Origin of the sequence: Paenibacillus sp. FSL R7-0189 (assembly GCF_037969925.1) — a bacterium.
Classification (GTDB): domain Bacteria; phylum Bacillota; class Bacilli; order Paenibacillales; family Paenibacillaceae; genus Paenibacillus_AQ; species Paenibacillus_AQ odorifer.
In genome coordinates this window covers 6,285,869-6,401,211 of the sequence record NZ_CP150223.1, presented here as the reverse complement: position 1 = coordinate 6,401,211, position 115,343 = coordinate 6,285,869, and the positions used below count along the sequence as shown (strand labels likewise).

The following is a 115,343-nucleotide window of genomic DNA, read 5'->3' as shown; positions in this document are numbered from 1 at the left end:
CTGAACACCAAGCTCCTGCCACGAAAAGTAATGTTTTAATCCCGTCCGTATTAACGGTTCATCCTCTACAATCATAAGCTTGTACATGAAATCCCTCCGGAAGACTAGATTTATAGTGGATTATTCAACATCGATACCATCAAATGTAAGTTATAAGCTAAAAATTAAAATAATTATAGGTGAAATATGTAATGTATTATAACATTGAAGAGGGACTGAAAGAAGGTATAGGTCAGAATACGACCCTAAATGTAAAAGGAGTGGGATTCTCCTAAATTTATAATTGATTTATGATTAGCGCAAGGAATGATAAAGCATTTTATTCCACAAAAATAATAGGGGGTAGCACATGAGAGCAATGAAAAAAGGGCTAATGAGCATTGTTGGTGTCGCACTTTTAGGTACACAGTTAGTTGCATGCGGAAATACGAATACAGCGAATTCCGCCAATGAACCAAGTAAAAATACTGATAAGAGTGAGCCCGCGGCCACTGAGACTGCTGCTAAACCAGTAGAAATAACATGGTGGAATTTTCCGAGCTTTCAAGCTTTAGATGGTGAAGTTGGCAAATATGAGAAGGAAATCATTGCAGCTTTTAATGAGAAGAATCCGGAAATTAAAGTCAACCTTGAGATGATCACCTTTGAAGGCGGCCCTGAAAAACTGAATGTGGCGATTGCTTCGAATACCGCACCTGATGTAATTTATGATGCTCCTGGACGGATTATTGACTGGGGTAAAAAGGACTTATTAGCACCTCTTAATGATATGGTGACCGATGAAGTGAAAAATGATATTTCGGAAGCCTTTTGGAAGCAGTCTAGTGTTGGCGATGAGATCTTTATGTACCCGATCAATACAGCTCCTTTTATGATGGCGGTAAACAAGACCGTTTTTGAGAAGATTGGCGCGCTAGATTTGCTTCCTCTGGATAAGGAAGATCGAACTTGGACGTTTGAAGAATATAAGAAAGCGCTGGAAGCAGTTAAAGAAAAAGCACCTGATGTTATCCCTACCGGATTCTTCGCGAAGAGCCAAGCTGGAGATCAAGGAACTCGCGCATATCTTGCTAACTTAGGTGTATCCAGATTTCTAAATGAAGATAATTCCGCGGTCGCGATCAATACTGATAATGCTGCGAAAGCGTTGGATTGGATCGTTCAAGCTACAAAAGATAAACTTAGCGTTTCTGGTGCGGCTTCCCTTGCGGCTGCTGACGTGAACGACTTATTTCTACAAGGAAAATTAGCCTTTACACTTAACTATTCTGCAGTACTTAAAGCTCAGAACGTATCTAAAAAAATGGTTGAATTCGAAGATGTTCTGCTTCCTTTCCCTACTTTAGATGGATCGGAACCTAAGCTTGAACCTTACCTCGGCGGTATGGCTGTATTCAATAATGGTGATGAAGCTAAGATTGCAGCTTCTAAGAAGCTGATTGATTTTATTGCTAATGATCCTGTATGGGGTAAGAAAAACTTGATTCAAACAGGTGGTCTGTCTGTTCGTAATTCGATTACAGGCCTCTATGATGATGCAGAGTACAAATACGCTGAGTATGCTCGTAAATTCACAACAGATGCACCTACCATTGCCGATGGATATGCTGATATTCGTACTTTCTGGTTCCCTGAATTACAACGTGCTTTAACTGGAGGAGCAACCGGTAAAGAAGCTTTGGACAGCTTTGCTGCAAAAGCAAACGAAGCGATTACGAAAGCAAAGGCTGCAATGAAATAAAAAAAGTGAATGGTGTCCAAAAGAATAGAGTGCGGGAAGCACTCTTTTCTTTTTAAATCATCGAAGAAATGGGGAAGGACTGTGGGGACAACGGTTCGCAAAATAAAAGGTTATGTGATTCGCGACTGGATGATGAGTTATCTCTTTTTAGTGCCGGCATTTGGGTTTTTCCTGCTTTTTGTAGCTTATCCGATGGTGAAAGGGGTCTATATTAGTTTCTTCGATTATTCGTTGAGAGATTTCAGCTTTATTGGCCTCGATAATTATATCTCCTTAATAAAAGATGATAACTTCAGGAAGTCGATGGGAAATACATTATTGCTTGTACTCATCACCGTACCCATCGTTATTATTTTCTCGTTATTTATCTCTATGAATATTTATAAGAAAAAAGAGTTTGCCAGATCGTTTTTCCGCGGAGTGTTCTATTTGCCGGCTGTATCCTCGGTCGTAAGTATCACAGTCGTTTGGGGCTGGATCTATCATCCGAACTATGGGATTCTAAATTATTTAACCAGCTTTTTGGGAATGGAGCCTATATCCTGGTTAGGAGATACGAGGACTGCACTGCTTGCAATTATCGTGGTTCTGATAACGACCTCTGTAGGGCAGCCGATCATTTTATATGTGGCATCTATTGGGAACATTCCTACTTCTTACATAGAAGCAGCTGAGATTGATCGAGCGACGCCTTGGCAGATTTTCCGAAAAATATTATGGCCAATGCTAATGCCAACGAACTTATATATTATCGTGATTACCACGATCAACACCTTTCAATGTTTTGCGCTAATTCAGCTGCTCACCTCGGGTGGACCTGTGTATAGCACATCGACTGTAATGTATGGCGTTTACGAACAAGCCTTTATGCTCGGTCATTTTGGATATGCCTCGGCGATGGGTGTCATCCTTGCGATTGTGATCGGGATCATTTCTATCATTCAATTTAAATACTTTGGCAGTGATGTTGAGTATTAAGGAGGGGACATCATGAATTCTACGAATCCGTTAGAACTGAGAGCACCTATTGGCCAATCTAAGAAAGTAAGCAGATGGAAAAAAGAATTGACGATTCCAAAAATATTAGCCACCATCCTGTTGATTCTGGCAACGTTGTTTTTTATCTTCCCTTTTTATTGGGTGGTTTCAGGGGCATTTAAGCTTCAGACTGTAGCAACAACGATCCCCCCGGAATGGTTTCCGGCTAAGCCGACTCTGCAAAACTGGACCGAGTTATTTAAGAATCCCGTTGAGCGCTGGATGTTTAATAGTTTCATCATTGCTTTTTGTGAAATGGCAGCGATTTGTATCGTTTCTTCCTGCGCTGGATATGTGCTTGCCAAAAAGTCTTTTCCTGGCCGAGGGATTATTTTTACGATGTTTGTTGCCGCAATGGCATTGCCTAAGCAAGTTATTCTTGTCCCGCTGTTTACGATGCTTGCAGATTTTGGTTGGGTCAATACGTATAAAGGGCTTATTTTACCGGCGATTGGCTGGCCATTTGGAGTCTTCCTAATGAAGCAGTTCGCGCAGACCATTCCAGGAGAATTGATTGAAGCAGCCAAAATAGATGGCAGCTCTGAGATTCGTTTGTTCGGCACCATCATTTTACCTTTGTTAAAACCTGCAATAGGGGCACTGGCCATCTTTACCTTCATCACTTCTTGGAATGATTATTTCAGTCAGCTGATCATGACCAGATCGACTTCAATGATGACATTGCCACTTGGGGTAGCGACTCTTCGGGGTGAATTCACAACAAACTATGGACTGCTTATGGCAGGTGCTGCGTTAGCCTCTATTCCTATGATTGCAATTTTTCTAATGTTCCAAAAAGCCTTTACCCAAGGGATTACTATGGGGGCTGTAAAAGGTTAATTATTCTTATAACAACGAAAATTAGTAGTATGTATTAAACGACGGAGGCTGTAATTTATGAAATCATATGAGCTTGAATCCTTTAAAGGCATTATTATCGCTATGTACTCCAGTTATGATGCTGAGGGGGGAATCGATAAAGAAGCAGCCCGGAAATTAGCTCGTCATTATGCTACTACCGGAGTAAAAGGTCTTTATGTTGGCGGAAGCTCTGGCGAAGGTATGCTGCAATCTGTAGAAGAACGCAAACAAATGCTCGAGGCAGTTATAGCAGAGGTTGGAAAAGAGCTTACAATCATTGCTCACGTGGGTGCTCCATCTACAAGAGACAGTGTTGAACTAGCTATCCATGCTGAGAAAGTTGGCGCACATGCCGTATCGGCTGTTCCTGCGATTTATTATCGTCTGTCTCCGGACAGTGTTGAAAGTCATTGGCAGGCGATTATTGATAGTTCGGCGCTTCCATTTATTATCTATCACATCCCGCAAACTACAGGCTTTCAATTATCGAAAAGCTTGCTGATTAAGATGGCAGCTCAGGATAAAGTAATCGGGGTGAAAATTTCGGCGGAGAGCACGTTTGAGCTTCAGCAATTTAAAGCCGTAGGCGGGAAGGATTTTCTAGTCTTAAATGGACCTGATGAGCAGTATTTGGCGGGCCGCAGTATTGGGGCAGATGGCGGGATTGGTGGAACTTATGGGGTGATGCCCGAGTTATTCCTAAAAGTGGAACAATGTTATGTGCAAGGAGAGATGGCTGAGGCGCAGAAATGGCAGTTCATAATCAATGAGCTCATTGTTGAATTGCTATCCTTTCCTTCATTATATGGTGCGTGTAAAGCGATCCTTAGTGTGCGCGGATTTGAAACAGGTCAGCCAAGAATGCCACTTTTACCGATTAAGGATTCCGATCAGGAGCGGGTGGAAGCTCTGAACAATAGAATATTAGACTATATTCTTGAAGCGAAGGGATAGGGTTAATAATGACTCGAATAAGTGATATCTTTCCGGTGAAAGGTCTGATTGTTTCCTGTCAGGCACTTGAGCATGAGCCGCTTCATGGTGGGGATACAATGGCTAAAATGGCAAGAGCAGCGGTTCAATCAGGAGCTATAGGAATCCGGACAAATGGTGTTCCAGATATTGTAGCTATCAAAAAAGAAGTAAATGTACCGGTCATTGGACTTATTAAACGGGAGATTCCCGGATCAGCCATATTTATAACACCAACCTTAGATGAAGTGAAGGCGATTGTTTCTGCAAAAGCAGAGATTATTGCGCTTGATGTAACGAATCGGGAAGAACGCTTAGAGTCAGTAAAGCCATTAATAGAATATGCACATCTGAGAGGTGTGCTTGTTATGGCGGATATTTCTACATTTGAGGAAGGGCTTGCCGCTGAGAAATTAGGTGTGGATTTTATCGGTACCACGCTTTCAGGCTACACCCCATACAGTACACAGCAGGAAGGACCGGACCTTGTCTTAATTCAACAATTAAGCGGATCTGTGAACATTCCTGTTGTTGCGGAAGGACGTATATGGACACCGGAAGACGCAGCAAAAGCTAAGAATGCAGGGGCATCATATGTTGTTGTAGGAAGTGCAATTACTAGGCCACAATTAATCACTTCGAGATATGTTAAGGCCGTGAGCAATGTCGATGACTGACGGAGGTGAGTCCGCGGTGGAAGGATATGATCCTCATATAGAATATGCGATCGGAGTAGATATTGGCGGCACGAAAATTAATGCCGGACTCGTCTCTTCACAAGGGGGCGTTTTACATACTGTAAGCCTAAGCACATTGGCTGGACAGACGAAAACAATGGATCGCATTATACTAGCAATTCAGACATTAATGGATGAAATAACAGCACAACAAGCGGGAATTCAGCTCCAAGGAATTGGCGTAGGATCAGCAGGGCAAATGGATTGGGAGGCGGGGCGTGTCCGCTCCGCTTCGGAGCTTATCCCTGGCTATGCTGGCACAGCTTTGAAGGATTTGCTTCAGACACAGTTTCAACTTCCAGTAATCGTTGATAATGACGTGAATGTATTAGCATTAACAGAGAAATATTTAGGCTCAGGCAAAGAGGTAAAAGACTTTATCTGTCTTGCCCTTGGTACGGGCGTGGGTGGAGCGATAGTCGTAGACGGCCATCTTGTTCATGGTTCTTGGGGTGGGGCTGGAGAGTTAGGCCATATGTCCGTAGATTTCAAAGGTCCTGCATGCGTTTGTGGTGGAAAAGGCTGCTTGGAGCAGTATGCTTCAGGCACAAGTATCGCACGTCGCATGCGCGACAAGCTTTTATTACATAACCAGTCCCCAGAGAACGTAGACTCACGGGAAGTGTTAGCGAGATGGAGGGCGGGTGACTCTCTGGCTACAGAGTTAATGGTAGACACGATTGCTGCGCTCGGATCCGCGATCGCTTCATTAATCCATATTTTTAACCCTAAAGTCATCGTCATTGGCGGTGGAGTGGCTGAAGCAGGCGAACTTTTATTTGAAGGCATTAGAAGAGAAGTAAAGAGCAGAGTAATGCCATCGATGCTGGAAAATGTTCGTATTGAAGCGGCCTATCATGGTAATTTATGTGGAATGATCGGAGCGGGGCTGCAGGTGTGGGAGTATAGCCCCAATAAAGTAAAGAGAGCAGAGCTATAAGGATCTATGCACAATCTATCTGTATAGAAAGTCACCGGGAGCAATACGTAGAAGCATTTAATTGTAATTCGTACAACTATATTTCTCGAATCCCTCAAGCCGATGGGCATAAGTGTATTTTGTACAGCTATTTTCTTGATTTACAGCCTTAGTGGTGGCTTCTCGTGTTTTTAGTTGTATAAAATGCAACTAAAGTCAAAATGATTGCATTTGCCTACGAAATAACTGTATAGAATACATTTATTCCATTCCTCAGATTCCCCTGAGATCCGGTGTAATTGAGCCATTGAAGATTGATTAGTGTTTTGGGATTGATTAATTTTTTAAATAATTAAGTTAGAACCACATGTGAATAATACTCCATGTGGTTTCTTTTATTAGTTATAGCCCACCCCAGTACCCAATGCCGAATGAACCCTTCGTTCAACCATCAACACAATTAACCTATGTTATAGAGAGCAGTTTTTCGCTTTTTACGTTGAATTTATGATGGTGATTCATTAATGTGAGTATATCACACGATATCGCTACGACGAATTCAATGTGTCCAAAGACTCGGGGAAATTCGACCTTAACTGGTCCGGCTCGGATAAACTTGTTTGACCAAACCAGCCTAGCTAAGATTTTAATTAGGCTTAAGAAATACAAGATATCCAATTTGTATCCCTTAACTTATATAACAAAGGATGGGCAAACTATGGTCGATTATAATAACAACGAAGGAATAGGCGGTTTTCAACAAGGTAGCTATCGTCCATTAGCCATTCATCCCATTGATGCGAATTGGACCAGACAATCCCGATTCAGAGCTCCAACATCGCTTTCAGTTTTGAAGCGAGTTGTTGACTCGGGGCGGCCGGATTTTTCATATGGATTAAGCTCGTTTACAGTGGATGAACAAGGGAGAGCCATTTTAGCTGTGGGGCAGGGTGATTTCGAGCTTAATCATCAATACGGCAAACCATATTTACCTGTGTACATATGAAGATGAGTCACAAATTATTGGGAGACTCTATGCTTTTGACGCGGATGGAACCATAAGATGGGTTTACAAGTGCTCGTCCATATTTTGGTGCGATCCGGTTATTTCCCGTGAAGGAATCATATATGTTGGTCAAAATGTGAATTCCAAACTTTATGCTTTTAGTCCTGATGGAGAGTTGTTGTGGGAGAAACGGATGGGTCAAGGAGAAGGGCACCGTCCCCCTGTCATAGATCAGGATGGGGTTATGTATTGGTGTCTTTCTAGCCAGTTATATGCCATTGCTCCGGATGGCGAAGTGAAATGGATATACCAACCGGAGGAAAGTTACGGTGACACCAGCCCTTCCCTGAGCGCAGACGGTAATTTATACGTAAATTTGACCGGCGGGGAATTCATTGTTAGGTGGTTGAATAATGGGAACTTCATTTGCTAATCTCCACGTGTTTACCAACGATAAGGAAGCCGTGCTGAAGAGCTTGAAACGGCTAAGACCTAAAGAAAGCTACTACATCGGGCAGTCCCAAGGCTGGACAACAGTACTGGGGGAGAAATTCAACTGGGAAACGATTGGTGAAAGCGCCAGATCTTTGTCTAACTTGATCTCTTCCCTTGTACTTGCTATAGGATACTTTGATGATGAAGTGTTGGAAATATTCATTTATCAGAATGGGGAAATACTGGACAGATATGCTGGAGGTGATGTTCTAGAAGAATATGAAATGGAGCCGGAGACTTTTGACTACGCTGCAGTCGTCGAACGTTTGGGGTTGACCGTTTCGCCCGATTCTTTGGGTGTCATGTTCCAGAATGATGATGTCCGGGAGATTGTAGAGCAACTGGAGACTGTTGTGCCTGCTCCGCTTATTCTGAAATATGACTGGATAGAGGACGATGAGTCGCTTTGTCGGGAATTTGTTCACGTTCGCAGATCAATTTTTTGAGATACGGTGTTAAGTGTCCGCAGAGACCTTCAAACTATCAAATCCTAAGGGGATTTGCTCCGGCACAGTGAATTATATAGTCCTAATTAGAAAAGTGTTTTTTTTATAAAATGCTATAGATATGATAGGGAAAGCTAAATGAAAGGGAGTTTTTCTTTTATAGTTCGTGATGAAAATATAGATTTTGAGGAAATAAGTAAAAGGTTAGATCTATCACCAACTTCAATTATTAAAAAGGGGCAATACATTAGAGATGGTGGGAGAACAAAAGCGCTGTAGCTCAAATCATAATTCAATTTTGATGGAAGGAGCATTAATATTAAGAAAACCACCATGTTATTCATAATTCTTGCTGTAGTAATGTGTGCTGTAACAGCTTGTGAAAACAAGGAGCCGACACTTGAAAACCACATAAACGAAACTAAGCTAATCGAAAATCAACACAGCATTTCTTATGAATTATCTCCGGAGTTATATACTTACAATGAACAAATTAATATTAACTATCCGCAAATATCTATTTTTGGAAAACCGAATGAACAAGAGAAGTTAAATGAAATGATCAAGGAACGTGCTTATAGTTATTTGGATAATTACTCTCCGGAGGAAAAAGAGACCTTTAGTTTAGATATGGATTATTCTGTATCATTAGAAAATGAGGGCTTACTAAGTATTCAGTTTTCAGGATACAGTTATGTTGAAGGTGCTGCTCATCCTGTAGATATTTTTGATACTATAAATATTGATATGAAGAAATTTGAACCCCTACAATTAACTGATATCGTGACCATCGATGCGGAATTTTTGAAGGAGCTAAAGGAAAGTGAACTTCAATCCGATATTATTGAGCAAAAGAATATTCTTACTGAAAGATCAGATGAGGAATGGCTGACTTCACTTCAGCACGCAGATACTAGTGAAGCGGATATAAGATGGTACTTGACGGAGAATACGCTGGGGATAAGTGTGCAGATTTCTCATGCTATCGGAGATCATGCTGAGTTTGAAATCAAGTATGACAAACTGAAGCCTAAGCTGAATACTTTTTTCTTCCAGAAATAATAGAGCCTATTAAATTCCCTTGATTTAATAGAATAATTTACCGATAATGTTAATGGGGAACCCAGAATCAAATCCGTCATGAAGCAGGAGGCACTATCGGACAATGATGACTTTAATGAACATGGTGCGGGGAACGGAGAACGATCTTCCTGCTAAAGAAATGATTAAGTATTGGAATCATGAGCCTGGAACTTTAAAGATGGTAAGGGCCAGTAGCAATTTTATTTATACCTTTCAGTGGAATGGTAAACGCTTTTATTTAAGGTTTACTCATGAAGAGGATAATTCTGCAGACAATATCCAGGCAGAGCTGGATTTTATGATGTATTTATTAGAGCAAGGTTATGAGACCGTCGCTCCTGTGCGTTCTAAGTCTGGCAATTGGATTGAAACGTTGTTAACGAATCACGGGCGATACCACGGGGTAGTTTTTGAACAGGCCCAGGGTGAATATGTTTCACTTGATGAGATGAAGGAACCTCATTTTTATCAATGGGGCCAATCGCTTGCACGTCTGCATAATTTTTCGGAAACCTATGCACCGAGCACGCCTTATCGCAAAAGCTGGGTCGATTCATTGAATTTTATTTATTCTGTATTGAGCAGGCATCCTGAGGAGCATAAGGCGCTTAAGGAATATGAGCGGATTGAAGCTTGGTTATCAGAGCTCCCTTTTGGAGTGGGGCATACTGGGCTCGTACATTATGATTTTGAGATGGATAATATCTTTTATATGCAAGAAGAATCCCGCTACAGTGCCATCGATTTTGATGACTCTATGTATCACTGGTTTGCGATGGATATTACATCGGCGTTAAGAGACCTGACGGAATCGGATGATGATGAAAGTAGAAGAAACATTGATGTTTTTATTAGTGGATATAGATCGGTTAAGCAGCTAGATGATGAGTATATTAAGATGATACCTGAATTTCAAAGATTTGCAGACTTATACAGTTTTGCTAGATTACTTCGGTGTATGGAGAATTCGGATGATTCTATTTTCCCGGATTGGGCGCAACAGCTTAAACTGAAATTAGAAAGAATTTGTGACCGATTACGAACCGGCTTTCAAGCACATATAGTGCTGAAGGATATCACGGAAAAAAACTGGTACGCTTGTACTCAATTAGAAGTATCGGATGCGCAAAAGTCTATTTTCCCCGTACCGGTGGTCTATTGGTTAGCAGAAGCAGCTTATTGTGGTATGACCCCGCTCGCTTTATATGCAGATGAGGAATTGGTAGGTTTCTCTGTGTATAGCGTAGATCCTGAGGATGGAAGTTATTGGATTATGGCTTTTATGATTGACCAGAAGTACCAAAACAGAGGTTTAGGCAGAACGGGTATGGATACCTTAATTCGTTATATTAAAGCAGAACATCATTGCGACAAAATCGTTATTGGCCATCGGATCGAGAACGAACGTGCTTCGAATTTATATACATCACTCGGGTTCGTTGAAGTCAGTAGGGACGAGGTTGAAGTTATACGAGGGTTGGTAGTGTAGAAAGGGAGAAGCCGCCAAAGGTTTGGCGGCTCTTTTTTTATATAAGGAAATAAAATTAATCTACAGAGCCGGTAGTCAGCAGCTGATCAAAAGAGACAGGGAATAGTGGCTCAATTAGCGATAAAATTGCTTTTGCATACTCCTGAATTTCTTTCTGAGCGTCATGCTCCAGTCTTTGATTTAAAAAATGAGCTACAGATTGAACTGAAGCTGTCCAGTACCAACGAACGAATAATCCATAAGCAGGTAGAAACAGTCTTGCTTGTTCAGCACATATGCCATCTGCTAAAGATGCTTCATACTTAGATAATCCTAACTCGGTGTATTCTTGAAGCTCGCGGGTGTATTTTTCACCAAGCTCCCATGCAATGATGTCGCCACTGCCTTGTTTGGAATTCTCTGGTTTGGATCTCCATTCTCCCGCAGCAGGTTGATAAAAGACGGGTTCTTCTGTAATGTATCTTCTGCTGGATTCGTTCCAGGCTTCCAAGCTATCCCCAGTACCTTCGTAATGAGCAGAACCGACTACGTATTTCCACCACTGTCTCGCAACCATTAATGGGGCATAAACCTCAAATTGAGTGATGGCATGGCGGAAAGGAGAGGTATGTCCTTCACGGGCAAGGAATTTTATTAGTTTAATATCCCGATCACTAAGCTCAAAAGATTGTTTAGCATAAGATACACGCGCAGCGTTAGCAACCGTTAAATCTGAGCCCATATGATCTACTAATCTTACATAACCTTCATTTAAAACTTTGATTGTTGTCAATTTAATGTAGCCTCCTTTTCCAAAGCAGAGTAAATGAACTCGTCACACCATTGTTGATTGCAAAATCTAGTCTCTCTGAGGATTCCATCTCTAATCATTCCTGCTCTAATCATAACTTTTTCAGATTGAAGATTCTCTGCATTGGCATATGCAACGACTCTATGGGCATTAAGAGAGCTAAAGGCGTAACCTATCAGTGTTTTGACGGCTTCTGTCGCATAGCCCATTTTCCAGTATTCCGGCAGTAGGACCCAGCCAATCTCCCACTCTCTGATCTCTTCCCAATTTAACTTTATACTTACGTTACCTATGGGTGTTCTATTTTGCTTAGTACATACTGCTAGATCATAATGCTCACGCGGATCGCTGGTAGTATGAGTCAGAATCGAAAGGAAGTTCTCTCTAATTTGTTTTGCATCTGGAGCGGTATTTTCATATTTGTGAGACAAAGGATTAAGTTCCAGTATCTGTCGGCTATTATCTCCACTGGCTAACACCTCCTAATCCATGATTATAATGGAAGACTCTGTAATTATCACGGAGTAAATTCACTAGAAATACAAAAAAATATTTCTGTAAATTTTTCTCTAGTAAAATTGTGGAATTGTGATACAGTAATTAAGGTTTATATATTTAGAGGGGGATGTAAGGAAAATGAAAGCTATTAAATGGAGCATCACTGCAGCGTTAGCAGTATCTATGTTGGGTCCAATACATACAGTGAAGGCGGCAGATACGCGTAACGTCGATTACGATCAAGGTAGTATTTTACGGAGTGCCAGTTCAGTTTCGTCATCATACAATGAAGGCAATCAGCAGGTTGAAGATTTGATATTTCAGATGGATGCTACGGAAATCACTGTTGGGGATAATGTTCCGGTACAAATCTATGCTAAAGATGCCGATGGCATATCCGAACGCGTCCCGTTAGCTCAAGCAAATGTCGTAATTGAAAAGCCTTATTTGCTGCAAAAGCAAGCCGATGGCACAATGAAAGCCTTAGCGGTAGGAGAAACGAACGTAACGGTCATTTCAGGATCAGATACCAAAACAATAAAAGTTTCGATCAGTGCGGACCATGATATTGATCAAGGTGCATTTGTTAATGGAACAATGTATTTGCCGGTTCAATCGGTTTTTCAAACGTTGGGAGCAACAGTCCAAGTTAATACAGCAACTAAAACCTTTAGCATTCGTCTAGGTGATTTGCCAATACAGCTTCAACTCGGAAGCGATATTGCAATGGTGAATGGTGCGAAGGTCAAAATGAGTGGTAAAGTGCAAAAGATCGACGGATCTACAGTTTTTCCTGCCACGCTTTTAAAGACTGCACTGTCAGCAGAGTTAATTTGGGATGGAAATTATCAGACGATGGAGATCTACTTCGGCAAAGCAGAGTTGTTCGCCTATACGAAACAAACCGCACAGATTTTTAAGAAGGAAGAACAAGGAAACCTCGTTAAGTTCATTGGAAAAACATATTGGCTCAATCAATTCGACTCCGATTATAAGTTCCAAAAAGTCACTATTGTAGATATTCTACCTGATTATGAAGGTGAATTCGCCATTTCATTTAAGGTTTTATCGACGGGGCAAATTCTTAACTCTTATAAAATGTCGGGAGATGAGTTGATCCGTACATTAGGAAATAAAGAATATTTCTTAACAACGGATCCATTTAAGACCTATAAGTGGTCGGATGCGATTTGGACTAAGATTAAAAAGAGCATAGTTGCTACTGGGATGACCAAGCAGCAAGTGGAGTTTAGTTGGGGTAAGCCAATAAGTAAATCTACACTTTCAGGTAGTGGCATTCAAGTGGAGACCTGGCAGTATGGTAATTATAACTATGTTACCTTTACGAACGGTGTTGTCTCCATGATCTATACGAATTAATTCTTCCTTATTTCTGCGTTACTTTAGTCATAGAGCCTGTCTTTGCGACATATCATTTTGGAGAAGCACTTTCAGAATTAAAGTGTTGACTATTGTTGTTCGAAATGAGGGGTTTATTCATGGCAAAGTCAAAACGTGGACATGCACTTTGGAATTTACCATCAAGGGGCAGAGGGACTTGTCCAATCTGTCAGAACACCCGTATTAAGCTGCTTTATCCCAAGAAAAAAACGGATGGAGCAGTCGTTAAGGTCTGTAAACGCTGTGACAAGGCTCCGCAGACAAAAGTAGATGCCGTGTTGATTTAAAAAGAGTACACAAAAAAGAGGCTGTCTTAAAAGTGGATTTTTCTACGTATGAGGCAGCCCTTCTCATGAATAAAACAAAGAAGCGCTTCTCTAATAAGAGAGGCGCTTCTTTTAAATTCTACAGAGATTTAGTACGTATATGATTATTTCGTTATCCGATTAATGACCTGTTCGCGTCTAGGACCCACGGAAATCGTAGTAATACGCGTGCCAATAGAGGTTTCAATAAAATCAATGTAAAGCTTAGCTTGTTCTGGCAGATCTTCGAAGTCGGTGATCTGAGAGATATCGCTGTTCCAGCCAGATAAATGCGTGAATATCGGTTTTGCAGAGTTCAGTTTATTCGTAGCCGGGAACTTGTCGGTGATCTCTCCATTTTCAAGCTCATAAGCCACACAAACCGGAATCTCATCCAAATAACCAAGCACGTCAAGATTAGTCAACACGACTTCAGTGGCACCCTGCATTTGGCAACCGTAACGAGTAGCTACAGCATCAAACCAGCCCATACGTCTAGGACGGCCAGTCGTAGCCCCGAATTCCCCGGCATCGCCACCTCTTGTACGAAGTTCATCCGCTACGGGTCCTTCTAATTCCGTAACAAAAGGTCCAGCGCCGACACAACTGGAATAGGCCTTGGTTACAGCGATGACATTCGTGATAGCTGCTGCAGGAAGACCAGCACCGACAGGTGCAAACCCGGCAAGTGTTGAAGAGGAGGTGGAGTAAGGATAAATACCGTGATCAGGATCACGCAGAGCCCCAAGCTGACCTTCAAGTAAAATAGTCTCTCCCTTGGCATAAGCCTCTTGCAGTAAGTCTGTTGTATTGGCTACATAAGGCGCTAGCTGTGCAGCTTCTTCTTGCAGCTGAACCATTAATTCCGAGATTTGGATAGGCGTTTTCTTATATAAATGCTCAAGTAATATATTTTTGGAAGCGAGTAATTGTTCAAGACGTTTCTCAAGTCGAGCAGGATCAAATAAATCCGCTACCTGTATGCCTAGCTTTGCATATTTATCTGCGTAAAATGGTGCGATTCCTCGTTTTGTTGAACCGAATCCTTGAGATCCCAGACGTTCCTCTTCTAGTTCATCAAACAAACGATGGATTGGAAGCACGATTTGCGCCCGTTCGGATACGAATAACCTAGGTTTTGGCACGCCTCTATCCGTTAAAGCTTTCAGTTCTCTTATTAATACTTCTGTATCAAGTGCTGTTCCTGGTCCAATAATGTTTGTAACGGAAGGATAAAATACCCCAGATGGCAGCATATGCAATGAAAATTTTCCATATTGGTTTATGATGGTATGCCCAGCATTACTACCACCTTGAAAACGAACGACAAAGGAAGATTGTGCAGCTAGCACATCCGTCATTTTTCCTTTTCCTTCGTCGCCCCAGTTTGCTCCTACAATTGCAATTACGGTCACGCGTTTTCGCCTCCCAAGCTTGTTTTTGGCTACAGGACTAAGTATAATGCTAGTTAAATCATTAGAAAAATTGATATAAGTTATATCTATTATAAGGTGGAGTAATGACGTGGGGATGGACATTAATTTGGAGTGGTATCGCTCTTTTTATTGGGTAGCAAATACAGGGAGCTTAACTGCTGCGGCAGAACGACTCAATATTACACAACCGGCAGTAAGTCACACGATTAAACAATTGGAAGAGAAAATGGGCGGCCCGTTATTTTTTCGCACTTCTCGCGGGGTTGATCTAACAACAGAAGGAAAAGTACTGCTTAGCTTTATTGAGCAAGCCTTTCATCATGTAGACATGGGCGAAAGAGCGATCGCAGATATGAACAATCTGAACAGCGGCGAGATTCATATCGGAGCAAGTGACACCTTATGCAAATATTATCTGTTGCCTTTTTTGGAGCAATTTCACGAACAATTTCCCAATATCCGCATTCATATTACGAATCGTACGACACCAGAAACACTTACGCTTTTAAAAGAAGGGAAAATTGATTTTGGTATCGTCAGCTTGCCGACATCTGATAAACAGATTGATTTTCGCAAAAGTACTCAGCTTCAAGATTGCCTTGTAGGAGGCAAAGGTTTTCGTCATTTGGCGGACAAGACCATGCCGCTTGCAGACATTCAGCAGTATCCGTTGTTATGCTTAGAAGCGGGTGGGAGCACCAGAAAGTATATGGATCAGTTTTTAGCTTCTAATCATCTGACGATTACACCTGAATTTGAACTGGGAAGTGTGGATTTGCTTGTTCAGTTTGCGAAACGTGGTTTTGGCCTAGCTTTTGTTATTCGTGATTACGTAACCGAAGAATTGAAGAAAGGTGAGCTTGTCGAGATTCCTCTGGACCCACCTTTGCCAGAACGTAACATAGGAATTGCTACCCTGCGTGGAGTTCCTCTTACAGCTGCTTCAAAGTCTTTTCTAACATTATTAGAGTAGAATCCGGATAAAGAGCTATTTGAGCATACCTAGTGAAGAGGAGGAAAGGTAATGAATTCTTTACTGGCTCGGCTGCGTAAGGGATACGGGAAAAAGCTTCGGGCGCTTCATACCTGGAATGGCTGGCTGGTTGTGTTGCTCACACTCACAGGACTTGTGCTTGTAAGTGGCTTCTGGCGTGGCTTCTTAGGGGAAGGCAGAGTATGGATCAAAGGGCTTCATATCGTGGTCGGTGTCGCTTCGATTATTCCGGTTATTTATTATTTGCTGCTGGCAGGGAAACATTGGAAACAATTGAAGGAGCGGCCTTGGCAACGTTTTAATGTAATCGTTGTACTTTCATTGCTGCTAGGCTGGTTCGTTTCAGGAGTGCTACTTTGGCAATTCCGCGTGGTGGGTCCACATGTATCGAACGTTGCTCTGGTCGTCCATGACTTATTGACCTGGATAGGCCTTCCTTATATTATTTATCATTCTTTGACTCGGGTAAAATGGCTTAAAGAACCGAGCCGCCGGATAGTAAAAAGCGTCATTGAGACAGGTAGCCCTTCGAATCATCGGGAATCCCCACAGCCGGTTTATACACGTAGAGCTTTCATACGCGGATCGATTGGTGTTGGGCTTGCGGTAACTATAGGCCCATCGTTTATAAAATGGCTCGGCAGTTCAATTGGAAATATCGGGGGCAGCGAAACGATTGAAAAGCTGATCGAAAGTGATCGCAATCAGTTGTTGCCTGCACCCCAGCCACTGGCGGCATCCTCACCCCCTCTCGGAGGAGGGGCGCAAGGACAATTCCGTGTTTACACAGTCACTCCGATTCCGGAGTTTACGAACAACAATTGGTCTTTTACGATAGATGGGCTTGTGGAGCAGAATTTTAAGTGGAACTGGGAACAGTTCGTAAAGCTGAAGCGGACCGTTCAGGTGAGTGATTTTCACTGTGTGACAGGCTGGTCAGTCTATAAGAATACCTGGGAAGGAATCAAGCTAAAAGATCTTTTGAGTCAGGCCGGTGTGAAGCCCACAGCTAAGACTGTGAAATTCTATTCGGGTGATGGTGTATACACGGATACGCTCACATTGGAACAAGCCGACATGGATGATGTGCTGGTCGCGGTAATGCATGATGGAAGGCCGATTCCTAGCGATCTCGGCGGTCCTGTACGGTTAATCGTTCCGAAGATGTTCGCATACAAGTCTGTGAAGTGGCTGAACCGGATTGAGCTGATCGAAGGCGATCATACGGGATATTGGGAGCAACGCGGGTATTCAAATGATGCGTGGGTATAAAATAGTGATTGTTAACCTTAATGGGCTTATTGCCTGTTAAGGTTTTTTTGTTGATTAATTCCTTATTTTTTTAACATATAGCAAATGAAGAGACGTAATAACAGAAATTGCTCCATACAATAGAAGTGACTGGATGCAGGAGGTGGTTGTGATGAACGGGGTTAGAGCCATAAAGCTGTTGGGACTTATTCTCGGTGTGGTACTACTGAACATTATCGTGTTGTCACCAGGTTTATTAGGGGTGGAAATCGGAGGAACCAGTGTATTTGAAACCGCTTTGGGTGTGACATTGTTGTTTGTTAGTCTACTTGTTATTCTTTATGGAAGTTATATTTTATTGTTTAAACCTTCATCTATCCCTGCTGTGAAAACACTGAAATCTTATGAGGATTATATAGCCGCGCTTACTCAATACAAAAATGTCAAAGTACTGAAAAAAGACATTGCGCTTGCTCTAGATCAGATATCCCGGATGGAAAAGAAGAGAAGTACCTTGTTAGATGTTTTAGGTCAGAGATTCGAATCCACTGAACTTAGCTTCAAAAAATTTAATGCAGTCAGTTATGAAGTAGCGAAGCTTTTTTACCTGAACATTCGAGGGATTCTGAACAAACTCAGTGTATTTGATGCCTCAGAGTTCACCCTTTTCTCCAGCCGGCATAGACCCTCGCAGTTCTCAGAAAAATTGGTGCAGAAAAAGACAGCTTTGTACAATGAATATTTGGCCTACGTAACAGGGTATCTTGGGGCAAATGAAGAGATTCTGCTGAAGCTGGATAAGCTGCTGCTGGAAATATCGCTACTCGACAGTACAGATTATACAGATGTTGAAGAGATGCCTTGTATGAAGGAAATCGATGAGTTGATCAAGCAGACGAAATTTTATAAGCAATGAAGGGGAGATGTGTATGGCTAATAAAGGAAAAACAGTAGCAGTTTTAGGGACCATTACTGTGGTAGTTTTTGCTCTCGTGTATTTTGGAATCACCTTAACCTCTAATATAGGAAAAACCGAAACCCAGATTTCTTCCGAAGATGCGGGGAAGCAGCTAGAGAAGCTATACAAGAACATAAACGTGACTACGGCTGAGCAAATCAAAGGCCAGATTGACCTGGATCCTGTTGCGATTGGGGATTCATTACCAGATATCTCAAAGTTTCCTGTATCCGTAGACAATACAACAGATAGCTTTGTAGAGATATTCTCTTCTACTGAAAAATCAGGAACAGGTAATGACGGGTGGCTGAATGAAGTTGCTACAGATTTTAACAACTCTAATATTGAGGTGAACGGGAGTCACGTTTCTGTGAAAATCCGTAATATTGCTTCAGGTACAGCGACAGATTACATAAGATCTGGGAAGTATGTGCCAGATGCCTTTACCCCATCAAATGAGTTGTGGGGCGAAATGGTAAAAGCAAACGGGATGAACACGCAGCTAATCACTAAACGCCTTGTAGGAAATGTAGCTGGTATTGTTACCAGTAAGGCGAAATATGATGAACTAATAGAGAAATACGGTTCTTTAAACGTTAAGACGGTTACAGACGCCATAGCAAATAATGAATTATCAATGGGTTATACCGATCCTTTTGCCAGTTCTACGGGTTTGAATTTTCTGGTAACAGCGCTTGGGACGTTTGGCGGTGCAGATTTACTTGGAGAGCAAGCGGTGCAGGGCTTTGAGAAATTCCAAGCAAATGTACCCTTTATCGCCTCAACCACTTTACAGATGCGAGAGGCTGCAAAAACCGGTAAGCTTGATGCTTTTGTCTTAGAATACCAGATCTTTGTGAATGCAACAGATTTGAAAGGGGGGTATGTATTCACTCCTTTTGGTGTAAGACATGACAGCCCGCTTTATGCTTTGGGTGATCTTCCTCAGGAAAAACTCGATATTATTAAGAAGTTTGCTGAGTTTGTTGAACTGGATAAATACCAGGAACTGGGTGAGAAAAAAGGCTTCAATGGTCTTAATGATTACCAATCAGAGCTTAGTACAGTGGATGGTAGTCTCATATCCTCAGCTCAGAAGCTGTGGAAAGAGAAGAAAAATGGTAATAAACCTATCGCCGCAGTATTTGTAGCAGATGTCTCAGGAAGTATGAACGGGGAACCCTTGAACCGTTTAAAGCAATCTTTATTAACAGGCCAGAAGTACTTGGGCAAGGATAACAGCATTGGTTTTGTCTCTTACTCTGATAACGTTACAATCAATCTTCCGATTGGAAAATATGACACGAACCAGCAGTCCATGTTTGTTGGTGCGATTGACAGTCTACAAGCAAATGGGGGGACGGCTACTTTTGACGGGATCGCGGTAGCCATCCACATGCTTCAAACGGAATTACAGCTAAATCCGGATTTAAAGCCGTTGATCTTTGTATTAAGTGATGGGGAGACCAATGAAGGGCATTCCTTGAATGATATCAGAGGTCTGATTGAGACCTACAAAATCCCGATTTACACGATTGGCTACAATGCGAATATCAAGGCACTTGAGAGTATTTCGAGTATAAATGAAGCGGCCAACATCAATGCAGATACAGAGGATGTAGTCTATAAAATCGGCAACCTGCTCAATGTTCAAATGTAAGCTATATTTTTTAGGAGGGGTTCTATGTCGTTTACTATGGAAGTCGTAAGTCAGGAAAAGCTGAAATCAGTAATTGAGGAGCAGGTCAAACCTGAGCCCGAGGAAGTATCACAACTCAAAGCACTGGCAGTAAACAATGTCTCCGCCATTCTGGATCTGAATTTAGAGTCACTGGATAAGCGAAAAGGGGTGCTGCAATCCATTGATAGCTTCGGTATGGAAACGATGAGATCCTCTTCGGACAAAAACTCCCTGTTGCAGATTTCTGTGGGGAATTTATCAAAAACAGGAGATGAAGGCGGCCAAGTAGCAAAAGGTTTGACTGAGCTTAATCTCCAGCTGAAGGATTTGGATCCCAGTGCAGTAGATTTTGCCAAGACGGGTTTTCTAGGTAAGTTCTTTAATCCATTACGTAGTTATTTTGCTAAATATCAAAAGGCGGATGCTGTGATTTCAGATATTATAATTTCTTTAGATAAGGGTAAGACCGTTTTGAAGAACGACAATACTACGCTGGAATTCGAGCAACAGGCCCTTCGGGAACTCACAAAAAAGCTACAAAAAGAGATTCAGCTCGGCATGTTGATGGATCAGGAGATAGAGACGCAACTGGAAGCGGCTAAGCTGCGTGATGAGGATGAGGAGAAAGTTCGGTTCATTACAGAAGAAGTGCTGTTTCCGTTGCGGCAGCGTGTTATGGATTTGCAACAGATGCTTGTAGTGAATCAACAAGGAATTATGGCCATAGAAGTAGTTATTCGAAATAATAAAGAGCTGATCAGAGGGGTGGACAGAGCTAGAAATGTTACCGTGTCTGCCTTGAAAATATCGGTTACGGTAGCTAGTGCGCTGTATAATCAAAGAATTGTTTTGAAAAAGATCGAACTTCTAAATCAAACCACCGATAGCCTGATCAGCGGTACCTCAAAAATGTTGAAAAACCAAGGGGCGGAAATCCATAAACAGTCGTTAGAATCAAGTATTTCAGTGGATACATTAAAGCAAGCTTTTACAGATGTGCTATCCGCTCTCGATTCCATCAGTACTTATAAGCAGGAAGCTCTCCCCAAAATGCGTGAAACTATTAATCAGTTCAGAGAGCTGGCAGATAATGGCGAACAGCAGATTGTACGGCTGGAAAAGGGAAATAACTTGGGATTGTAGCCTAGCAAAATCATAAAACCGATCAATTATGCGCCTTGAAGGAATAAATCCTAGCCTTTAGTCTGGTATGACTCCAGTCCCAAGACTGTTTTGAGCCTTCTCTTTCCCACGTATAATGAGATTAATTGAAAAACGTGAGAGGAAGGACAATAGAAATGAATGATAAGTTATACTCTATGCCGATGGGAGCTCTTGATTCCATGCATATTCCAGCAGAATCCCAACCCCAATCTAAAACGCGCAAACGTGGAGCAAGTCCAAAGACATATCGGAGTATTTTATACTTCTTAATCTCTTTGCCGCTTACGATTGTATATTTCGTGTTTATGGTGACAGGGCTGACGTTATCCATTGCGTTAACCCCAATATTCATCGGAATTCCTTTGTTTTTTGCAGTAGCTAAGGGATTGGATTACATCGTACAATTTGAGCAAGAGCTGGTCAGATCATTGTTAGATATTCCTAGACCTAGTGAAGAGGCCAGATCGGAAATGCAGCTGGAGGGAGCGGGCTTCCTGCAACGAATGAAGTTAGGTTTTCATGGAGCGAAGTTTGCCCGTAACGTTATGCTGATTATGGGTCGATTCGTATCCAGCATTATATTCTTTTCAATAACAGTAACTGTAGTAGCGGCTGCATTGGGCCTGATTACACTACCTGTGCTGCACCAGATTTTCTTGCAAACCATGGATTTGAACATTTTAGAGAATAGTGTGTTTGCTTTGTTCCAGATCGACTGGACATTATCCCAACAATATATCTCCTATGTAGTAGCTGGATTTGTTGTTGCCTTGTTAGCAAGTTGGGTGATTCGTATGCTTATGGATGTGCAACGTAGAATGCTGTTCGTATCCTACGAGGAAAGACAACAGTACTAATTGGAAAGAAGAGATTGTCTCAAAACAACAACCCTTTCTGAATCTGAATAAAACACCAGACAGTGATCCTTCAGTTCGTGGAGAATCACTGTCTGGTGTTTTTGGTCTGCGGGGAGGTTTGCTTTTGCAAATGATGAGCTAGTGGAGGTTGTCTGATTGCTTCTTTGATTTTTTCGTCGGGTTGTTGGTGTGGGAAGTAGAAGGAATCTGCGAAATAGCTGTACTTTGTGCAGTTATTTCGAGTGCCAAAAGAATAATCCTGACTTTAACTGCACTTTATACAACTAAAAACTAGAGAATCCACTTATAAGGGAGTAATTTCAGAAAATAGCTGCACGAAATACACTTATATCCAGTGATCGAGCGTTCTGTTTGATTATAGTTGTATGAAATACAATTAAACTCGAACGCTTTTACACATTGCCCCCCCGTCAACTCAACTCTCCATGCATCACTTGTCGCTGGAGTGTAATCGCACAAATTATATAGATTTATATGTTCATTCATAGGCGCGTGTATCAGGTTAGAGATCAGTTAGTCTTCAACAATCATCTCTTTGGGAACTCCAAGCAGGCTTTTCCTATTCCTTTATGCCTTTGAATGATGTTATAAAAATATGCCCTATTCCTGCCTGCTATGGCAATGCTACAAATTGTAGCCCTCACGGAGCGATCCGTAAACCGTTCTTCGGGTTGTTTGGACGTTGTCGGAGTTGGTTTGTATGTCCCAGGATGTACTTGGTTTAGAGCTTACTATAATGCTCCTCCAACATGTGAAAAAATGTTCATTATCCCATATAAATCCTGTATAATGAGAGCTGTGAAAACGTTTGAACAAAAATCAGGAGGGGTTCTATGCATTCAAATGGATTATTTAGATGGAGGTTTTGGGGATTTGCAGTATTAGTTTTGTTAGCGCTTTCGGGATGTTCCAGTAACGGAAATGTAAATGAAAAAGTTGCTACATCACCAACCCCCAATCCAACGATAAGCAATACTTCTAATGCATCGGAGAACCCAACCAATGTGGGGGCGGCAAAAGGTACTGTGCACATAGAGAATCTAGGTGAGCGGAGAATATTTGTTTATTTACCTGCAGGGTATGAAGCTGACAGTGAGCGTTATCCTGTTGTGTATATGCACGATGGGCAGAATATTTTTAACACAAATACCAGCTCTTTAGGCAAAGAATGGAGAGTTGAGGAGATCATTGATCAGCTTGTTGCTGATGGAACCATGGAGAAGGTTATCGTGATAGGAGTCGCTTCAAGTGATGGATCAGAACGGGGAATGGAGTATGTTCCATTTCCGGATCAGTCTATTCCTTCGGATGGAGCGAGTGCAGCCGAATTTACCCAATATTTTATCAATACAGTTATTCCCTATGTGGATGGCGCTTACCGGACCATTCCCGATCGGGATCACCGGATGATCATGGGATCGTCATTCGGTGCTGTTCAGGCATTATGGATGGGGTATCAGCACCCGGAGACCTTCTCAGCGATAGGGGCTTTATCCCCTGCCACTTGGGTAAGCAATGGGCGTATATTGGATGAGTTGGCGAAAGAGTCCGGGAAGCCTGCATTGAAGATTTGGCTCGACATGGGTGTAACCGAAGGAATGCCAATTGATCCGCTTGTGACGGTACTAAAGTCGAAGGGATTTGTATTAGGGAAGGACCTATTCTTTCAGATGGACCCTTTGGGTACACATGAAGAGAAGTCATGGAATAGACGTGTACATAGTCCATTGATTATGTTCGCCGGGAAAGAGGCTGGACAAACGATCAAGCATGAAGTTAGCGACTATCTGACATTAATCGGACCAGAAGCTATCGATGTGCGTCTTAATTTACTAGTTACTATGGATAATGGGATGGATTTTACAATCCTTGACGGAGTTGAATATCAAGTGTTGAATCCTGAAGTAGGGCAGTTAGACAAGGCAGGTAAGGTGAGCTTCCTGAAGCCGGAATCCTTGAAAGTAAATGTTTCATTTCAAGGTGTTACTGAAGAACATTTAGTTAACTATGAGCATTATGTAAAGGTATTTAAAGTTTATGTGAAATCTCTTGATGTTGACGAGCATGGGGAGGAGTTCTCCATTAATCTGAAGCCCTCTGCTCGGAAATTAAATTCAACTCCTGAGTATATCTCAGCGCTAGTGAGCGCTGCTGAAAAAATCGGTATATATACAATTAAGGAGATTCAGGAGGATTCCATAAGTATAACCTTTAATACGAAGTAGTCATTGGAGTTCATAATCAAATGAGGTTATGCTCCTTATTTGAATTTACTATGATCTTAACTAAGGGAAACGGATCCCCTGGCTGATAATCAAGGAATTCTTCCCTAATTCTTTAAACTAAAAGAAGCTGACTCAATAAGTAGAAATTCTTACTTATTGAGTCAGCTGTTTTTTATCGCAAAATATATCCCCCATCCGGAAATAAAGTACTTCCTGTTGTATAGCCATTGGTCATCAAATAAATCGTTGTATGTGCTGCTTCGTCGGCATGGCCAACCCTGCCAAGGAGATTGATATTCGTATATTCGTCGTAAGCCTTGTCTCTAGTTTCCTGTTCTGCGCCTTCCCAATTAAAGTTGGTATGGATGGTTCCAGGGGAAATAACATTTACCCGCATCGGAGCCAATTCTACTGCTAATGCTTTTCCCAGACTTTCAATTGCGCCGTTACAAGCTGCATAGGAGGCACCGTCTGCAAGTGGACGTTGGCTGAATGCGCCGGACATAAGAACAATGGAGCCTGTAGGGTTGATAAAAGGGATAGCATGCTTTACAGCATTATATTGCGGCCAGAACTTTGCATTAAAGCAATTGTGAGCAACCTCTAAGCTCGAAGTTATCGGTCCTCTAACATAGGAGGCTCCCGGAGTGAACAAATGGTCAAATGCGCCGATTTTTTCAAAGAAAGCTTTCAAGTCCTGTTCATTTTGATTATCTAGTGAATATATTTCAACAGAATCGAAATCTAAAAACTGTTGAGCTTTCTCTAATTTATCATGTGAACGTCCAGCGATTATGACAGCTGCGCCTTGTTCAATCGCTTGTTTGGCAGTCGCAAGCCCTATTCCGGAGCTTCCTCCGATAATGACGATACGCTGGTTTTTTAATGAAATAGTGGACATATTTATCTTCTCCGTTCATAGTTAATTGGACTTATTAAGTTCTGTTTTTTATTATTAGCTATAAAATATAACCTGCACAGTACGCACTTTTTTCGTACTAGGTACGATTTTTCGTACTAGCTGGTTCGAACATATAGTTATATAACTATCGAAAGAGGGGATCACATGGATTTGCTGGAGCCGAGATTGACTGGGGTTCTTACAACACTTGAAAAGATCGGTGGAAAGTGGAAGCCGCTCATTTTATTTATTTTATTGATAGATGGCACAAAAAGATTTGGGGAACTTAGACGGATCATCCCTGATGTTTCCCAAGGTACGTTAGCTAAACAATTACGTGAGCTTGAAGAGGATCAGCTTATCGACCGGGTGAGTTATCATGAGCTTCCTTTGAGGGTAGAATATAGTATTTCAGAACATGGAAAATCGCTAATTACAGTGTTGGATAGCATGTGTGGCTGGGGTAGGATGCATAAAGAATATTTGAATAATACAAATAAGTAGAGGGGGGACATTATTATTCATACTATTTTGCAGGAACCAACGGGTCAGACCTACAAGACGCTGGTACAGGTAGCTATGGAAGTATGTGATGAATTTATTCTAGTAAAACGTGATCAGATGGAGTTGGAGCCAGAAGGAGTTGAACTGCTTGAACAGCTGCAACCTTTTCTCAAAAAGGTCATAAAAGATGACTATTGGCCGGGGACTCGGCTTATGGGGCATTATGCAGATGTTTATTTTTTTCATTGTTCACCTGAAGCGGTCGATATTCTTTTATCCTATTCCACCAGCTTGTACTCGTGGGTACAGACCAGGCTGCCTGATGATCTTTGTTTTCTAAAACAAGGACAACCGTGGCTAATCAATACAGCCCATGAGAGAGAAAGCAATTTGATCACTGATGTGAATGAGGAACTTAATAGACTAGAGGAGTGCGGATTGTTGTTCCGTGACTTATCTGAGTTTTATAACGTTGATTAAAAATTTAACTCATATTTAGTGCAGAAGAACCCGCATTTGGTGCGGGTTCTTCTGCATGCTCATTAATATTTCTACGCATCTGTTAAACTACAAGATTTCATATATTCAAAGAAAAGTATTGATAATTATTCTCATATGATTTAATATGATAACGATTCTCATTATCATCACTTTGGTTTGAAGAATGATAAATAAAATATAGATGGGGAGATTGAATATGAATCAGAAAAAATATTTATTAGCTGGGGTATCAGCAGTTTTAGCTTTGAGTTTGGCAGCTTGCGGTAACAATGAGAAGGATAAGACAGCTTCAGAAAAAAGCACAAATAATGCTGCAGTAGCAGCAGAAGGAACAGCAAATAACAAAGGAAATGCGGCTCAGGAGGCAGTTGCCACTGAACAAACCGTTACATATTTGGGCAAGGATTATGTCGTGCCTGCAGAGATTAATAATATTGTAGCAGCAAGTCTCGAATCTATGGAAGATGCTGCCATACTGGGAGTGAAACCTGTAGGTGTACTTGCGATAGCTGATGCTATTCCAGGTTATCTGTCAACAGAGCTAGCGGGTGCATCCTTAGTGGGGGATAAATTTGCTCCAAGTAATGAAGCGATCCTGCAGCTGGATCCAGATGTTATCTTAGGGTCTTCCAAGTTTGGAGAAGATGTGGCCGGCGCACTTAATAAAATTCAAACGATGATTCCTTATTCACATATTTCAACGAACTGGAAAGATAACTTGCTCTTATTAGGTCAATTATCCGGTAAGACGGCAGATGCGGAAAAGATTATTAGCGATTATGAATCTAAAGCCGCTGATGCTAAGGCTGAAATCGGAGAAAAGCTGAAAGATCAATCCATTCTAGTCATTCGTATTCGTCAAGGCAGTATGTGTGTATATCCTGCTGGCGTTTATTTGAATCCGGTTATTTATGAAGATCTGGGCGCTGCCATTCCTGAGGTGATCTCCTCTACAGAGGCACAAGCAGAGCTTTCATTAGAAGCTTTGGCGGATATTAATCCGGACTATATTTTCTTGCAGTTTGAGACTAGTGAGAATACTGATAATGCAACAGCACTTGATGATTTGCTCAAGAATCCGATCTTCAAAAGCGTTACTGCTGTCAAAAATAATCATGTGTTTGTAAATGCAATTGATCCGTTGGCACAAGGTGGAACGGCTTGGTCTAAAGTAAGATTCCTGGATTCAGCAATTGAAAACCTGTTGAAGTAAAACCAAAGGTGCGATGAATAAAATGAATACAAAAAATTGGAAAGTTATATTGATCCTATCAACTTCTCCATTATTCATCGTATTAGCAATTGTTGTATCCGTCTTATATGGTGTTAAAGATATTGGAATATTGACAATATGGCAGGCGATTACACACTTCGATGCTAATAATGTGGACCACAACATTATTATGACATCTAGATTTCCGCGTGTAATCGCCGCTTTATTAGTTGGAGCGGCTCTGGCTGTTTCAGGGGCGTTAATGCAGGGGGTTACACGTAACTATCTTGCATCACCATCGATTATGGGAGTAAATGACGGATCGGCATTTGTTATTACGTTGGCTATGGTGTTTTATCCGGGATTATCAAATGTTCAGATGATTATTTTATCCATGGTGGGTTCAGCCATCGGAGCGGGTTTGGTTTTCGGATTTGGTTCATTGGTCAAAAACGGTTTATCACCAGTCAGGTTAGCAATTATTGGGACTGTAATTGGTACTTTTTTAAGTAGTATCGCCTCAGCAGTAGCGATGTTTTTTCAAGTCTCACAAAATGTTAGCGTCTGGTATAGCTCGAAAATACATACCGTTAATCCAGATATGCTAATATTATCAATTCCTTTTATAATCGTTGGACTGCTCTTGGCGGTTAGTATTTCTAAATCAGTAATGGTTGCTTCCCTGGGGGATGAAACGGCGATTAGCTTGGGTCAACGAACAAAATGGGTGAAAATTGTCAGTATTATATCTGTTGTATGTCTGACCGGGACAGCAGTAGCTTTAGTTGGCAAGATAGCCTTTGTGGGCCTAATCATTCCTCATATTACACGTTTTATCGTAGGTATAGACTATCGCTTTATCATTCCTTGCTCAGCGGTGATTGGAGCTGTTTTTTTAGCGTTATGCGATGTCTTAAGCCGTTATATTAACTTTCCGTTTGAGACGCCAATCGGTGTTGTAACAGCCTTTATTGGAATCCCGTTCTTCCTTTATTTAATTCGGGTTAAAGGGGGAGAGCAGCGTGGATAGAAGTAAAATACAGTTTAGCCGCTATATGCTGACACTATTAGTTTTTATCCTGTTAACCCTTGTGGCGGGGTATTTTCATCTTACGAATGGCGTGTTTGATATGTCTGTAATGGATGTGATAAAAACGCTGCTGCGAATAGATCCTAACCCTAAATTTGACCTGGTTATTTTTCAGTTTCGGTTACCACGGATCATTATTGCTTCTTTAGTAGGAATAGGTCTGGGGATGGCGGGAACTGTCATTCAAGGAATTACCCGTAACGGGCTGGCTGATCCAGGGATCCTTGGGATTAATGCAGGCGCTGGAGCTGCCATCGTCGCGTTTATGTTTTTCTTTCAGATGTCGGGAGTTACTTTTTTCAAAGAAAGCTGGTTCTCGATACTAGCCATGCCGCTGTTTGGTTTTGTAGGTGGGCTTGCCGCAGTTGTGATTATCTTTATTTTCTCTTGGCGGAATGGTGCACTCGATATGCAACGCTTGATTTTGACAGGGATCGCGATTAGTAGTGGTTTTGGTGCGTTGTCGTTGTATATTTCTCTGAAAATGAATGCAAGTGATTATGAAATGGCTGCGGTTTGGAGTGTCGGAAGTATTTATAGCGCGAACTGGACTTATATCATTATGATCGCACCTTGGGTGCTTATTTTAGGATTTGTAATGTATCGAAAAAGCTATTTACTCAATTATTTTCAATTGGAGGATTCCAGTACAAAAAGCTTGGGGATCTCCGTAGAAAAAGAAAAGCTGATCTTTCTGTTATGCAGTGTGGGGATTGTAAGTGTTTGTGTATCTGTATCCGGTTCTATAAGTTTTATAGGCTTGATGGCTCCTCATATTGCCAGAAGATTAGTAGGGATTAACCACCGCTATATTATATTATCCAGTGCAGTGGTTGGGATGTTTTTGCTGGTGATCTCAGATTATTTTGCCAAAACAATATTTCAGCCGGCAGAGTTACCCGTGGGTATAGTCGTTTCGATTATTGGCATTCCATATTTCTTATATTTATTAGCCAAGTCAAGAGTGTAGGGGAGAGTGTACAGAAAAAATGACAACACAAGTAGAGCTCGAACACACAGAATCATGGAAACTTGAATCTCAGTATATGGGTTACACGTACGATATAAAGGTTTCTCTTCCCAGAGAAGCAGCACCAGAAAAGGGCTTCCCTGTGTATTACATGCTCGATGGTAATTCATATTTTCAATTAGGTCGGGATGTTGTGAAATTGCAGTCAAGAAATGCCCCAAAAACTTTTATTGCACCAGCAATTGTGATTGGCATTGGACATTATGGTTCAGATGAAGAGGTCTCTAAAAGAAGATTTTATGATTTTACACCTCCTGCGAAGCAGTATGTATATCCGGATCGATTGAAAAATGCTGACATAGGTCCACATGGTGGGGCTGAGAAGTTTTTGGCTTTTTTAGAATTAGAGTTAATGCCAGCAATCAACAAGAAATATAATGTGGATCAGCATAAACAAGCCTTGTTTGGTCACTCTCTCAGCGGTTTATTTGTCCTCTGGACGTTATTCACTCGTGCGAAGCTATTCCAGTATTATTTGGCCTCTAGTCCATCCATTTGGTGGAATGATCATGAAATCCTGACGTATGCGGAGCGGTTCTATAACAATGGTCAAGTGAAGATGACCGATAAACAAAAGTTATTGATTACCGTAGGGAGTGAAGAGTCGTTTATGGTCGATGACGCAGCATTAGTATTTTCAAAAATGAATGAATATGCTCTGCCTAATTTAGAGGTTGAGCACTATGTCGCACCCAATGAAAATCACGCTTCTGTAGTGCCAACGATTATGAGTAGAGCGTTTCGAGTGCTGAACTGTTAAGGAGTGGGGATATGACGCAAATGAGGGCAGGCGAGCTTGTGCTTTTTGAACATATAGATCGTCAGATTACCGTGTATTTACCGAAAGAATATCATCTATTTCCGGAGCGGATATTTCCAGCGGTTTTCTTACAGGATGGAGATTTTTTGTTCAAAGAGGCGATTATAGCTATAGAGAAAGATGTGGAAGAGGGAGTAACAGAGCCGGTTATTTTTATCGGGATTGATTCTCAACTGCGGAATGATGAATATACACCTTGGGAAATGCCTGCTCTTTTTAAGGATTGGTCCTTTGGGGGCAAGGGCGATGATTATTTGAATTACGTCTATCAGGATCTTGTACCCTATATCAAAAGCTCCTATCGCATCTCTAACGAGCCGAAGAAATTGGCTTTGGGTGGTGTTTCACTAGGTGGATTAATAAGTCTGTACGCAATGTACAAGACTGAAGCTATTTTTGGAAATTTTATCTTCATATCTGCGTCTGTATGGTTTAAAGATTTCATTCATTTCATGGAGAATTCAAGACTAGATAGGGAATACAGAATTTATATGTATGTTGGTGAACAGGAAGGTATCCACAAGACAAATGTCCAGAAGGACATGGTGCCTAACAGCAAACGTGCTTATGATATTTTAAAAGAGAAGATTGATGAAGCTGATCAGCGTGTGAAGTTTGAGACGGATCCGCTGGGCACGCATAATGACATGTTTTTCCTGCAATATTTTCCGAATAGTATCAGGTTCTTATTTCCTGCAAAATAAACATAATAGGACGAGCGGGAGAGAGTAGCCTTGCTTCGTCCTATTTATCGATGAAAAGGGTCATGGCTAGCACATAGCTGCTCTAGTTATTCTTCTGTAAATTCTCGAGATGGGCATCCAAATTGTCGAAGGTTTGGGAAATCCCCTCTAACATCCCCATATCAATAACTTGTTGCAAGGCTTCCGGAGAAGAGTATTTACCGGTATTCACCAGCTTCGTTTGACCATCCAGGTCGATAAAATCTAGTTGGACAAGCGTCTCAGGCAAATCTTTTGAAATATTACCCTCTGCATCTGAGAACCCATCTGTATAAATGACTTGTTCTGGGACTGTAATTTCCTTATACAATGCCTTGCCCCAAGACTCCATACCGTAGAAATCACCTTGATTCTTATCCTCGCACTTCATGCAATAATGCCAAGTACCCCCTGGACGGAAATCGACATTACATACGGGAAGCGTCCAACCTTTTGGACCCCACCAGTGCTTCAAATGCTCAGCCTCAGAAAAAGCTTTGAATACAAGTTCACGTGGAGCTTGGAATACGCGCTCTAATACTAATATGTTGCCATCAACAATTTTGGATACCACTTGGTTGGACGGGTTAGAATTTGTCATGGGATAGATCCTCCTCAAATTTGTTTGCTTCCTGCCAATTTCAGCCTGAGACTATGATTTTTTATTGTTTTCATTGCTCTGTAGCTTTTGCAAATAATCATCCAGTCGATCATATCGTTCTTCCCATATATGGCGGTAGGAGTCTAACCAATCGTCTATTTCCTTAAATGGATCAGGACGGAGCTTGCAAATGCGCTTGTTAGCAACAGCTTGAACTTCAATTAAGCCCGCTTCACTAAGGACACGCAAATGTTTGGACGCTTGAGGCTGTCGTAGCTGAAGACTTTCTGCAATCTCCCCAACGGTTAGAGGATTCTCGCGTAATAGTTCAACGATCTGCATGCGGTGGGGCTCAGCTAAGGCACTCATAACGTTAGTATTCATAAACAAGGATCACTTCGATTCATTAAATTCATTCGTATCTCTATTATGACGTACTGTGGTTGAGCGGCTCTATAGCGCCTCCTTTTTGGTATTTCCTGTTTGTGATGATAATATACCACGGAGGGAATATTCCTGTAAAGGAATATATAATAACCATTGTATGACAACTGCTAGAGAAGGGCATGATACAAGCATTAAAAAGAAATATGTTCCATGATAACCAACAAACTTTACAAAAAACATAGGAATAGATATAATTAAGTATAACTTATCGGGTTTTAGAATTACGCAAGGGGCCTAACGCCAGTGGGCTCCTTTTGTATTTCTTGGCCATGTTACAGGAGGGTGAAGGTCATACACAATGAAAAGATTATGGTTTGTGTTCATTATGGTCCGCATGGGGAGCGTTTAATCCGGCGTGGTGTCCAACTATCTGAAATTATAGGGGCGCCATTGTTTGTATTAAATGTCGATAGTTCGGATATTGATGAATATAATCAGAGCAAAGAAATGTATATGACGGTCTGGAAACGTCTTGCCGATGAAGCTGGCGCAGAGTTTATCATTCGGAAACGTGAAGGCCGAAAAACAACAGATATTATTGTAGAAGTTGCTGAAGAGAATGAGGTTACACAGATCGTCATTGGACAATCTGCTCAAACTCGGTGGCAGGAGCTTACCAAACGTAATTTCATCAATGAACTCATTGGTAAAATGAAAATGATGGATCTGCATGTCGTGGCTGTGCAGCGGATGCGTGCCGGGCTGGAAGAAACCCATGAGGAAGGCGTTATCGCCTACCTGGTCAAAAACGGGGCTGAGTATCAGCTCAGTGATGAACCTCAGGGAGAGTATTCGCTTAAGGGAAAGTTCTTTCACGAACTACACACAGAATTTGAGAACGGTTTATTCAGAATTGAGCAAGAAGATGGAAAGGCTAGATATCTGCATATTTGTGATGGCACATTGACCGATTCTTTATAATCGGGCTTGCCCTTATCAACATTGGGGCCTTGTATATAAGGCCCTACCAATCATATGATCTTTGGCTTTTGGTAAAAAAGTAAGTACTAAAGTTCACAACTTGATAAGCTCAAGTGGAAAAGGAGGACTGCCTTTGCTGCATGTAATCATACTTGTTCCGTTTCTAATGGCCTTAGTAATCGCACTTTTGTCCAAGAGAGCACCCAACCTTCATAGAGGATGGCTTGTTTTCCCTGGTTCACTCGTTTTGTTTGTTTATTTCTTAACCCGGATTCCCGTTATCAAAGGTGGGGATTTGGGATATGAAACCATTTCATGGATTCCTTCACTAGGAATTGATTTGGTTTTCCATCTGGATGGATTAAGTTTGTTGTTTGCTTTGTTAATCACTGGGATGGGTAGTCTTGTAATTATCTATTCAATTTATTATCTGGACCGGCGAAAAGAAGCGTTAACCCCTTTTTATATTTATCTAATGTTGTTTATGGGGGCGATGCTTGGCGTTGTGCTCTCGGATAACTTGATGGTGTTATACGGCTTTTGGGAATTAACAAGTGTTTCGTCATTTCTGTTAATTGCCTTTTGGCATCGGCGGCAAAAATCGCGGTATGGTGCTCTCAAATCTATGTTGATTACCGTATTTGGTGGTTTAGCGATGTTTGCCGGCTTTTTAATGCTTTATGTAATGACAGGCACCTTTAGTATCCGGGAAATTTGGAGTGAGGTTGGCGATATTAGCGGGCATGCTTTATTTATTCCGGCGATGCTACTAATTCTCTTAGGCGCCTTCACCAAATCAGCTCAGTTCCCGTTTCATATCTGGCTGCCGGATGCCATGGAGGCACCTACACCCGTCAGCGCCTATCTGCACTCGGCAACGATGGTTAAAGCTGGATTGTATCTTGTCGCCCGTTTCAGCCCTGTTTTTGCGGGGCAATATGAGTGGTTCTGGGTTGTGTCAGGCGTCGGTTTGATCACCTTGATTTATGGCTCCATCCAGGCGATGAAGCAGACGGACCTGAAGGCTCTATTAGCCTATTCAACGATTAGTCAACTTGGACTGATTATGGGATTGCTGGGAATGGGATCGGCAGCGGCATTTTATGTAGGGGAAGATTCAGTCTTTTACACTGCTGCAACAACAGCGGCTATCTTTCACCTTATTAACCATGCCATCTTTAAAGGCTCTTTGTTTATGATGGTCGGTATAGTTGACCATGAGACGGGTACCCGCGACCTGCGAAAGCTGGGCGGACTGATTTCCATTATGCCGGTTACCTTTACGGTAGCAATGATCGGCAGTTTCTCGATGGCCGGTTTGCCGCCATTTTCCGGTTTTTTAAGTAAAGAGATGTTTTTTACGGCTGTTCTGAATATCCGAAACCTGGATATATTGTCTATTCCCTCGTTGTTTACGCTCTTCCCGGTTTTGGCCTGGATTGCCAGCGTGTTTACTTTTGCATACAGTATGATTTTGGTTTTCCACACCTTTTTCGGAAAATATCAGCCTGAGAAGCTGGACAAAAAACCGCATGAAGCCCCATTTGGACTTCTGCTTGCCCCGTGCCTGCTAGCAGTGCTGTCTATATTTATCGGTTTTTTCCCGAATATATTATCCAAAACACTTATTATCCCTGCAATGAATGCTATTCACCCAATCTTGCAGACCGGAGAACCCTTTGTTGTGAATATTCATTTCTGGCACGGCTTTACACCAGAAATATGGATGACACTTGGTGTTGTGATTCTTGGTATTATTGTATACCGAATCTATGGCCGCTGGAGTCTGGTCGATAAAGAATGGGGCAGTGGCTACACTTTAAATCAAGTCTATGACGGAGTAATCCGGCTGGTCGAGAAATCGTCTAGGGCGTTGACTGGCACCTATATGACAGGTTCTATGCGCCATTACTTGATGTATATCTTCGCTTTCCTGATCGTAGCCATTGGTGGAGCCGTGTGGTATACCGATGGAATAACGCTTGGGACAACTGAATATGCTCCGTTTTCTTTGTTTGAAGTTATTGTTGTTATGGTTATGCTTGTAGGTGCTTTGGCTATCCCATTTGTACGTTCCAGAATCACAGCCATTTTGTTAACAGGAATGGTTGGTTATATGGTTACTTTACTCTTTGTTCTGTTCCGGGCACCTGATCTGGCGCTTACGCAGATGATTGTCGAAGTAGTATCCGTTACATTGTTCCTGCTATGTTTTCGGCATTTGCCTAAGCTGGAGAAAGAGCCGCTCAAACTTCGGTCCCGCTTGCCTAAGCTAGTTATTTCCATCGGGATGGGAATAACCATGACATTGGTTGCACTTGCTGCTTTAGGTAGTAGTCCGTTCGAATCCATCTCGAAGTATTATGTGGAGAATAGCTATACCTTGGGTGGCGGTAAAAATATTGTTAATGTTCTGCTCGTTGATTTCCGCGGCTTTGATACCATGTTTGAAATTACAGTGCTTGGCCTTGCCTCACTTGCTATTTATTCCATGATCAAACTGCAGTTGGATACGGATGGAACTATTGCCCCACTGAAGCGGACTGTGAAGGATAATAAACAACTTTCTTCTGTAAGTGATGATGTGTTACTACAAGCGGTAGCTAAAGTAGCCTTCGTTATGATATTAATATTTTCGCTTTATCTGTTTTTCGCCGGACATAATAATCCGGGAGGCGGATTTATTGGGGCTTTGATGGCATCAGCCGCATTGGTACTGCTCGCCATTACTTTTGGGATTGATATGGTTGAGAAGGTATTGCCTATCGACTATCGTAAGTTAATCGCGGTTGGGGTATCTGTAGCTTTTCTTACAGGAATAGGTTCGTTTTTATTCGATGTACCTTTTCTGAGCCAAGCGTTTGGCTATTTTCAACTGCCACTTATGGGCAAAACAGAACTGACCACAGCAATGTTCTTTGATCTCGGTGTTTTCTTAGCTGTTATTGGTGTCACTATGAATATCATATTTACGATCGGGAGGGATAGCTAATGGAGCTTATTATTGCCCTGGCGATCGGCGTACTGTTTTCCGTAGGTGTTTATCTAGTTCTTTCCAAAAGCTTGCTGCGCATCCTTCTGGGAACCACTTTAATAACGCACGGCGTTCATTTATTGTTACTGACAATGTCTGGCCTCAAGACAGGTGCTGCACCATTGCTGGGTGAGGAAGCGGAAGCTTATGTCGATCCTTTGCCGCAGGCGCTCATTTTGACCTCTATTGTAATTAGCTTTGGAGTAACAGCATTTTTTATTGTTTTGGCATACCGGACTTACCGCTCGACGGGTACCGATGATGTGGAAGGAACCAAGGAGGAGAGACGATGAACAACTTGCTAGTGCTGCCTCTGCTGATTCCGGCCATTACGGCAGTTATACTCATTTTTCTGAAAGAACGAGTACGTCTGCAACGAATCATAAGTGCCGTCAGTGTGTTTTTAAATATCTTTGTTGCGGGATTCATTGTGTATCAGGTAAATACAAACGGTATCCAGACCTTATATATGGGGGGATGGCGTCCACCTTATGGCATTGTGTTTGTTGCCGATATGTTTTCGGCATTGCTCGTGTTGACAGCGGCCATTGTTGGTGCGGCTTGTCTGTTTTTTTCCTTCGCTAGCATTGGGGAAGACAGAGAACGGTTTTATTACTACCCGTTTTTCCATTTTTTATTAACCGGGGTTTTTGGCTCTTTCCTCACCGGGGACCTGTTTAACTTGTTTGTCTGCTTTGAGGTGCTGTTAGTTGCTTCTTACGCTTTGATCGTACTTGGTGGGTCCAAGGGTCAACTGCGAGAGACATTAAAGTATGTATTAATTAATGTGATTTCCTCTTCCTTGTTTGTGGCGACGATTGCTTATTTATATGCTGCGACAGGCACACTGAATATGGCGCATTTATCTATGCGTGTAGCAGAGGCGGGACAAGGCGGTGTAATGAACGTCATTGCGGTCCTGCTGCTAATTGTATTTTCGATTAAGGCAGGTTTGCTGCTCTTTTTCTGGCTTCCCGATTCCTATAGTGCACCGCCATTGGCTGTTAGAGCCCTGTTTGGGGCTTTGTTAACCAAGGTAGGATTGTATGCAATTACACGTACCTTTACTTTGATTTTTATTCAAGAACCGGGACTCACCCATACATTGATTGCCTGGATGGCGGGGGCGACAATGATACTTGGGGCAATCGGGGCATTGGCTTACAACGATCTGGGCCGAATATTTAATTATAATATCATCATCAGTGTAGGATTTATTGCTTTTGGGATCTCTGTCGCAACTCAGGATTCGTTAAATGGTGTAGTGTTTTATTTAATGCATGACATGGTTGCCAAAGCATTATTATTTTTCCTGGGTGGGATGATTATCTCAGCTTCGGGCACCGACCGATTAAAAGAAATGGGTGGTTTGATCCGACGTTATCCGTGGACCGGCTGGATGTTTTTTGTACTGACTTTGGCATTGGTTGGTGTTCCACCCCTTAGTGGTTTCGCTGGAAAAGTGATGATGGTGCGTAGTGGATTTGGAGAGAATCACGTGGCTCTGGCGCTGATTGCACTTGCATCCAGCTTTGTAGTGTTATATTCCTTGATCAAGGTATTCCAGCAAGTATTCTGGGGTGGCGAGAAAAGGGAAGAACAAGTCAAACCGCTTCATTATAAAGCCATGATGGCACCGGCGGCTGTTCTGTTCGTGATTGTAATTCTGATGGGTGTAGGTGCGGAGACGGTAAACGGTTTTGTGAGTCAAGCCGGAGCCGTACTGGCTGATCCAGCACTATACATTAACGCTGTCATGAAGGAGTGATACTATGGCTTTTCAACTATTATTGAATTTCATGATAGCATTCCTGTGGATGTTCCTGCACAATGACTGGACTGGGCCACGTTTCGTCATTGGTTTCTTGATCGGTATCCTCATTCTGCTCGGAATGCGACGTTTTTGGCCCAGATTATATCTAGGAAAAGTGTGGGCAATTATTAAGCTAATCCTTTTGCTGCTGCGGGAACTGGTCGTTTCAAGTTATGTAGTGGTAAAAGCCGTTCTGAGACCGGAGCTTAATATACGTCCAGCAATCTTGAAATATACTACAGAGCTGAAATCGGATTGGGAAGTGGCTACTTTGATCACATTGCTCTGCCTTACTCCCGGATCTGTGGTACTTGAAGTATCGGATGATAACCGGACTTTGTATATTCATGCCATGGATGTTGATGATCCCGCACAGTTCAGAGCGAATATCCGTGACACCTTTGAGCGCGCGATATTGGAGGTGACCCGTTAATGATCCATTTTATTCTTATGCTCTCGCTTACGATTATGGCGCTGGCGATTGGTGTATGTGCCTGGCGTTTGTTGAAGGGACCTTCTTTGCCTGACCGGGTAGCAGCATTGGATACGATTGGAATTAATCTGTTAGCCATGGTAGCCGTTCTTTCTGTTTTACTCCGAACGCAGGCTTTTATCGAAATTATTTTGTTAATAGGCATTCTTTCCTTTATCGGCACGACGGCATTTGCCAGATACATCGAAAGGGGAGTGGTGCTAGAACATGGAAACGATCAAGACAGTCGGTGAATTGCTGTTTGCTTTGTTAATTCTGATGGGGGCATTGCTTAGTGCTGTAAGTGCTTATGGATTGATTCGGCTGCCTGATGTTTATCTGAGATCGCATGCCGCTGCTAAAAGTGCCACCCTTGGTGTTTTATGTGTTCTGAGCGGGGCCTTTCTATATTTTGCATTTTTTCTAGATCATATAAGTGCTAAGCTGCTACTGGGGATTGTCTTTGTATTTATGACCTCACCTTTATCTGCGCATTTGACAGGTAGAGCTGCTTATCGCTCAGGGGTTCCCTTATGGAATCGCAGAATTCAGGATGATTTAAGAGAGGTACTGGAGAAAGAAAAAGCTGTAGCAGCATCCCCTGAACGGGATGTGCCTCAAGAATAAAATTCAGGAAATGTTAGTCTGTAATTTCGGATTACAACAATAAGTTTGGATCGCAATAGCTAAAAAGCAACAACCCTGCATGAAAACGCGGGGTTGTTGCTTTTTTAGATTAAAACTACTCTTTTTTTGTTATCTTAACGAACTAATATTTTGCCTTCTCCAGCAAGTATGCGAAGTACCCTTGGGAGTCGTTCACCGTCATTCTCAGGGATGTCCAACTGAATGCCGTAGTGGAAACTGCCTTGTTGTTCTTTGTTCCATTTCAATATTCCTTCTATGTACATAGATTCATCCGTAAGATTCATTTCCATGCCAATGCGTACTAGGTTATTTTCTGGGTTGATATTGAGGGGTAACGATAAGTGGCAACCCGATCGACTGATGTCGAACAATACAGCCCTTACAGGCTTGGAAGGAACCTGGATGCCGTTAATAGTAAGAATATGAAGATCAAATGTTACAGGTTCTTTAAGGGTATATCGAAAAGGTTCGGTTCTGCGATTAGTGTTCATATGCTCCTCCATACTTTTCCATGTAATATAAATTATCGACATAAAAGTAGGATTAGTGAAGAGTTGATTCTATTTTTGATTTATTTCACTACTTGAGCAGTCTCGTAGGTAAGGCAGCGCAGACTTTGATCAGGATAACGCATTTCTGCCGTGTAGCTGCTGCCATCTTCCAGCATCATCTGAACAGCGACCATGCCGCGTTTATCATTGGTTTCAGTGTTGATCAGTGTTGCTGTAGCAATTTTCCGGCTTTCTTTTTGTTTATCTGTAAGGATAGTAATGGCCGTATTGATCCAACTAGCATCTTTATAGATGGCGCTGGCAGCAGAAGCGCTAATTGGTGTTCTTTTCAGAGAATTATTAATCGCGGTCGTATTCACTACCATACCGTTTATGGGATCAATTAGTACATCGTATTCCCAGAATTCCTTACCTTGCCCTTCTAGGGTCTTGGCGTTATATGGACTGAAATGTACAGCCCATGTCCACGGCAGCGAGGTTCGGGTATCACTCAGAATAACCCGCATCTGCAGCTTTCCCATGTCCACTTCGAATAATTTGCGAACGCTTGAAGCAGCGAGAGCAACGGTATCGCTTTGACTCAAATGCCCTACAGCAGGCGGTGTAACAGTGTTCCGTTTGGATACAGAAGTCTCATTACCAGCCATGTCTATGAAATTGTTAATTTGTTGTATTTCTTTAGGGCTCGTCTGCTGTTGTAGATCGTCATTCTCTGTGGACACCCGCGTGGGTGCTTCCAACTTCACCCCTGGGGTTTTGATGCTGGTTAAAGCTAAATGGGTGGTGTTTTGAATGACTGCACTGACGATTAGCAGACTCCCTGAGAACAGGAGTACAGCTAAAGCAGTGGGGAATTTTTTGTTATTCACTTGAATAACCTCCATTTGCTTCGGATGATGCTGAATCTTCCTAACCTTAAACTATAGATGTTATAGAGTAGGTGAACAGATGTTATGGAGTTGTAAAAAGATGCGGATACTTGTTCCTTGACCTAAAGTAGAATTCAGTGAAATTCTGGCTTGATGTGCATCTGCGATTTGCTTGCATAAAGATAAACCAAGACCCGCACCCCCGTATTCGCGTGTGCGCGATTTTTCACCTCGATAAAAGGGTTCAAAAACACGCGCGCTCTGTTCCGGGGTCATCCCAAATCCCGAATCACATACTTCCAATATGGCTTCATTTTGCAATGCATAGGCAAGCAAGCGGATGGTGCTCCCTTGCGGAGATGCATGAATGGAATTTTCGACAAGGTTAACCAAGAAGGAAGTTAGCAGATCATGATCACCCCAAACCGCAGGGATCGAATAATCCATTTCTAGTTTGATGCCTGCTTCGTCCAATTTAAGCTGCACAATCTGTTTAACCGATTTGAACAAATCTGATATGTCTACTTGTTTCAGAGTCAGAGGATGATGCCGTAGGACGGACAAATCCAGCAGTTTGAAGGCTAAATTCTTCAGGCGTAAGGTTTCACTAAGGATATATTGACCAGCCATCTGCTGTTCTTCCTGGCCTATATTCGCGGAAGTCAGAAATTCAGCAAATCCCTGCATACTGGTTAAAGGTGTGCGCAGTTCGTGGGCGAGGTTATCTACCATTCTCTGCTTTTCATCGGCCATATTAGACAGTTCGATCACGTGCTGTTCCACTGCGTTTGCCATTCGGTTAAAGTTCAGGGCTAACTCACCAAATTCATCTTTACTGCGCAACTGCACACGCTCGGTATATTTGCCTTCAGCGATCGTTTTTGTAGTCTTTGAAAGCTGTTTAAGTGGTTTGGTCAACTGCCGGATCAGCAAGTAGAGTAATAGGAGCAGAATTGGACCGATAATCCAGTTAATCATTACAAAAAAACGGTTCAGCTCATGCTGCTTAGCATACAGGTCACTGATATCACGTTGATAAACGATCGTCAAAGCTTGATAGGGAGCAGGGAGCTCAGTAGAGAGTTGAATAGAATGTGATTCCGGCGTTGAGACGGATGGGACTCCGGCATTCGGATAAACCAGCTGGTCATTCTCCCAGAGCTGTAGTCCGATTCCCTGCTTATGATAAAATTCACCATAGGATTGAGCCACGCTGGAGATTAAAGTAGAGGTAAGTGTGGCCCCACGGGTCTGAATTGATTCAAGATTTTCATAAATGTTGTTTGCAATTAATAGCTGTTCGCTTGAAGCACGCTGCATTTCGCTGTCCATGTTCAGCTGCCAGCTTTTTTTCATAATCATTATTACACTCACATCTAGGGCGACGATGAAGAAGGCGAGGACTGACAGCAGAATTTTATGCCAGAATCTCATACTAGACCTGAACTTCCAAGCGGTAACCAAGCTTAAATACGGTTTTAATTCGTTCTTCCCAGCCTAGTTTTTTGCGCAGCTGCCTGATGTGTACATCTACGGTACGGGTATCTCCTTCAAAATCATAGCCCCAAGCTAATTCCAGCAACTTTTCCCTTGATAAAGCAATGTTTCTGTTGCGGATAAGGACTTCAAGAAGCTCAAATTCCCTAGCGGTTAAATCTACGGGTAGTTGATCCACCATGACAAGCCTCTCAAGATAACGTACCTCAACGTTTTCACAAAGAAAATTGGAAGTGCCTTTTTCACTCCTGCGTAACACCACATTGATTCTTGCCAACAATTCAAGGATTTCAAAAGGTTTAATAATATAATCATCGGCGCCCAGCTCAAAGCCCTTGATGCGATCAGCCAGTGAATCTTTAGCGGTGATTAGAATCACCGGAATTTGTAAGTGAGCAATCCGCTGCATGATCTCAAAACCATCCAGTTCGGGCAGCATTATATCGAGCAGAATTAAATCGGCCTTTTCACGTTCCAGCAGTTCAATAACCTCCAGCCCGCGATAAGCCTTGCTATAGGTATGTCCGACTAATTTTAGATTCATAGTAATTAAGTCACTGATTGCACGTTCATCTTCTACGACTATGATATGGCCCATAGTTCATTGTTCCCTCCTAAGCTAGCAAATCACTTCCTAATGCTAATAAACTATAAACAACTTATTACAGAATTGTCCAGTGAAGGTATGAAAAAGCATCTAGTTCTTCATAATTTTGATTGTGAATAGAGCTCAAAAAGGACTGAAAGAGAACGAAAGCAGTCTCTTAATCAATCCTAAAACACATCATTATAAGCCTTTGCAACTCTTTATTAATTGGAAATTCCATCCGTTGTTGACTTAGGCAAGGGGGTATCGGGGGCAATAAAATCGTGAACGATTTGACGGAAATATTCGTGATTATCATAGCTGTTGTACATACGCCAGGCCACCGTTTGGGAGTTGCCGAAAAATAACCGCTCGAACTGGGTTTGACGACCTCCGAATGCACCCGCTCCTAGTTCCCACGCCAGCCGGAATAAGGCATTTCGATACCATGCATCCGAGACATTCCCCTTCAAATATTCATAAAGATAAGAACCAGCGCTTGATGTAAAGTCGGCTTCAGAGGGGATCATGATGAGACCGCTTGAACTGAGGTTTTGAACCATTTCAACCATTTCTGGATAAAACTCTGAAAAGTGAATGGTTGAAGCCAATAGTGGTCCCTTGTCTGGAACGAGATATCCAAATTTGTCGAGCGAAGCCCCTATTTCCGCTGCAAGTCTTAAGGCTTTGAAAGTTTCTAAATAGGTTAATATTCTGGAAATAGGCAAAATCGTGTAGGATTCAAGGACAGCGTTTTGTTCTTCAGCCAAAGACTCTAGCATACCAAGAAAAAACTCGGTTTTTGCAATATAGCGGGTGACAATTTGGTGGGCCATATGCGTATGAAAGTTACTCTCGCCGAATAATCGGGAACAGTACATTTCATCGCCATAATAAAATATACGATCATGAGGGATAAGTACACGGTCAAAGATAACAAGGGTATCCATTTCTTCATATCTTGAACTTAACGGATGGTCGTAAGTAGATGAGGCAGCGTAGCTTTCACGGCAAAAAAAAGTCATTCCAGGCAGATCATTAGGCACCGCAAAGGCAAACGCAAAGGGATTATCATCATCCACAAGTGAGGGTGAGGGAGTCGGGAATACAAGCATTTCATCGCAGGTAGCTCCCTGTGTTGCCATCATAAAAGCACCGGTAACAATCATCCCCTCATCATTGATTTCTACGACTTTAGCAGCGATAGAATCCTCTGTAGCATCAATCTGGCCGGATATTTTGCTGGCTTGAGGCTGGATGAAGGCATGGGATAAGGTAATGTCATAATCACGACAGTAGGCATAGTATTTTCTGAGGTTCTCAGCATATTTCGGATTAAGGTCCTCAAGGATATCAGCAGCTGTGAAGAGAGACATAATGGCTGTATTCATATAATCGGGGGAGCGTCCTAAAAATCCATGATGTCTATTGGACCAGAGTTCAATCATTTTTCTCCGGCGTTCTAAATCTTCAGCATTTTTGGGTGGAAGAAAAGATAAACCAACAGGATCTCCAGTATCAGGTGAAGGATAGGTCATCTGCGCCAAATAACGTTCATCACACTGCATGTTATACATTTCAGCTTGTGTTTGTATGAGACCCTGAAAGGCAGGGTGTTTGGATAAAGGACCTTCAATACGTATTCCTCTGTACCAGATATTGATCTTTTGCCGGTCGATTCGTTCGATGTATTGATTACCTGTTTTTATAGGCATAGGTTCCACCTCATTGAAGTCATCTTTGACTAATAAGCCGTATTATTGCTATTAATGTACGTGACCATGAATCTACGTGTACATTGTCCATATACCGTGTGTGAACAGGGAGTTTGGGGTTGACATAAACGAAGCTGACTTGTATATTTTGGATATTGGATTACAAATGTAGTCATGCCAGGAAAGAATGGTGGATAGTATTATGTCTAAGGAAACTCCAAGGATTTCGGATGCCGAGTGGGAAGTGATGAAGGTGCTGTGGGCAAGTGCCCCGCGCACTGCAGGTGAGATTGTTGAAGCACTAGAAGGCAGCAGGGATTGGAACCCAAAGACGGTACGGACGTTGATTAAGCGTCTGACAGAGAAGCAGGCTATTGGTTATAACCAGACAGGTAGGGTGTATTCATATTATCCGCTGGTGAGGGAAGAGGAATGTGTCCAATCGGAGACACGATCCTTTCTGAAGCGGATCTACGGTGGAACTCTGCGCCCGATGTTGGTCAATTTTTTGCAGGATGAAAAGTTGTCCCGGGAAGATATTGAAGAATTGAAGAGAATTTTGGATGAACGAAAGGACTGAGCCGCTTGCTGGAAGCTGCATACAATCTGTTCGTCAAGGTATTGTCGCTGTCTGCCATGGCGAGCGTGCTGGCTCTGCTGATCTTATTGACCCGGTTCCTGTTCAAGGATCGTCTAAAACCTACCTGGACGTATCTTCTGTGGATACCACTGATCGTGAGGCTGGCAATACCTTGGGCACCAGAAAGCACATTTAGTATTTTTAATCTGTTGCCGCTGGAGAAAGAAGCGGCGCAGAGTACCATTTTTCCGTCAGTACAGTCGGAAATCGGCTTTACTTATATGCCCGGGTTGACCGGAGAGGAAGAGGAAGCAGCGTCAGTTACTGGAATTGCAGAAACTGGACCTTTGCCGGGAGCATCAGCATCGGATGATGTGGCACAAGTCAATCCGCAAATAGACAGTTCTTCCAGGGCGACCGATTCAGGGTGGGAGCCTCTACATTTACTGGTTTTGGTGTGGCTTGGCGGAGCCGCGGTGGTACTGGGCTTGTCAGTTCGAGTACAACTTCGATTTACCGCACGGGTTCGAAGGGAACCAGAGATTCATTCCTTAGAAATCCAACGGTTGTTCCGAACCTGTCAGCAGGAGATGCAGGTACGGCGCCCAGTCAAGCTGATCGAGACGAAGCAGATTGCCGTACCGACACTACTTGGCGTTATACGGCCCATGTTGCTGCTGCCCACCTCTACCTTACACACTCTGGAGACGAACGGGCTCCGTCATATATTCCTTCATGAGCTGGCGCATGTGAAGCGCCGTGATATTTTGCTAAATCTGCTGACAGGTCTGCTGCTGGCCATGCATTGGTTTAATCCTCTGTTGTGGTATGCCGTACGCCAAATGAAAGAGGATCAAGAGGTTGCCTGTGATGCTCTGGTCTTGAAGCATCTTGAACCAGCGTGCCACAGAAGTTATGCCCTGACACTTCTCAAATTGTTAGAAACCTTACCCGACCCGATCCGGTTGGCAGGTACAGCTGGCATTTCGAGCAGTAAAAAGGAAATGGAAAGAAGGATTATCATGATTACCAGACACAAAAAATTTACGGCAAAAAACTCACTGCTGGGCCTAGCTGTAATTATGGTCTTAAGTGGCTGTACCCTGACAGGGGCAAAGCTGAATTCTGCATCAGCCCCGGCAAAGAGCGCTCCTGCTACTTTTCGGGCAGAAGCGCAGGATAAAGAGAGCACGGCTTCCAGCGTTAAAGGCACTCTATTGGCGGAAAAAAACGGAATCACGGTATCTGCTAATCCCACTGGGGAGAATGCACTTTTGCATAAAGTCACGGTAGATGTGCGTGGTGAAGTAAGCCGTACGTTCTTGTGGAATGCCGGGGAAGATGAAACTCGGCCTCCATTGATTGAAGAAGCAGATGTGAACGGGGATGGGACTAAAGAAATCTTCATACGCATTACGACCGGCACAGGTACCGGACTTTCTATGAGTGAGATTCATGTGCTCCAGCCTGTTACCTTGGAAGAGCTTGTGGTCGAAGATCCGATCGAAACGTTGAATCAGAGGCTGAAATCCTCCATTACACACCGAAATAACCATACCTATGTATCTGCTGAACTGGACAGAAAGCATTTGACCAAAGTATATGATTACACTGAGGGAGCTTGGGGAGAGAAGGTCGGATTTGGCTCAATAGTTTCATACGAGCTGATAGATGACCAAATTATAGCCCACTTGGCTGGTGCAGCCTCTATGTCTGAGTTTCCGCTCGAAGTTATTGCCGTTTACGGGAAGAATCTGACCATTGAGAGCGCACAGATGTACTATGGTTCGTTTATATCTCCACCGCTCAGTGAACAGGACATCAAGTCCATGATGAAAAAACAGCTTCCGGCAAGCGGTTGGACCTTTAGCAAAGACGGAGATCAATATAGGGTGGATATAGATCCACTGAATGGCGAAGGGGAAGGCAACAGCTACAAAATTAATCCGCTTACCGGAACGGTTCATGACGTATCTTCTGGCAGTCCACTGAGAAGTCTTGTAAACCGAGAAGCGATAGATCTGTGGGATATCTCTAACGGTACAGAATACCAGAAGGAACTGTATAAGTTACTCCAACCTATCTTTGATACAGAGGGTTTCAAGCCAACAGGTACGGACTGGATTTCAGGGTTTATCGGGGATGGTTATTTGTTCAGTGATGTTAGGCAAGGAAGCAGGGAATTCACGATTAAAGTAGATGTCTTTACTGGTCAGTGGGAGGAAATTCCTGACCCGTATAAATAGTTAATTATCATAGGTCTGTACCGTACGATTGAAGAGACCATTACTAGCGAATTGAAACTAAAAGCAGCCAGTGCGCGCCGATGGATTATCGGCATGCACTGGCTGCTTAATTTTTCTAGAAGGGAGGATAGTCTCATGACTGCGTAACTTACGGATGACTAGAGGGCTATTCGACCTGGAACTGGTTTAATTCGTCCTGAAGCTTTTTGGACAACTGGTTGAGCTGCTGGGATAGCTCGGCAACCTGTTCAATGCTGTCCAATTGTTCCTGCGTGCTTGCGCTAACTTCTTCCGTCGAAGCGGAATTCTCTTCTGTAGTTGAAGAAATGATTTCGAGTGCCTGTAGGATTTCATCTTTGTGCTTATGGACTTTGGAGGTGTTGCTGCTGATTTGAATCATACGTAATCTCAAAGCCTCCAAATCGCTGTTGATGCTAAAGAATACCTGTTTCGTAGCCTCCACGGATTTTGCATTTTCTTCGGCAATTTCAAGTCCTTGGGCTGTGTATTCCACGGATGCTCTAGTTTTTTCCTCGATTTCATGAACCTTTCTGCCAATCTCCTGTGTGGCCTGTGCGGTCTGCTCCGCCAACTTGCGAACCTCTCCGGCAACAACGGCAAATCCGCGCCCCTGTTCTCCCGCACGTGCTGCTTCAATGGAAGCATTTAGCGCCAGCAGATTGGTTTGCGTAGCGATTTGATGTACCGTGTCCACGATACTTGAAATTTCATGACGGCTTTGATCAATATCATGAATGGCAGACGATATCGAATGAGTGGAGTTGTGATTTTCTTCTGCCCATTTCGATAACTGATTCAATACACCTAACCCCAGTTCGCTCTGGTCGGCAGAAGCCTGCACCATCGTCTCTATGGCTATGGCATCATTTGCGATTTCGTCAATTTGACCAGATAATGATCCGGTTTTTTGCAAAATCGTATCCGTTTCAATCGACTGGTAGTTGGTCGCATTCGCAATCTCATTAATGGCCGTTGCTGTATCGTTCATCGTTATAGCTGTACGGGAAGAAATGGATTGCAGATCTTTTGAGGACTGGTTTAATACCTGAGCGGAGGTACCCACTATTTGAAGCATCCCTTGAATTTTCTGGACCATGTTGAATATTCCGTTGGAGATCTGTCCAATTTCGTTGTTGGAATAGGCATCAAATTGAACAGTCAAATCCCCATTTTCCACCCGTTTGATTTTGGTGAGCAGCTTCGGTATGGATCTGAGCAGATAACGGAGTGTGATATACGAAAATAGAACGAGCAGAATCGCCGCTGCCACAAACCCGCCAATCGTTATCCAGGTGAACTTTTTTAATTCGGAGAGCACTTCACGCTCTGAAATAGTTAAACCTACGGACCAGCCGGTATCTTTACTTGTAGCATAGCCGATGTAACGGCGTTCTCCGTTGTCATTAATCAGATGTACGCCGGATTCACCAGCGATCATTTTCTTGCCGATCCCCCCAAGATCACCTGGCAGCTCATTAATCTTTTCCTTTGTGACCTTAGACTGGTCTGGGTGATACAGAATATCACCTGTTTTGGAGGCGAGAATGGAATAACCAGTGCTGCCTAGCTTATAGCTTTCCATTATCTCAGGGATATTTTTAGACGCTATATCAACCGCGACAAAACCGATTAATGTATTGTTGTCATTTTTTATCGGATAAAAAATACCCATCAGCATATCACCTGTAGTGATGTCAATGTAAGGATCGGAGTAGTACAGGCCGGCTGCTTCGACTGCTGGCTTATAATACGGCCGTTCTTTAATGTTAAAAGCAACATCTGATGTCGTACCATTGTTCAGGATATAAAAACCTTTGCCGGCAGTACTAGCAATCCATGCATCTGCAAAAGTGGGTTCCACCTTTACAATGGCAGCTAGAGTCTTTGCTACTTCAGCGGCATGCGGAGAAGTCTTGGCCATTTCTGGAGATTTGGTGGTTTCGATGTATTGTTTGAATAAGTTATTCGTTGACATTTGCTTGACCAGTGAACCCTTTTCCTTAAATAGTGCATCAAATTGACTGACAAGTGCCTGTGTTTTGGTCTGAAGCATAGATTCTTGTTGTTTCACAAGTATGCTGCGAGTGCTGGAAAACATAAAGGTTCCCAAGATTGAGAAGACGACAACAATAATAACTAAAAGTACAATGGACAAAGTATTTGCTATGCTTGATGAACCGAACCGCCTTTTTTTTAGTTGTTTTAACATGCTACCATCTCCCCCAAGTTGTCTCTGAGCAAATAGCTCATAAGAACATATCGGAAGATAGTGAGATTTTCGAAATAGTAATTTTGAGAATAAAAAAATTAAATTAAAATGGATAACGCACAGGATAAACCCTTGACTGGTGCGGGATTTCAAGATGGTGGGGGGCGAGGGAGATCTTAACAATTAGTCTGTTGACTTGGCACATTGAAGTTACCGATTAGAGGCGAATTGTTATTTTTTTAGATGATGCTTAACTGCTTTTTTCGGACTTCTTGTTTGTATATTGCTTCCAGCTCTTGCGGTTGATAATGATTATCAATTATACTTCCGATAGGAAGGAGGCGAGTAAAAATTTTAAATACTGATGATAATTTGATGCTCTGGGATTATGCACATATCCGGCTGGTTGATATTCGCCATATGTTGTTTAAGGCCGGCGACAAGCTGACCTCCTATAGGTTCCCGGCTGCAGGTTTTTTATATATGGTTCGCGGCAACGCAGGTTTTCGGCTCAATGGAAATAAACATGCTGCAGAACGTTTTCATATCCTACACAGCGGAAAGGGAGGTCAACTGGATATTGATTGGGTCAGGGAGGAAATGGAGTTTTATTTTATTTTCTATAAAGCTTCGCTTTCGCTAACGTCCGGATCAGGTGTACGTAGACTTTTTGAAAGAAACAGTCCTTTTCAAAAACAATATGAATTTGCTCCGGATGCTCCAGTGGTTTTACTGTCTCAAGTAAAGGAGATGCACCGAAAATGGCTGGACTCAAGTTCACTTGAACGGATTCAGATCAAAGCAATGCTTTATCAATTTGTCTACGAAGTTGAGCGGCAGAGACAGGCATATGGAGTCTATCCCGTCAAGCCGGATCTGGTGGAGCAAGCGGTTCGATACATACGGGAATATTACAGTCAGCCTATTACCTTATCCTCTATTGCAGAGCAGCTTAATTATAGTGTGACCTATGTGGCGAAGCAGTTCAAAAGCAAGACGGGTACCAGTCTGATTGATTTTCTTATTCGGACGCGAATAGATAAGGCGCAGGAACTGCTGCTAAATACCGATGCATCATTGCAGGAGGTTGCCGCCGGAGTGGGGTACACGGACCTGTCCTATTTCATCCGTATTTTCAAGAAAACAACCGGTGTGACTCCGGGTAATTTTAAGTCATTGGCCCAAGACTCTGCCAAAGGATCAGATCGTCCTAAAATCAGGCTAAGATTGTCTAATGCAGGATGGGCTGAGCCAAGTTATATTGTTAATGATCATGATAATCATTATCAATATAGAGGAAAAGGGGATTTACTGATGGTTAGAAATACAAAAATGTCAATGGGAGCAGCGATGCTGTTATGTCTGGTTTTAATGCTTAGTGCTTGCTCTTCAGGGAACAGTCCTGTTAATTCTGCGAATGCTGGCCCTAGTCCGGTATCCTCTGTGCAAACAGAGACAAGTCCACCGGACTCAGCCACCAATTCAAAATCTACAAGAGTATATAAAGACAGTCAGGGGCATGAGGTTGATATTCCAGAGCGTCCACAGCGGATTGTGCTGCAGGGTAATTCGATCGGTGACCTGCTGGCACTCGGGATTCAGCCGGTCGGTGTCGACCGCCGGTTTATTGAAGAATCAGTCTATTTGGACAAGGAGACAACCCCGGCACAGGATATCGGATTTCCTACAAATCTGGAACTTGTTTTGGATCTGGAACCGGATTTAACAATGCTAGGTTATGTGATGGACAAACAATATGAAGAAGTGTCCAAAATATCACCTACTGTTGTATTTGACCAGAGTAAACCCTTGTCTGAGCGTCTGCCTGTCATTGGTGAGATAGTGGGTAAAAAGGCTGAAGCAGAGCAACTGTTGTCCGAATATAATCGCAAGGCCGAGAATATGTGGAGCGGATTGCGTCAGGAAGGCAAACTTGCCGAAGGAGAAACAGCGGTAGTGCTGATTTATTATTGGAACAAGACAATGTATTTGATGAAAACTGGTGGCATTCCTGCACTGCTGTATCAGCCGCAGGGCTACAAAATGTCAGAAGCAGTGAAGGAAATTGAGCCGGCAGAAGGCGCGCCTTATATTGAGGTCTCCCCTGAGCTAATGCATAAGATGCTTATTGGTGACCATTTGTTTGTCATTTATCCGGCCAATGCTGATGCGGAAAATTCCTTTAATGAGTTAATGAAAACTGCGTTGTGGAGCTCGCTCCCTGCTGTTAAGAGCGGAAAAGTTACTTTTGTGGAGACCAAATGGAATTATGACGATATGCTGACCAGCAGCATGCTGCTGGATGAGTTCCCTAAACTGCTGGCTAAATAAATGAGATCTCAGGTTAACCCTTGACGTGAAGTTTAATGACCGTTTTGAATGAGAGAAGTAAGATTCAACAAAGAAGCAGTGAAGTAACTCGCTGCTTCTTTGTTTTGCTTATAAAGTAGAGGGTGTTGAATATAGGAAAGTAATCGGCTCATTGATTTTTGTTGATTAGCTAGACGCTAAGAGTAGCATCGATTAATCTGAAGAAGTGGAATGCGGGTTATGATTGAATCGTGGACACAGATAAACGGAGGCTGACTATGACTTACTCACAGATTTGGAACAACTCAGGAAATGAAGCCGATATTCTCTATTTGGAACAGCAGATTGAAACCGTTAAAAAAGAAATAAAACGAGCAGAAGCTGCAGAGCTTCAGGAAATATTGGAACAATCAAATCGTAAGCTGGCTGAACTGGAAGCGAAGCTGGACGAGCTAGAGGATTAGGGGCAAGCCGTCCATCGTACCGCCCATAGAGTGGCTTTTCTGCGCTAGTTTAGGAACAAAACAGCTTGGGGGCTGACTTGACTTAAGTATTTCCTTCTGACCCCTGGCTCGTGTTCTATGTAGAAGTTAAAATAAGCAGATTTGCACCGATGTCTTTATAGTTTTATAATTGTAGCTTACAGAATCGTATTACTGGGAGGAATGGGAAATGGATAAAAATAGAAAATACATGCTTGTCGGTGCGCTTCTGACAGGGGTAGGTGTCTCTTTGATGGCCTATACAGCAAGCCGCTATACTTCGTTTAAACGAATCGTAGCCAATACCATCCGATTGGAAGAAATCGCCTCTCTAGAAATCTCGCGATTGTCTTCAGTTCCCGGTGAAAAGAAAGACATCATTATTACTGATCCTGCTGTTATTGAGCGGATCTTTACTGATTTCTCTCATGTTCAATTAATGAAATCGGCCCGAAATGTCAGTTCTGACAAAAATTTCAGCTATTATATTACGATAGTTCAGGCTGATCGCAAGCAACGATTTGATATTATTTTAAAAAGCAGACAGCATATGATCATCTATGACAATGATTTAAGCAATCCTCACTTGAATGCATATAAAATTATCAGTCCTTATAATCCGCAAGCACTGGAACAGGTTTTTGACTGATTATATAGAAGTGCGCAATGAAGTAATATCGTAGCCCATTTCCTGCATAGCATCCAATCCATATATGATTTCTATTGTCCGGGTGCCGTCCCAGCCTTTAGCCGTTCCATATTCGATCCATTCGCGGATACGCTGTGGATGGTTTAGATTATAGACAACATCAAACCCTTTTTTATGGTTTTGCAGCAGATAGCCTGTATTCAGCGGACATCCGGCAATCGGATCATCCCATGTTAGGATTTGGATGCGTAGCGGATGGAGCTTTACATTTTTATGATAAACCTTTAATTCAAGCAGACTCCGTTTGTCATGGATTCGCATGCCCAGTATGTAGCTGTATTCCAGTCCCCTGAGCGTGATAGAACGCAGCTTTTTTTTCATAATAATCGCCTCTCATCCCAATAATTTTGTTATCATAGCAAGCATAGGGATATTTTTCAAGCAATCAACAGGGAGGATGTTCATATGAAGTATGAATTTGGGATCATGGCATCCATTACAGAATTGGTGGAGTACCCGGATGAGCAGAATGATGCCTACATTGCGCACCCGAATTTTCAGATCATCATGGATCAATTGGGCATTACAGTACCCGTTGCGGAGATTTATGAACATTTTTTTGCCAACCCTGTTCACAACGGACATGTGCTTGTTTACAGTAATCCAGTGCAGCCAAACGCTTGTATTGTCCTCGACACTTACCATGATCCGCTGGACCAGCTAGATATGATTTATTTCGGATGGCGCTGTTCGTCCGAGATAGACTTGATCCGCGAGCTGTCCCGGCGTTTTTATGATGAATGTGAATTTGCGGTCCGTTATGAAGAAGGTCAATCCGTACTTTACAAGTTGTTGAAGGAGGATGCCTATCCGCGAAAATTTTACTACAATACCGTGTTTGAGCAGCAGTTGAAGCGATACCCGGCAAAATAGGCGATAGAAATACATAACCGAATAACTTAGCAAAAAAGCGCGAGTTCAGGGCAGTGCTACCCGGGCTCGCGTTTTCTATATACTTGATTTTAAAATGTTCTGCTTCATTCAGGCAATTACTGCGCCGTCAGCAGCTGCTCCAGAATTTCGGAGGGAGCAGCGGATTTGGGCGAACTTTCATTTTTTTGTTGCGAACAGGCACTTAACACAGCAAACTGAGACACAAGGCATAAACAGATTTAGCTTTCATCGTGAGTTCCTTTCAAGCGGTTATTTTGACTTCTAGACGGTAATATCGATGAATTATATTGATAATCATTCTCAACGCCAGCGGAAATAAAAACCTATCATAAGACATGATAGGCCTGCGCACAACTATTGTTTGCTGCTGCAAACGGCAATATAATTCAGATCTTTACCCGTCGTATTAAAAAAGGTATACATCTTTTTGAACTGTTCCCGGTTCTCTTTCTTGAGCCCGTTTTTCACAATACGCAGCGCCCCGATAACCCCTTCATCACGAATGAGTCCATTGATACTCATCAAGGACATGGGACCGGTAGCATTGTCTACTTGCTTAAAGCCTGCGGAGTGGAACAATCCCGCCCAATGCCCAACAGACAGTGGCTCGACATTGATGTGAATGGTGCGGCGCAGCTCGGCCAGACGTTCTTCCATATTTTCCTTGGCAAAGGTAATATCATGGGTAAGCAGAATGCCGCCAGGTTTCAGTACCCGATAGTATTCGGCGACTGCCTTTTCCTTCGCAGGCTGGTTAAGCATCGTGAGCATGGCTTCATTAATGACAACGTCAAAGCTCTCATTCTCAAAAGGTAGCTTCAGTGCATTTCCTTGCCGGACACGGATATAGTTTTCCAAGTTGGCATTTTTGATATTTCGGTTTGCTTTTTCCAACGCCCGCGGGTCCATATCAATGCCGGTAATTTGACAGTGGTATTTCCCGGCCAGTTGAATGGAGGTGGTGCACATATTGCAGGCTACCTCCAATACCTGGTTGTCCGTACTCAGATTGGCTTGCTGGATCAGCCAGTTGGTTGCTGCAACGCCGCCGGGCCGCAAACGTTTTTTTCCCAGCCGCGCTAAAAAATTATGGCCTACTTCCTTTTTCATCGCATTCACCCCATTACTTATCCGGCTTGACTACAACCAGAAGCATCTGAAACGCCTCTGTTGCGTGTAGGGCATGCGGAATATTGGCCGGCATAACGAGGGTCTCCCCGGCATGAACAGTGTACTTGTCTTCTCCAATTGTAATTTCCGCTTGCCCGGACAAAATGTTGACCATGGCATCTCCCGGGGAAGAATGTCCCCCAATCGACGAGCCTTTGTCCAGCGAAAGAAGGGTCATTGCCAGATTTGGCCGCTGTACAAGGGTCAGACTGGAAACCTGCTGTTCCTCTATTGTGATGATGTCCTTCAAATCAATGACTGCGGATTGCGGCAGCTTTTTAATGAATAAACCTGTTTCCATTTTGAATACCTCCGTTTTATATACTGATTTGCAGAAATTTGCAGCTGCTGCGGGCGGAATAATCATGCCAAGTGCCCGCTGGGACGATAACGGATGCGCCGGCTGTCAATTGATAGGGCTCTTCCGCCACCAGCAGATGAAGCTCGCCTTCCAGCACATGGATGATTTTAGATTTGGGGGCGGTCTCCGAACTGATGGTCTCCTCCTGATCCATGGCAAACAATACCCATTCCGGTTGTGCCGCTGTTTCGGCTGCAGATACGGGCAATGCCAGCACTCGGCTCGCAATACGGTGTGGCTTAACGCTGATCATATCTGTTAAAAAAAATACCTTGCCTGCTGTAATTCCACTCATACGATCCCCCCTGTTCAAAGTACAGCATTTTGATTATTTCCAAATTGCTTGATTGAATGATTCCTGCAATTTGATATAATGAGAATGACCAATGAGAATTATTCTCATTTATTTTATTGTAGCAGAGTATTTATCATGACTCTGTTGCCATGGCAACAGGAGGCTGAGAAAATTGCAGAAATATCTGAGCAGGATACAGAGCACTATTTTGTTTAAGGGGTTCGCGGAGCGGGAGGTGCAGCAAGCGCTGAGCTGTTTGCAGGGCACAATCAAGGATTTTGCGCGGAAGGAGGTTATTTTTAGAAAAGACGATATTCTGGATTCGGCGGGCATTATTATCCATGGCAATGTTCTGCTGTGCAAAGATAATATCTCAGGCATGAGATTTATTTTCTCGGAGCTCGGGGATGGGGAAATCTTTGGCGAAACGGCGCTTCGCCTTGTCCAAGAACACAGCGGCTATGAAGCGGTGGCGGGTTCGGAATGCCGGATTCTGTTTATCAAAATAAATAAAATTGTCCGGCCCGGGCAGGACACTTGCCATTTAAGGGGCCGGATCATTGAGAATATGCTGGCCCTGCTGCTTGAGAACAACCGGTCCATCTATCAAAAGCTGGATCTGGTCTCCCACAAATCGCTGCGGGACCGTATTCTGCATTATTTAGCCCTCCAGACCAAAAAAAACAATTCCGCCTGTTTTGAAATTCCGTTTACCCGCAGCGACCTGGCTGATTATTTGACTGTTGACCGCAGCGCCTTGTCCAGAGAGCTGCAGCGGATGGCGCAGGACGGGCTGATCCGGTTTAATCGAAATCAATTTGAGCTGTTGGACGCGGAGAATCAGCTGCGGATCAGCGATTTTTAGAATAATTCCTCCAAACCTTGAAAAGAGTACGCAGCTAGAAAATGCACTAGAAAAGTATTTGACCGATCTAAACAGCATAAAAGAGGTAGTTGAAGTTAGTTAACTGTTGACTTGAGTTTTGATTTGTTGATTTTAGCTATCTATCGGAGTTACTCATAAATACAAGAGCCCGCGTCGGACGCGGGCTTTTGTATGTTACTCTCCTCCAGTAGCCACCGGGTTCTCCTCATATGAAATCCAATTACTCCGACTACCCGCATACAACTTCCTTTATAGTCTTCCAATTGCCACGATCAACGCCAGAACTACAAAAAAGATATTTACGCCGAGCTCCCGGTACTCTTTTCGCCCAATATGAAACAGCATCCCGAGCAGTGCAACCGCAGCCAAAGCGATCGCGGCGATCAGCGTTAGCAACGGAGCTATGTTCAGTGCCCACGGCAAAACAAGGCCCAGCGCTCCGAGTAGCTCCGCGATTCCGATCAGAACAACTAGTCTTTTCGGCACATCATTTACCCAGGCCCATGTCTTTTTTGACGACTCAATACGAACGGTTTTCATCCATCCCGAATATACGAAGCCTGCCGCCAATACGATATGTACGATGCTGTACGGTGAAGAAGACGAAGCAGAGGCAAACGTATCCGACCTTCGGAAAATCGATTTCTTGCCGTAAACGTTTCGGTATATAGCGCAAGCTAAAAAAGCCCGCAAAGATTGCGGGCTTTTCCTTTTCTTAAATATACAAATAAAAACGAACGCTTAACCCTCTCCCGTAGCCACCGGATTCTCCTCATATGAAATCCAATCACTCCAGCTTCCCGCATACAGCTTAACATTCTTGTACCCGGCTTTGCCTAGCGCGAGCACATTAGGGCAGGCACTTACACCTGAACCGCAGTACACAATAATCTCTTGCTCAGGATCAATTCCTTCATAATGCTCTTTCAGCACCTCAGTTGACTTCCAGCGCCCTTGCTCATCGAGAACATCCTTCCAGAACTTATTGATCGCCCCGGGAATATGACCTGCCTTCGGATCAATCGGTTCTTCCAAACCTTCATAGCGACGGGACTCGCGGGAATCAATCAATAGTGCGCCACCGGCGTTAACTACATTTTGCACATCTTCCATGCTAGTAAGCATCTTCTTCTGAACATCTGCTTCATACTGGCTAGGAATCCGAACCGCTTGATGATCACTGACGGGGAAGGATGCTTTTTTCCAAGCAGAGTAGCCTTCATCCATTACAAACACACGTTCATGCCCCAAATATTTAAGCATCCACCACAGACGGGAAGCGTAGGCACCACCTTGATCATCATAAGCAACGACAATACTATCTCTGTTAATGCCAACCTTACTAAGTGCGGCAGTTAGCTTTGAAATTTCTGGCAGTGGGTGGCGTCCCCCGTGTGAGCTTACAGGAGCGGAGAGTTGTTCTTCCAGATGTAGATAAACTGCGCCGGGAATATGATCTTCTGTATAGGCTTTACGTCCAGCTTCCGGGTCAGTAAGTAAAAAACGGCAATCAACTATAACAAGTTCAGGCTCGTATAACCGAGCAAGCAGCCATCGAGTAGAAACGATCGGTTCCATAAAGTAGCCTTCTTTCCTGTTTAATATGTATGGAGTCATTATAACGGAAAATAAAAGAGGGCGCACCTTAAGCTTATGGCTTAAACTGCGTCCTCTAAAAATTAGATCAAACGATATCCCGAAGGCAAGTTACCGCTGCTGCGGATATTACGGATTTGTTCGAGGGTTAAGCGTTGGTTAGTAGAAATAATGGACTCCACGTCATTACCTGAAATGAAATCATCCAGATCCCTAATGTTGCGGTTCCCGCGAAGTACACGGAAATTCCCTCTAAACCGTGTTCTAGTGAAAAGTACCAGTGTAGCATTGCTGCTAGTAGAGAAGAACCGAAGGCTCTCAATACCATCGAGGATGTTGTCCGTATTACGAATACCCAGGTTGCCAGTATATATTCTACGGCGTCCATTGAAGTTTTCTTCATCGTACACGGTCAAGCGAGGGTAAGTCTGCGATACATGAACTTCTTTTTTCATTTGTAATTCCTCCTTTGTTATCTAATCTATGTTCATATAAATTTTTTGCTTGGCTAATAGTCTAATAGAAAGCCCTTATTTGCATTAACTTATCATTTTGGGCTTTACTTCAATAACATATTAGTGTACTATTTAACTATGACACTGACACAATAAAACGAATGAACAATACATTAGTTGGCAGGGAGGATCCGCATGAAACAGGGGAGTGGTGTAGAGATGAAAGATTCAGTCGTTCTGCAAATGAATGAGGTAAGTAAGATTATCAAAGGAAGACCGATTGTGGATAAGCTGACATTTGATATCCGTAAGGGTGAAATTGTTGGGTTGTTAGGTCCAAACGGTGCAGGTAAGACCACAACGATTCGAATGATGACGGGTTTAATACGGATGAGTGAAGGCGATGTGATTATCCAAGGTCACAGTGTAAGGAATGATTTTAAGCAGGCGATTGGCCATATCGGTGCGATAATTGAGAATCCAGAGTTTTATCCGTATATGACTGGACTTGATAATCTGAAGCAGTACCAAAGAATGACGGATAATATTGAGGCTGGCAGAATAGATGAGGTTGTAGAACTGGTAGGACTTCAAGAAGCGATGAGTAAAAAAGTAAAGGCTTATTCGCTGGGCATGCGCCAACGTCTAGGGATTGCTCAAGCGCTACTCAATCGGCCAAAGTTATTGATTTTAGATGAGCCTACGAACGGACTTGATCCGGCTGGAATACGGGAAATGCGTGATTATATGCGTACCATCGCCGAAGTGGAAGGCATCTCTATTCTAATTTCCAGCCACTTGCTCACTGAAATTGAACAAATATGCCATCGGGCTATCGTAATCCAGAATGGTAAGCTGGTAACCGTAACTGCGATTGGTGAAGAGCAGGAAGCAACCGCACAAGTAAAGCTAACCATCCGTGTAGGATCGGTTGAAGCGGCGATAAACCTCTTGGAGCGTTTAGATTATGCGGAATTGGCCTCCATGGACAGCGCTCGTTCTGAAGTGATAGTAAGTCTGCTTGATAGCAGAGTACCGGAGCTTGTATCTGCTTTTAGTGATGAAGGTGTGGGAATTTTCCGGATTACGGAGAATAAACAGAGTCTTGAGGAAGATTTCTTGAAATGGACAGGAGGAAACCGCATTGCGTAACTTCAATAATCTTATTGTTAATGAATGGCTCAAGATCTCAAAGAAACGCACATTTATTGTGCCATATGTGATATTAATTCTATTATCCCTGCTATTAGGTTATATTGTTCATTCTGTTTCACCTGACATGTTTGAATCAGCTTATGATTTTTCAGCAATGATGCTGCTTTCCCAAGGGATTGGCCAAGTGATTACAATTCTTGCGATCATCGGAACAGCAGGTATTGTCTCAAAAGAGTATAGTCAAGGAACCATCAAGTTCTTGCTTATCCGCGCCAGAAGCCGTACAGCAATCCTCGCATCCAAATATGTGGTTGTACTGTTGTATGCTTTGACTTTGACTGTCATTGGAGGTATAGCCGTTTTTGGAACAGGGGCTTTGTGGTTTGGACTAAGTGGTGGAGAAGCGGGTATGAGTGAGATGCTTACAAACCTATTGTATAATCTCGTTAGTACAGTTGTGTATGGAACACTTGCTTTTATGCTGGGGATATTGACCACTTCAACGGGAGTAACGATTGGGGCTACTATGTTTGCGTTAATGATAGACAAATTGATTATTTCTCGTGATTTTTACAAATATGTTCTGTTTCCAAACTTAAATTTATCTGCTTATGAAGGTGGAGGAGCACCTATGCCTGGAATGACACTGACCTTTTCCATCGTGATGCTTGTCTTATACACAGTTGTCTTTCTTCTCATAGGTTTCTCCGTCTTTAGACGAAGGGATGTTGCTTAATCATGACAATCGAATTCGATAACAACCTGCCGATTTATATACAGATCATGAATTACATCAAAGGTGAAATCGTCACAGGTAAGCTGAAACCAGGAGATAAAATCCTCTCGGTACGAGAACTTGCCAGTGAGCTGCAGATTAATCCGAATACGGTGCAAAGAACTTTTCAGGAACTGGAGCGTGAAGAAATCGTGGAAACCCGGCGTGGAATGGGAAGATACGTCACAAGTAATGAAGGTACTATCCTGACCATCAAAAAAGAAATGGCCAAAGATGTGCTAGATCGTTTCATTCGTGGTATGCAGGATCTTGGCTTTCAAGGCGAAGATATTTTAGCGGCGGTAGCGGAGAATATCCGTAACAAGGATAAAGAATAGGGGGATAAACAAGTTGGAAAATATAGTTGAGGTTCATGAAGTTACAAAAAAATATAGTTCCAAGCACGCCCTCCGCGAGGTATCTTTTAATCTGAGTGCGGGTAAGATCACGGGACTGCTAGGCAGTAACGGCAGCGGAAAAAGTACACTTATGAAAATCATCGCCGGGCTGTCACAGCCTACCTCTGGTCGTGTATCCGTCATTGGGTGTTCTGTAGGAACAGAAAGTAAAGCGGTGGTGTCGTTTATGCCTGATAAGCCGCTTACAGAATCCTGGATGAGTGTTTCTGATGCTCTAAAGTTCCAAACTGACTTCTATCCTGATTTTGATCTGACTAAAGCCTCGCGAATGCTGGAGTTTATGAAACTAAGAGCACAAGATAAGGTAAAGGACCTGTCCAAAGGGATGAACGAACGTTTACAGCTTACACTTGCCCTATCACGCCGAGCTAGCCTTTATTTGCTGGATGAACCCATTGGTGGTGTAGATCCGGTAGCTAGAACAAAAATTCTTAACGCGTTAGTAGAGTTTTATGAAGAGGACAGTACCATTCTCTTATCAACCCATTTAGTATCGGATATTGAGCGGATCTTTGATGATGTGATTTTTATAAAAGAGGGAGAAATTCTGATGCATACGGCGGTAGAGGATATCCGGCTTCGCCGAGGCAAAAGCATAGACGAACTGTTCAGAGAGGTGTACGCAGAATGCTAAAGCTAGTGAAGTACGATTTTAGACGAGATAGGGATAAGTTCCTTGCTGTTTTTGTAATCATAATTCTGGCGCAGATCGGGTTGGGGTTCACCAAATTGCATGACTATGAAAGGTTTATTTTAAACGGATTAATTTATGTCATCGCAGGGCTGATCTTTCTCGTCATGGCAGCACGAACCTTTTTTAACAATGTAAATTCCTATAATCGTCGCCTAGTGCCCGTAAGAACCCTGAACACTGTCCTTTCTCCGTTAGTGCTCTATTTAGCTCTACTGCTGGGTATTATTTTAATAGCTTTGATCCATTTTGGCGTGTATCTTTCAATGTATTCCTCATCATTTCTTCCGGAGAATTTCTGGAAAGTGGGATTATTAGTTCTCTTGCAGGCGTATTGGTTTGCCGGTTATATTATGCTTACCTTGATGGTCTCCATTACGGTTGCGCGAAGTATGAAATTTAAGGGGCGAGTATGGATTGGGCTGGCCACAGCGTATTTGTTACAGAATGGAATATTCTATTTGGAGTATTTTATTTTCAAAAGTAACTTCACTGCTTGGGAAAGTGTATTCCAGTTCGAGGTCATAGATGAGAGGGATACCGCAAATGGGATCCAGCTTATACAGGGTCATTTGAATCTAGCTCCTCTTCTGTTTGAAGCGGTGATAGCAGTTCTTCTTATAGCGGTCATCATCAAACTCGTTAATAAAAGAGTGGATGTCTAGCCACAACTTGGCGGAATAGTTTTTAGAACGGAGGCAGAGCGATTTAGCTTTGTCTTTGTTTTTGTGCAAAAAAAAGACGTCCTTCTAAGTGAAGGGCATCTGTTATGGTAAGTTCTACAGACCTTCAACCCGAAGGGTGGCGGTCCATGTCTCAAGCTCTCTTATTAGGCGGTCTTCCTCATTTTCGTCCAAGCGGAATTTAACTCCATATTGATATTGGCCAAGTCCAAACATCCAACCCCAACGGGCGCTGCATAAGAGCTGAAGCTTCTCTTCATTTAATCGAAGATGAATAATAAGCCTGGTATCTCTTGCCGTGAATCGAAGATTCAAAGGGGTGCGTACTTTACAACCCGAACGGCTAAGATCGAGTAATACAGCCTCTGTTAACTTTCCAGCACCTGGACCGGAATTGTTAAGCGGAACTTCAATCCAGCATTCAAGCGGATGGTTCATAACATAACGGAATGGTTCTTTCCTGCTGGACACATCCATAATTTACCTCCCCATTGTTTATTTGCTATTATATCGAAAGGGAATGTTGAGAACAATCTACTAAAGTGCTATTTTTAATTAAGAATTAATTTTTTTAATACTGATGAAGGTGATGAGACTTATATGTACCAATACCTTAATGAAACGTTCCGTAATCACAATTTTGACCAAGGAAGCTTGCAGGATGGTGAGTTAAATAACTGCACATTCGAGCAATGCTCCTTCAAAGGCACTTCTATGGAAGAGATGAACTCTATTGGCTGTCGATTTATTGATTGTGATTTTACAGGAGCCATGCTTAATGCGTCTCACCATAAAGGTTCAGCTTTTACCAATTGTAAATTTACGGGAGCGAACCTGTTTGTATCTAAATTTGAAGATTGCAAGATGGTAGGATCGGATTTCTCAAACGCTTATTTGGACGGAATCTCGCTGCTTGGAGGGGACTGGTCGTACACGAACCTTAGACATACCAATCTAAGCAGACAGGATCTGCGGGGGATTCGATTTACAGAAGCGGATTTAATGGGCTGTAATTTGCAAAAAAGTGACTTGCGTGGAGCGGATTTGAGCCGTGTACAATTGTCTCAATGCAAGCTTAAGGGAGCGGATATGCGGGAAGCGATTGTTGAAGGCATTGATTTAAAGAGTCTGGATCTACAGGGAGTGCGGATGGATATGGAACAGGCGGTACTCTTGGCACGTTCATTTGGGGCAAAAGTAGGGAATTAGTAAATAGGGGCATCAGTTGCTAGTACTTTAGCGATGGGTGCTCTTTTTAATTGAATTTGAAGGATTTCATCAGGAAAGATGCCTAAAGACCTCCGCTAGCAAACCAATGCTTAGAGCGGAGGTGGTGGCAAACGCAGATTATTATAATTAACTCACTGCTGAACCTATGTATTATTGCATATGAAATATTATGCGTTAACGTAACCGTTTTCTGGGTTTTGCCCACCATTTGATCCATAAGAATCCATCATCATCACGAAAAAACTTTATACCTACCCAGCGTAAGGGTGTCCATACTTCTTTAAAATAATATGAAGGCATAGTCTGTTAGACCCTCCTATATAGTAAATTATTACTATATATTACGCTAATTCTACGGGATTCACAAGCTAGATTTACTAATAATTACATATTGTCCGGGTAAAATGAGGTGAAAATGCATTATGCAGGACCTAAGGCACCGCTTGTGCTACCGAGAAGTGCACCCCTCCATTTCACATATACGCTCCAAGCTTCACCATTATCCAATAAGCTTTTGCAGGTATACAGCCCTTCCTCGATAGAGTTGACCTTTCCAGCTAGATGTAATCTTGCTGCACCGTTCAGCAGAGTTTGATTATAGAAAGCCATGTGACCGCCGCCCTGTAGAACTGCCTCAGCTGTCATTAGCTGTTGATGTGGTGTCCAATGGACTTCAGGAACAATTGTATCCAAACCAAATCCTTCCGGATCAATAATATCAAGAGCCGCCACACCGTTCTCGACAGTGTAAACGCGGGTAGGTCGGTCGATGAAAAGATCCTCGGAGCCTTCCACCCCTTGGACAATTAACGCCTTTTGATAACCAAGCTTTATGAGTAATCTAGATAATCGGTCAAAGACTGTATTATGGTATATCCCGAAGATAATAAAAGGAGAGCAGGCGTAGTCAATCAGCTTCTCGGCGGTGTTGAATAAGGTTCTCATACCAATTTCCTCACGGATGCTGCGAAGGTCGCCTAGAGGAGGGCACCATTCTTCAGCATCGGCAAATAGTACATTACTCTTGTTAGCAGCTGCAATGGCTTTTGTACGTTCTAGCGCAGTTTTCTCAATCCCAGATTGATAGATGATATCTTGTAAAGTGATTCCCCATTTAGGAGGCAGAGAAGCAGTACCGTGTAGTGTGACTGGCAGTCCGGCCGCGGACAATAGAAATGCAGTGGGAAAAGTTGCGATGAATGAGGATTTTCTACCATCATAGGGTCCGGCGCAATCAAGACCTTCCGCAAAAAGGGGTTCGCGATGCGCATATTTACGTAAAACGTAGACGAAAGCTTCAAGTTCTTCTACGCTTTCTAGCTTAATCCGCTCAGCAGCCAGAAAGGCTCCAATCTGAGCAGGAGATGCTGTTCGTCCGAGTATAGATTCTGCGGCATATGTAGACTCTTCATAATTTAAATCTCGGGCGCCTCTTTTGCCTCGGGCGACTTCTTTTAAAATGTTGATCATAGGTATATTCCCCCCTTAGGTTTGATCTTGCAGTAATTGATAGACTCTAACGATTGAAGTAGCTACATCAACCATACGTTTACGTTCATTCATTGCTTGTTTACGGAGAAGATCATAAGCTTCAGATTCGGAAATATTCTTGACCTTGGACAGGATACCTTTAGCCATATCAATCCATTTCCGTTCTTCGATTCGAGCATGCAGCTGTTCTCGCTCTTTACGCCATTGTTGTCTTTCGAAACATTGCTTGGCACTGAAATGAAGGATCCAATGGATCTCCTGTGAGAGCATGGAAGGCGATAATACACCATCCACCATGATATTATCTTCACATGCAGCAAGTGAAAGTGTGGCTGTTTCGTCAGTACACCACCAAAGGATTGGTGCAATCTTATGACTCATTAGTAAAGTACCCCAGCTATTGATCTCTGTGATGGGTAAATGGAGTATGGAAGCATCAGCGTCTTTGATCCGTGCCACAGCTTCTTCTTGTGTAACGGCTACTGTGACAATATATCCGGAGGAACGGAGAATGGCATCCGTTTTACTATTTGAGCGCTCGGCTGTGTCCTTCTCTGTCGTGCTATTCTGAATAATCAACAGGGAATGCATAGTTCGACGCCCTTTCTTAATCGTTATGTTATTTTATATAACACAGAAACGATGGGTTGTCGACGAATTTAAGATTTTTAAATTTTATATGTCATAATTGTTGACGTTCTCTGATTCCTGTTGTATAGTCGGTTTAACAAATTAATCATTCACGAATACAACGGTGTATTCGACTGAAGCGGCAATGGTGCCTGCTTTCACTTATCGCAATGGAAATGTAAGTTTCCGTGTGGAGTGGAGCGGGCTTTTTGGGTTTTCCAAACGGAGAGGAGAGATATAGATGATAGCTGCGCGCAAGAAACTGGTGTTAGTCGGCAATGGAATGGCGGGGGTTCGTACGATTGAACATTTGCTCAAATTAAATCCTGAGGGGTATGAGATTACCATCTTTGGTTCGGAACCTTATCCTAACTATAACCGGATCATGTTATCTTCCGTTCTTGCTGGTGGAGCGAATATGAGTGAGATCATCATCAATGATCTGGAGTGGTATCACAGCCAAGGTATTAAGTTGTATATGGGACATACGGTGACTTCAATAGACAGTGAGAGTCGAAAGGTATATTCCGATAAGGGGATCACTGCCGAATACGATGAGTTAATCCTAGCTACAGGATCGAATCACTTTATGTTGCCTATACCGGGTGCGGATAAAGAAGGGGTCATTGCTTTTCGTGATATTAAGGATTGCCAGATCATGCAGGAGACTGCAGGATCTTATAAAAAGGCGATTGTCATCGGTGCAGGCCTGCTAGGGCTGGAAGCGGCTAGAGGTCTGTTACATCTGGGAATGGAAGTCACTGTAGTGCATATCCACGATTATATTATGGAGCGCCAGCTGGACGAAGCTGCATCAGTAATGCTCAGAAGAGAGCTGGAAGCGCAAGGAATGAGATTTCTGCTCCATAAGCAGTCCGAGGCGATTTTAGGTAAGAAGAGAGTAAGAGGTTTACTATTCACAGATGGTAGCACAGCCGATGCGGATCTTATTGTCATGGCAGTTGGGATTAAACCAAATGTTGAATTGGCGAAGAAAAGTGGTGTGCAGATCAACCGCGGAATTATCGTAAATGATTATATGGAGACGAATATCCCCGGTATCTTTGCTCTGGGGGAATGTGCCGAGCACCGAGGAATCGCTTATGGTCTGGTAGCTCCTTTATATGAACAAGGTGCCGTATTAGCAAAAAGGCTGGCTGGAGTTAAGGTTGAAGGATACATGGGTTCTGTAACTTCTACCAAGCTGAAAGTATCTGGTGTTGATGTATTCTCAGCAGGACAATTCACCGAGCCGGACGGATCCAGGGCGCTGCGATATCAGGATGAAATAGAAGGAGTCTACAAAAAGCTAGTTATACAAGATGACATGTTAATCGGGGCAGTACTATTTGGTGATACCAGCGACGGTGCTCACTTGTTCTCGATAATTAAGAATAAAGAAAATATTAGTGGAAGAGAAAAGGAACTGTTATTAGGAATCTCAGCGGATGTGTTCTCATCGACGCAAGGGAATCGGTTGGAAGTTATGCCGGAAGATGAAATTATTTGTGGATGTAATGGTGTTTCGAAGGGGACTATTGCTGAAGCGATTGAGTCTGGAGGCTGTACCAGCGTAGGGCAAATTAAGGCGTGCACCAAAGCATCCGCTTCCTGTGGGGGCTGTAAACCACTTGTAGAAGGGTTATTGCAACTCTATGCAGGTGATGCGGTCACCGTAGTTAAAGAAGGAATATGTGGCTGTACAACGCTGAACCGTGATGAAATTGTTTCTGAGATAAAAAGAATGAAGCTAATGACAGTTAAAGAAGTGATGAATGTTCTGGAGTGGAGTCAGGAGGAAGGTTGTGCGAAATGCCGCCCGTCGCTGAACTATTATCTGGGCATGTTGTGGCCTGAGGAATATATAGACGAGAAAGAGTCTCGTTATACAAACGAGCGATATCACGCCAACATTCAGAAGGACGGGACTTACTCTGTGGTTCCGCGAATCTATGGGGGGGTAACTTCACCTGCAGAATTGAAGAAGATTGCAGAGGTTGCCGAGAAATTTGCTGTTCCTATGGTGAAGTTTACTGGAGGACAAAGACTAGATTTGCTTGGCGTTAAGAAGGAAGACTTGCCTAAGATGTGGGAGGAGCTTGATATGCCTTCCGGGCATGCTTATGGCAAAACGTTACGTACAGTGAAGACCTGTGTGGGGTCTACCTTCTGCCGATTTGGCACTCAGGATGCGATCAGTATGGGGATTACACTGGAAAAACAATTCGAACGCCTGAATACGCCGGGTAAAGTGAAACTTGCAGTTTCCGGATGCCCTCGTAATTGTGCGGAAGCGACGATTAAAGATTTTGGTGTTGTGGCGATAGATGGTGGATGGGAACTGCATATTGGTGGGAATGGAGGGGTACATGTGCGGGCCACGGATCTTCTATGTGTGGTGAAGACTGAAGAAGAGGTAGTCGAATGGGCAAGTGCGTTCTTACAATATTACCGTGAGCAGGCCGGCTGGAATGAGAGAACTGCACACTGGGTCGAACGAGTAGGGGTAGACAATATAAAGAAAGCTCTTGAAAGTCAGGAGGAGCGCTTGGCGCTCAAAGAACGAATTGAGACAGTGCTGGGGCTCACTACTGATCCTTGGAAACAAATTGTGAATGAGCCAGAACTACGTAAGAATTTCGAAGCTATTGCACAAATAGAGAGTGTTTAAAGGGGGCTAATGATGACTATAACCAAAATGCTCGTTGGTAAAGTAACTGATATTGATACAAGGGGTTCACGAACTTTTAGGGTCAATGACATGGAGATCGCGTTATTTCGACTTTCAGATGGTGAGGTTCTTGCGGTAGAGAATAAATGTCCTCATAAAGGTGGCGCATTATCCGAAGGGATGGTATGTGGTACGAAGGTTCACTGTCCTCTGCACGACTGGAAGATTGACCTGCATAGTGGAGTTGCTATGGAGCCAGATAAAGGCTGTGTTGTTACATTTGATGTAGAAATTGATCCTAATAGTGGTTCGATCTATGTAACCATTTAAAGAAAAGACCGTTGAAGGGGGATTAATCATGGATTATATCAAACCACGTGAAGTGCTGAACGCTATGATTGAAAGCGGCGAGAACAAAGCAGAGTTATCTATCCTGCAGTTATTGGTGAGAGGTAGTCTGGGTGGAGCGATTCTGGCTTGTGCTACTACACTTGCATTTACAGCTGCGGCGCAGACCGGGATTCCTATGGTAGGAGCTATTATTTTTCCGGTAGGGTTCGTAATGATTATTCTACTTGGTCTAGAGCTAGTGACAGGCAGTTTTGCGCTGATCCCTCTGGCGGTTCTGGAAAAGAAGACAACAACGAAGCGGATGTTGAACAACTATTTATGGGTTATATTCGGACATCTGCTCGGTTGTGCGGTATACGCTGTTCTTTATGGCCTTACGATTACAAAAATGGGCACAGATATGAGTCATCCAATGATTCAAACCCTCATTAATACAAGTGAGGCCAAGACCATTGCCTATAAAAATATGGGTGGAGACGGAATGCTGTTAGTTATTATTAAAGCCATGCTCTGTAACTGGATGGTTACCTTAGGGGCTGTTATGGCTATGACTTCGAGCTCTACCTCCGGTAAAATCATTGCCATGTGGCTGCCAATCCTAACTTTTTTTGGACAGGGGTTTGAGCACACCGTCGTAAATATGTTCGTGATCCCTGCAGGGATGATGCTGGGAGCGAGTGTTAGCTTTGGTGACTGGTGGTTATGGAACGGCATTCCTGTTCTCCTTGGAAATTTTATTGGAGGTGTTATGTTTACTGGAATTCTATTCTATCTCTCTCAAAAAAGTTTCAAGGGCAGTCGCTTAACTCCTGCGTCTGATGTATCGACGGGTCGCGGAGATTCTGTTGTGCTGGAACAGGTTGTGTTGGAGAAAACGATATGAAGCCGGGATGCGTAGCTATAGTTGGAGCGGGACCGGGAGATCCAGAACTTATAACGATAAAAGCGATGCGGCGAATCCAAGAAGCAGACGTTATTTTATATGATCGCTTGGTAAATGAAGAATTGCTTAACTATGCCAAAGCCGGAGTAGTAGTAATCTATTGTGGTAAATCTCCAGGCCAGCATTCAATGTCACAGGAGAAAATTAACGGGCTGCTCATTCAATATGCTAGCGAAGGCCGTAGAGTCGTCCGACTCAAGGGTGGAGACCCCTTCGTATTCGGCAGAGGCGGGGAAGAAGCACTGGCTGTCGTGCAAGCTGGTATTCCTTATGAAGTCATTCCGGGTATAACTTCCGCAATCGGTGTAGCCGCTTCCGCTGGAATTCCCCTGACACATCGTGGTATTGCAGCGTCTTTTGCCGTCGTCACGGGTAGTCGCTGCCCTGAGCATGTTGCCCCTATACAATGGAACCGGTTAGCACATAGTGTAGATACTCTTGTTATTTATATGGGAGTTAGTCAATTAAGCCATATTCGTGAACAACTCTTAATACACGGAAAAGATGCCCAAACACCGATTGCGTTGATTGAGAATGGTACATTTGCTTGCCAACGAACAGTGACAGGCACGCTTGAGAATATCGATAAGCTGGCAGTGGCCACAAAGATTAAAAATCCTGCTCTTATTATAGTAGGGGAAGTTGTGAAGGTGAGAGAGCAGCTGATACATTTACAGGGATTAGTGAGATCGGAAATTAGCTAAACACGGGAAAAGTGTTCGATCACAGTGGATAGCAGATGTCGATGTCATGAAAAGATAAAGGAGCAGCGGTTCTCCAATAATAGGAGAACCGCTGCTCCTTTTTTAGAGCGTTGTTTGGCTGTTTTTACACCGCCGAGTCATATTCAGTCTGCTTAAGCTTAAGGACCCGGATGACGTTATTAGCATGTATTTAACCATTTGAGCATGGTTTCGGACCCCAGTGACACTATTCCATATGAAGAGCTTGATATTGAGTGATTTTGGTGCCAATTGCGGCTATGGAGTCCGTTAACATTCCAAATGTGAGCTAATGCTGCGTATAAGGTCAGCTGAGTCCTATAGCGGAAACGAATCTAGTAAAAACACAATGTTAGTAGGGGATAAGCACAGTCATTTTATGATGCCTCGCATTTAATAAATGGAGAGGATGTGATGAGATGACAGAAGGCGAGTTTATAGCGAAGATTGCAAATTTTGCTGTGAAGGACATGCAGCTCACTAAGGTTCCCGCTTCGTTAACCATTGCTCAAGCGGCTCTGGAGTCAGGCTGGGGCAGCAGTGGATTGACTGTGAAAGCGAATAATTTGTTTGGGATCAAAGGAAGTGGACCTGCTGGCAGCATTACTGTACAAACTACTGAATATATTAACGGTAAAGCTGTTAAAGTTAATGCCCCTTTTCGAGCCTACAACAACTGGGGAGAATCTATCGCGGATCACTCCGACTTGATTGTGAATGGAGTCTCATGGAATCGCAACCTTTACAGCAAGGTTCTCGGTGCGAGTGGCAAGGCGGCCGCACAAGAGATTGCCGCAGCTGGCTACGCTACTGATCCGAACTATGCAGCTAAGCTGATTCAAATTATGAATACCTATAATCTGTATAAATATGATGACAAATCCATGGGAGGAGATGATGAGATGTCCGCAGAGGATAAGCAAAAGCTTGTTAGTCTAGAATCGGAAGTAAAGGAACTGCGTGCCCTTATTGCAGTTCTTACAGCTAGCAGGGATACGCTGAAAACAGGTGTGCAAGAACAGGGGCAGTCGATCACTAAGCTTACAGATCGGGTGGCATTAATTGAAAATCGAGCAGTCATGAATGTCCCTGCATGGGCTGAGGCGGCTGTGAAAACAGCGACTGCGGCAGGACTTCTCGATACTCCATCGGGTGGCAGTTACGATTTCTATCGCATATTAACGGTGCTGAACCGTGCAGGTTTACTTGTAACAGAAAGTAAAAAATGAAATAAGGAGGATTAAAAAACATGTATAACGATGCTCTCAACAGTGTGCTTGCCTTTGCTTCAGTCCTAGCAGTTTTTGTAATGGCACTAGTACAACTTGTGAAGAATAGCATTGAACTTCCGCGGAACATTGTGCCAGTTGTGGGGTTGGCTATTGGCTTGCTGGTTGGAGCAGTTGCCTATCCGTTCACTGATATGAATCTGATTCTGCGACTCTGGGCGGGGGGGCTTGCGGGACTATCAGCGACCGGGTTGTTTGAACTGGCGTTTAATAAAAGGGATGGGACGAAAAAAGATGATAAATAGATTTTGCCTATGAGTTTTATAAAACAATCGTTTTACACTGGTAATGTGGCTATGCATTCTATCGAGAACACTAATATATTATGGTATGCCAATATATAAAGGGGGTGCAACGATGGGAACTTACCTTGATGCAAGAACATCTCAAAATGCCAGCCTCGCCAACTCTATATCTATTCCTATTACGGTACTTAACACGCCGCAGCTCTTTGGACAGATTGGGTTGTTAACGGCTGGAGTGACTACCAATCCACGCGTTCTTCTTAAAGGAACGATATCTGTAACGCTTCCGTTAGCTTTAGTAGGTATCACAATTACGATTGTAAGAGGAACTTTGGCTACTGATCCAAAAGTGTATTCTGCTACTTCTACTTTTTCTCTTAGTCTTCTGGCTCCGCAAGTAATAACCTTTTCAGCAGCGGATTTCTTACCAGCCATTACACCTCAGCTCACTTATACAGCATTTGTATCTTCTAATCTTCTCGGTACAGTACGTGTAGGTCCGGAAAGCTTTGATGGTATTTTAGTTTCTGATTAGATGTTGAGCTCATAACCTCGCTGGTAGCCCAGTGGAGGTCTTTTTTTTTAACCGTACGCCCAATCTTCTAGGGGGATAAATACATATTATATATTGTATTCTAAATACGGAGGAGGTCTTCTCATGGGTGCTGAATATGGTCAGGTTGGTGGCGCTTTTACTTCTACAGGCGCAATCTTAGTATTGTTCATCTTATTAGTAATTATTACAAGTGCATGTATGTTCTAAATTTCTAAAATAGCAGGGCTCCATGTTGGCATTTTGCCGACTTGGGGCTTTTTTTGTAAATGTTGTGTCCATTAAAGCAATATAAATTAATAAATTAAAAGAATACTAATCACGTAGTGAATAACATGAGTTTACAATACTGTGATTTTGAATATTCAAATATACATGGTATCTTAGTCTGATAACATAGATTAATACTGTTAAATTTTATTTAGGAGAGAGCTAGTTTGAAGAAAAAAATGATGATCGGAATTTCTTCTGTTATTGTACTTTTAATCATTGTTGTGACTGTGGGAAGTTTTTATTTCTATCATGTTGCTATTGCACGTGCTTCAAAGGATTTCTTAAATGAAAGCCCTGACCTGCAGTCCAGTCCAGAGGTAGAACAATCTAAAGATACCTCGAAGGCAGACCAAGAGTGGTGGGATACCCAGAGCTTTGATAGATGGGAGATAGATTCTGATGACGGAATACAGCTTAAAGCGTACTATTTAGCTGCCCCTGAACATTCCGATAAGACAGTTATTGTTGCTCATGGGTATGCTGGAAATGCAACTCAAATGAGTGGATATGCCAGAATGTATTATGAGAGACTTGGATATAATATTTTGCTGCCGGATGCCAGAGGACATGGTGAAAGTGGCGGTGACTATATCGGATTTGGATGGCCTGAACGTAAGGATTACCTGAAGTGGATTCAGAGTGCCCTAAAAGCAAATGGTGAGGATACACAGATCATCCTGCACGGTGTTTCCATGGGGGGAGCTACCGTTATGATGACAAGCGGAGAGGATTTACCAGCTAATGTTAAAGCAATTGTGGAAGATTGCGGTTATACCTCAGTGAAGGACGAGCTTACCTTTCAATTAAAAAGAATGTACCATCTCCCCGCCTTTCCAATTGTAGATACGACCAGTATGCTAACAAAGATTCGGGCAGGTTATTCCTTTGGTGAAGCCTCAGCCTTAGAACAGGTGAAGAAATCTAAAACGCCAACCCTGTTTATTCATGGCGATAATGATACTTTTGTTCCTACGGAAATGGTTCATACGGTATATGAGAATAGTCCGGTCGAGAAGGAGCTTTACATCGTTCCTAATGCGGGTCACGGAGAAGCTTTCCGCATGGATCCGGTTAAGTATGAGAGCGTAGTTTCTGAGTTTATCGGAAGATTTGTGAAATAGTTGCTGCTGAAAAGGCTGCCGAAAGGGTAGTCTTTTTGTGTTTATAAAACCGTTAAACATAAATTCGGGGCCCTATCTCTAGGGCCCCTTTCATGGGAGAGGAGAAACCGGACGAAGAGCTTATGGGGAAACGTAAGCCTGCTCCGCGGTTGTCTACGACATTTGTGGTGTCGATAATTACATGATGTCCCTGGAAGTCCAATCTTATACATTAAGATGACTTATTTCTCTGAATAAGCTGTTTCGCCTTCTTATTTCATATCTAGACAAATTTTTTATTTCATCGCGCAAATGTGTTACGATAGGCGTGGACTTATGCCCTTTTGGGCATAACAAACAGAGATATAGAGCGGGTGAATAACAGTGAGAGTGGTATCGGGAAGTGCAAAAGGAAGGCCACTGAAGAGTGTTCCGGGAAGTGGGACAAGGCCTACGACCGATAAGGTGAAGGAAGCTGTATTTAGCATGGTAGGCCCATATTTCGAAGGTGGAGCGGTGCTGGATTTGTTCGCCGGTACTGGCGGTTTGGGGATCGAAGCCTTAAGCAGAGGGATGGAAAGCGGTGTATTTGTTGATATGGATCCTAAAAGTATCGACACGATCCGCGCCAATCTGAAGGCTACCAAGCTGGAAGAACAAGCGCAGGTGTACCGTAATGAAGCTGGAAGGGCGCTAGGTGCGCTGGAGAAGCGGGGAAAAGTTTTTGATTTGGTCTTTTTGGACCCTCCCTATCGCTTGAAGCACGGGGATGAGCTTATGCTTATGATGGTCGAAAAAGGAATGCTGCAAGAGGACGCGATTATTGTTCTGGAGCATGAATCAAGTTATGCCTATCCTGAAGATATTCCAGGATTTTATAGGCTGCGTCAGGCCGTATACGGAGAAACGACAATTTCTATTTACCAGTATGAAGCTAATCCTACAGAGGAAAGTGAAGCTGGTGAGGAGGTAGAGAATGAGTCAGCAAATTAGAAAAGAACGTGTTGCCATTTATCCAGGTACCTTTGATCCCGTGACTATGGGACATATGGATATTATTCGGCGCGCATCCAAGCAATTCGACCGTTTGATTGTAACGGTGCTTAATAATTTGAGTAAAAACCCGCTGTTTACTGTAGATGAACGGACAGAGCTATTAAGACAGGCAACCGCTGATATTCCCAATGTGGAAATTGACAGCTTCCGTGATCTGTTAGTGAATTATGTTCGTCAAAAAGATGCTCAGGTCATAGTTCGGGGTATCCGTACCGTTACTGACTTTGAATATGAGCTGCAAAACGCATCGATCAACCATAGCCTGGATCCCGATGCGGAAACGATTTTTATGATGACTAATCCGAAATATTCCTACTTAAGTTCCAGTGTTGTTAAAGAGATCGCCCATTTCGGCGGGAATGTGACTGATTTTGTGACGCCTGAGGTTGAACAAGCGATGAAGCGTAAATTTAACCGAGTCGATGGCGAATAGTACTTACCAGATAAGTTCCAGCAGATAATCCCAACAGTATGATGAGCAGAAGTGCTTGCAGACTTAGCAGCTGTGGAAAAGAGCTCCATATGTCCGTAACATTCATGGTGCCGGTTGGAGTCGGGCGTGAGTCTGCAAGTGCTGGTAAAGCAGCTTTACGGATAGCCAGCAATGGTTTCCAGAGCAATAAAGTTAACAGAAAAGCATAAAGTCCATGCATCAGACGAACCGTAGCGTAGGGTAGAAATCTGACTCTGGCTTGTTTGAGCATGGTCAGCACCTGTAGTTGTGCACATAGTCCGCTCCAGCCCAGTGCAGCAGACAGCAAAGCTATCCCGAGCATACTAGAGGGACCTGTTCCAATGCTTTCCAGCCCTTTGCTGATTGCGTCGGCGCCTAAATGAATTTCCAGTAGGCTTGCTGGCAGAGCAGCTGGCAATGCGGGAAGTACAGTAGTGATGATATTGATGACTACAGCGAACATAATCATGTAACCGCCCACGACCATCAGACTTTGCACGGCATTAGCTACGGACTCACCGAGAAGCTTGCCGAAGCTGCGACCGTCTTTTGCTCTGGCATCTGTTGCTGCAAGCTGAACACGACTATATAAAGAAGGACGTTTGGTGTCCGCAGAAATCTTATCAACTGGTTTCGTGTTCGCTGACCGTCCCTTTAACAGAGCATCGGTATAGCTGGCTAGAAGTCCAGAGATCCAATGGATGGCCAGCAGGAAATAACCTGCTGAATTACTGTGTAGAAAAGCTATGCCAATTACTATAAGCATGGTTACTGGGCTGGCGAAGTGTGTAAGTGCTGCAAGTCGAGCGGCTTCCTTGTCAGAGATGCTGTTCTGCTTGTGTAGCTGCATGACCCCTCCAGCTCCACCGGGGAATCCGGCTGTGATTCCGAGTGCCAAGGTCCAGCCGCTGGCACCGGGCAGACGAAAGACCTTTTTCATCAATGGCTCCAGAAGCACTCCAAAACCATGCACGAAACCCGAAGCGGTAAGCATCTCTGACAGCATCAGGAAGGGGAGCAGGGCAGGGAATACGAGTGTCCACCAAAGCTTCAATCCTTGGAGTGAAGCCTCAAAGGAGCTCTCCGGTGAGATAATAATTGCAATGGCTATCAGGATTGCCATAATCCCGGGTATAAATGGTGTGGAGCGTGTAGCTAGTCGGCGTATTTGAATATTTTTCATTTCTCAGATCACCTCTTCATAACTTAAGGCATGGACGATGTGTTATCAATTTATGCAGAGTAGACAACCATCATGCCAAACCACTAGTCGAAGCGGTAATGAAGTTCAATCATTCATATCCTAAATGTGCCGCGGGAAAGAAGGGAAGAGCAGTGAAGCAACTGAAGCATCGGCCGGGTTTCCGCGCCACAGCTTATCTGTTTACGTTTGTAGTTATCGTGTATGTATTTGTCTTTATGAACACCCCGTACATCGTATATCAGCCAGGCAGTGCATCTGAAGTTGCCCCTATGATTAAGGTGGAGAATGCCGATCCGGCTGAAGAAGGAACGTTTATGATGACTACGGTGTCTGCTAGTTATGCTAATGTGGCCTTATTGGTCGCCTCTGCTTTTAATTCCAATTCAGAGGTTGTGCGAAAAGAAACCCGGCTAGGGGATAAGTCAGAAGACGAATATGCTGCGGAGCAGGTTTTTTACATGAATAGCTCACAGTCTTATTCTGTTCAGGCCGCTTATCATGCAGCGGGAATTCCATATGAGGATGTAGTGGATTATCTCTACGTCTTTTCGGTTCCTGTAGAAAGTAATAAGGGACAATTTCTGCCGGGTGATAAAATCATTAGCGTAGAAGGACAAAAAGTGCCCGATCCTGAAGCACTGTCTAAACTGCTCTCCACTAAAAAAATCGGAGATCAAGTCGCTGTTGTTTTGCAAAGAAATGGCAAGGAAGTTAAAGAACAAGTGACGCTGGTTGAAATAAAGGATAAAGAGGGCGCGGCCGTTCGACCTGGTTTTGGAGTCACTATTGCCGCCGTTCAAAAAGTAAAACCAAAAGAAGCAGGGAAAGCTGTCAGTTTTGTAGATACAAATGTTGGCGGACCTTCGGCAGGGCTAATGTTCACTATGGAAATTTACAATCGCCTTACTTCTGGTGATTTAACTAAAGGCCATAGGGTTGCAGGGACGGGTACGATTAACGCTGAGGGTGTGGTAGGTGCTATCGGTGGAGTGAAACACAAGATCGTGGCTGCGGACCGAGAAGGGGCGGAGATTTTTTTCGTGCCTGTTAAGAATTATGACGAAGCCAAAGCAAAAGCTGATAAAATCGGCACATCTATGAAGCTGGTGCCTGTATCTACGCTGGATGAGGCGCTGAAGTATATGGAGGAACTGCCGGTCAAACCATGACCGGAGGTTCCAAATAATCGCGGTACATATCAATTCTGCGGGGTTCCTTAAAAGCTCCCGCGAAAGCGGAAGCGGCTTGAAGATCTCGCTCAAGCTGCGGATGGGAACAAAGGGACGGGCGCATGACGATGGGCAACGTAGCTTTTTGTTTCATCTCTTTAAGCAGTGCTCGTCCGCTTTCTCTAAAACCAAGAATGCGAATATATCCGGGCCCCTCTGCTAGTATGGAAGGGGTCATTTCTTTTTTAGAATGATTTAACAGAACATGTAGCAGCAGCCGTTGGAGCCGTGTATGCGTGTAGCGCTTACTCTTAAGGGTGTGAAGCAGGCCTGAAACAGAGAATTGCTCCAACTCAGGTAAAAGCCGCAGTATCCGGTTTTCCAAGCCTTCATTCATATCGTGGATTGCTTGTAACTCGGCAGCGGTATGGGTAGACAGCAGATGGCGGAGAGGGATATTGAAGCTCTCTAAGCTCAGAGGACCCCTTCCGGCTGCATGCTCTCTTTCCAAAATGGACACGCTATAATCCGGCATATAAGCAGCAGGAGAGCCACCTTCTTGCAGCAGCTTGCGGATGGCCGTCGCACTTGCAATAGAAGAGTCGGCTTGTAATGGATCATGGAAGCCTGCTGCCGTGCGCGGAACGGTTAGTGGCATTATCTTGCTGTGCAGCCGCTGCAAGGCGATAAGATAATGCAGGCCAAGGCTGTTATTCGGCTGGCGTAGCAGCTCGCCTGCATCTCCGGGACTCTCCGTTTCCGGGAGAGTCCCTTCAAAGGCCACCGCCGCCGCTGCGCTGTAGGCGGCGGGAAAGCTTGCTCCGAGCGCCATGCGGCGGCGGATCTCGCTCTGAAGCTCGCTACTTTCCTCAGCCAGATATCTGGCCAGCGGGAGCAGCGAGCCCAAAGTGCCGGCTTCGGAGCCGAAGCACAAGCTGTCCACGACCCCGGTCGCTTCCAGCAGTGCAACTGCTCCGAACGCGAACCACTCGGCTGGCTGGACGGCATAGGCCACCGGCAGCTCAATGACGAGGTCGGCGCCCATATGCAGCGCCATCTCTGTCCGGGCCTGCTTGCTAACCGCCGCCGGCTCGCCGCGCTGGGTAAAGGGACCACTCATGACGACGATGGTGCGCTCTGCGCCGGAGAGTCTTTTGGCTTCTGTGAAGTGATGCACGTGTCCGTTATGTAAAGGATTGTATTCTGCGATGATTCCAACCGTTGTCACTGTGGCTTCCCTCCGATAAGTAAGGTATATTTATTGAGTTTAGTAGGGTAGATTTCTAGAGATACTGTTAGCACAAGCTGATCTTTTGATTTACACTAATAGTTATATCATAATTCACCGCATTTTCTGAAACAATATAAAGGGAAAATGGTTGACAAAGGTATAGAATACTAGGTATAATAAATTTTGTTTGTTTGGGAGTGATAAGTATGCAGATTCACTTTCGCAAATTAGCGAATGCCGACGAACCGTTACATATTCACGATGTTGTGGATGTCAGCGAGGTAGTCAAAGGGCGCAAGGATATTCTAACTGTTGCTCCGCTCTCAGTAGACCTTAAAGCGCTGCCCGCGGGAACCGATTGTGTGAACGTGGTGGGGAAACTGAGTGGAGATGTGGACATGTTATGTTCACGTTGTCTCACGGAGGTCAAAAGTGATTTGAACATTCCTTTTGCTGAGACTTTCAAGTGGCTTAAGCAGCCAGTTCTTCCAGATGATGACGAAGATGAGGATCTCATTTACGTCAAGGATGAGGTTGTGGATCTTATCCCGTATGTGGAAGAAAATTTCGTACTGCACTTACCGGATTCGGTATTGTGCAAGGCAGACTGTCTTGGTCTTTGTCAGAAATGCGGACAGAACTTGAACGAAGGCACCTGCAGTTGCGACAACACAGTGATCGATCCTCGACTCGCTGGGTTGAAAGACTTTTTCAAATGAAACATTACAACAAAACACATCCTGCTCTGAGGAGCAGGCTGACAGAAATATCACGAGGAGGTGGAACACATGGCAGTACCACAACGTAGAACGTCTAAAACACGCCGTGACAAACGTCGCACCCACTTTAAGTTGGTTGTGCCGGGCATGGTGAAATGTGAACAATGCGGAGAGTTGAAACTAGCTCACCACGTATGCAAAGTTTGCGGAACTTACAAAGCAAGAGAAATCATCAAACAATAGTTTCAAAAATAAGTAGTACTTCACTTCGGTGAGGTACTATTTTTTTGTCCAAATCTAATAAAGATAGGGTTTGCACCTATACTTTATGTTCCGCTCAGAAGTCAATGCTTTATTTTTGGTGCGGCATGCTTTATACTACATATTAGTACCTGGTTCTAAATAATATTTATGATTGTTTGACCTAATATAACAGCGGCCATTCAAGAGGCCGGATGCTTTCTTTAAAATATAAGGAAGTATAAGTTATGCACCTATACTTTATGTCTTATATTTCTCGCTTAAACGCTTACCGTCCTTATTAGGACGCCGAAGGCGTTTACGCTTGGCATGTGCCAGGAGGTGAGCCGCTATCGAGCGGATGTCCAAGAAAGAACGTCAGCAACAGCTGCTACATATAATTGCAGGCAATCCTTTTGTGACTGATCGGGAGTTGACTCGTCAGCTGAAGGTGAGCATTCAGACGATTCGGTTAGACCGGATGGAGCTGGGAATACCAGAACTGCGTGAAAGAATGAAACAAATGGCAGAGCATTCCTATGATCAGGTGCGCTCTTTGCCTGCGGATGAAGTGATCGGAGATATTGTGGATTTACAGCTCGATAAGAGCGGGATTTCGATCTTTGAAATTCGTGAGGATCATGTCTTTTCCAGAAATGGGATCGCCCGTGGCCACTACGTGTTTGCTCAAGCCAACTCGCTTGCGGTTGCTGTGATTAACGATGAAATTGCCTTGACTGCTTCAGCCGACATACGCTTTGTTCGTATGGTTCTGCTTGGTGAGAAGTGCATTGCTAAAGCTCAAGTGCGGTCACTTGCAGGCAGAGGTGGCAAAGCAGAGGTGGACGTATTCACCTATGTCGGAGAAGAATTGGTATTTCAAGGCCACTTTATAGTGTATCGTTCCGCTAATGAAGAGTATAGTGAAGGGGGTAACCGTAGTGCTGATCGCCATTGATGCCATGGGCGGGGACAACGCTCCTGAATGTAATGTCGAGGGGGCGTTGTCCGCGGCCGCGGAATGGAAAGATACGCAGATTGTGCTCGTAGGTGACGAAGCCAGACTAGAGCCGCTGCTGAAGGACAAGCCGTCCAACCTGAGTGTGCGGCATGCAGGAGATGTTATTGGTTCTGATGAAGAGCCGGTTAAGGCGGTTCGCCGCAAAAAAGATTCATCCATGGTTGTAGCTGGACGTATGGTGCGTGAGGGCGAAGCAGATGCTATGATTTCGTCAGGTAACACAGGGGCGCTTATGACTACAGGGTTACTCGTAGTGGGCCGTATGCAGGGGATTGAACGTCCTGCGCTGGCACCTATGATTCCGACGCTGGATGATGTTGGCGTGCTTGCGCTTGACCTTGGTGCTAACATGGATGCGAAACCTGAACATCTGGTGCAATATGCGCTGATGGGCAGCATTTATCGGAATAAAGTGCACGGTATTGCTAAGCCGCGGGTTGGACTTCTAAATGTAGGAACGGAGCCTGGGAAAGGCAACGAGCTGACCAAAGAAGCCTATCCACTGCTGGAGAACTTGCCAGGCATTCATTTTATCGGTAATGTTGAGGCACGCGACGTACTGACAGGAAACTGCGATGTGCTTGTCTGCGATGGATTTGCTGGTAATATCCTATTGAAGTCGCTTGAGGGTACAGCAGGTGCATTGTTCTCTTTGCTGAAGGAGCAATTCAGTCGTTCTCTGAAAACTAAGCTTGGAGCGGCTATGCTGATGCCGGAGCTTAGAGCCCTGAAGGGCAAGATGGATTACAAAGAGCATGGTGGTGCACCGCTGCTTGGTCTTAGCGGATTGGTAGTTAAGGGGCACGGATCTTCAGACGGAAATGCGGTTAAAAATGCGGTAAGACAAGCGCGGATTGCTCTGCAAGCCGATCTTGTGCCAAGTATATCCAAGGAAATTAGCGGGAAGTGAGTGACGAAATGAAACAGTTGCGGCCGGTTGGGATTATCGGTACGGGTAAATATGTACCTGAGAAAATTTTAACAAACAGTGATCTAGAAAAAATAGTGGAGACTAACGATGAATGGATCGTCAGTCGGACAGGGATCCGTGAAAGACATATCGCTGCACCACATGAGGCAACTTCTGATTTAGCCTATGAAGCTGCACTTAAAGCTTTGGATTCTGCAGGCATGAAAGCTGAAGATCTGGATCTTATTATTATTGCAACGGTAACCCCTGATAGTTCCTTTCCTTCCACAGCCTGCATTTTGCAGGATAAACTTGGAGCTAAAGGTGCTGCGGCATTTGACTTGTCAGCAGCCTGCTCTGGTTTTGTATACAGCCTAGCTACTGCGGTTGGCTTTATTCAGAACGGAATGTACAATAATGCACTCATAATTGGTGCGGACACTTTATCCCGCATCACTGATTATACGGATCGTAACACCTGTGTACTGTTTGGCGATGGTGCAGGAGCAGTAATCATCGGTGAGGTTCCAGAGGGACGCGGTTTCCAATCCTTCGATCTGGGTGCTGAAGGTTCTGGAGGAAACTTGCTTAAGCTGGAAGCTGGGGGCTCGCGCTTGCCTGCATCTCAGCAGACAGTTGAAGACAAGAAACATTTCATTTATATGAATGGCCGTGAAGTGTTTAAGTTTGCCGTTCGTGTTATGGGCTCAGCTACAGAACGTGTGCTTACCAAAGCAGGATTAGGTAAAGAAGATATTGATTTGTTCGTGCCGCATCAAGCGAATATTCGTATCATTCAATCCGCTATGCAGCGGCTTGACCTGCCACCGGAGAAATGTGTAATCAATGTTGATAAATATGCTAATACATCAGCAGCTTCTATTCCTCTAGCTCTAGTGGAAGCGGCGGAAGAAGGACGCATGAAGGAAGGCGACACGGTTCTGATGGTTGGATTCGGCGGTGGCTTGACTTGGGGCGCGTCCGTATTGATCTGGTAATAGAGGAAGGAGTTCTTACTTATGAGTAAAATCGCATTTGTCTTTCCCGGTCAGGGTGCACAGGCAGTTGGAATGGGTAGAGATGTATATGAAGCTCTTCCGCACAGCCGCGCGGTATTCGAAAAAGGTGATGAGGTGCTCGGATTTTCACTGAGCCAGCTGATTTTTGAAGGACCTGACAGTGATTTGAAACAGACCGTAAATACGCAACCAGCTCTGCTAACAGCAAGTGTGGCTTATCTGGAAGCATTACGTGATCAAGGGATGAAGCCGGATTATGTAGCTGGTCATAGCCTAGGAGAATACAGCGCACTGGTTGCGGCAGGCGTATTGTCCTATGAAGATGCTGTAAGACTTGTGCGTTTACGCGGTCGTTTTATGGAGGAAGCTGTTCCAGGTGGACAGGGAGCTATGGCTGCAGTGCTTGGTGCGGAGCGGGATGCTCTGGCAGAATTATGCCGGAGCGTATCCGAGGAGAACGGCGTGGTAGAACTGGCGAATGTGAACTGCCCGGGACAGATTGTTGTTTCTGGTTCACAAGCCGGGGTTAACGGTGTTGTGCAGCGTGTTAAGGAAGCAGGCGGAAAGCGGGCTATTCCGCTGGAAGTAAGTGGACCTTTTCACTCTTCGATGATGAAGGCTGCGGCAGACCGCTTGGCAGACGAGCTGAAGAGTGTTACTTTTAATGCTCCGGCTGTACCTGTTATTGTCAATGTTACCGCAGCACCTGTAACGGATCCTGAAGAAATCCGTGAACTGCTTGTCCGCCAGGTGTACTCCCCTGTGCTCTGGCAAGACAGTATTGAATGGCTGATTGCTGATGGTGTGGATACTTTTGTGGAAATTGGTTCTGGCAGTGTTCTGGCAGGTCTGATCCGCAAAATAGACAAAACGGTCAAAGTAATCAACATTAACACGCTAGAAAGTGTGCAAGCTGTCTTGTAAGATACGTTCAAACATTGTTTATCAATAGCAATATGATCGAAGGGGGAATAAATGATGTTCTCAGCATTGCGGGGTCAAACGGCCCTTGTAACTGGTGGCTCTCGCGGCATCGGCCGCAGTATTGCACTTGCTCTCGCGGAACATGGCGTGAAGGTGGCCGTGAACTATGCGGGCAGTGAAGCAGCCGCACAAGAGACCGTAGCTCGGATTGTCGAGCTTGGCTCGGAGGGTATTGCCCTTCGTGGCGATGTCGGCAATAGTGAACAGGCCGAGAACCTTGTCAAAGAGGTTCTGAATACCTGGGGACGTATTGACATTGTTGTCAATAATGCCGGCATTACCAGAGACAACCTGATTATGCGCATGAAAGAAGAAGAGTTCGATCAAGTGATCGAAACGAATCTAAAAGGGGTGTTTAACTGCCTAAAGGCAGCTACACGCCCTATGATGAAGCAACGCTACGGGCGAATTATCAATATTTCTTCCGTAGTAGGTGTAACAGGAAATCCTGGACAAGCTAATTACTCCGCAGCTAAGGCAGGTGTCATCGGTTTAACGAAGGCATCGGCTCGTGAGCTTTCCTCACGGGGGATCACGGTGAACTGTATCGCTCCTGGCTTCATTGATACAGATATGACGCGTGAGCTCTCTGAGGAAGTGCGCAGTGAGCTTGAGAAGGGCATTCCACTTGCTCGTCTGGGGCGCCCTGAAGAGATTGCTATGGCTGTAGTCTTCCTGGCCTCTGAAGGCGCTGCGTATATGACCGGCCAGACACTACACGTGGATGGCGGGATGTATATGTAACTCTCCGTCAAGGAGAAATTACACTGTTTTAATGCTGAAATGTGAGGGATAAAGAAAGCGTTTTTGACGCTCTATGGTATTTTGAACTCATATCTCGTATAATACCAAAAGAGGAGGTGAACCGGATGTCCGATGTATTAGAGCGTGTAAAACGCATTGTCATCGACCGCTTAGGTGCCGATGAAGCTGAGGTAACATTAGAAGCGTCTTTCAAAGATGATTTAGGTGCTGATTCTCTTGATGTAGTAGAATTGGTTATGGAATTGGAAGATGAATTCGATATGGAAATCTCTGATGAAGATGCAGAGACGATTACGACCGTGGGTGAAGTTGTGAAGTACATACAATCTCATACCTAGAGTCATATGATTGAGAGTCCCGTTCCTGCTAGGGCGGGACTTCTCCTCATTTATAGAGCATTAAAGAGGAATCAAAGGTTGCCTTGAGCAACTATATAAGGGATATAACAGAACCGCAGGATGGTTATTGATGCGGTTATCGCTGTTCATATAGTAGCAACAGAAAGTATATAAGTTCTGAATATAATGTATACAACCTATAGATGGGGTGATTGTGTTTGAGTCATAGAGTGGTTGTTACCGGGATGGGCGTAGTTACATCATTGGGCAAAGATTTGGAGACGTTCTGGGATAATCTTATGAGCGGCAAATCCGGTGTATCAAAGGTTGAGACCTTTGATGTCAGTGAGTATACTACGCAAATAGCATCCTCTGTTAAAGATTTTGATCCAGAGGCACTTTTTGGTCGTAAGGAAGCCCGCAAAATGGACCGTTTTGTACAATTTGCAGTGGCTGCCGGTGAGGACGCGTTGCGAGATAGCGGACTTAAGATCGGTGAAGATATTGATGCCGAAAGAATAGGTGTATCTGTAGGATCAGGTATTGGTGGTCTTGGAACTTGGGAAGACAATCATAACTTGTTGCTTGAAAAAGGACCGAAGCGGGTTAGTCCGTTCTTCATTCCGATGATGATCGCTAACATGGGTTCTGGACAGTTGTCCATTAACCTTGGTGCAAAGGGTCCTAATACGACGACAGTAACTGCTTGTGCTACAGGAAGTCACTCCATTGGGGAATCCTTCCGCTTGATTCAACGTGGAGACGCAGATGCAATGATCTGCGGTGGTTCCGAAGCGACCATTCGTCCAACAGGTATGGCTGGTTTTTGTGCAATGAGAGCAATGTCCACTCGCAATGATGAGCCTGAGAAGGCAAGTCGTCCGTTTGATGTGGATCGCGATGGTTTTGTTATGGGTGAAGGCGCCGGGATTCTTATTCTGGAATCACTCGAACATGCTGAAAAGCGCGGAGCGAAGATCTATGCTGAGGTTATCGGTTATGGTCTAAGTGCAGATGCTCATCATATGACTGAGCCTGATCCAGATGGTGCAGCTCGCTGCATGAAGATGGCAATCCGGGATGCTGGTATCTCTCCTGAAGATATTGATTATATCAATGCTCATGGTACTTCAACGCCTGTAGGAGATAGATCAGAAACTGCTGCTGTTAAGAAAGCATTGGGTGATCATGCATATAAAGTGGCAATCAGTTCAACGAAATCCATGACAGGTCACCTTCTGGGTGCCGCTGGTGGAGTAGAAGCTATTATTTGTGGCCTTTCCTTGCAAAAAGGCATGATTGCGCCAACGATTAATTTGGACAACCAAGACCCGGAATGTGATCTGGATTATGTACCAAATGTGCCACGTAAAGCTGATCTTGATATTGTAATGTCGAATTCGTTCGGCTTCGGGGGACATAACGCAACAGTTATTCTAAAAAAATATAATTAGTAAGGGGACAGTGCGGTGAAAGGAGAACTGAAGCAGTTACAACAGCAACTTCAAATCCAATTTCACGATTCTGTGCTTCTGAAGCAGGCTTTTACCCATGCATCCTATGTGAATGAACACCGTTTCAATCAGCATCAGGACAATGAGCGTCTCGAATTTCTTGGGGATGCAGTTCTGGAGTTAACGGTTTCTGAATATTTGTACAATCTATTGCCAGACCGACCTGAGGGAGAGTTGACCAAGCTGCGGGCCGCTATTGTATGCGAGCCTTCACTGGTCAAATTTGCGGAGAGTTTAGGTTTTGGCCGTTATGTACTGTTGGGCAAAGGGGAAGAACTTACGGGCGGACGTACTCGCCCGGCCCTGCTGGCTGATGTATTCGAATCCTTCGTGGGAGCGCTTTATCTCGACCAAGGACTGGAAACGGTGCGAAGTTTTCTTGATAATCACGTATTTCCTCTGGTGGAGACGGATGGGAAATTGCAAATGCAGATGACCGATTATAAGACGGAACTGCAAGAGCTAATTCAGCAGCACAATATGGGTACATTGGAATATCGAATTATAGAAGAACGGGGACCCGCACATGAGCGTGAATTCGTCTCAGAGGTGTATATGGCTAACCGTTCACTTGGTAAAGGAAGCGGCCGGTCCAAGAAGGAAGCAGAGCAGCAGGCAGCGGCAGCTGCACTCTTGCATCTGAAAGAGGACGGTGCCTGAGTTTTGCATCAAGGGGACAAGCGGAGGAGAGCAGCAAAGGTCTGAATACCGGCGTTTAGGCGGAGCTCAGACCGTTGCTGCTCTTTTTCGACAATATAAGAACTTATATGTCCACGTTATAAAGTAGCCTTCTATTTCTCGCTTAGACACTTGCCGTCCTTATAGGGAAGTTAAGCGAAAGCGTTTATGCTTGAAGGATAGAATAAGCTGCATCTTAATGGTTTTTTAGGGTACAAACGCTATGGTATAATGGGTCAGAGGTGATTGGCAAGTATGTTTTTGAAACGGATAGAATTAGCTGGTTTTAAATCATTTGCCGACAAAACAGAAATGGAGTTTGTGCGCGGTATAACGGCTGTAGTTGGCCCGAACGGAAGCGGCAAAAGCAATATTTCTGACGGCATACGCTGGGTACTCGGCGAACAGAGTGCTAAATCACTGCGTGGCGGCAAGATGGAGGATATCATTTTTGCTGGAAGTGATGCGCGTAAAGCCGTGAATTATGGCGAAGTATCACTTACGCTTGATAATGAAGATCACACACTTCCGCTGGATTTTAGCGAAGTTACAGTGACTCGGAGAGTTCATCGCAGTGGAGATAGTGAATATTTAATTAATAAGCAATCCTGCCGTCTGAAGGATATCACAGAGCTGTTTATGGATACCGGTATCGGACGTGAAGCCTATTCGATTATCGGGCAGGGTAGGATTGAAGAAATTCTAAGTACTCGTTCCGAAGATCGGCGAGGCATCTTTGAAGAAGCATCAGGTATTGTAAAATATAAATCGCGCAAGAAAGACGCAAGTCGAAAGCTGGATGATACCGAGCAGAACCTGCTTCGTATTCATGATTTGATCAGTGAGCTTGAGGATCAGATTGGGCCACTTAAGGATCAGTCCGAGAAAGCTATCCGCTTTAAGGAACTTCGCGAACAATTAAAACATCAGGAAATTTCAGTATACGTACACCAGATTGAAGGCATTCATACCGCTTGGCAGGAAGGTAACGCAAAGCTTGAAACGTTGAAGGACGAGCAGCTGGAGCTGTCTACCGTTGTTTCGGCTCATGATGCCAAGCTGGAGAGCGGACGCTCTGAACTGCGCACACTCGAAGCACAGATCGAGAAGCAGCAAGAGCAATTGCTGCGTTATAGCGAAGCATTTGAGAAGAGCGAAGGTTACGGTGAAGTGCTGAGGGAACGCAAGCGAAATCTGGAAAGCAATCGTGAGCAGTTAATGCTCACGTTAGGTTCGGTTGGCGAGCGTTCTGCAGATCGTCAGCGTGAAGTCGTGGATCTGGAGCTTAAGCTTGAACAATCGCGGCTTAAGCTTGTGGATCTTCGGAAACAGATCGAAGATGAAGAGACAAGGCTTGAAGGTGTGGCAGACGGGATTAGCCAGAGCCAGGAAGAAAAGCTCAAAAGTGCTCTTTTGGAGTTAATGAACCTTATGGCGAATGCACGTAACGAAATTCGTTACGCGGATCAACAGAAGGAGAATCTGGAACGTCGTATGAGCCGCAGTGAAGAAGAAAGCGGCAAATGGACAGCCCGGCATGAAGAGTTGTCTGCCAACCAGAAAGGGCTGAAGGACAAGATTGCCCAGCTAGGGAAGGAACTTAGCAATCTTCGCGGGGCTTACATCACTGAAAGTGAACAGCTCAGTAAACGTCAGAAGCTGATTGAAGAAACACAGTCCGGTCTTCGGAAGTGGGAACAGAAGCGGGAAGCGCAAGTCTCTCGTCATGAGACCATGAAAGAGATGCAGGATGATTTCGATGGCTTCATGCTTGGGGTTAAAGAAGTGCTCAAGGGCGCCCGCAAAGGACAGCTCAACGGAGTGCATGGTGCGGTTGCAGAGCTGATCTCCGTTCCGGAGAAGCTGGAAATGGCGATTGAGACTGCTCTAGGTGCATCACTTCAGCATGTGGTCATGGATAATGAGACTGTGTCCCGCCAAGCGATATCATTTCTAAAGCAACGTCAGCTGGGACGAGCTACCTTTCTTCCGCTAGATGTTATCCGGCCGCGCCAGATTTCTGGCAGTGACCGTGGTATGGTGGGTGATGCTGACGGATTTGTTGGAATTGGTTCCGAACTCGTTGGTTACGATGATAAATATACTAGCATTATCGGCAGTTTGCTCGGCAATGTGGTTATTGCGGAGAGCTTGGAGCAAGCGAACCGCATTGCCGCTAGATGCCAATATCGTTATCGGGTAGTTACACTGGAAGGCGATGTAGTTAATGCCGGCGGTTCGATGACCGGGGGTAGCCAGCATAAGAAGAACAATAGCTTGCTTAGCCGCAAACGTCAGCTGGATCAATTAAGCAGTGAAATTGAAGAAAGCGAACGTCAAATAGTGAAGCTGAAGCAAGGCATTGCCAGACTTCGTGAGGAGCAGGAGAACGCTAGCGTGAAGCTGGAGGACCTGCGCCGTGATGGTGACGAGAAGAGACTGGAAGAGCAAAGAGTCTCCGGTGATTTGAAGCAGCTCGAGCATGAGCTTCGGCATGTGCAGGAGCAAGTGGAGAGCACAGGTGCGGAACGCAGCGGCTTTGAGAGTGAAGTACGTGCGCTTGAAGAGACGCGGAAACAAGCCACTGCTGAGCTTGAACGCCTTGAAAAGGAAGAAAAGGAAGCCCATGAGGGTATCCGTAACGCTGAATCTGCGCGTAAAGCGAATGAATCAGCTAAGGAAGAGCTGCAAGGCAAGTTGACCAGTATGAAAGTCTCGGAAGGCAAGCTTGATCAGGAGATATTCTCCCTGGAGGAGCAGTTACGTCGCCTTAGACAAGATGTGGGTTCACAGGACAAGGAGCTGCGCCAGAATCGAAATCTGTTACATACGATAGAACAAGATCTGGCTAACAATGCTTTGGAAGCTGTGAAGCAGAAGGAAGATTTGAACAGTTACCGGTTGAAGAAGGAAGAGACGACTGGAACTTTGGATTTTGCCCGGGCTGAGCGTACAGCGTTAACCCGTAAGCTGGAACTTGAGGAAGGCAAGACTAAAGATCAACGTCAGGCCCTTAAAGTAGTCGAGGACAAGCTGCGTGCCACTGAAGTTTCTGTTGGTCGACTCGATGTGGAGCTGGATAATATTCTACGCAAGCTGAGTGATGACTACGAGCTAAGTTATGAATTAGCGAAACAGAGATATCCGGTGCCTGAAGATGTACCTGCCGCACAAGCCGATGTACAACGTTTGAAACGCAGTATTTCTGCGCTAGGTGAGGTTAACTTAGGGGCGATCGAAGAATATCAGCGGGTCCATGAACGGTATACGTTCCTCAGTGGACAAAAAGATGATCTAGTCGAAGCTAAGACTACTCTGTATCAGGTAATCCGTGAGATGGAAGATGAAATGTCCAAGCGTTTCAAACAGACCTTTGATGCGATCCGTAAACAGTTCGGGACCGTGTTCTTAAAGCTGTTCGGAGGCGGGCGAGCTGATCTTATGCTGCTGGATCCGGAACATATGCTGGAAACAGGTATAGATATCGTAGCCCAACCACCGGGTAAAAAATTGCAAAATCTGCAGCTCTTATCCGGCGGCGAACGCGCTCTAACTGCGATGGCGTTATTGTTTGCTATCCTGCAAGTGAAGCCAGTTCCGTTCTGCGTATTGGATGAGGTTGAGGCTGCACTCGACGAAGCAAACGTTGTTCGTTTTGCACAGTACTTACGCGAGTTCTCTGAACAAACTCAGTTCATCGTCGTTACCCACCGCAAAGGAACGATGGAAGAGGCGGACGTGTTATACGGAGTAACGATGGAAGAGGGCGGCGTCTCCAAGCTCGTCTCAGTACGTTTAGAGGATGAAGAAGCTGAGATTGCTTAAATTCATCAAAGAAGAGAAACTTTTAGGAGGAACCAAATGAGCTTTTTTAGAAAATTAAAAGAAAGCATTTCCGGCAAAACGGAGAGTGTAACGAAACAATTCCGCGACGGATTAGAGAAAACCCGTAAAGGTTTTGTAGAGAAGGTCTCCGACCTTATCATCCGCCGCAAAAAGATAGATGAAGAGTTCTACGAAGAGCTGGAAGAGATTTTAATTGGTGCAGACGTGGGTGTAAACACTGTTATGACCCTTGTCGAGGATTTGCGTGCCGAAGTGAAGCAAAATCGGATTGAAGATGCTGCCGAGCTGAAGCCGATTTTGTCCCGTAAGCTTATGGAGCTGCTGCGCGGAGATGATGATAACAGCCTGAAGGAAAATCCGAATGGAATTACAGTTATTTTGTTCGTTGGGGTTAATGGCGTGGGCAAGACGACTACCATCGGCAAGCTGGCTCATCGTTACAAACAAGAAGGTAAAAAAGTTCTTTTGGCTGCAGGGGATACGTTCCGTGCCGGAGCGATTGAGCAGCTTGAGGTTTGGGGCCAACGCGCAGGCGTAGATGTCATTAAACAACAAGCAGGCTCTGACCCGGCGGCTGTAATGTACGATGCGGTGCAAGCGGCTAAACAGCGCAATGTGGATATCTTAATCTGCGATACTGCTGGCAGACTGCAGAATAAAAGCAATCTGATGGAAGAGCTCAACAAAATCTTCCGCGTTATTCAAAGAGAAATCCCAAGTGCTCCACATGAGGTACTGATGGTGCTAGATGCTACGACAGGTCAAAATGCACTTACACAAGCCAAGTTATTTGGTGAAAAGAGTGGCGTCACTGGCTTGGTCTTGACGAAGCTGGACGGTACGGCTAAAGGCGGAATCGTTGTAGCGATTCGTCAGGAAATGAATTTGCCGGTGAAGTTTGTAGGTCTTGGAGAAAAAATGGAAGACCTGCAGCCATTTGATTCGCAGCAGTTCGTACATGCTCTTTTTGCTGGATTAATTGCCGAGGAAGAAGAGTCAGAAGAATCGGAAGAGCAAGTGTAATCAACAGCACAATATAATCATAAAGAAGTCATATTTACAAGGAATGTCCTCGAAGCTATATTTAGTTTAGGAGGGCATTCCTTTTCTTTTTTATAAAGGGTTTGTCCGTCATTTTGTAGCAACTGCTAAGCGACTCTTAGAAAGTATAAATGCATCGCGTAAGGGATCCCTTTAAATAACAGCTTTCCCTCACTAACTAGCCTCCAGAAGCGATATTCTATGAATGAGGTACTGATATACAAATTCCATTGCCCTATAATTGCGCCTACAATCAGACCTGCATTTACGTAGCCTTCTCTTTCCTCACACTGTTGAAGTTGCAGAATTAAAGAAAGAATTTCTTCGTCATAGTAACTCTCGGGAACATTCATAAGCTGGCCATCAACCCAAACTCTAAGCATATCCTCGGTGTTGCTTATTTTTTGCCACTCTAGTTCATACTGTTTTCTTTGAGCGGAGGTGACAGGGGATATGTTTTCGGTGATTTTTATAATTTTATGCACAGCTTCGTTTGGGAGCTGACTAAGTGCTCTGGGATATAATCCGATTTCAAATGGAGCGGCAATCTCCCTATAAGCCTTGACGGGATCAATAACATGAATAGGTTGCGTCCTCTCATTAAGAATAGAAAGCGCAAATCGTAAACCTGTCTGATCATGGGAGTTGTCTCCGCACCAAATAGTGATTTTTTTGTCCTCGGGAATTTCTTTTAAGGTCTGTATCACGGCTTCCAGTTTGTGCTGGGGATTGAGATGATAACCATGATCCGGAAATCGTTCCTGAAACCATAACTCACGGGTATGATATCCTTCATTATTATGTAATTCACGCAACGGTCCAGCAGAGAATGTCTCATTAAATGAAAGTACTCGTATTAAATGGCGATAACCCAAATGACTAAGGGCTACCTTCATTGACCCCGCTTCCGATAGACCAAATAACAGATAAATGTGATTCCGCCTAAGCTCTTCCTGCTCAATTGACATAGTATATTTGTGCTCCATAGGTCACTCTCCCATCGCAACAAATTATACCATACTCAATGAATCCACATCCTCAGGCAACTATATAAAAAATACATTATATGAAAAATTCATAATAGTAATGCTTGTCACACTTCCTGCATACAATTCAATGATGAATGTACATTTCATCTCCGGCAACCTATATAAGAGAGAAAGGAAGCGATTCCAAAAAATACAAATACCTCTGGAATCACATTTCTCTGTTATATATGTTGACATGAACAAGTAGATTTACGTATTATGAGAATATAAACCAATATTTTCATGGATGTTTTCTGAAATGAAAGTATAAGTTGTTAACAAAGATTACATCTATCGAAAGGAGTCGGGCTCATGTCCAAATTAGATCCTCTGCCAGGTCTGTCTCCGTATCCATTACAGCATTTTTTCGATGAAATGTATGCTGATAAGAGGAATGTCCGGCCGCACTACAGACATGTGAACCGCATGTTTTCCGGAATGAGCTCCGAAGAGCTGCAAGGGAAGCAAAATTTAATGCAGCGTAGGATGATGGAAGAAGGAATTACCTTTACGCTTTACAATCCAGCTCAAGATCATCCTATGGAGCGAACGATCCCCTTCGATATGATTCCACGTATAATCCCTAAGAATGAGTGGGAGAGGCTAGAAGCTGGAATAATTCAGCGTATCACAGCTTTGAATTTGTTCATTCATGACATCTACCATGAGCAATACATTGTTAAAGATGGCATCGTCCCTAGGCGTATGATTATTTCCAACTGTTACTTCCGGCCAGAAATGTCAGGTCTGCGAGTGCCCGGTGGAGCTTACATCACCACCTCAGGAATCGATCTGATCCGCCATCACGATGGGCATTATTATGTACTTGAAGACAACCTGCGAACACCCTCCGGCTTTTCCTATCTTTTTAAAGGCAGAACACTTATGAATCAATTGTTTCCTGAATTGTCCTTTGCCAGCTCCATCCGAGATGTAGATCATAGCTTAAATCGCTTCTTATCCGTGCTTCGTAGTCTATCTCCATCAAGGAGGTCAGATCCGGTTATAGCACTCCTAACGCCTGGAGAATACAATTCTGCATATTATGAACATGCTTTTTTGGCACAGCAGATGGGTATACATTTGGTCGAAGGACGAGATTTGGTAACAAAGGATCACAAAATATATCTGAAAGAAATGAACGGACTACGTCGAGTGGATGTGCTGTATCGTCGGTTGGACGATGATTACATTGACCCGCTAGCCTTTCAACCTGATTCTTTACTGGGTGTAGCAGGACTTATGAATGCTTATAGGGCAGGCAACATAGCGATTGCTAATGCTCCGGGAACCGGCGTTGCAGATGATAAAGCGATGTATGTCTATGTACCGGATATGATTCGTTATTATCTGAATGAAGAGCCGATCCTTGGCAATGTGCCGACGTATTTGTTGTCCAGACCCGATGAACGCCTGTATGTTCTTGAGAACCTATCCGAAATGGTTGTTAAGGAAACCTCATTATCCGGTGGATATGGGATGTTGATCGGAAGCGAGGCAACCAAAGAAGAATTAGCCGAGTTCCGAATGAAAATTATTGCTGATCCAGATCGTTATGTGGCACAGCCAATTATGTCCTTGTCTAGAGCACCTGTATTGTCGGGAGGCACTATGGCACCCCGGCATATCGACCTTAGGGCTTTTGTATTAATGGGTGCAGACCGGAAGCCGCATGTCATACCTGGCGGATTAACACGAGTGGCTATGAAAGAAGGTTCACTAGTTGTGAATTCCTCGCAAGGTGGTGGCGTAAAGGATACTTGGGTTATGGCTTGATCTATTATCTTGTAAGCCTGATTGTGAATCAAAAATATGCAGCATCAATTTGGAGGATAAAGGAGTGGCTAAAGATGCTGAATCGAAATGCGGAGGCTTTATTCTGGATCGGCCGATATATTGAAAGGGCAGAGAATCATGCGCGGCTAATCAATGTACATTATCATATCCAGCAGGAAGAGGATTTTCAGGAAGAAGGACATAAATGGTCGAGGCTTATCGATGCATTAGGGGTTCGAAGTGAATATTTACAGCAGTTCGAAACCTTTTCTGAACAGGACGTGTTATCCTTTATTACACTTGATTTAGGCAATTCGAATTCATTATTCTCTTGCGTACATCATGCCAGAAATAATCTTCGCACACTGCGCCAGCATCTTCCAAGTGAGCTATGGGATGTCGTCAACAGCTTTAATCTATGGCTTGGTGAGCGGTCAGTTGCTGATATTATGAGTGGTCCACATCATTTCTACCAGCAGGTGAAGGAACGTGCAGCTATGTTTCTAGGAGCAGAACAATCCGTAATGCTTAGAGGGAATGAATGGCACTTTATAGAGAGCGGCCGTTTTTTGGAACGGGCCGAGAATACGACGCGTATTTTGCAGGCAGTTATAGCCTCTTGCCGTTTCAAAGAGCTTAATGCAATCTATATTCAGTTACAGGCTGTGCTGAAATCCGTGAGTGGGTATCAGGCGTTTCGCCGTTATTATGCAGATGCCATGTCACCGGAGAGCATTTTAGATTTTTTGATCGCGAATCCCAAATTTCCACGTTCGATCCGCTTTTCTTTTCACCAGCTGGAAGAACATTTAGCTAGACTTGAACTGGATTCCTCAGAAAAAGGCTCAGGTCATGAGAAGGTCATCCGTCAAGCAGGAAAGCTGAAGGCAGAGCTGGATTATATGGAAAAAGAAGAAATGTCCGGTGAGCTGGTGGAAGATGTACTGCAATCACTCGTAATATCTTGCCAGAGACTGGGCAAAACGATGGAGGGCGCCTTTTTTCGGCGAGAAGGAGTATCTGTATGAAGATTCAAATCAATCACACCACCACATACAGTTATCCAGAGCCGGTTACGGACAGTGTCAATGAAATCAGACTCACCCCTCGCACCAACTATCGGCAATCCTGTTATCACCACGAGGTTGAAGTATATCCGGCAGCTAATCTATTAACGTATGAGGATTTCTTTGGTAATCGGGTGCATGCCTATTCAGTTAATAAGCCACATACGGAAATGGTAATCCATACGAAAGCTACTGTAGTAACACTGGATAAATCTCAAGGTACCGATCTTCCGCGAACCAGCCTTGAAGAGCAAGTTAAACTGCTAAATGATGAGAAGTTTCAGAACCGGTACATTGAGTTTATTTTGCCGACCCGTTATACCGAGGTGACTCCTGAATTGGTAGAGTTCGCCTCACAGTACCCTTTTAGTGAAGCTGAAGATATGTATCAATGGATTCTGAGGTTATCTTCGACGATTTATGAACAGTTCACCTATGATCCTGAGGCAACAAGCGTAAATACAACGGTAAAAAAAGCCCTGAAGCTCAAGCGGGGTGTCTGTCAGGATTATGCTCATCTTATGATCGCTGTCTGCCGCAGTGTGGGTCTGCCTTCCAGATATGTTAGTGGATATCATTTTGTCGGTGATCTACAGAGCAGCAATGCCAATTTCGAGCAGGCTTCACATGCTTGGGTGGAGACCCATATTCCGGGTACGGGCTGGCTTGGTTTTGATCCGACGAATAATGTTGAAGTGAACTGGCGTTATATCAAGCTGGGTCATGGACGGGATTATAAAGATATAGTACCTGTAAAAGGGGTATATCGCGGCGGAGCAGGAACACTGACTGTAAAAGTGGACGTACGCAAGCTGGACAATTGAATTGAAATAATCGAAACATCGAACATCGAACATCGAACATCGAAACAATCAAAAAAATCAAAATATTCGAAACAAACTCTCCGCTCATCTTATTGAATGGGGAGATTTTTTTGTGCGGCGTGCTTAAATTATGAAGATTTATGAACGAGATGATTCCATTACAGGTTTATTTGGGTAATCTTGATCCATAGTACTTATCTTACAGACATTAGAGGAGAGATTACATATGAGCCCAAACATATCTAAGAAACAAAGATTTATTGGAAAAACAGCGATTATAACCGGAGCGGGCTCGGGAATTGGCCGTGCTACCGCTATTAAGCTGGCGCGGGAAGGTGCAAATGTAGCATTGTTTGATTTAAATCTTGAAAGAACCTCTTCCTTGGCAGAAAAGCTTAATAAGCTTCGAAAAGATTGCGCGCTGGCCATAGAGGTAGATACTTCCGATGAGAAAAAGATGGAGGAAGCCGTACGTTGTACGGTGGAACAATTCGGAGGCGTGGATGTAGTATTCGCTAACGCGGGAATTAATGGCGCTGTGGGTCCGATAGAAGAACTGAGCTTGAGCGACTGGGAGCGTACGATGTCGGTGAATTTGACGGGGACTTTTTTGACCCTGAAATATACCATTCCTCATCTGAAAGATAAAGGGAAGGGCAGTATTATTATTACTAGTTCCATTAATGGGAACACTAGATTTGCCAGCTTTGGGTGGTCTACTTATAGCACTACCAAAGCTGGACAGGTGGCTTTTGCCAAAATGGCAGCTCTCGAGCTTGCTAAGTTTAAGATTCGTGTAAATGTGATCTGCCCTGGGGCTATTGCTACGAATATAGATGAAACCACTGAAATGAGCGAAGATGTGGAAGCAATCGTCATTCCAATTGAATTCCCTGATGGAGCGCAACCCTTGGCTGATGGACCGGGCAAGCCGGATAATGTCGCTGATCTCGTTGCTTTTCTGGCTTCGGATGAATCTATCCATATTACAGGTGCGCAAATCGTGATTGACGGCGCGGAGTCCTTGTTATCCTAATTTCGAGATGGCTTCACGGTAATGCTCGTACCATTTGTTCCATTCGTCTTTCCGTGACTCCAGCGTCGTGCCTTCCAAAAGATGCTGGATCACTTCTAGACAAACATGCCAGCCAGCGAGATCTCGTGGTGTATGCGGGGTGAGCGTCTGTAGTGTTTCATTCAAGATGAGTAAACAGCCTTCTGAATTAGGGTATAACTCAAAACGAACAAGATCCTCAGCCCATGTAAACTCAAAAGTAGATTGATGCTGTAGCTCAGTAATTTTCATATCCACAAACGTTCCGTTTTGCATATCAAACTTTATAAGTCCGCCTTCACGTAAGTCTTCGATTCTTAATTCAGAGAACCATAAGGCAAGCTTCTCATTCTCCGTCAGGTAGGACCAAATCTCAGATGCAGAATGCTTTAACTGGCGTTCGAAACGAGCAGCATAATGTTGATCTTCTTTTTGGATGTTAGCTAACATGAATATTCTCCTTTGGACTACTGTGGTAGTCCTTTTTTTATTGAGTTGAGTCTTGTTAGAAAGAGTATAGCAATCGCCTGTGTTAATTGCACGATGCGGCTGAAGACTAACTTATAGGGTATCGAGGGCGATAGTATAGTGGAAGAAATACGGTCACGAAACTGATTTACGTACGGCGCGAAGAAGTGTTGGCGGACATAAGTGAGTGATGAGGGTGAAAAGTGAGTGAAGACTGGGGTAAGTGTGTGTTGAATGGCGGAAGTAAACAGTAGCATTTTCGGTGGCGAGGATGCATCGGCGTTGCGGACTGTATTGCAGCTATTTGGTGTTTTTCGTGTGTTTATTAGCAGTATCGGACTGCATAGCTCTTATCGCTGCGATTTTGAACAAAAGTAGGGTGTGTTAGAGCGAATAGCTGCATCTGAGTCCGAAAGTAGAGCAAAAAGGCATGAATTTGCGAAATAAGGGCTTCTGGGTCCGAACGATCAATGGAGACGAAGATGTAATGAATGTATAATAAAGGATGTAGTATACGAGCAAGAGCTCCAGGGTCCGAACGTTTTACGGTGGCGAGTGTGCGCTAATGTATCGGACTGTATTGCAGCTATTTGGTGTTTTTCGTGTGTTTATTAGCAGTATCGGACTACATAGCTCTTATCGCTGTGATTTTGATTAAAAGTAGGGCACATATGAGCGAATAGCTGCAACTAGGTCCGATAGTACAGCGAAATGGACTGAATTTGTGAAATAAGGTCATCTGAGTCCGAACGTTTCCCTGAGGCGAGTGTGCTCTAACGTTACGGTTATGGACTTAGAATATACTTAGCATACGATAGTTACAGAGTCCGAGCTGCTCAACTGTGCGACGAGGGGCAAGGAGCATTTGAGTGAATAGCTCGCCACACCTATAGTTAACGTATAGGCAAAATCTGAGAAAGCATCCCGGTAGCTTGATGCAAATCCTAAGTCTTTTATGCTAAAATTAACGCAATTCCGTAAAATATACTTTTGATTAGGCAGGGTTGATAATAGTGTGGCATTGGTAAAGGAGGCTGCGTATATGGGGATGATGTCTTGGTTAGCTGAGCAGCGGATTCAGGAGTCTATGCGTAACGGGGAATTTCGAGATTTACCTGGGCATGGCAAGCCGCTGGAGCTTGAGGATTTATCAGGTGTGCCAGAAGAATTACGGATGTCTTTTAAAATCATGAAGAACTCCGGACTTGTTCCTGAGGAAATCTCTCTGCGAGCTGAATGTGTTACGTTGGAAGGATTGCTAGCGGCGTGTCATAATAGCGGAGGTGCAGAAACCAGTGAGGGCAAGGCTCTGCGGTCAAAACTGTCTATGAAAAGACTGCGTCTACAGGAGTTATTGCGTGAACGCGGCTTGGATAGTAACCCTGCTTTTATGCAATACAGTGCTCAAATACACGGACAGATGATAAAGGAAGAGGATTAATGCTGGTTAGGTTACTGCCTAAATACCTACGGTCATTTGGACATCAGAATAAATAGTGTAAAATAAAAAGGCATCTCTTGGTCGTTTTAGACAGAAGAGCTGCCTTTTTGCTTGTTGTGTGTAACTAATCATGTATGCTCATCTAATTTGTTTGAAATAAACCCATTCCGGGTCGCCATCATCTAAATTCTCAATGACTCCGCTTTTAACAAACCCTTGAGAAAGACATAGTTGCTGCATGATCGTATTGGATTCATTGGTGGAGGTGAAAAGCTTGGGGGTTGGGCATTGTTCCTCGATGTAGCTAAGGAGTGTTTTGGCTATGCCTAGGCGTCTGAACTCAGGATCCACAATGACCAGCTGAATAAAACAACATTCGAAAAAGGTGGTATCGTAGCAAGCAAATCCGACAAGCGTTCCATTATGCGATGCTACGTAACACTGCTCATGATTGATATATTTTTCAATCTTCGATTTGCGGCTTTCATTGCCAATGATCTTGCTGTCTACTTTGGTTAGCATGGGTAGATCTGAAATTGTAGCTTCTGTTACGAATATCATAGTAAGTCTCCTTATTAATATTATAGAGGGTATGAATGGTAAGTCTTGATCTTTAAGGTTTTTTCACACATGATAAAGATGATCTAAGATAACTTCTAGGAAAATTATAACATATGATTATAGACGATGGAGAGATAGAATGAAACAACTTCCGATTATACAGGTGCTTCCTGACCTGAAAAACATACTTAACACTGCGCAGGCAGCAGTACTTATCGCTGAACCGGGTGCAGGCAAAACAACTGGAACGCCTCCGGCGTTTTTGGACGAACCCTGGATGGCGGGTAAAAGCATTTTAATGTTAGAGCCTAGAAGGCTTGCTGCTAGATCTGCCGCCACTTACATGGCATCCTGCCTTGGAGAAAGTGTTGGACAGACGGTAGGTTATCGGATGCGGAATGACACTAAAGTAGGCAAAAATACGCGGATTGTTGTAGTCACTGAAGGAGTATTAACGAGAATGCTGCAAAGCGATCCTTCTTTGGGTGATGTGGGTTTAGTTATTTTTGATGAGTTCCATGAGCGCAGTCTTCATGCGGATTTGGGACTTGCCCTTACACTGGAAGCACAGGCTGTGCTGCGGGAGGATCTAAGGATTCTTATCATGTCAGCTACCTTGGACAGTGAGCGGGTGTCTGCTTTACTAGGGGATGCGCCTGTAGTAAATTGTCCGGGCAGAACCTATCCTGTAGAAACAATCTATGTGCCAACTACTGGGAATTTTCCACTGGAAAAAACTGCTGCAGCTGCTGTGAGACGTGCGCTTGCTGAACAACCCGGAGATATTCTCGTCTTTTTACCGGGGGAAAGAGAAATACGCAGAACTCAAAGTGAGTTGGAAAATGGAAGCTTGGCAGAGCAGACGGTAATTCGCCCTCTATATGGCCAGCTGCCACAAAATATCCAAGATGCAGCCGTGGCTGCATCTGTTCAAGGTGAACGAAAAGTAGTGCTTGCGACTTCTATCGCTGAGACAAGTCTAACGATTGAAGGCGTGCGAACGGTAATTGACACAGGGCAGCGCCGTACACAGGTATTCTCACCACGCACAGGAATGCCAAGTCTAACGACAGTCCCGGTATCGAAAGCCTCCGCGGATCAACGGCGGGGACGTGCTGGACGAACAGCCCCTGGCGTGTGCTACAGGCTGTGGAGTCAGGAGGAGCATAATCGACTTCCGGATGACAATGTGCCGGAGATTATGCAGACGGACCTTGCGCAGCTTGCTTTGGAGCTGGCGCTGTGGGGCGTGCGCGATCCTGCCGCGCTATCTTGGCTTGACGCGCCGCCCGCTGCGCCTTATGCGCAGGGCACCGCGCTGCTGCGCCAGCTCGGCGCGCTGGACGCCGGCGGCGCCATTACGCCGCACGGCCACAGCATGGCCGCGCTTGGCGCGCACCCGCGAGCCGCGCATATGCTGCTGCGCGCGGCAGAGCTTGGCGCAGCACCGCTCGCCTGCCGGCTGGCGGCGCTGCTGCAAGAGCGGGACCTTTTCAAGGGTCCCGCGGCCCTAGGTTGCGACCTCACGCTCCGCGTTGAGGCGCTGCTCCGGTTCGAGCGCTCCGCTGATAGCGGCGGAGCGGACCCGGCAGCTCTGCGCGCTGTGCAGCGCGAGAGCCGCCTTTTCCTGGCGCAGCTGCAAGCCGCGCCGGGCGAGAACGTGAACGACATCAGCCGCTGCGGGCTGCTTCTGTCGTTCGCCTATCCCGACCGGATCGGGCAGAAACGCGGCGATGGCGCGTTTCTACTCTCCTCCGGTCGGGGGGCGGCCATGCGGGAAGGACAACCGCTGGCCCGGTCACCTTATATCGTAGCTGCTTCGATCGATGATCGCGCTACACAGGGCGCAATTATGCTGGCAGCTGAGATAGAAGAAGGACAACTGCTTACCTATCATGCAGACCGCATCACCGAGGAAGCGGATGTGTATTGGGATAAAGAAAGTGGGAGTGTGAAGAAACGTCGTCGCACAATGCTCGGCGCGTTGGTCTTAAAAGAAACTTCACATGAAAGACCCTCCGCGGAAGAAACGGCAAATGTACTGTTAAGTGTCATCGCTACTGATGGCATTGAAATCCTACCGTGGGAGAAGGGAACCTTACAGCTTCGCGAACGTTTGATGTTTATGCATACCTTACGTTCAGATTGGCCGGATGTCTCAGATGTTGCTTTAATTGCTACTTTGGATGAATGGCTTTTGCCATATCTTCAGGGTATGAGGAACCTCCGCGACCTTCAGCGTGTACCGTTAGCGCGAGCGCTTGAGGGGATATTGGACTGGAATCAGAGGCAGATGCTGGAAAAGGAAGCACCTACACATATATCTGTTCCTAGTGGCTCGCGTGTGCCCGTAGATTATACTAATCCTGCTGCCCCGGTATTGGCAGTAAGATTGCAAGAGATGTTTGGACAGCTGGACACACCTCGAATTGGAGGGGGAAAGGTGCCGGTATTGCTGCATCTTTTGTCACCAGCTAGACGACCTGTGCAGGTAACCTCTGATCTAGCAAGTTTTTGGCGGGGGACCTATTTTGAGGTCAAAAAAGATCTGAAAGGAAGGTATCCGAAGCACTATTGGCCAGATGACCCATTACAGGCTATTCCGACTAATCGTACACGTCCCGTAAAATAATTTATGGTACATATGCTCTTGAAATTTTTCCTTAGATGTTTGGTCTCCCGTTTAAAGGGTAATTACTAGCGAAGACAATTACTAAGGAGGGCTTCAAGTGACTAAAAAAATCGTAGGTATTTTCGACACAGAACAAGAAGCAACCAGAGCAATTGAAGGACTTCACAATCAAGGATTTAGTAATGATGAAATATCAGTAATCACACGTGATCGTGATGAGCTTAGAAACATCTCAGAGGATACAGGCACAAAAGCTCCAGAAGGAGTGGCGACAGGCGCTGCTACAGGTGGTGTAGTTGGCGGCGTTGCCGGATTATTAGCAGGGATCGGAGCATTGGCGATTCCGGGGATTGGACCGATCCTGGCGGCAGGGCCTATAGTTGCTACCCTTACAGGTGCAGCAGTTGGTGCAGGCGCAGGTGGATTAGTCGGCGGCTTGATCGGACTCGGTATTCCTGAGGATGAGGCTAAAGAGTACGGAGGTTATGTGGAAAGCGGCAAAATCCTTGTACTAGTCGATGATAATGGACGCGGCTATCAAGCGCATGATGTGTTCCGCGGCAACCGTTCGCTGAATACTCAGCGTTACGAAGGCGTCTATAACGAAGACACTAGACTAGGAAATTCGATGGCTAACAGAGCGGATCGGACGGCTGAAGTCTACAACCGCGATAAAATATAATCATTATTATAACCTGCTTTAAAAGCGGTAAAAGGTTACAAGGAGCGATTCTCCGATTAATGGAGAATCGCTCCTTTGCGTTATTAGTCCATCGCGCCACCCGGAATCCCCCATAACTCATCCACTTTTGAGGCATAGGGACCCAGAGGACGCTATTGGCTAATTTTTAGCCTTTGCAGTGGGATTTCGGACTCCATGGACGCTATTCTATAGAATGAGGCTCTTATTTGCTGTTTTTTTTGCCAATAGCTGCAATGGGGTCCGATAGGGCTCCAAATATTGAATAATATTGCGTTTAAGGCCCCCTGTGTCCTTTGCTACTACGTACCTGCATCGTTTCGGAGTGTCCCTATGCTGCTCCGCCACGTGCTGTCTTTGTACTGCTACGTACACGCCCGATCACTGTGTCCTTTCCCACTACGTACCTGCATCGTTTCGGAGTGTCCCTATACTGCTACGCCACGTGCTGTCCTTGTATTGCTACGTAAGCGCACACGGTCACGTGTCCTTATGCTACAGAGTATTCGCATCGGATTGCAACTCCGAACGTGCCCCGTTTCGCAGAGTCCTTAATACTGCTACGCACGTGCTGTCATTGTACTGCTACGTAAGCGTACCCGATCACTGTGTCCTTATGCTGGATGTGCATCGTTCCGCTGTGTCCTAATGCTGTTACGTACATGCAGGGTTCCCTAGAGTCCTTATGCTGCTACGCACGTGTTGTCTTTGTACTGCTATGTATGCGCACCCGATCACTGTGTCCTTTTGCTATACATACGTGCATCGTTCCACTGTGTCCTTATATTGCTACGTAAGCGCACCCGGACTCTGTGCCCTTATCCTACTGGGCATACGCCCCTGGTTTGCAGCTACGAAATCCCCCGTTCCGCAGCGTCCTTATGGTTGCTAAGCATATGCCCCGTTCCGCAGTGTCCGTATGTGCTGCTACGTGCACGATCTTAATCAAGGATACGAAGCATGCGGACGAAAGAATCAGCTGCTACGGATAACCTCATATCGCGACGGATTGCGAATCCTATATTCCGGGGTGGAGGCGGATCATCTAATTGCAGCTCGAAAAGTTCTCCTTTTTGAATCTCCTCAATTACAAAAGAACGGCTAATAAACGCTACCCCGTAACCAAGTCTTGCGAATTCAGAGAGTAAATCGATGCTGCCCAGCTCTATATCTGGTTTAACGGACAAACCCTTACCAGCAAACCAATGATCAACAAACAGTCTGGTGCTGCTTTCTGGGGATAATAAAATAAAAGGTAACTCTGCAAGTTCTTTCGCCGTAAGCGAACGGTTTGCCAATTGCTGAAAGGCTCGTCCCACTACAAAACAATCTTCAAGGGTGGCAAGCGTCTGAATATTTAATTGTGGATCGTCAATAGGCATATGGACGAGCGCACAGTCTATTTCGCCTTCTTTCAAACGTTTGGTGATCTCATGCGTTTTTCCGTGTGATAGCCGAATTCGTATACCGGGATATTGTTTGTGGAATGCGTTCAATTGCGGAAGCAAAAGATTTTTAATAAGGGAATCACTCGCTCCAATCCGAACTTCTCCTTCGTTTAACTGCTTTAGATTGTGAAGATGCTTTTGTGCAGAATCCAGCATGACTAGTGAGGGCTCAACATATTCCAATAACGCCAGTCCTTCCTCAGTTAGCTCTACACCTTTAGATAAACGATGAAATAATTTGAGTCCTAAAGAATCCTCCATTTGTTTAATGGCATAACTTACGGATGGCTGTGTAATATGCAATTCATTTGCAGCCTTTGTTAGATTTTTGTAACGAGCCGTATATAAAAAAATGCGATACCATTCAAGATTAAAGAATTTGATATAGATCACCTCTATGACAGTCTATTGAAAATGTGATTTCATTAATTGCAACAATCTTATTATAATTTGGATAGATAAATAATAAAAGAGTCGGCAATGGAGGTTTGAATATTATGGCAGGTAACACATTTGGGGAAGTATTTAAAATTACTACCTTTGGAGAGTCACATGGTGCAGCGGTTGGGGTCATAGTGGATGGAGTTACACCTAATGTTGAAATTGATGAAGCATATATCCAGAAACAGATGGATAGAAGGAAACCAGGCCAGTCCTCAGTAACTTCACCGCGTAAGGAATATGATGTTGTGCAAATACAATCAGGAGTATTCGAAGGGAAAACAACCGGAACTCCACTCTTTGTGGTCCTGTACAACAAAGATATGAAACCGGAGGCCTATAACGATATTCAGCATTCATTTAGACCCGGCCATGCGGATTATACTTTTTTGCAGAAATACGGAATTCGCGATCATAGAGGCAGTGGGCGGGCATCAGGCAGGGAAACAGCGGCAAGAGTAGCTGGCGGAGCGATCGCTCGGAAACTGCTTGAAAGAAGAGGAGTTGAGGTACTGGCCTACACGCAAGAGGTCGGAGGGATTAAGTGCCAAACCTTTGATGAAGATGTCATTGAACAAAATGCAGTCCGCGCCTGTGATGCTAAGGCAGGAGCTGAAATGATTAAAAAAATTGAACACTTAGCTTCGATTGGAGACAGCTGTGGAGGTATCGTGGAGTGTCGGATTAGAGGGGTTATTCCGGGTCTTGGAGAACCCGTATTTGATAAATTGGATGCAGAGTTAGCTAAAGCGATGTTATCTATCGGTGCTGTAAAAGGAATAGAGTTTGGAGCTGGATTCGAAGCGGCCTCTATGCTTGGAAGTGAACATAATGACGCGATGAATAAGGATGGATTTCTTAGTAACCATTCCGGTGGGATTATAGGCGGAATTAGCACAGGAGAAGAAATTATTTTTCGAATAAGTGTAAAGCCTACATCCTCGATTTCTGTTACTCAACAGACCATAAACACGAATGGTGAAGAAGTAGAGATTAAAACGGAGGGCAGACATGATCCATGTATCTGTCCGAGAATCGTGCCGGTTGTTGAAGCAATGGCTTGCTTGGTATTGGAAGATCTTTATAAAAGACAAGCTGCTATTTTTGGATAAAAACACTTTATGATAATGATTCAACTCAAAGATTGCACCTCTTAGCATGCTGTGAGGTGCAGTCTTTTTTGCATATGTGGTATCATATGGATAATCATTCAAATTATGCTTTAACTCTAGCTATGCCATAAGATACGGTACAGCAAAAAGGAGGGAATAGATGAAAATCTTTGTTGCAGGTGCTGCAGGTGTGATTGGACGGCTATTGCTTCCTAAGTTACTTCAAGCGGGGCATGAGGTTATCGGTCTGACCCATAAAGAAGAAAACAAAACAATCCTTGAGAGCATTGGGGCACAAGCGGTAATCGCGGATGTGTATGAGCGTGAGTCTATATTTGCGGCTATTCGCGCAGCTCAACCTGAAGTGGTGATTCATCAGCTGACTTCACTAAGTCAGCGGAATTTTGCAGATAATTCAAGGATAAGAATAGAAGGAACACGAAATATTGTCGATGCTTCATTGGCATCCGGGGTTGAACAGATCATTGCCCAAAGTATCTCTTGGGCATATGAAGCTGGTGAGGGACCTGCCACGGAGAATACTCCATTAGATACTAATGCTTCTGAATCACGGATGAGAACCATTGAGGGTATCCGCTCCCTTGAAAAAGCAGTCGCTGAGATTCCTAATCATGTGATTTTGCGGTACGGAATGTTGTACGGCCAAGGGACTTGGTATGATTCTGCAGGATTAATGACAGAAGAAATTCGGCATGGAAGACTGACAGCAACAGAAGCAGTTACGTCATTCCTTCATGTGGAGGATGCAGCTAACGCGGCGGCGCTTGCTCTGAACTGGCCTTCTGGTCCAGTCAATATTGTGGACAATGAACCTGCGCGAGGAATAGATTGGATGCCTGTTTTTTCAGAACTCTTGGGAGCTCCTGGACCTGCTTCGCAAATGGGCAGAGAAGGCTGGGAACGGGGGGCGTCCAATACAAAAGCTCGAATGGATTACGGATGGAGCCCATCTTACCCGTCATGGAGGTCAGGTTTTGCTCAGAGCTTGAAGGGTTAGAGAGATGAATCCTTACATGTAGAAGGAGAGATGACATGAGTAAATTAAAGAATTTTTCTTTAGTAGTCGTGAATTTAATTGCTGATCTATGGTTTGGAATTGTTCGAAAACCAGAGTTTTATGATAAGCACGCCGTTACTAGAACAAAGAAAGGGTATGTCCTGTTTGTAACTATGGCAGGCATTCTCGCAGTGGGTTCTGCTTTTTGGTTATGCTCGAGAATATATTAGAAAAAAGACTGCCAATTGGCGGTCTTTTTTTTAGATATTGGACGTCAGAAAGCTACAATGTTATGTTAGTATTTAATAGATGGTTAAAAATTGAATTTTTTAAAAAGAGGAAGGTTCCAATGAATTCTCCTACACCGAACCAACGTGCGCTCACTTATTCTCAACAATCTATAATTGCCTCACGAGTCACCATTCCAAAGCAGGCTCCTTATTATGTTCAGCGCATAAGATTAATGTCCAAACTCATGGATGAAAACCGTGCTAAAGTAACGCTTATTGCCGCCTCAGCTGGATTTGGAAAAACGACACTTGCGGCTGAATGGGCTCGCACTCATTCCGATGAGGTTGCATGGTTGTCACTGGAACTTGCAGATAACCATCTTGTACGGTTCTGGTTAAGTTTGCATAGCGCAATTGAGAGAATCTTTCAGCCCTATGCTAATCGTTGAGGTTAAAAACCGGGTACAAGCCGTTTCTAAAATAAAAGAAAAGCATTTGCTTTAAATCGGCAAAAGATTAATATAACAGTTTATTACCAAACATTTACTTTAAGAAGTGATACTATGGAATACAGAAGGTGATAGGACTAGCGAGGAGGAAATGTAAATGCAATTAATGGCATGGTCTGAATACGAGATTTCATATGACTTAAATAATGATTATTCTATTCGTAAGGCAGACTCAGAAGAGTGGGGACTGTATTGTTCCATTTATTATAATATGCAATATAACGGTTTTTTTAAAGAAGAAAGGTTCAATTCTGCCCAAAGAAACGCTTTTTGGATTTATAAAGGCGAGTCTAAAATAGGTGGAGTAAGGATGTCGCCTAACCGGATATATCATTTATTTGTTATTCCACCGTTTAACGATACATTTGTGGTGCTGAAGCTATTAAAAAAGCTTTTGATTTATTGGTCAGATAGAACAAAACCTATAAAAACCTTCGAGGTTCTGCCAGACCAGGTTCAATTATTTGCGCGGGTGGGGTTTTGGCCTGATGAGTTCAGATGCCGTTGGATGCACCGTCCTACAGATTATTTTGAGGTCGAATGGAATGAAGAGTTAAGGATTGAAAGTCCTCAGATCGAAGATAATGGAATGGGCGCTAAACGATTTATTCTTGAAGAGCAGATCGCCGAATGTAACTTTGCGAGCTTCGATGGAAGTCTTGAGGCAACAAGGAGAAAAAATTCGCTTATGAAGATTTTATCCCAAGTGAAGAACCTAATTATACAAATGAAGAATTACTGACAGCGTCAACGCTTGTGTATGATAAGAAATCAGGACAGCTAATTGCGAATTGTCTTTTGGGTTTACAAGATGATTACGCAGCAGTTTACAGTATTGGTGTAATACCTGCTTACAGAGGAAAAGGGATTGCTACACTGATGTTGAAAAGAGGACTTAATCTCCTGAAAGATAAGTATCCGATCCTAAGATTATATGTCATGGAAGGTAATGATGCGGAGTCTGTTTATTTAAATCTAGGATTTGTCCCTGGAGTACAAGAGATACAGAGTATGTATATTCCTATGCACGACTAAGAAAGGCTGCCAGATGGCAGCCTTTTTTTTGTTAACTAGGCATGAGAGGTAATAGGAAACATGAAATGTTGAGGGAGTTCTTTTAATAGCGGACGTATAAATAAGGTATCTTCACTCTGGGAAATTAATTCTGCCTTAACTTGATCGATTGGATAATCTGGTGTGAAATAAAAATGTATAACTTCAGTATCCGGAGAAATAATGCTTTTCAATACTGTATTGATATCAAAACTTGTTGTACTAATAATATCAAAAATATGAAGCTGATGATCCTCATGTTTAAAGATCACAATAACGTCAGCCTCTTCAATATAATAAAAGGAATCGTGAAAAGGAAGAATAAAATAAAACAACAGCTGATGTTCATTATTTATCACACTTAGCGCGGAGGATACCGGTGTTCTTTTGACTGCAAAATTTTTGATCATGCTAAAATCAACGGGGTTACCTATAGATAAAGGCCGCACAGAGTAGGTTGTAGTTGGCTGATTGCTAAGATGAGCAACGTTAAGTGAAAAGCTGCTTTCTTGCATGCGTTCAAACCCGAATTTAGGATAAAAATCCAAAGCGCGCTCATTAGCAAATAAGTAGAGGAAGTCGTATTCATGTTCGTACTTAGCGATAATGTGGTCTATTAGTTTTCGGGATAAACCTTGCATACGATAATCAGGATGTGTCATTACCGTCCCAATTTGGATGGCGTTGTATTCTTTTTTGTTGATGAGAATAGTCATTTTATTAATAGATGCATTCGCAATGACGTGATCTTCATCGATAAAGGAATAACAAATATATTTGTCATTCCAGCCCCCTTGTTCATACCAAGGTTTAAAATCAATACCAAAGATTGATTGGGCTAAAGAATTGAAGCTAAGCTTATATTTATCGATGTGTTTATAATCGCTAATCAATTGATATTCATTCATAGAATATACCTCTATTTCAGATGATTTTGGGATTCGCATTTTATGAATATATAATACTATGCTTTTTAACCGTAAAGTTGATTTTAAAAATAATATACCAATATAATCCTGTAGATGTGTTATCATAATCTCTAAATTATTGACTCGGAGGTATAAGATGAGAGAAATAGATTACAGTCATTATTTTTGGCAGGATGAGAAAATAAGACTAAGATCTGTTCACATTTGCAGAATTCTCATCACAGCGGCTAATGTTTACGATCGAAAATCTGAATGGTGAATATGTGGGTGGAGTAAATCTTAATAGCATAGACGAAAAAAATGGTACGTTCAGTATAGGCGTGCAAGTGGATAGAGATCATCGAGGTAAGGGGTATGGGACAAGAGCTATCAACATCCTGTTGAAGTATGCTTTTTTGGAGCTTAGACTCAACAAATTTAACGAATGTACGCTCGAAGGTAACGAACCCTCAGCAGCTATGCTTAGAAAAGTGGGTTGTGTTCAAGAAGGCGTGCGCCGTAAAGTTATTTATACAAATGGACAGTATTTAGACTTACTGTTGTTTGGATTGACGAAGGATGAATTTATGGAGAAAAACACTATGAAATAGTGCTTAGGAGAGGTTACTTGGAAAGCGGAGTGGCGCAGGGATTATAGCTGAGAAGGACGTTTAGAAAATGAACTTGGCAAAGTGGAACTTATTAGTTACCTAAAAAGCGATTCTTCAATACATGGAGGATCGCTTTTTTGCGTTTTGCTGTTCGAATTGATGTTCTATTGAAGCTTGCGGACCCAGAAGACGCTATTTGCATATTTTTCGCTTTTTCAGAGTAGTATCGGACTCCAGTGCAGCTATTCCTCAAGAATCGCTCTATTTATGTTACTTTTTATGCCAATAGCGTCCATGGGGTCCGATAGCACACCAAAAGTGGGAAAAAGCAGCGAATAGAGTCAATGGGGTCCGATAGTAGCTCGAACGAGCAAACTTGAACAAACTAAACAAAGAATGGGAGGAGGATCATGCAGAAGCATGTGGATTCAGATGGAGTTTGTATCGTGCTGAAGTATATTGATCCAGATGGAGTTTGGTTTGCGCAGAAGTATGTGGGCTCAGATAGAGTTTATTTCGTGCAGAAACCTGTGGATCCAGATAGAGTTTAGTTCACGCAGAAACTTTCGGACCCAGAAAACGCTATTTGCAAATATTAAGCTTTTTCAGAGTAGTTTCGGACTCGAGTGCAGCTATTCCACAAGAATAGCTGTATATATGTTACTTTTTATGCCAATAGCGCCCATGAGGTCCGATAGCACACCAAAAGTGGGAAAAAGCAGCGAATAGAGTCAACTGGGTCCGATAGCAACTCGAACGAGCAAACTTGAACAAACTAAACACAGAATGGGAGGAGGATCATGCAGAAGCATGTGGATTCAGATAGAGTTTATTTTGTGCAGAAGTTTGTGGGCTCAGATAGAGTTTGGTTTGCGCAGAAGTATGTGGATTCAGATGGAGTTTATTTCGCGCAGAAGCTTTCAAACCCTGAAGACGCTATTTGCAAATATTTAGCTATTTGAGAGTAGTATCGGACACCAGTGCAGCTATTCCCCAAGAATAGCTCTATATATGTTACTTTTTATGCCAATAGCGCCCATAGGGTCCGATAGCAAACCAAAAGTGGGAAAAAGCAGCGAATAGTGTCAATGGGGTCCGATAGTAGCTCGAACGAGCAAAATTGATCAGACCAAAAAAAGAATGGGACGAGGATCATGCAGAAGCATATGGGTCCAGATGAGTTTGTATCGTACTGAAGTATATTGATCCAGATGGAGTTTGGTTTGCGCAGAAGCATGCGGGTTCAGATAGAGTTTGTATCGTGCAGAAGTATGTGGCCTCAGATAGAGTTTATTTCGCGCAGAAACTTGCCGATCCAGATAGAGTTTGGTTCGCGCTGAAGCTTTCGGACTCAAAAGACGCTATTTGCAAATATTTTGCTATTTGAGAGTAGTATCGGACACCAGTGCAGCTATTCCACAAGAATAGCTGTATATATGTTACTTTTTATGCCAATAGCGCCCATGAGGTCCGATAGCACACCAAAAGTGGGAAAAAGCAGCGAATAGAGTCAACTGGGTCCGATAGTAGCTCGAACAAGCAACTGATCAAACTAAACTGATCAAACTAAACAAACCAAACAAACCAAACAAACCAAACGTATCAAACCAAACAAAGAATGGGAGGGGGTGCCGAAGCATGCGGGTTCAGATAGAGTTTGTATCGTGCCGAAGCATGTGGACCTAATTCTTCGAGGATCATTCTACGAAATCAACGATGTACAATCATTTATTCCATAATTTCATCATATGAAAAATTCACAATAGAAAACCACAAAAAACTAAACTCTCCCTACTCACATCCATATAAATCATCCTGTATCCCACCAAATCTCTATAAACAACGGAATAAGTGAACCCTCTATCAAATTTCAGGTTGTGAAAGTTGGAAAATAGTGCTTATACTAGAGTAATAGAAGGAAAGATTAGCCAACAACATTTACAACATGAGGAGGGTTTATATGGCGTTTATGATTGCTCAACGAGCGTTTATCAAGGTGTATCTTATAACAATGGTAGAACAACACCGCGGTTACGGATATCAAATGCTGGAGGATTTACGTCGGGATTTCAAAGCCCATGGTTATTCCCCTCCACAGAGTGAAATCTATCGCGCCCTGCATGAGCTGGTGCAGCAAGGGATTTTATATCGTACCAAGCAGCTGAAAGGCAATGACCCTAAAGTGGATTTTCAAGAAATCGTACTTTACCATTTCACTTCAGATGGAGAAGAGAAAGCAAAGTTATATAAAAAGCAGGTAAAGACAGATCTTGACCGCTGCTTAGGCATTTTGAATAAAGCTGTTGTGGACAACTATTAGAACTGCAACTATAGTAATATTTTCAGGATGCTCTCACCCTGTTATAATGGTTACTGCCGGATGATTGCAGTATATACTTGGAGGTAGCAAAAGATGGATGAACATATGAAACGTCGGTTAGACAAACAGCGGAAGCTGTTCAGTCAACTCGGCATCACATTAGACGCTCTAACCATACATGAAAAAGAATTCAGCATGAAGCTGCGTGGCTACGATGCGGAGGAAGTAGATACATTTCTGGACAGCGTAATCAAGGATTACGAACGTTTCTATGCGACGATCGCTGATCTGATGGATAAATGGCAAGAGCAGCAGCTGGAAATGCGGGAATTAAAGGCAGAAACCAAAACAGAGGTAATCCAGGTACCTGTTTCCCGAGGCATTGATCCAAAAGAATTGGAAGAGGTTATTCTGAGGCTTGAGACTAACGTCCGCCAGCTTAAAGATAAGCTTCCTCGCGTGGAAGAGTTTTTATAAGGAGTTGTTTGGTGTAAAGGGAGCTCCGCTTGACATTTCTAAATTTACCATTGACGAGTTAGCAGTTCATGAATTATGATATGTTCATAAATGATCATTTATATTTTAGTGGCGTGTTACCGTTAAGGGCATGAGCCAAGAATTGTCTTTATTTCCATTAGACAATTCTTGGCTTTTTTTGTTCCAATTTGACGATAATTAGGGAGAGGAGTGATGAGCTTGTCGCGAGAGATCGAGCAATTTCAAGTACAGCGTGTAATAGGGAATAACGTTGTAATGGTTCAGGGAAGCAAAAACGGGAAGGAATATGTCATCATTGGCAAAGGTATTGGATTTGCAGTGAAGGGTTCTGGTGTGATCGAAGGAAATGATGCTCGGATTGAGAAATTGTTTCGTCTAGAAGATCGCGAAGCCTGGAGCCAATATCAAGTTTTGCTGGAAGACATAGATCCCAAGGTTATGAAAATAACTGATGAGATAATTGCAGATATCCAAAGTCAATTTCCTGACAAGTTAAACGACAAGATTTATCTGGCACTCCCGAGCCACATACAGTTCACCATCTACCGTCTGCGCAACGGGATGGATATTATTAATCCGTTTTTGCAAGAAACCAAAATGTCATTTCCGAAGGAATTTGAGATCGCTTACAAGGCATCGGAGAAAATCAATGCTGAATTTCAAGTACAAATCCCCGAAGATGAGATTGGATTTCTTACTTATCATGTGTATTCGGCAGTTAATAATGTATCGGTTGGTCAGTTAGTCAAGGCCTCTAATATTGTCAATGAGCTTCTAGACATGATTCAGCAAGAACGAAAGATAACTTTTGAGCATGGCAGTATGAATCATATCCGATTAATGATCCACTTGCGTTTTTCGCTGGAACGTATTTTAAAAGGATCACTAATAGATAATCCCTTTGTGAAACATATTAAGAAAGAATACAAAGAGGAATACAAGCTGGCTCAAAAGCTCGGTAAAGTAATGCAAAGGTCGCTTGAAGTCGAAATCCCGGAAGAAGAACTATGTTTTCTAGCCATGCATTTGCACCGGTTATTTCAGACCTTAGTGAAATCAAATTAACATCTTAAGAGGAGTGGAGCATATGTTTTCCAAATGGAAATCAAAAAAAGAAGAGAAACATACTGAACATACCATCGAAATCATGGCACCAATCAGCGGGGAGTCAGTTCCACTAGCACAGGTTCCGGATGAAACCTTTGCTGGCGGTCATATGGGTAACGGAATTGCAATAAAACCATCTGAGGGAATTTTGAAAGCGCCTTTTGACGGTAAGGTTGCTCATATCGTGAAATCGAGTCATGCAGTCATTCTGGAACATTCCTCCGGTATGCAATTGCTATTACATATCGGAATCGATACTGTCAGCCTCAAGGGCAACGGTTTTGTCAGTCATATAACCTCTGGAGATCAAGTAAAAGCAGGTCAAACCCTAATCGAATTTGATCTGGACGTAATTCGCGCGGCAGGTTGTGACACAATTTCGCCTGTAATCGTGACCAGCACAGAGGAGAATCCACCTCAAGTAAGCGGACATTATGGTCAGGTTACAGCAGGACAGGATCTGATTCTTACCGTGGCTTCAAAGTAATTGGTTTATAGAGCACTACTACTATTGAACCGAAAGGATGATTTTAAATGTTGGCTTTTCTACAAAAACTAGGTAAGTCGTTAATGCTTCCTGTTGCAACCATGCCGGCGGCAGCTATTCTTCAAGGGTTTGGTTTGCTTAACTACGAAAAAGATATTCCGC

123 protein-coding genes (2 of these 123 running past the window's edge) are annotated in these 115,343 nt (G+C 43.7%); 93 read left to right on the top strand and 30 right to left on the bottom strand.

Features of this window, described 5'->3' with window-relative positions:
- Window positions 1–87 carry the start of a response regulator gene (locus MKY63_RS28190; protein WP_326046597.1) on the bottom strand. 1,542 nt of this gene lie to the left of the window's left edge, so 87 of the gene's 1,629 nt are visible here — the first part of the coding sequence; its start codon is at window positions 85–87; its stop codon lies off the left edge, out of view.
- A 262-nt stretch (window positions 88–349) separates the two neighbouring features.
- Between MKY63_RS28190 and MKY63_RS28185 the strand changes: the two genes are divergently transcribed.
- The 11 genes from MKY63_RS28185 to MKY63_RS28135 all read left to right on the top strand — a co-directional run bounded on the left by MKY63_RS28185 (window position 350) and on the right by MKY63_RS28135 (window position 10,787).
- Window positions 350–1,741: an extracellular solute-binding protein gene (locus tag MKY63_RS28185; RefSeq protein ID WP_076101716.1), complete on the top strand. Its 1,392-nt coding sequence runs from the start codon at window positions 350–352 to the stop codon at window positions 1,739–1,741.
- Between the two features lie 129 nt (window positions 1,742–1,870).
- The gene (locus tag MKY63_RS28180; RefSeq protein ID WP_052097471.1) at window positions 1,871–2,719 is read left to right on the top strand and encodes a sugar ABC transporter permease; all 849 of its coding nucleotides are present in this window, start codon (window positions 1,871–1,873) and stop codon (window positions 2,717–2,719) included.
- 12 nt (window positions 2,720–2,731) lie between these two features.
- Window positions 2,732–3,619, top strand: a complete 888-nt coding sequence (locus MKY63_RS28175) for a carbohydrate ABC transporter permease (RefSeq protein WP_076101717.1) — start codon at window positions 2,732–2,734, stop codon at window positions 3,617–3,619.
- A gap of 57 nt (window positions 3,620–3,676) precedes the next feature.
- Window positions 3,677–4,594 carry a dihydrodipicolinate synthase family protein gene (locus MKY63_RS28170; protein ID WP_339810680.1) on the top strand — a complete coding sequence of 306 codons (918 nt, stop codon included), beginning with the start codon at window positions 3,677–3,679 and terminating at the stop codon, window positions 4,592–4,594.
- Between the two features lie 8 nt (window positions 4,595–4,602).
- Window positions 4,603–5,289 (top strand): N-acetylmannosamine-6-phosphate 2-epimerase, encoded by a 687-nt coding sequence (locus MKY63_RS28165; protein ID WP_036686363.1) that lies wholly within the window; start codon window positions 4,603–4,605, stop codon window positions 5,287–5,289.
- Complete coding sequence (locus tag MKY63_RS28160; RefSeq protein ID WP_076101721.1) at window positions 5,282–6,289, top strand: ROK family protein; 1,008 nt, start codon at window positions 5,282–5,284, stop codon at window positions 6,287–6,289. Before MKY63_RS28165 ends, MKY63_RS28160 begins: the two co-directional genes overlap by 8 nt.
- A 697-nt stretch (window positions 6,290–6,986) precedes the next feature.
- On the top strand, window positions 6,987–7,274 hold the full coding sequence (locus MKY63_RS28155) for a hypothetical protein (RefSeq protein WP_038570504.1): 288 nt from the start codon (window positions 6,987–6,989) through the stop codon (window positions 7,272–7,274).
- Window positions 7,219–7,707: a PQQ-binding-like beta-propeller repeat protein gene (locus MKY63_RS28150; protein WP_339810677.1), complete on the top strand. Its 489-nt coding sequence runs from the start codon at window positions 7,219–7,221 to the stop codon at window positions 7,705–7,707. Before MKY63_RS28155 ends, MKY63_RS28150 begins: the two co-directional genes overlap by 56 nt.
- On the top strand, window positions 7,688–8,215 hold the full coding sequence (locus MKY63_RS28145) for a hypothetical protein (RefSeq protein WP_339810674.1): 528 nt from the start codon (window positions 7,688–7,690) through the stop codon (window positions 8,213–8,215). The genes MKY63_RS28150 and MKY63_RS28145 overlap by 20 nt, the downstream gene beginning before the upstream one ends.
- Before the next feature lie 333 nt (window positions 8,216–8,548).
- A complete protein-coding gene (locus MKY63_RS28140; protein ID WP_339810672.1) occupies window positions 8,549–9,277 on the top strand; it encodes a DUF4163 domain-containing protein in 729 nt (242 codons plus the stop codon).
- A gap of 103 nt (window positions 9,278–9,380) precedes the next feature.
- Window positions 9,381–10,787 carry a GNAT family N-acetyltransferase gene (locus MKY63_RS28135; RefSeq protein ID WP_081383574.1) on the top strand — a complete coding sequence of 469 codons (1,407 nt, stop codon included), beginning with the start codon at window positions 9,381–9,383 and terminating at the stop codon, window positions 10,785–10,787.
- 55 nt (window positions 10,788–10,842) lie between these two features.
- On the opposite strand, the gene thyX is transcribed toward MKY63_RS28135, so the two are convergent.
- Window positions 10,843–11,559, bottom strand: coding sequence for an FAD-dependent thymidylate synthase (gene thyX / locus MKY63_RS28130; protein ID WP_036686372.1), 717 nt, complete (start codon window positions 11,557–11,559; stop codon window positions 10,843–10,845).
- Window positions 11,556–12,008, bottom strand: a complete 453-nt coding sequence (locus MKY63_RS28125; RefSeq protein WP_051491454.1) for a GNAT family protein — start codon at window positions 12,006–12,008, stop codon at window positions 11,556–11,558. Before MKY63_RS28125 ends, thyX begins: the two co-directional genes overlap by 4 nt.
- Window positions 12,009–12,213: 205 nt before the next feature.
- On the opposite strand from MKY63_RS28125, the gene MKY63_RS28120 reads away from it, so the two are divergent.
- Together MKY63_RS28120 and MKY63_RS28115 are read left to right on the top strand one after the other, a co-directional pair.
- Window positions 12,214–13,455 carry a stalk domain-containing protein gene (locus MKY63_RS28120; protein ID WP_036686374.1) on the top strand — a complete coding sequence of 414 codons (1,242 nt, stop codon included), beginning with the start codon at window positions 12,214–12,216 and terminating at the stop codon, window positions 13,453–13,455.
- A 119-nt stretch (window positions 13,456–13,574) separates the two neighbouring features.
- The gene (locus tag MKY63_RS28115) at window positions 13,575–13,763 is read left to right on the top strand and encodes a hypothetical protein (RefSeq protein WP_036686376.1); all 189 of its coding nucleotides are present in this window, start codon (window positions 13,575–13,577) and stop codon (window positions 13,761–13,763) included.
- Window positions 13,764–13,906: 143 nt separating this feature from the next.
- On the opposite strand, the gene MKY63_RS28110 is transcribed toward MKY63_RS28115, so the two are convergent.
- A complete protein-coding gene (locus tag MKY63_RS28110) occupies window positions 13,907–15,196 on the bottom strand; it encodes an adenylosuccinate synthase (RefSeq protein WP_036686378.1) in 1,290 nt (429 codons plus the stop codon).
- Window positions 15,197–15,311: 115 nt separating this feature from the next.
- On the opposite strand from MKY63_RS28110, the gene MKY63_RS28105 reads away from it, so the two are divergent.
- The 7 genes from MKY63_RS28105 to MKY63_RS28075 all read left to right on the top strand — a co-directional run bounded on the left by MKY63_RS28105 (window position 15,312) and on the right by MKY63_RS28075 (window position 24,368).
- The gene (locus MKY63_RS28105) at window positions 15,312–16,190 is read left to right on the top strand and encodes a LysR family transcriptional regulator (RefSeq protein ID WP_036686616.1); all 879 of its coding nucleotides are present in this window, start codon (window positions 15,312–15,314) and stop codon (window positions 16,188–16,190) included.
- Window positions 16,191–16,241: 51 nt separating this feature from the next.
- Complete coding sequence (locus MKY63_RS28100) at window positions 16,242–17,483, top strand: molybdopterin-dependent oxidoreductase (RefSeq protein ID WP_036686380.1); 1,242 nt, start codon at window positions 16,242–16,244, stop codon at window positions 17,481–17,483.
- A 151-nt stretch (window positions 17,484–17,634) separates the two neighbouring features.
- Entirely contained in the window at window positions 17,635–18,378 is a 744-nt protein-coding gene (locus MKY63_RS28095) for a hypothetical protein (RefSeq protein WP_036686382.1), read from the top strand.
- Window positions 18,379–18,391: 13 nt separating this feature from the next.
- Window positions 18,392–20,080, top strand: a complete 1,689-nt coding sequence (locus MKY63_RS28090; protein ID WP_036686384.1) for a VWA domain-containing protein — start codon at window positions 18,392–18,394, stop codon at window positions 20,078–20,080.
- A gap of 24 nt (window positions 20,081–20,104) precedes the next feature.
- Window positions 20,105–21,244, top strand: coding sequence for a toxic anion resistance protein (locus MKY63_RS28085; protein ID WP_036686385.1), 1,140 nt, complete (start codon window positions 20,105–20,107; stop codon window positions 21,242–21,244).
- A 155-nt stretch (window positions 21,245–21,399) separates the two neighbouring features.
- Entirely contained in the window at window positions 21,400–22,122 is a 723-nt protein-coding gene (locus MKY63_RS28080; protein WP_051491455.1) for a sensor domain-containing protein, read from the top strand.
- Between the two features lie 854 nt (window positions 22,123–22,976).
- A complete protein-coding gene (locus MKY63_RS28075) occupies window positions 22,977–24,368 on the top strand; it encodes an alpha/beta hydrolase-fold protein (protein ID WP_036686387.1) in 1,392 nt (463 codons plus the stop codon).
- Window positions 24,369–24,540: 172 nt separating this feature from the next.
- Here the strand turns inward: MKY63_RS28075 and MKY63_RS28070 are convergent, their stop codons facing one another.
- Window positions 24,541–25,269 carry an SDR family oxidoreductase gene (locus MKY63_RS28070; protein ID WP_339810663.1) on the bottom strand — a complete coding sequence of 243 codons (729 nt, stop codon included), beginning with the start codon at window positions 25,267–25,269 and terminating at the stop codon, window positions 24,541–24,543.
- A 165-nt stretch (window positions 25,270–25,434) separates the two neighbouring features.
- Between MKY63_RS28070 and MKY63_RS28065 the strand changes: the two genes are divergently transcribed.
- The 7 genes from MKY63_RS28065 to MKY63_RS28035 all read left to right on the top strand — a co-directional run bounded on the left by MKY63_RS28065 (window position 25,435) and on the right by MKY63_RS28035 (window position 31,131).
- On the top strand, window positions 25,435–25,773 hold the full coding sequence (locus MKY63_RS28065; RefSeq protein WP_036686390.1) for a winged helix-turn-helix transcriptional regulator: 339 nt from the start codon (window positions 25,435–25,437) through the stop codon (window positions 25,771–25,773).
- Window positions 25,774–25,800: 27 nt separating this feature from the next.
- On the top strand, window positions 25,801–26,253 hold the full coding sequence (locus MKY63_RS28060; protein ID WP_051491456.1) for a hypothetical protein: 453 nt from the start codon (window positions 25,801–25,803) through the stop codon (window positions 26,251–26,253).
- Between the two features lie 217 nt (window positions 26,254–26,470).
- The gene (locus MKY63_RS28055) at window positions 26,471–27,487 is read left to right on the top strand and encodes an ABC transporter substrate-binding protein (RefSeq protein WP_036686393.1); all 1,017 of its coding nucleotides are present in this window, start codon (window positions 26,471–26,473) and stop codon (window positions 27,485–27,487) included.
- 13 nt (window positions 27,488–27,500) lie between these two features.
- Entirely contained in the window at window positions 27,501–28,517 is a 1,017-nt protein-coding gene (locus MKY63_RS28050) for an iron ABC transporter permease (RefSeq protein ID WP_076273844.1), read from the top strand.
- Between the two features lie 25 nt (window positions 28,518–28,542).
- A complete protein-coding gene (locus MKY63_RS28045; RefSeq protein WP_339813636.1) occupies window positions 28,543–29,547 on the top strand; it encodes an iron ABC transporter permease in 1,005 nt (334 codons plus the stop codon).
- A gap of 19 nt (window positions 29,548–29,566) precedes the next feature.
- Window positions 29,567–30,367: an alpha/beta hydrolase-fold protein gene (locus tag MKY63_RS28040; RefSeq protein WP_339810661.1), complete on the top strand. Its 801-nt coding sequence runs from the start codon at window positions 29,567–29,569 to the stop codon at window positions 30,365–30,367.
- A gap of 11 nt (window positions 30,368–30,378) precedes the next feature.
- Window positions 30,379–31,131: an alpha/beta hydrolase-fold protein gene (locus MKY63_RS28035; protein ID WP_339810659.1), complete on the top strand. Its 753-nt coding sequence runs from the start codon at window positions 30,379–30,381 to the stop codon at window positions 31,129–31,131.
- Window positions 31,132–31,213: 82 nt separating this feature from the next.
- On the opposite strand, the gene MKY63_RS28030 is transcribed toward MKY63_RS28035, so the two are convergent.
- Together MKY63_RS28030 and MKY63_RS28025 are read right to left on the bottom strand one after the other, a co-directional pair.
- Complete coding sequence (locus MKY63_RS28030) at window positions 31,214–31,750, bottom strand: SRPBCC domain-containing protein (protein WP_076144019.1); 537 nt, start codon at window positions 31,748–31,750, stop codon at window positions 31,214–31,216.
- A 51-nt stretch (window positions 31,751–31,801) separates the two neighbouring features.
- On the bottom strand, window positions 31,802–32,134 hold the full coding sequence (locus MKY63_RS28025) for a metalloregulator ArsR/SmtB family transcription factor (protein WP_076183577.1): 333 nt from the start codon (window positions 32,132–32,134) through the stop codon (window positions 31,802–31,804).
- A gap of 345 nt (window positions 32,135–32,479) precedes the next feature.
- On the opposite strand from MKY63_RS28025, the gene MKY63_RS28020 reads away from it, so the two are divergent.
- From MKY63_RS28020 to mnhG, 7 genes are all read left to right on the top strand, one after another.
- Entirely contained in the window at window positions 32,480–33,118 is a 639-nt protein-coding gene (locus tag MKY63_RS28020) for a universal stress protein (protein WP_232061321.1), read from the top strand.
- Window positions 33,119–33,245: 127 nt separating this feature from the next.
- A complete protein-coding gene (locus MKY63_RS28015) occupies window positions 33,246–36,110 on the top strand; it encodes a Na+/H+ antiporter subunit A (RefSeq protein WP_339813633.1) in 2,865 nt (954 codons plus the stop codon).
- Window positions 36,110–36,445 carry a Na(+)/H(+) antiporter subunit C gene (locus MKY63_RS28010; RefSeq protein WP_036686402.1) on the top strand — a complete coding sequence of 112 codons (336 nt, stop codon included), beginning with the start codon at window positions 36,110–36,112 and terminating at the stop codon, window positions 36,443–36,445. The genes MKY63_RS28015 and MKY63_RS28010 overlap by 1 nt, the downstream gene beginning before the upstream one ends.
- Window positions 36,442–37,920 carry a Na+/H+ antiporter subunit D gene (locus MKY63_RS28005; RefSeq protein ID WP_076101745.1) on the top strand — a complete coding sequence of 493 codons (1,479 nt, stop codon included), beginning with the start codon at window positions 36,442–36,444 and terminating at the stop codon, window positions 37,918–37,920. The genes MKY63_RS28010 and MKY63_RS28005 overlap by 4 nt, the downstream gene beginning before the upstream one ends.
- Before the next feature lie 4 nt (window positions 37,921–37,924).
- Window positions 37,925–38,398 carry a Na+/H+ antiporter subunit E gene (locus tag MKY63_RS28000; protein WP_076101747.1) on the top strand — a complete coding sequence of 158 codons (474 nt, stop codon included), beginning with the start codon at window positions 37,925–37,927 and terminating at the stop codon, window positions 38,396–38,398.
- Entirely contained in the window at window positions 38,398–38,691 is a 294-nt protein-coding gene (locus MKY63_RS27995; protein WP_036686407.1) for a Na(+)/H(+) antiporter subunit F1, read from the top strand. Before MKY63_RS28000 ends, MKY63_RS27995 begins: the two co-directional genes overlap by 1 nt.
- Window positions 38,666–39,064, top strand: coding sequence for a monovalent cation/H(+) antiporter subunit G (gene mnhG, locus MKY63_RS27990; RefSeq protein ID WP_036686408.1), 399 nt, complete (start codon window positions 38,666–38,668; stop codon window positions 39,062–39,064). Before MKY63_RS27995 ends, mnhG begins: the two co-directional genes overlap by 26 nt.
- A 134-nt stretch (window positions 39,065–39,198) precedes the next feature.
- On the opposite strand, the gene MKY63_RS27985 is transcribed toward mnhG, so the two are convergent.
- From MKY63_RS27985 to MKY63_RS27965, 5 genes are all read right to left on the bottom strand, one after another.
- Window positions 39,199–39,576: a PilZ domain-containing protein gene (locus MKY63_RS27985; protein ID WP_036686410.1), complete on the bottom strand. Its 378-nt coding sequence runs from the start codon at window positions 39,574–39,576 to the stop codon at window positions 39,199–39,201.
- Window positions 39,577–39,656: 80 nt separating this feature from the next.
- The gene (locus MKY63_RS27980) at window positions 39,657–40,466 is read right to left on the bottom strand and encodes a hypothetical protein (RefSeq protein WP_076144017.1); all 810 of its coding nucleotides are present in this window, start codon (window positions 40,464–40,466) and stop codon (window positions 39,657–39,659) included.
- A 60-nt stretch (window positions 40,467–40,526) separates the two neighbouring features.
- Complete coding sequence (locus MKY63_RS27975; protein WP_256719413.1) at window positions 40,527–41,828, bottom strand: HAMP domain-containing sensor histidine kinase; 1,302 nt, start codon at window positions 41,826–41,828, stop codon at window positions 40,527–40,529.
- 73 nt (window positions 41,829–41,901) lie between these two features.
- A complete protein-coding gene (locus MKY63_RS27970; protein WP_036686413.1) occupies window positions 41,902–42,561 on the bottom strand; it encodes a response regulator transcription factor in 660 nt (219 codons plus the stop codon).
- A gap of 212 nt (window positions 42,562–42,773) precedes the next feature.
- Window positions 42,774–44,264, bottom strand: coding sequence for a 4-hydroxyphenylacetate 3-hydroxylase N-terminal domain-containing protein (locus MKY63_RS27965; protein WP_076144014.1), 1,491 nt, complete (start codon window positions 44,262–44,264; stop codon window positions 42,774–42,776).
- Window positions 44,265–44,466: 202 nt separating this feature from the next.
- Between MKY63_RS27965 and MKY63_RS27960 the strand changes: the two genes are divergently transcribed.
- Both MKY63_RS27960 and MKY63_RS27955 read left to right on the top strand, forming a co-directional pair.
- On the top strand, window positions 44,467–44,844 hold the full coding sequence (locus tag MKY63_RS27960) for a BlaI/MecI/CopY family transcriptional regulator (protein ID WP_036686415.1): 378 nt from the start codon (window positions 44,467–44,469) through the stop codon (window positions 44,842–44,844).
- A 5-nt stretch (window positions 44,845–44,849) separates the two neighbouring features.
- A complete protein-coding gene (locus MKY63_RS27955) occupies window positions 44,850–47,090 on the top strand; it encodes a M56 family metallopeptidase (RefSeq protein WP_076144012.1) in 2,241 nt (746 codons plus the stop codon).
- A 166-nt stretch (window positions 47,091–47,256) separates the two neighbouring features.
- Here MKY63_RS27955 and MKY63_RS27950 read toward each other — a convergent pair whose 3' ends face one another.
- Window positions 47,257–49,320, bottom strand: coding sequence for a methyl-accepting chemotaxis protein (locus MKY63_RS27950; RefSeq protein ID WP_076144010.1), 2,064 nt, complete (start codon window positions 49,318–49,320; stop codon window positions 47,257–47,259).
- Window positions 49,321–49,695: 375 nt separating this feature from the next.
- Between MKY63_RS27950 and MKY63_RS27945 the strand changes: the two genes are divergently transcribed.
- From MKY63_RS27945 to MKY63_RS27935, 3 genes are all read left to right on the top strand, one after another.
- Window positions 49,696–51,651 carry an AraC family transcriptional regulator gene (locus tag MKY63_RS27945; protein WP_076144009.1) on the top strand — a complete coding sequence of 652 codons (1,956 nt, stop codon included), beginning with the start codon at window positions 49,696–49,698 and terminating at the stop codon, window positions 51,649–51,651.
- 257 nt (window positions 51,652–51,908) lie between these two features.
- Window positions 51,909–52,094, top strand: a complete 186-nt coding sequence (locus tag MKY63_RS27940) for a hypothetical protein (protein ID WP_036686420.1) — start codon at window positions 51,909–51,911, stop codon at window positions 52,092–52,094.
- 208 nt (window positions 52,095–52,302) lie between these two features.
- Window positions 52,303–52,761, top strand: coding sequence for a hypothetical protein (locus MKY63_RS27935; RefSeq protein WP_076101754.1), 459 nt, complete (start codon window positions 52,303–52,305; stop codon window positions 52,759–52,761).
- On the opposite strand, the gene MKY63_RS27930 is transcribed toward MKY63_RS27935, so the two are convergent.
- Window positions 52,762–53,142 (bottom strand): hypothetical protein, encoded by a 381-nt coding sequence (locus tag MKY63_RS27930; RefSeq protein WP_036686425.1) that lies wholly within the window; start codon window positions 53,140–53,142, stop codon window positions 52,762–52,764.
- An 84-nt stretch (window positions 53,143–53,226) separates the two neighbouring features.
- Here MKY63_RS27930 and MKY63_RS27925 point away from each other — a divergent pair, with 84 nt between their 5' ends.
- Window positions 53,227–53,694: a hypothetical protein gene (locus MKY63_RS27925; RefSeq protein WP_076144007.1), complete on the top strand. Its 468-nt coding sequence runs from the start codon at window positions 53,227–53,229 to the stop codon at window positions 53,692–53,694.
- Window positions 53,695–54,069: 375 nt separating this feature from the next.
- On the opposite strand, the gene MKY63_RS27920 is transcribed toward MKY63_RS27925, so the two are convergent.
- From MKY63_RS27920 to MKY63_RS27910, 3 genes are read right to left on the bottom strand one after another with little or no spacing between them, the layout of a single operon-like run.
- Complete coding sequence (locus MKY63_RS27920) at window positions 54,070–54,825, bottom strand: class I SAM-dependent methyltransferase (RefSeq protein WP_036686429.1); 756 nt, start codon at window positions 54,823–54,825, stop codon at window positions 54,070–54,072.
- A gap of 13 nt (window positions 54,826–54,838) precedes the next feature.
- Window positions 54,839–55,186 carry a cupin domain-containing protein gene (locus MKY63_RS27915; RefSeq protein ID WP_036686430.1) on the bottom strand — a complete coding sequence of 116 codons (348 nt, stop codon included), beginning with the start codon at window positions 55,184–55,186 and terminating at the stop codon, window positions 54,839–54,841.
- 16 nt (window positions 55,187–55,202) lie between these two features.
- Entirely contained in the window at window positions 55,203–55,541 is a 339-nt protein-coding gene (locus tag MKY63_RS27910; protein WP_076213097.1) for a cupin domain-containing protein, read from the bottom strand.
- A 172-nt stretch (window positions 55,542–55,713) separates the two neighbouring features.
- On the opposite strand from MKY63_RS27910, the gene MKY63_RS27905 reads away from it, so the two are divergent.
- Entirely contained in the window at window positions 55,714–56,406 is a 693-nt protein-coding gene (locus MKY63_RS27905; protein ID WP_076213100.1) for a Crp/Fnr family transcriptional regulator, read from the top strand.
- Between the two features lie 270 nt (window positions 56,407–56,676).
- On the opposite strand, the gene MKY63_RS27900 is transcribed toward MKY63_RS27905, so the two are convergent.
- The 3 genes from MKY63_RS27900 to MKY63_RS27890 all read right to left on the bottom strand — a co-directional run bounded on the left by MKY63_RS27900 (window position 56,677) and on the right by MKY63_RS27890 (window position 58,478).
- On the bottom strand, window positions 56,677–57,120 hold the full coding sequence (locus MKY63_RS27900) for a DoxX family protein (protein ID WP_235219534.1): 444 nt from the start codon (window positions 57,118–57,120) through the stop codon (window positions 56,677–56,679).
- A 48-nt stretch (window positions 57,121–57,168) separates the two neighbouring features.
- Complete coding sequence (locus MKY63_RS27895) at window positions 57,169–58,005, bottom strand: sulfurtransferase (protein WP_076213103.1); 837 nt, start codon at window positions 58,003–58,005, stop codon at window positions 57,169–57,171.
- Between the two features lie 101 nt (window positions 58,006–58,106).
- Complete coding sequence (locus tag MKY63_RS27890) at window positions 58,107–58,478, bottom strand: hypothetical protein (protein WP_036686439.1); 372 nt, start codon at window positions 58,476–58,478, stop codon at window positions 58,107–58,109.
- Between the two features lie 195 nt (window positions 58,479–58,673).
- Here MKY63_RS27890 and MKY63_RS27885 point away from each other — a divergent pair, with 195 nt between their 5' ends.
- Genes MKY63_RS27885 through MKY63_RS27865 form a run of 5 tightly spaced genes read left to right on the top strand, consistent with a single transcriptional unit; the run spans window position 58,674 to window position 62,183 of the window.
- Entirely contained in the window at window positions 58,674–59,630 is a 957-nt protein-coding gene (locus MKY63_RS27885) for an ABC transporter ATP-binding protein (protein ID WP_256717295.1), read from the top strand.
- Window positions 59,623–60,369 carry a DUF2705 family protein gene (locus MKY63_RS27880; RefSeq protein WP_076144005.1) on the top strand — a complete coding sequence of 249 codons (747 nt, stop codon included), beginning with the start codon at window positions 59,623–59,625 and terminating at the stop codon, window positions 60,367–60,369. Before MKY63_RS27885 ends, MKY63_RS27880 begins: the two co-directional genes overlap by 8 nt.
- A 2-nt stretch (window positions 60,370–60,371) precedes the next feature.
- Complete coding sequence (locus MKY63_RS27875) at window positions 60,372–60,746, top strand: GntR family transcriptional regulator (protein WP_076101764.1); 375 nt, start codon at window positions 60,372–60,374, stop codon at window positions 60,744–60,746.
- 13 nt (window positions 60,747–60,759) lie between these two features.
- Window positions 60,760–61,461 (top strand): ABC transporter ATP-binding protein, encoded by a 702-nt coding sequence (locus MKY63_RS27870; protein ID WP_076213108.1) that lies wholly within the window; start codon window positions 60,760–60,762, stop codon window positions 61,459–61,461.
- The gene (locus MKY63_RS27865; protein WP_076213111.1) at window positions 61,455–62,183 is read left to right on the top strand and encodes a hypothetical protein; all 729 of its coding nucleotides are present in this window, start codon (window positions 61,455–61,457) and stop codon (window positions 62,181–62,183) included. The genes MKY63_RS27870 and MKY63_RS27865 overlap by 7 nt, the downstream gene beginning before the upstream one ends.
- A 114-nt stretch (window positions 62,184–62,297) precedes the next feature.
- Here the strand turns inward: MKY63_RS27865 and MKY63_RS27860 are convergent, their stop codons facing one another.
- On the bottom strand, window positions 62,298–62,678 hold the full coding sequence (locus tag MKY63_RS27860; protein WP_036686449.1) for a PilZ domain-containing protein: 381 nt from the start codon (window positions 62,676–62,678) through the stop codon (window positions 62,298–62,300).
- 123 nt (window positions 62,679–62,801) lie between these two features.
- On the opposite strand from MKY63_RS27860, the gene MKY63_RS27855 reads away from it, so the two are divergent.
- Window positions 62,802–63,410, top strand: coding sequence for a pentapeptide repeat-containing protein (locus MKY63_RS27855; RefSeq protein ID WP_036686451.1), 609 nt, complete (start codon window positions 62,802–62,804; stop codon window positions 63,408–63,410).
- 441 nt (window positions 63,411–63,851) lie between these two features.
- On the opposite strand, the gene MKY63_RS27850 is transcribed toward MKY63_RS27855, so the two are convergent.
- Together MKY63_RS27850 and MKY63_RS27845 are read right to left on the bottom strand one after the other, a co-directional pair.
- Entirely contained in the window at window positions 63,852–64,907 is a 1,056-nt protein-coding gene (locus MKY63_RS27850; protein WP_038570583.1) for an anthranilate phosphoribosyltransferase, read from the bottom strand.
- 9 nt (window positions 64,908–64,916) lie between these two features.
- On the bottom strand, window positions 64,917–65,513 hold the full coding sequence (locus MKY63_RS27845; RefSeq protein ID WP_036686455.1) for an ANTAR domain-containing protein: 597 nt from the start codon (window positions 65,511–65,513) through the stop codon (window positions 64,917–64,919).
- 283 nt (window positions 65,514–65,796) lie between these two features.
- Here MKY63_RS27845 and nirB point away from each other — a divergent pair, with 283 nt between their 5' ends.
- From nirB to coaD, 11 genes are all read left to right on the top strand, one after another.
- Window positions 65,797–68,223: a nitrite reductase large subunit NirB gene (nirB, locus tag MKY63_RS27840; RefSeq protein ID WP_339813629.1), complete on the top strand. Its 2,427-nt coding sequence runs from the start codon at window positions 65,797–65,799 to the stop codon at window positions 68,221–68,223.
- A gap of 9 nt (window positions 68,224–68,232) precedes the next feature.
- Entirely contained in the window at window positions 68,233–68,553 is a 321-nt protein-coding gene (gene nirD / locus MKY63_RS27835; protein WP_036686460.1) for a nitrite reductase small subunit NirD, read from the top strand.
- Between the two features lie 28 nt (window positions 68,554–68,581).
- Entirely contained in the window at window positions 68,582–69,457 is an 876-nt protein-coding gene (locus MKY63_RS27830) for a formate/nitrite transporter family protein (protein ID WP_339810645.1), read from the top strand.
- Window positions 69,454–70,221 (top strand): uroporphyrinogen-III C-methyltransferase, encoded by a 768-nt coding sequence (gene cobA, locus MKY63_RS27825; RefSeq protein WP_038570588.1) that lies wholly within the window; start codon window positions 69,454–69,456, stop codon window positions 70,219–70,221. The genes MKY63_RS27830 and cobA overlap by 4 nt, the downstream gene beginning before the upstream one ends.
- A gap of 437 nt (window positions 70,222–70,658) precedes the next feature.
- On the top strand, window positions 70,659–71,468 hold the full coding sequence (locus MKY63_RS27820) for a glycoside hydrolase family 73 protein (protein WP_076143992.1): 810 nt from the start codon (window positions 70,659–70,661) through the stop codon (window positions 71,466–71,468).
- Between the two features lie 20 nt (window positions 71,469–71,488).
- Window positions 71,489–71,773: a holin gene (locus MKY63_RS27815; RefSeq protein WP_076101776.1), complete on the top strand. Its 285-nt coding sequence runs from the start codon at window positions 71,489–71,491 to the stop codon at window positions 71,771–71,773.
- A 112-nt stretch (window positions 71,774–71,885) separates the two neighbouring features.
- Window positions 71,886–72,308: a hypothetical protein gene (locus MKY63_RS27810; RefSeq protein WP_036686469.1), complete on the top strand. Its 423-nt coding sequence runs from the start codon at window positions 71,886–71,888 to the stop codon at window positions 72,306–72,308.
- A 123-nt stretch (window positions 72,309–72,431) separates the two neighbouring features.
- On the top strand, window positions 72,432–72,536 hold the full coding sequence (locus MKY63_RS27805) for a sporulation protein YjcZ (protein ID WP_080742482.1): 105 nt from the start codon (window positions 72,432–72,434) through the stop codon (window positions 72,534–72,536).
- 227 nt (window positions 72,537–72,763) lie between these two features.
- Window positions 72,764–73,720 (top strand): alpha/beta hydrolase, encoded by a 957-nt coding sequence (locus tag MKY63_RS27800; protein ID WP_036686471.1) that lies wholly within the window; start codon window positions 72,764–72,766, stop codon window positions 73,718–73,720.
- Window positions 73,721–74,083: 363 nt separating this feature from the next.
- On the top strand, window positions 74,084–74,692 hold the full coding sequence (gene rsmD, locus MKY63_RS27795) for a 16S rRNA (guanine(966)-N(2))-methyltransferase RsmD (protein ID WP_036686473.1): 609 nt from the start codon (window positions 74,084–74,086) through the stop codon (window positions 74,690–74,692).
- Window positions 74,676–75,188 (top strand): pantetheine-phosphate adenylyltransferase, encoded by a 513-nt coding sequence (coaD, locus tag MKY63_RS27790; RefSeq protein WP_036686476.1) that lies wholly within the window; start codon window positions 74,676–74,678, stop codon window positions 75,186–75,188. Before rsmD ends, coaD begins: the two co-directional genes overlap by 17 nt.
- Here the strand turns inward: coaD and MKY63_RS27785 are convergent.
- Window positions 75,166–76,392, bottom strand: a complete 1,227-nt coding sequence (locus tag MKY63_RS27785; protein ID WP_051491461.1) for a nucleoside recognition domain-containing protein — start codon at window positions 76,390–76,392, stop codon at window positions 75,166–75,168. The genes coaD and MKY63_RS27785 overlap by 23 nt on opposite strands.
- 152 nt (window positions 76,393–76,544) lie before the next feature.
- Here MKY63_RS27785 and MKY63_RS27780 point away from each other — a divergent pair, with 152 nt between their 5' ends.
- On the top strand, window positions 76,545–77,582 hold the full coding sequence (locus MKY63_RS27780; protein ID WP_036686478.1) for a SepM family pheromone-processing serine protease: 1,038 nt from the start codon (window positions 76,545–76,547) through the stop codon (window positions 77,580–77,582).
- Here MKY63_RS27780 and MKY63_RS27775 read toward each other — a convergent pair.
- On the bottom strand, window positions 77,572–78,810 hold the full coding sequence (locus MKY63_RS27775; protein WP_036686480.1) for a nucleotidyltransferase: 1,239 nt from the start codon (window positions 78,808–78,810) through the stop codon (window positions 77,572–77,574). The two genes, MKY63_RS27780 and MKY63_RS27775, sit on opposite strands and share 11 nt — an antisense overlap.
- A 209-nt stretch (window positions 78,811–79,019) precedes the next feature.
- Between MKY63_RS27775 and MKY63_RS27770 the strand changes: the two genes are divergently transcribed.
- The 12 genes from MKY63_RS27770 to ftsY all read left to right on the top strand — a co-directional run bounded on the left by MKY63_RS27770 (window position 79,020) and on the right by ftsY (window position 91,870).
- Window positions 79,020–79,532: a DUF177 domain-containing protein gene (locus MKY63_RS27770; RefSeq protein ID WP_036686482.1), complete on the top strand. Its 513-nt coding sequence runs from the start codon at window positions 79,020–79,022 to the stop codon at window positions 79,530–79,532.
- 69 nt (window positions 79,533–79,601) lie between these two features.
- Window positions 79,602–79,775 carry a 50S ribosomal protein L32 gene (gene rpmF, locus MKY63_RS27765; protein ID WP_019911234.1) on the top strand — a complete coding sequence of 58 codons (174 nt, stop codon included), beginning with the start codon at window positions 79,602–79,604 and terminating at the stop codon, window positions 79,773–79,775.
- A 358-nt stretch (window positions 79,776–80,133) separates the two neighbouring features.
- Complete coding sequence (fapR, locus tag MKY63_RS27760) at window positions 80,134–80,730, top strand: transcription factor FapR (protein WP_036686484.1); 597 nt, start codon at window positions 80,134–80,136, stop codon at window positions 80,728–80,730.
- Window positions 80,714–81,703: a phosphate acyltransferase PlsX gene (plsX, locus tag MKY63_RS27755; protein WP_038570599.1), complete on the top strand. Its 990-nt coding sequence runs from the start codon at window positions 80,714–80,716 to the stop codon at window positions 81,701–81,703. Before fapR ends, plsX begins: the two co-directional genes overlap by 17 nt.
- An 8-nt stretch (window positions 81,704–81,711) precedes the next feature.
- Entirely contained in the window at window positions 81,712–82,701 is a 990-nt protein-coding gene (locus MKY63_RS27750; RefSeq protein ID WP_139329841.1) for a beta-ketoacyl-ACP synthase III, read from the top strand.
- 21 nt (window positions 82,702–82,722) lie between these two features.
- On the top strand, window positions 82,723–83,646 hold the full coding sequence (fabD, locus tag MKY63_RS27745) for an ACP S-malonyltransferase (RefSeq protein ID WP_076213212.1): 924 nt from the start codon (window positions 82,723–82,725) through the stop codon (window positions 83,644–83,646).
- Between the two features lie 54 nt (window positions 83,647–83,700).
- Entirely contained in the window at window positions 83,701–84,450 is a 750-nt protein-coding gene (gene fabG / locus MKY63_RS27740; protein ID WP_036686492.1) for a 3-oxoacyl-[acyl-carrier-protein] reductase, read from the top strand.
- A 125-nt stretch (window positions 84,451–84,575) separates the two neighbouring features.
- Window positions 84,576–84,809, top strand: a complete 234-nt coding sequence (locus MKY63_RS27735) for an acyl carrier protein (RefSeq protein ID WP_036686493.1) — start codon at window positions 84,576–84,578, stop codon at window positions 84,807–84,809.
- Between the two features lie 218 nt (window positions 84,810–85,027).
- Complete coding sequence (gene fabF / locus MKY63_RS27730) at window positions 85,028–86,263, top strand: beta-ketoacyl-ACP synthase II (RefSeq protein ID WP_076104264.1); 1,236 nt, start codon at window positions 85,028–85,030, stop codon at window positions 86,261–86,263.
- A gap of 15 nt (window positions 86,264–86,278) precedes the next feature.
- Window positions 86,279–86,983, top strand: coding sequence for a ribonuclease III (gene rnc / locus MKY63_RS27725; protein ID WP_038570606.1), 705 nt, complete (start codon window positions 86,279–86,281; stop codon window positions 86,981–86,983).
- A gap of 273 nt (window positions 86,984–87,256) precedes the next feature.
- On the top strand, window positions 87,257–90,826 hold the full coding sequence (gene smc / locus MKY63_RS27720) for a chromosome segregation protein SMC (RefSeq protein WP_076213217.1): 3,570 nt from the start codon (window positions 87,257–87,259) through the stop codon (window positions 90,824–90,826).
- A gap of 36 nt (window positions 90,827–90,862) precedes the next feature.
- On the top strand, window positions 90,863–91,870 hold the full coding sequence (gene ftsY, locus MKY63_RS27715) for a signal recognition particle-docking protein FtsY (RefSeq protein ID WP_036686498.1): 1,008 nt from the start codon (window positions 90,863–90,865) through the stop codon (window positions 91,868–91,870).
- A 125-nt stretch (window positions 91,871–91,995) separates the two neighbouring features.
- Here the strand turns inward: ftsY and MKY63_RS27710 are convergent, their stop codons facing one another.
- Window positions 91,996–92,874, bottom strand: a complete 879-nt coding sequence (locus MKY63_RS27710; protein ID WP_076213221.1) for a DUF1835 domain-containing protein — start codon at window positions 92,872–92,874, stop codon at window positions 91,996–91,998.
- A 354-nt stretch (window positions 92,875–93,228) separates the two neighbouring features.
- Here MKY63_RS27710 and MKY63_RS27705 point away from each other — a divergent pair, with 354 nt between their 5' ends.
- The 4 genes from MKY63_RS27705 to MKY63_RS27690 all read left to right on the top strand — a co-directional run bounded on the left by MKY63_RS27705 (window position 93,229) and on the right by MKY63_RS27690 (window position 97,619).
- Window positions 93,229–94,692, top strand: coding sequence for a circularly permuted type 2 ATP-grasp protein (locus tag MKY63_RS27705; protein WP_036686502.1), 1,464 nt, complete (start codon window positions 93,229–93,231; stop codon window positions 94,690–94,692).
- A 74-nt stretch (window positions 94,693–94,766) separates the two neighbouring features.
- Window positions 94,767–95,720: an alpha-E domain-containing protein gene (locus tag MKY63_RS27700; protein WP_036686637.1), complete on the top strand. Its 954-nt coding sequence runs from the start codon at window positions 94,767–94,769 to the stop codon at window positions 95,718–95,720.
- A complete protein-coding gene (locus MKY63_RS27695) occupies window positions 95,717–96,583 on the top strand; it encodes a transglutaminase family protein (protein ID WP_036686503.1) in 867 nt (288 codons plus the stop codon). Before MKY63_RS27700 ends, MKY63_RS27695 begins: the two co-directional genes overlap by 4 nt.
- Window positions 96,584–96,809: 226 nt before the next feature.
- Complete coding sequence (locus MKY63_RS27690) at window positions 96,810–97,619, top strand: SDR family NAD(P)-dependent oxidoreductase (RefSeq protein ID WP_036686506.1); 810 nt, start codon at window positions 96,810–96,812, stop codon at window positions 97,617–97,619.
- On the opposite strand, the gene MKY63_RS27685 is transcribed toward MKY63_RS27690, so the two are convergent.
- Window positions 97,611–98,087 (bottom strand): SRPBCC family protein, encoded by a 477-nt coding sequence (locus tag MKY63_RS27685; protein WP_076141472.1) that lies wholly within the window; start codon window positions 98,085–98,087, stop codon window positions 97,611–97,613. The genes MKY63_RS27690 and MKY63_RS27685 overlap by 9 nt on opposite strands.
- A gap of 252 nt (window positions 98,088–98,339) precedes the next feature.
- On the opposite strand from MKY63_RS27685, the gene MKY63_RS27680 reads away from it, so the two are divergent.
- Together MKY63_RS27680 and MKY63_RS27675 are read left to right on the top strand one after the other, a co-directional pair.
- On the top strand, window positions 98,340–98,483 hold the full coding sequence (locus MKY63_RS27680) for a hypothetical protein (protein WP_179086359.1): 144 nt from the start codon (window positions 98,340–98,342) through the stop codon (window positions 98,481–98,483).
- Between the two features lie 664 nt (window positions 98,484–99,147).
- On the top strand, window positions 99,148–99,546 hold the full coding sequence (locus tag MKY63_RS27675; RefSeq protein ID WP_038570613.1) for a DnaJ family domain-containing protein: 399 nt from the start codon (window positions 99,148–99,150) through the stop codon (window positions 99,544–99,546).
- A gap of 138 nt (window positions 99,547–99,684) precedes the next feature.
- Here MKY63_RS27675 and MKY63_RS27670 read toward each other — a convergent pair whose 3' ends face one another.
- Window positions 99,685–100,107, bottom strand: coding sequence for a GNAT family N-acetyltransferase (locus MKY63_RS27670; RefSeq protein ID WP_076104257.1), 423 nt, complete (start codon window positions 100,105–100,107; stop codon window positions 99,685–99,687).
- A 139-nt stretch (window positions 100,108–100,246) separates the two neighbouring features.
- Between MKY63_RS27670 and hrpB the strand changes: the two genes are divergently transcribed.
- Complete coding sequence (hrpB, locus tag MKY63_RS27665; RefSeq protein ID WP_339810635.1) at window positions 100,247–102,739, top strand: ATP-dependent helicase HrpB; 2,493 nt, start codon at window positions 100,247–100,249, stop codon at window positions 102,737–102,739.
- Between the two features lie 97 nt (window positions 102,740–102,836).
- Window positions 102,837–103,421, top strand: a complete 585-nt coding sequence (locus MKY63_RS27660; protein ID WP_076213230.1) for a general stress protein — start codon at window positions 102,837–102,839, stop codon at window positions 103,419–103,421.
- 959 nt (window positions 103,422–104,380) lie between these two features.
- Here the strand turns inward: MKY63_RS27660 and MKY63_RS27655 are convergent.
- Window positions 104,381–105,271: a LysR family transcriptional regulator gene (locus MKY63_RS27655; RefSeq protein ID WP_076213349.1), complete on the bottom strand. Its 891-nt coding sequence runs from the start codon at window positions 105,269–105,271 to the stop codon at window positions 104,381–104,383.
- A 113-nt stretch (window positions 105,272–105,384) separates the two neighbouring features.
- On the opposite strand from MKY63_RS27655, the gene aroC reads away from it, so the two are divergent.
- From aroC to MKY63_RS27625, 6 genes are all read left to right on the top strand, one after another.
- The gene (gene aroC, locus MKY63_RS27650) at window positions 105,385–106,440 is read left to right on the top strand and encodes a chorismate synthase (RefSeq protein ID WP_036686655.1); all 1,056 of its coding nucleotides are present in this window, start codon (window positions 105,385–105,387) and stop codon (window positions 106,438–106,440) included.
- Window positions 106,441–106,600: 160 nt separating this feature from the next.
- A complete protein-coding gene (locus MKY63_RS27645) occupies window positions 106,601–107,458 on the top strand; it encodes an NAD(P)-dependent oxidoreductase (RefSeq protein WP_038570616.1) in 858 nt (285 codons plus the stop codon).
- 35 nt (window positions 107,459–107,493) lie between these two features.
- Window positions 107,494–107,688 carry a hypothetical protein gene (locus MKY63_RS27640; RefSeq protein ID WP_036686658.1) on the top strand — a complete coding sequence of 65 codons (195 nt, stop codon included), beginning with the start codon at window positions 107,494–107,496 and terminating at the stop codon, window positions 107,686–107,688.
- A gap of 119 nt (window positions 107,689–107,807) precedes the next feature.
- On the top strand, window positions 107,808–108,137 hold the full coding sequence (locus MKY63_RS27635; RefSeq protein ID WP_076143978.1) for a hypothetical protein: 330 nt from the start codon (window positions 107,808–107,810) through the stop codon (window positions 108,135–108,137).
- Between the two features lie 157 nt (window positions 108,138–108,294).
- Window positions 108,295–108,939, top strand: a complete 645-nt coding sequence (locus tag MKY63_RS27630) for a hypothetical protein (RefSeq protein ID WP_339810630.1) — start codon at window positions 108,295–108,297, stop codon at window positions 108,937–108,939.
- A 14-nt stretch (window positions 108,940–108,953) separates the two neighbouring features.
- Window positions 108,954–109,232 carry a GNAT family N-acetyltransferase gene (locus MKY63_RS27625; RefSeq protein WP_339810628.1) on the top strand — a complete coding sequence of 93 codons (279 nt, stop codon included), beginning with the start codon at window positions 108,954–108,956 and terminating at the stop codon, window positions 109,230–109,232.
- Window positions 109,233–109,267: 35 nt separating this feature from the next.
- On the opposite strand, the gene MKY63_RS27620 is transcribed toward MKY63_RS27625, so the two are convergent.
- On the bottom strand, window positions 109,268–110,158 hold the full coding sequence (locus tag MKY63_RS27620; RefSeq protein WP_076183777.1) for a GNAT family N-acetyltransferase: 891 nt from the start codon (window positions 110,156–110,158) through the stop codon (window positions 109,268–109,270).
- Window positions 110,159–110,409: 251 nt separating this feature from the next.
- On the opposite strand from MKY63_RS27620, the gene MKY63_RS27615 reads away from it, so the two are divergent.
- From MKY63_RS27615 to nagE, 8 genes are all read left to right on the top strand, one after another.
- Complete coding sequence (locus tag MKY63_RS27615) at window positions 110,410–110,769, top strand: GNAT family protein (protein WP_339810625.1); 360 nt, start codon at window positions 110,410–110,412, stop codon at window positions 110,767–110,769.
- Between the two features lie 410 nt (window positions 110,770–111,179).
- A complete protein-coding gene (locus tag MKY63_RS27610; protein WP_339810622.1) occupies window positions 111,180–111,320 on the top strand; it encodes a hypothetical protein in 141 nt (46 codons plus the stop codon).
- Window positions 111,321–111,569: 249 nt separating this feature from the next.
- The gene (locus tag MKY63_RS27605) at window positions 111,570–111,731 is read left to right on the top strand and encodes a hypothetical protein (RefSeq protein WP_339810620.1); all 162 of its coding nucleotides are present in this window, start codon (window positions 111,570–111,572) and stop codon (window positions 111,729–111,731) included.
- Between the two features lie 998 nt (window positions 111,732–112,729).
- Window positions 112,730–113,089 (top strand): helix-turn-helix transcriptional regulator, encoded by a 360-nt coding sequence (locus tag MKY63_RS27600; RefSeq protein ID WP_036686667.1) that lies wholly within the window; start codon window positions 112,730–112,732, stop codon window positions 113,087–113,089.
- 93 nt (window positions 113,090–113,182) lie between these two features.
- Window positions 113,183–113,566 (top strand): DivIVA domain-containing protein, encoded by a 384-nt coding sequence (locus MKY63_RS27595; protein WP_036686669.1) that lies wholly within the window; start codon window positions 113,183–113,185, stop codon window positions 113,564–113,566.
- Window positions 113,567–113,779: 213 nt separating this feature from the next.
- Complete coding sequence (locus tag MKY63_RS27590; RefSeq protein ID WP_036686671.1) at window positions 113,780–114,652, top strand: PRD domain-containing protein; 873 nt, start codon at window positions 113,780–113,782, stop codon at window positions 114,650–114,652.
- 22 nt (window positions 114,653–114,674) lie between these two features.
- Window positions 114,675–115,181 (top strand): PTS glucose transporter subunit IIA, encoded by a 507-nt coding sequence (locus MKY63_RS27585; RefSeq protein ID WP_036686673.1) that lies wholly within the window; start codon window positions 114,675–114,677, stop codon window positions 115,179–115,181.
- Window positions 115,182–115,228: 47 nt separating this feature from the next.
- Window positions 115,229–115,343 carry the 5' portion of an N-acetylglucosamine-specific PTS transporter subunit IIBC gene (gene nagE, locus MKY63_RS27580; protein WP_076135196.1) on the top strand. 1,340 nt of this gene lie beyond the right edge of the window, so the window shows 115 of its 1,455 coding nt (coding positions 1–115); the start codon lies at window positions 115,229–115,231; the stop codon falls past the right edge of the window.

Bases quoted from the DNA above. Each gene is read 5' to 3' on its own strand.
- MKY63_RS28185 (WP_076101716.1), top strand. From the start codon at position 350: ATGAGAGCAATGAAAAAAGGGCTAATGAGCATTGTTGGTGTCGCACTT.
- MKY63_RS28180 (WP_052097471.1), top strand. From the start codon at position 1,871: ATGATGAGTTATCTCTTTTTAGTGCCGGCATTTGGGTTTTTCCTGCTT.
- MKY63_RS28175 (WP_076101717.1), top strand. From the start codon at position 2,732: ATGAATTCTACGAATCCGTTAGAACTGAGAGCACCTATTGGCCAATCT.
- MKY63_RS28170 (WP_339810680.1), top strand. From the start codon at position 3,677: ATGAAATCATATGAGCTTGAATCCTTTAAAGGCATTATTATCGCTATG.
- MKY63_RS28165 (WP_036686363.1), top strand. From the start codon at position 4,603: ATGACTCGAATAAGTGATATCTTTCCGGTGAAAGGTCTGATTGTTTCC.
- MKY63_RS28160 (WP_076101721.1), top strand. From the start codon at position 5,282: ATGACTGACGGAGGTGAGTCCGCGGTGGAAGGATATGATCCTCATATA.
- MKY63_RS28155 (WP_038570504.1), top strand. From the start codon at position 6,987: ATGGTCGATTATAATAACAACGAAGGAATAGGCGGTTTTCAACAAGGT.
- MKY63_RS28145 (WP_339810674.1), top strand. From the start codon at position 7,688: ATGGGAACTTCATTTGCTAATCTCCACGTGTTTACCAACGATAAGGAA.
- MKY63_RS28140 (WP_339810672.1), top strand. From the start codon at position 8,549: ATGTTATTCATAATTCTTGCTGTAGTAATGTGTGCTGTAACAGCTTGT.
- MKY63_RS28135 (WP_081383574.1), top strand. From the start codon at position 9,381: ATGATGACTTTAATGAACATGGTGCGGGGAACGGAGAACGATCTTCCT.
- MKY63_RS28120 (WP_036686374.1), top strand. From the start codon at position 12,214: ATGAAAGCTATTAAATGGAGCATCACTGCAGCGTTAGCAGTATCTATG.
- MKY63_RS28115 (WP_036686376.1), top strand. From the start codon at position 13,575: ATGGCAAAGTCAAAACGTGGACATGCACTTTGGAATTTACCATCAAGG.
- MKY63_RS28105 (WP_036686616.1), top strand. From the start codon at position 15,312: ATGGACATTAATTTGGAGTGGTATCGCTCTTTTTATTGGGTAGCAAAT.
- MKY63_RS28100 (WP_036686380.1), top strand. From the start codon at position 16,242: ATGAATTCTTTACTGGCTCGGCTGCGTAAGGGATACGGGAAAAAGCTT.
- MKY63_RS28095 (WP_036686382.1), top strand. From the start codon at position 17,635: ATGAACGGGGTTAGAGCCATAAAGCTGTTGGGACTTATTCTCGGTGTG.
- MKY63_RS28090 (WP_036686384.1), top strand. From the start codon at position 18,392: ATGGCTAATAAAGGAAAAACAGTAGCAGTTTTAGGGACCATTACTGTG.
- MKY63_RS28085 (WP_036686385.1), top strand. From the start codon at position 20,105: ATGTCGTTTACTATGGAAGTCGTAAGTCAGGAAAAGCTGAAATCAGTA.
- MKY63_RS28080 (WP_051491455.1), top strand. From the start codon at position 21,400: ATGAATGATAAGTTATACTCTATGCCGATGGGAGCTCTTGATTCCATG.
- MKY63_RS28075 (WP_036686387.1), top strand. From the start codon at position 22,977: ATGCATTCAAATGGATTATTTAGATGGAGGTTTTGGGGATTTGCAGTA.
- MKY63_RS28070 (WP_339810663.1), bottom strand. From the start codon at position 25,269: ATGTCCACTATTTCATTAAAAAACCAGCGTATCGTCATTATCGGAGGA.
- MKY63_RS28065 (WP_036686390.1), top strand. From the start codon at position 25,435: ATGGATTTGCTGGAGCCGAGATTGACTGGGGTTCTTACAACACTTGAA.
- MKY63_RS28055 (WP_036686393.1), top strand. From the start codon at position 26,471: ATGAATCAGAAAAAATATTTATTAGCTGGGGTATCAGCAGTTTTAGCT.
- MKY63_RS28050 (WP_076273844.1), top strand. From the start codon at position 27,501: ATGAATAAAATGAATACAAAAAATTGGAAAGTTATATTGATCCTATCA.
- MKY63_RS28045 (WP_339813636.1), top strand. From the start codon at position 28,543: ATGCTGACACTATTAGTTTTTATCCTGTTAACCCTTGTGGCGGGGTAT.
- MKY63_RS28040 (WP_339810661.1), top strand. From the start codon at position 29,567: ATGACAACACAAGTAGAGCTCGAACACACAGAATCATGGAAACTTGAA.
- MKY63_RS28035 (WP_339810659.1), top strand. From the start codon at position 30,379: ATGACGCAAATGAGGGCAGGCGAGCTTGTGCTTTTTGAACATATAGAT.
- MKY63_RS28030 (WP_076144019.1), bottom strand. From the start codon at position 31,750: ATGACAAATTCTAACCCGTCCAACCAAGTGGTATCCAAAATTGTTGAT.
- MKY63_RS28025 (WP_076183577.1), bottom strand. From the start codon at position 32,134: ATGAATACTAACGTTATGAGTGCCTTAGCTGAGCCCCACCGCATGCAG.
- MKY63_RS28010 (WP_036686402.1), top strand. From the start codon at position 36,110: ATGGAGCTTATTATTGCCCTGGCGATCGGCGTACTGTTTTCCGTAGGT.
- MKY63_RS28005 (WP_076101745.1), top strand. From the start codon at position 36,442: ATGAACAACTTGCTAGTGCTGCCTCTGCTGATTCCGGCCATTACGGCA.
- MKY63_RS28000 (WP_076101747.1), top strand. From the start codon at position 37,925: ATGGCTTTTCAACTATTATTGAATTTCATGATAGCATTCCTGTGGATG.
- MKY63_RS27995 (WP_036686407.1), top strand. From the start codon at position 38,398: ATGATCCATTTTATTCTTATGCTCTCGCTTACGATTATGGCGCTGGCG.
- mnhG (WP_036686408.1), top strand. From the start codon at position 38,666: ATGGAAACGATCAAGACAGTCGGTGAATTGCTGTTTGCTTTGTTAATT.
- MKY63_RS27985 (WP_036686410.1), bottom strand. From the start codon at position 39,576: ATGAACACTAATCGCAGAACCGAACCTTTTCGATATACCCTTAAAGAA.
- MKY63_RS27975 (WP_256719413.1), bottom strand. From the start codon at position 41,828: ATGATTATGAAAAAAAGCTGGCAGCTGAACATGGACAGCGAAATGCAG.
- MKY63_RS27970 (WP_036686413.1), bottom strand. From the start codon at position 42,561: ATGGGCCATATCATAGTCGTAGAAGATGAACGTGCAATCAGTGACTTA.
- MKY63_RS27965 (WP_076144014.1), bottom strand. From the start codon at position 44,264: ATGCCTATAAAAACAGGTAATCAATACATCGAACGAATCGACCGGCAA.
- MKY63_RS27960 (WP_036686415.1), top strand. From the start codon at position 44,467: ATGTCTAAGGAAACTCCAAGGATTTCGGATGCCGAGTGGGAAGTGATG.
- MKY63_RS27950 (WP_076144010.1), bottom strand. From the start codon at position 49,320: ATGTTAAAACAACTAAAAAAAAGGCGGTTCGGTTCATCAAGCATAGCA.
- MKY63_RS27945 (WP_076144009.1), top strand. From the start codon at position 49,696: ATGCTCTGGGATTATGCACATATCCGGCTGGTTGATATTCGCCATATG.
- MKY63_RS27940 (WP_036686420.1), top strand. From the start codon at position 51,909: ATGACTTACTCACAGATTTGGAACAACTCAGGAAATGAAGCCGATATT.
- MKY63_RS27935 (WP_076101754.1), top strand. From the start codon at position 52,303: ATGGATAAAAATAGAAAATACATGCTTGTCGGTGCGCTTCTGACAGGG.
- MKY63_RS27930 (WP_036686425.1), bottom strand. From the start codon at position 53,142: ATGAAAAAAAAGCTGCGTTCTATCACGCTCAGGGGACTGGAATACAGC.
- MKY63_RS27925 (WP_076144007.1), top strand. From the start codon at position 53,227: ATGAAGTATGAATTTGGGATCATGGCATCCATTACAGAATTGGTGGAG.
- MKY63_RS27920 (WP_036686429.1), bottom strand. From the start codon at position 54,825: ATGAAAAAGGAAGTAGGCCATAATTTTTTAGCGCGGCTGGGAAAAAAA.
- MKY63_RS27915 (WP_036686430.1), bottom strand. From the start codon at position 55,186: ATGGAAACAGGTTTATTCATTAAAAAGCTGCCGCAATCCGCAGTCATT.
- MKY63_RS27910 (WP_076213097.1), bottom strand. From the start codon at position 55,541: ATGAGTGGAATTACAGCAGGCAAGGTATTTTTTTTAACAGATATGATC.
- MKY63_RS27895 (WP_076213103.1), bottom strand. From the start codon at position 58,005: ATGGAACCGATCGTTTCTACTCGATGGCTGCTTGCTCGGTTATACGAG.
- MKY63_RS27890 (WP_036686439.1), bottom strand. From the start codon at position 58,478: ATGAAAAAAGAAGTTCATGTATCGCAGACTTACCCTCGCTTGACCGTG.
- MKY63_RS27885 (WP_256717295.1), top strand. From the start codon at position 58,674: ATGAAACAGGGGAGTGGTGTAGAGATGAAAGATTCAGTCGTTCTGCAA.
- MKY63_RS27875 (WP_076101764.1), top strand. From the start codon at position 60,372: ATGACAATCGAATTCGATAACAACCTGCCGATTTATATACAGATCATG.
- MKY63_RS27865 (WP_076213111.1), top strand. From the start codon at position 61,455: ATGCTAAAGCTAGTGAAGTACGATTTTAGACGAGATAGGGATAAGTTC.
- MKY63_RS27860 (WP_036686449.1), bottom strand. From the start codon at position 62,678: ATGGATGTGTCCAGCAGGAAAGAACCATTCCGTTATGTTATGAACCAT.
- MKY63_RS27855 (WP_036686451.1), top strand. From the start codon at position 62,802: ATGTACCAATACCTTAATGAAACGTTCCGTAATCACAATTTTGACCAA.
- MKY63_RS27845 (WP_036686455.1), bottom strand. From the start codon at position 65,513: ATGCATTCCCTGTTGATTATTCAGAATAGCACGACAGAGAAGGACACA.
- nirD (WP_036686460.1), top strand. From the start codon at position 68,233: ATGATGACTATAACCAAAATGCTCGTTGGTAAAGTAACTGATATTGAT.
- MKY63_RS27830 (WP_339810645.1), top strand. From the start codon at position 68,582: ATGGATTATATCAAACCACGTGAAGTGCTGAACGCTATGATTGAAAGC.
- cobA (WP_038570588.1), top strand. From the start codon at position 69,454: ATGAAGCCGGGATGCGTAGCTATAGTTGGAGCGGGACCGGGAGATCCA.
- MKY63_RS27820 (WP_076143992.1), top strand. From the start codon at position 70,659: ATGACAGAAGGCGAGTTTATAGCGAAGATTGCAAATTTTGCTGTGAAG.
- MKY63_RS27815 (WP_076101776.1), top strand. From the start codon at position 71,489: ATGTATAACGATGCTCTCAACAGTGTGCTTGCCTTTGCTTCAGTCCTA.
- MKY63_RS27810 (WP_036686469.1), top strand. From the start codon at position 71,886: ATGGGAACTTACCTTGATGCAAGAACATCTCAAAATGCCAGCCTCGCC.
- MKY63_RS27805 (WP_080742482.1), top strand. From the start codon at position 72,432: ATGGGTGCTGAATATGGTCAGGTTGGTGGCGCTTTTACTTCTACAGGC.
- coaD (WP_036686476.1), top strand. From the start codon at position 74,676: ATGAGTCAGCAAATTAGAAAAGAACGTGTTGCCATTTATCCAGGTACC.
- MKY63_RS27785 (WP_051491461.1), bottom strand. From the start codon at position 76,392: ATGAAAAATATTCAAATACGCCGACTAGCTACACGCTCCACACCATTT.
- MKY63_RS27770 (WP_036686482.1), top strand. From the start codon at position 79,020: ATGCAGATTCACTTTCGCAAATTAGCGAATGCCGACGAACCGTTACAT.
- rpmF (WP_019911234.1), top strand. From the start codon at position 79,602: ATGGCAGTACCACAACGTAGAACGTCTAAAACACGCCGTGACAAACGT.
- fapR (WP_036686484.1), top strand. From the start codon at position 80,134: ATGTCCAAGAAAGAACGTCAGCAACAGCTGCTACATATAATTGCAGGC.
- MKY63_RS27750 (WP_139329841.1), top strand. From the start codon at position 81,712: ATGAAACAGTTGCGGCCGGTTGGGATTATCGGTACGGGTAAATATGTA.
- fabD (WP_076213212.1), top strand. From the start codon at position 82,723: ATGAGTAAAATCGCATTTGTCTTTCCCGGTCAGGGTGCACAGGCAGTT.
- fabG (WP_036686492.1), top strand. From the start codon at position 83,701: ATGTTCTCAGCATTGCGGGGTCAAACGGCCCTTGTAACTGGTGGCTCT.
- MKY63_RS27735 (WP_036686493.1), top strand. From the start codon at position 84,576: ATGTCCGATGTATTAGAGCGTGTAAAACGCATTGTCATCGACCGCTTA.
- smc (WP_076213217.1), top strand. From the start codon at position 87,257: ATGTTTTTGAAACGGATAGAATTAGCTGGTTTTAAATCATTTGCCGAC.
- ftsY (WP_036686498.1), top strand. From the start codon at position 90,863: ATGAGCTTTTTTAGAAAATTAAAAGAAAGCATTTCCGGCAAAACGGAG.
- MKY63_RS27710 (WP_076213221.1), bottom strand. From the start codon at position 92,874: ATGGAGCACAAATATACTATGTCAATTGAGCAGGAAGAGCTTAGGCGG.
- MKY63_RS27705 (WP_036686502.1), top strand. From the start codon at position 93,229: ATGTCCAAATTAGATCCTCTGCCAGGTCTGTCTCCGTATCCATTACAG.
- MKY63_RS27700 (WP_036686637.1), top strand. From the start codon at position 94,767: ATGCTGAATCGAAATGCGGAGGCTTTATTCTGGATCGGCCGATATATT.
- MKY63_RS27695 (WP_036686503.1), top strand. From the start codon at position 95,717: ATGAAGATTCAAATCAATCACACCACCACATACAGTTATCCAGAGCCG.
- MKY63_RS27690 (WP_036686506.1), top strand. From the start codon at position 96,810: ATGAGCCCAAACATATCTAAGAAACAAAGATTTATTGGAAAAACAGCG.
- MKY63_RS27685 (WP_076141472.1), bottom strand. From the start codon at position 98,087: ATGTTAGCTAACATCCAAAAAGAAGATCAACATTATGCTGCTCGTTTC.
- MKY63_RS27680 (WP_179086359.1), top strand. From the start codon at position 98,340: ATGGCGGAAGTAAACAGTAGCATTTTCGGTGGCGAGGATGCATCGGCG.
- MKY63_RS27675 (WP_038570613.1), top strand. From the start codon at position 99,148: ATGGGGATGATGTCTTGGTTAGCTGAGCAGCGGATTCAGGAGTCTATG.
- MKY63_RS27670 (WP_076104257.1), bottom strand. From the start codon at position 100,107: ATGATATTCGTAACAGAAGCTACAATTTCAGATCTACCCATGCTAACC.
- hrpB (WP_339810635.1), top strand. From the start codon at position 100,247: ATGAAACAACTTCCGATTATACAGGTGCTTCCTGACCTGAAAAACATA.
- aroC (WP_036686655.1), top strand. From the start codon at position 105,385: ATGGCAGGTAACACATTTGGGGAAGTATTTAAAATTACTACCTTTGGA.
- MKY63_RS27645 (WP_038570616.1), top strand. From the start codon at position 106,601: ATGAAAATCTTTGTTGCAGGTGCTGCAGGTGTGATTGGACGGCTATTG.
- MKY63_RS27640 (WP_036686658.1), top strand. From the start codon at position 107,494: ATGAGTAAATTAAAGAATTTTTCTTTAGTAGTCGTGAATTTAATTGCT.
- MKY63_RS27635 (WP_076143978.1), top strand. From the start codon at position 107,808: ATGAATTCTCCTACACCGAACCAACGTGCGCTCACTTATTCTCAACAA.
- MKY63_RS27630 (WP_339810630.1), top strand. From the start codon at position 108,295: ATGCAATTAATGGCATGGTCTGAATACGAGATTTCATATGACTTAAAT.
- MKY63_RS27620 (WP_076183777.1), bottom strand. From the start codon at position 110,158: ATGAATGAATATCAATTGATTAGCGATTATAAACACATCGATAAATAT.
- MKY63_RS27615 (WP_339810625.1), top strand. From the start codon at position 110,410: ATGTTTACGATCGAAAATCTGAATGGTGAATATGTGGGTGGAGTAAAT.
- MKY63_RS27610 (WP_339810622.1), top strand. From the start codon at position 111,180: ATGCAGAAGCATGTGGATTCAGATGGAGTTTGTATCGTGCTGAAGTAT.
- MKY63_RS27605 (WP_339810620.1), top strand. From the start codon at position 111,570: ATGCAGAAGCATGTGGATTCAGATAGAGTTTATTTTGTGCAGAAGTTT.
- MKY63_RS27600 (WP_036686667.1), top strand. From the start codon at position 112,730: ATGGCGTTTATGATTGCTCAACGAGCGTTTATCAAGGTGTATCTTATA.
- MKY63_RS27595 (WP_036686669.1), top strand. From the start codon at position 113,183: ATGGATGAACATATGAAACGTCGGTTAGACAAACAGCGGAAGCTGTTC.
- MKY63_RS27590 (WP_036686671.1), top strand. From the start codon at position 113,780: ATGAGCTTGTCGCGAGAGATCGAGCAATTTCAAGTACAGCGTGTAATA.
- MKY63_RS27585 (WP_036686673.1), top strand. From the start codon at position 114,675: ATGTTTTCCAAATGGAAATCAAAAAAAGAAGAGAAACATACTGAACAT.